A 112811-nucleotide genomic window follows, 5' to 3' on the forward strand; every position below is an offset into this window, starting at 1 on the left:
CGACCGAGGTCCAGGACGATGACGGCCTGGATTTCACGATTGCAGCCGATCAGGTCAATGCTATCAGATGGATGTCGCCGGGGCGGCAGTTGATCCTGGGCACCTCCGGCGGTGAATGGTCGGTCACTTCCGACGGCCCGGTGCTGACCCCCCTCGATCTGGCCGTGCGACGGGAGTCGACCAACGGCAGCGCCAACATCCTGCCTGTGCGAATCAGCTCCATCGTGCTCTTCGTCCAGCGCGCGAAGCGCAAGCTGCGAGAGTTTGTCTTCAGCTTTGAGACCGACGGCTTTCGCACACCGGACCTGACCATCCTGGCGGATCACATTTCGGAAAGCGGTATCCACGAGGTCATCTATCAGCAGGAGCCGGACAGTCAGGTTCATTGTCTGCGTGAGGATGGCGTTCTGGCGACTCTGACCTATCGTCGGGAGCAGGATGTCGTCGGTTGGTCCAGGCACATCCTGGGCGGTGGGTATCAGGGTGGCCGCACAGTGATTGAGAGCATTGCGGCGATTCCCGGAAGCGCGGCAGCGGCAAGTGAAAATCTGGATGAGGCCTGGGTCGTGGTGAAGCGCACCGTCGGCGGAGCCACGCGGCGCTACATCGAGGTCTTTGAGCCGGTGTTCAATGCGCCGAATCGAGAGGAGTTCGATATGGAGGTCGAATTCGATGCTGCGGTTCTGACAGCTCAGCAAGACGCCTTCTATGTCGATAGCGGCTTAGTGCTGGACACCCCGATTAGTATTAACAACGTCGAACTTATTGCCGCCGTTGACAGCTTTGAATCTTGGCCGGACGGTACGAGCAACCCACCAGAAGGGTGGATCAAGACTGGTGGTGCCGGTGGGCTGGGGCAAGCACCCGGCATTGCCGACGGGCTCTACGCGATCTCACTTGGTGGATCGAGCAACACGATCGAAAAGGATTTCGATTTTACAGAAATCCATTCTCTTGTGTTCGACGTGGCCGCGGCCGGTAAGACGCTTGAGATAAGGATTGATGGTGTCGTCGAGTACAGTGAAAGCGAACCGAACGGGCGCTTCTCCATTAATGTGAATGCTTACAGCGGAGTATTGACCGTAGAGGTAGTCCAAGGCTCCCTTTCGTCTGGGAGCCTTGTTCTCGACAACCTAAGGTTCCTTGGTACAAGTGCCAGCGGTAGCACAGTTGTTATCACAGCCCCAGCGCATGGGTTTGCTGATGGGAACACGGTCGATATCGCGGATGTCGTCGGTATGGAAGGCTTGAACGGTCGTCGCTTCACGATCTCGAGCGTGACAAGCGACGCCTTCGAGATACTCGATATCGATACCTCAGGGCTTGCTCCCTATAGCGGTGGTGGAGAGGTGCGCAAGGTCGTGTCTTCCATCTCTGGCCTTGAGCACCTGGAGGGCGAGACGGTAAAGGTTCTCGGCGACGGCGCGATCATGCCAGACCGGATTGTTTCAGGCGGTCAGATATCACTCGACACGCCTGTTTCACGAGCCGTTGTCGGGTTGGGATACCGTCATATCTTCAAGAGTCTGAAGCTTGCCTCGGGCGCTGCGGCGGGAACGGCCGTTGCGAAGGTGAAGCGGGTGCATGGCATCGCCCTGGTCCTGTTGCACAGCCTTGGTATCCGGATCGGTCCATCGATCGACCGGCTGGAGGATGTGCCGCTGCGCGAGGTGAAGGACGCCATGGACAAGGCGGTGCCTTTGTTCACCGGCGAGCGTTACGTGAGTTTTGACGGTGACTATGAGCGTGACGCCCGGATCGTCATCGCGGGTGATGCGCCCTTACCATTTACGCTTCTGGCGGCCGCGCCGGAGCTGAAGACCAACGAGCAGATCTGATGAAGGGACCACAGATCGTTGCCTTCGAGCCGGCGCACCTAATCGATATCGATCCGCCGGTACTGCTGAATGGTCAGATGCAGCGTTTTGCGGCCGCCTATCGACCCGCCGGTCCCGCATTCACCCTTGTTGAAAAGGGACGAGCCCTTGGATGCGGTGGCTTAATTCTGGACGGAAAGCTGGGGCATGCCTGGGCCTTTCTCTCGGATGCCCTGAGACGGAGGCCGCAGCTACTTCACCGCACGGTACGCAGGGCCCTGCCGGCGCTTATTGAACACTACGAATTGGAGGCGGTGACGGCGGAGGCGCACGTGGACTTTGCCGCGGCACAGCTTTGGTTGAAGCGTCTCGGTTTTGAGTTTGAGGAAATAGCCCCCCGCTTTGCAGGAACGACGGAAAACTATGTGAGGTATAAAATATGGCTGGAATAACAGCAGGCGGCATCATGGCAATTACGGCTATTGCCAGTGCTGCAGTTAGTGCCGTCGGTACTATTTCTGCCGGAAAAGCGCAGGCGGATGCCGCCGAATTCAATGCACAGATCGCGCAGCAACAGGCCGAGCGCGAGCGCCAGATCGCAGAACGTGAGGCTGCAGACTTTCGTCGGCGCGAAGGCCGGGTACTGGCTGCATCGCGGGCACGGCGCGCCGGCTCCGGCGTTACATCGCAAGGTTCGCCCTTGTTGGTTGATGAAGTGACAGCTGCGGAGATTGAACTGGGAGCCCAGAACATTCTGGTGGGTGGCGCAACCAGTGCTACGCGTCTTCAGCAACAGGCAGCTCTGGATCGATCAAGGGCTCGCTCGGCGAAAACCGGTGCCTTTCTCGATGCCGGATCGACGTTGTTGACGACCGCTGGCCAAACCAATTTCAACAATTTCTTCGAACCAGAAACGTAGTCAGCAGGATCAAACGCAAATAACCAATCCAGTCCTACACAATGAGGTCGCTCAATGCCCCGTATTCCCTCTGCTTCCGACATACGTTCTGTCTCGGCCGGTGTGACCCGAGATCCAGGTGTTCGCGCGAGCGCCGAGGACTTCGGTCTTGGCGTGGCGCGGGGTATTTCCAGTCTGAGCGAGGGCATTGCCAATGCTGCGCCGCTATTTGTGAAGCTGAAGGAGATGACCGACAAGTCCGACGCGGCGGAAGAAAAGATTCAGACCGAAAAGAACAAGGCCGAAGTGCGTCAAGCCGCGATCCAGATGGTCGATGACCTGGAGTACGACGGCAACGCGCCCCTCGAGGCGGCGGAGCGGTCCGCGCAAGACCTGGAGGCGATGGAGGAAGAGAAGTTGAGGGCTCTGCCGCCGGAGCGACGGGCCGCTGTGCGCGAAGCAAGCGCGCCGATCCGCCTGGGTCATGGACTGCGTGCTGCACAGCGTCTGCAGAACCAGAAGGTCGCCGCGCTGGAGCAGGGGACAGCGGAGACGCTGAAGTTGCTGCAGGCGCAGGCGGCAGCGGATCCGGGTGCGGCTGCGAAGCTGGCCGCGGACGGCCGGGGCCTCCTGACCGAACTGCACGCGGCGGGTGCCCTGAGCGATGCACAATTGGAACAGCGGAGCACAACCTTTCAGCGGGAGCTTTACGCCGGAATGCTGCGCGACCAGCCGGCGGGCGACGTGGTGGCAGATCTGGAGGCGGGGATTTACGACGAGGCGCTGGACGACTCGGATCTGAAGCAGCTGCTGCTGATCGAGAGCCGTTGGCGGATGCAGGGCGAGGAGGCGCAGGGACGGGCCAGTGGCCGGGCTCTGGTGGCGAGTGCCGCACAGGGCGATGCGGCGGAGCCAAAGCTGAGCGATGCCACGGCAAGACTGCTGGCAGCGGGGGACTTCGCGGACTTCGAGCTTGAGGCCGAGAAGGCGCGGCGAGTGCGCAGCGGCGTGGAGAGCCTGCGCTTTGCGCCGGAGGCGGAATTCGAGGGAGAGATCGGAAAGCTCGCCCCGGCGGTGGAGGCCCTGGACAAAGAGGCGCGGCTGGAGATCCAGGAAGCGGTACGCAAGGGCAGCGAACAGTTGCTGGAGGAACGGCGCGCCGATCCGGCGGACTATGCCATGGGCCTGCCGTCGGTTGCCAAGGCCTTTGCGGCGGCGAAGGGAGACCCCTCGTTGCTGCCGGCGGCGGTCAGCGGGCGCCTGGCGGCGCAGGCGGCTATGGGTATCGGCCCCGAGGATCAGCGGGCGCTCAGCAAGGCGGAGGTGGCGGAGATGCTGCAGGGCTATCAGGCGCTGCCGGTGGAAGCACGGGGCGAGGCGGTAAAGGCGTTGCAGGAAGCCTATGGCGACGGAATCGGCCGGGTGGCCGCAGAACTGGAGGAAGCGGGGCTGCCGGCGCAGATGGTTCAGGCTCTCGATCCGAACAGCAAGGGCGCCTCGGCAGGGCCGTCGATCGATGAGGCACAGCCTGCGGCCTCGGGACCGGGAGGGGATATCATTGCAGAAACCGCGGAGCGGCTGCTCACCGAAGGGGAGGAGGCACGGTGCGCTAGAGAAGAAGCTGATCCGCCCGAGGACATGAGCCTCGATCGGTTGCCAAGACCGCCATTTCGGAATCCGAGGCGCGATCCAGAAAACTTGAACCTCTTGGCAAACGATGATCCGGGCGGAGTGGTGGGTGATGAAGGGCCATCGCAGTTGAGCGAGAGCTCCACGGGTGATCGTGGTAGTGCGGATCAAGTTGTCGCGGGTAGACCGGATGAGGGACCGGGAGTTGATGGGCTTTCGTTGACCGGCGGACCGGACGAAGCCGCAGAAACAGGGATGGAAGAAGAAAGTGAGGAGTCCTTCATCGACTCGTTCAGCCTTCGTGCCGCGGTTCGCAATGCGCCGCTCGACCCCACCTTCGACTCTTTCAGAAACCTGCCGCGATTGTCTGAAAGTCCGAAAGAACAGGCAGAGGCAATCTTCGATACAATGGGATTGACCGTCTATGCGCCGGAAGGTGAAGATGCACTGGTTCTCCTCGATATTGCGCGCGACCTCTGGTCCTTGCGCCATCGGTTTGAGACGCAGGGCCCATCCGTTTTGACGCAATTTGAAGAGAAGGTCCGCGACTTTTCCAGAGTCGCCACCGCGAAGCGTTATCACGAGCGGAATCCGAATGCAAAGTATGGAAGCCTTGGAGTTTTCGCCAAGGCAGTATTGAACAAGCCGGAACGCTATCTCTGGTCACTCAGCGACAATCAATTGGACCACTTGCATGCGAGGGCACTTGATCTCTCCGATTTCACAGAAGGCGGCGAAATGGCGACCAGTGCGCTGTCGACTGTCGCCCCTGCTGCAGGCAAGAAATTTGGCAAGCTTGTTGGCGTCGCTGAAGCCGCGAATTTGGCCGTAAGCCTGGTGTCAGGCAACTATGCCGAGCAACTCAGCCTCACTAAGACTGAGCAGTTCCGGCGCGGGATATTGAAGTACCCGCCTGGGTCCGCATCAGAAAAGATGATGATCGAGCTTACGGGTGTCACACCAATCCGATAGCTGTTGGTCAGTGAAGCCATTTTACTCTGGTTCCTGCACCGAAGTATCGGCGAGCGCTTCGGCCTTCCATTGTTTCCATTCCGCATAGTGGTCTTTCAGGGGAGGCAGATTGAATTGCCGCTTCAAAATATCGACCTGAGCCGCGAGTTGTCCGCGACGGAAATCATCGGGGTCCTTCGGGCCGCAGGCACCTTTCTGCCAGACTGGATCGTCAAACTTGAAGCCGTCAAGCGCAATGATTCGCCAAGCATCGGCAATCAGCGCGTCCTGCGGAACGACTCCTACAGGCGTGCAATAGTACTGTGATACAAGAACGAGGCCATTGCTCATTCCTAGCTTTGCAGCTTTCAGTGCCCAAAGATATCCATGATCATGGAGTCCGAGTATAGAGAACTGATATGCTGTTTTGTACATCGCAAGGGGGGAGCCATAGCGAGCTGCTTCTTCATACCAAGTGTAAACATGCTTTATGTCATATTCTAAATTCCTTTCATGGATGTATGCCTTTAGATAAAGGGCCTCGCCATTTCTGTCTTCGACTAGCGGTTCCAGAGTCTTCAGTGCGGATTCAAGATCTTTGCGTACCATTGCGATGTAAGCGGCTTTGATCTGAGCTTTCGCCTCGTCGTTCTCCGATTCAGCCGCTTGGCTGCTGACCGGCAGGGCAAGCAGCGAAAGCATGGTCGCCAAGAGCACGCCGACGAAGCGAGCCCTCATGATGAAGCGGCACCTGTACATCATGGATGAAATCCCTTCCTATGCTTGTTTGACCGGTCGATCGGTGGAGGTTGAGGCCTCTTGCCATATGTTCTCTTGCGACACGATCCTTTAGCTCTGATCGGCTTCTGCCCTGGCCGGACGCTTGCCAATACTGCTACGTTGCGCCGACTGTCATTGTAAAGAGGTCCATTATTGAATTGAACATGGCTTCTTACGCTCGCAGAACCGGTCTTACTCGGCAGGTGTATCTACCTCTCTCTCCAGTGCTTCCAAAGTCCAAGAGTACCAGTCGGCAAGAGGGTCACTGACAGGGGGCAGCCGGAAACGGCTGGTCAGAAACTTGACCTGTGTTTCGAGTTGCCCTCGCCGAAAGTCGTCTGGTTCCGAAGGGCCGCAAGATCGCGAGACCCATTGTTGATCGTCAGCGTCAAAACTGCCGCCCATGCCAATGATCAACCAGGCGTCAGCAACCAGTGAATCCGGTAGGATAACGTCCCACGAGTCGCAGTAGAATGCAGAGATGAAGAAGTGGCTCCCGGTTACACCCTCTTTCGCGGCCTTAAGTGCCCAGGCGAATGCAAGCTCATGATTGCCAAGATTCATGTACCCTCCCGCGGCGGGTAAATAGGCAGCCACAAAACCAAGCCTTGCTGCTTCCGTTTGCAAGGCAAGCACCTTCTTGCCGTCGGGGCGCTCCATCATGTTAAGGACACCTGCCTTCAGGAAGATGGCCTCACGGTTCTTGGCTTGGACAAGCGGCTCCAGGATCTGGAGTGCCTCTTTGAGTTCTCCGCGGTGCCAACCTATGTAAGCGGCTTTGATTTGCTCGCGCACCGCATCGGTCTGTGCCTCGGATGCGTGGATATCGTGGAGTGGTGTCAACAAGAGCGCAGCACCAAGAACTACTTGGCAAACTGGCAATACGAGCCGAGACGGAAATCGAATATTCATTTAGCAATCCTCTGAGCCCTGCGGCAGGTAGAGCAGCATGGATTTGATGATAGTCAGTATCTCACTCTACCGCTGATTGCTTTCATGTTCAATCTTTGTTCTTTCTTCCGATTCCGTGACCTGAAACTGCGCGAAGGCCCGCTCGGCTGACCCGAAACCGAGGCTTTTGACCTGTTACCTTGGAAAACGGGGCCGACAGCCTGTCACCAACAGGCAACCGATGGACAGAGGCGCACGCCCAAGCCGAGCCCGTTTCTCCTTTCCCAACGAACACTCCGCAAAGTGACCGCGCCCCGGCGCACGTCATCAATTCAACCTCATCCCCTAGACCAGGAGGCTTGCCAGGAGCACCCATGACCATTGCAACCACGACAGCCAAGAGCCGCTATGCCGGTGACGGCACCACCACGAGCTTTCCCACCGGCTTTAAGTTTCTCGACAACGATCATTTGCGCGTGATCCTGCTGCAGAGTGACGGCGGCGAGAGCCTCTGGACCGAAGGCAGCGAATACAGCCTGAGCGGCGCCGGTGCGCCCGGCGGCGGCACCGTCACCGTGGCGACCAGCCCGAGCGACTACACGCCCCAGGTCGGCGAGACGCTGGTCATCAAGCTGGGCATCCGCGCCGAACAACAGACCGCCCTGCCGCTGGGCGGCGCCTTTCCCTCCACCGCCGTCGAAGGCATGGCCGACCTGGCCGCCCTGCGCGACCAGCAGATCGAAGAAGCGCTGAGTCGTGCCGTCAAGTTCAAGGAGACGACAGCGCTGGCGGACGTGGAATTCCCGGAGCCGGAAGCGGGGAAGCCGATTGCTTGGAACAGTACCGGCGATGGCCTGGAGAACCGGGCGCGGATCGGCAAATGGCAAGGGGATTGGGTGACCGCGACCGACTATGAAGCCCTGGATATCGTGAGGGTGACGCCCGGCAACGACATCTATGTTTGCGAGGTAGCGCATACCTCAGGCGTCTTTGCGACCGATCTGGCGGCAAATCGTTGGTTCCTGGCAATCAATGTCCAGGATGTGGAAACGGCCGCGACCAATGCCTCGGCGTCCGCGAGTGCCGCCGACGCCGCGGCATCCAACGGTGCGAGCAGCGCCGCAGCGGCGGCAGCTTCCGAAACGGCAGCGGCTACGTCAGAAACCAACGCTGCGAGCAGCGCATCTGCTGCCGGCACCTCTGCCACCAACGCTGTAACTTCTGCAACAAGCGCCAGTGCTTCGCAGACGGCGGCCAGCACATCTGCCACCTCAGCCACTTCTTCCGCGTCTGCTGCATCAGGTAGCGCAGCTGCTTCAGAAACGGCTAGGGCCGCGGCAGTTGTTGCTAGGACCGGCGCGGAAACCGCTGAAACTGGCGCTGTAACGGCCAGGAATGCAGCAGAAGCTCTATATGGAAACTTGGCGGCAGTAGACGCCGCGCGGGTTGCAGCAGAAGCGGCTCAAACAGCAGCGGCTACGTCAGAGACTAACGCGGCCAGTTCTGAAACTGCTGCCGCAGGGTCGGCAAGCTCGGCAGGTACATCGTCCACGTCTGCATCTGGTAGTGCCACGGCAGCTAGTAACTCCGCCGCAGCAGCATCCACTTCACAAACCGCAGCTTCGGCAAGCGCCACCTCTGCAGGCACCTCGGCAACCAATGCCGCCTCCTCCGCGTCTTCGGCTGGTATCTCCGAGACGAATGCAGCAAATAGTGCCACAGCGGCGGACCTCTTCGCTATCCTGAACACCACAAGCGCCACGCCTAACGCGGTCGGCCTGGGTTCTAAGGTGTTCACGACGGCCGATGTGCGGTCCTTCGCGGTCGGCGGCTGGATCATAGTGGCTCAGGCAACGAATGCCGACAATTACATGATCGGTCAGGTGACCGCCTGGAATTCCGGCACGCAGCAGTTGACGGTCAACGTCACAAACATTGGTGGCACCGGAACCATTTCGAACTGGAATATTCAGGGTACCGGAATTCCAGGTATCCAGGGTGCTGCCGGCGACCAAGCCGTCATGTTTGCCGTAGGCGACGAAGTCACAGCGATCACAGCGGGAACGGGCAAGATCAGTTTTCGAATGCCGTTCGCCTACACTGTATCCGCGGTGCGGGCCAGCCTAAAAACCGCCTCGTCATCCGGCGTGGTGACAGTCGATATCAACGAGGCTGGCGTTTCAATTTTTGGTGCGCAAAAGCTCCAGATCGATCAGGACGAAACCACGAGCGTAACGGCGGCGCTATCTCCGACAATCAATGATGCGACCCTAGCCGACGATGCCGAGATCACGGTTGATATCGATGCTGCCGGAACGGGCGCGGTCGGGCTGAAGGTGTCTCTGGTGGGGAGTCCGACCTGATGCCGACATTGTTGAACCCGTCGCGGCTCCTTCCGCCAGCGCCTTTTCCCATCGTTGAGTCTGTGACGCCCACCCAGTTTTCCAGCAACGCAAACAGTTTCAATGTCAATCTGCCGGAGATAGTCAACGCCGGAAACCTGTTGTGGCTTCACTTGACGGTTCTGAACACCGGGACGATTAGCGGACCGCTTGGTTGGAGCAACCTTCGAACGCCGTCGTCGATTAACATCTTCTCCGGTAAGGTTGCTGATGGGACCGAAGGCGGAACATCGGTAACTGTCAATAAAACTGGCACGGCGGACACCGCTGTTGCACAAGTTATTCAGGTTTCCAACTGGTCTGGAAACCTCTCGGACGTAGAGAGTGTTGCTGGCTCCACCTTGTTTAACACATCGTCATTCAATCCACCTAACTTAGTGCCAACATGGGGCGCGGCCAACACGCTTTGGATAGCGGCCTATTGGGCACAATTTCAGGTGACATCCATCACTTCCTACCCGTCCGACACGATCAATCAAAACTACCAGAATGACGGAAGCGGAGGCGGTAGATGTGAGATTGCCAGCGCCACAAGGGCGCTGAATGCGTCATCCTGGGACCCAGGGGCTTTCGTAGTATCAGGCCTCCAGAATTTCGCGGCAGCCTACACCTTTGCAATCAGGCCATTTATTTAGTGGTCTTTCGTTGACCCACCACAAAAATCATGCGGTTGCATAACCGAAGGCGCGCCTAATATCTGTACAAATCTGATCGATCTTCTCAGCCTCGTCGCCGGTCAACACTTGGCGGTAGCGTCCAATGCTGGACGCCGAGATCGGACCGCCGCTTAAGTCGGTTAGATAAGCGTTCCAACGTGTATGCTGAAAGATGCCATCATTTTCAGGATCGATGCGGCTCCGCCATCCCTCTTTGTCTCCTGGCTTCCCTGGCGGAAATGACAGATCACAGAACGCCGAAAGCTGATTGAGGACGTTCTCGGTATCGCCGATCAACGCCTCATAGGATACAAAGAAAACACGATTTCTTAGATCGTGGCGATCTTCCTTTAAAGACCGCAGTACCGGCAGGTAAAACTGACGATAAGACGCACAAAGCCTCTCGATATCCCGGCCAACATCGGCCAAGAAACTGCGTTCGCCAGCTTGCCGATGCTTCTCACCCACTCTGATCATTGACGCAATGGTGTCTTTCGGATCGCGGACAGAGATAACGAAGCGCGCGTTTGGCAAAAGGGTGGCGGCGTGTTGAAAATAGCTCGATAGTTCGGGGTTTTTCAAAACGAGGCAGGCAGGTCGGTCCAATCTGCGATGGGTTTCCGCGAGCAGGCGATCGATTATGTCTCTGGTAAAGGCAAGAAGCTCCTGCTGGCCACCAAGGTAGTCATTGATGAATAGTTGGTCGCTTCCGGCGTACTGCGCATAGACGCCGATATGGCTGGTCAGATAGCGGCAGCCATGTACGAACGGGTTGGCTTGAGGGGAACTGCAAAGGATGTGCTGCAGCAGCGAAGTGCCGCTGCGCATAGCTCCTGCGACGAAGACGAGTTTGAAAGGCCCTGTGCTCACGCAGAGATACTGCCGCCCGCTTATGGTTACCCGCAACCGGAAAAAGAACCAAATCTTTCCGAACTCCAGCATATAGCGAACCGGCGCCACAGAAGCGGCGGGTATCCGGGCTTTTCGGCCTGATCCCTGAACCAAGGATTTCACTATGTCAACCTTCACCAAGGCGGCGCTGCTGGCGCTTGCCTGCTTCGTCGTGTCCGGGGCCTGGATGCCGGACCCGGCTCTCGCCCAGGGGTCTCACTGCGGCCCTCGGGACGCACTGGTCGATGCCCTGAGTGAGGGCTACCAGGAAAGTCCGGTCAGCCGGGGCGTGACCTCCACCGGGGCGCTGCTGGAGATCTTCGCCGGGCCATCCGGATCCTGGTCGATCCTGGTGACGGTGCCGGGTGGTCCGACCTGTCTGGTTTCTTCGGGGGAGGGGTGGCGCCGCCTGCCGTTGGCCGGCGAAGACCATGATCCGGCAGTGTGATGGCCTGGATGGATCGTATGGCCGAAGACCGCATCGCCCGCGAGCAGGCCAGCGCGGCGAACCACAAGATCGATGCGCATGAGGATCGTTGCAGCGAGCGCTGGCGCGAGGCGCGCGACGAGATGAAGGATCTGCGCCAGCGCATCTTCGACACCCGTGTCTCCATGGAGCAGGGGCATCGCCGCCTGACCGGCTGGATCATTGGCGGGCAGGGCAGCGTGATTCTGCTGCTCGGCGGCTTTCTGATCTCCAAACTGATTTAGCAGACTCCTTCCTCCATCCCCTTTCAAAATACTTCAGGAGACAAGCATGTTCACTGCCTATGACAAGGCGGCGGCGGCGGCTATTGGTGCGGCCGTTACCTCTGTTATCGCTGCCGTTACGACACTCGACCCCGATGTGGTCGGTGCCGCCGGTACCCTGGTCACCGCCGGGCTGGTCTGGCTCGTCCCCAACAAGACTGCGGAGTAGCGCTCATGCGATCTGTTCTCCCCATGGCCGGCCTGCTAGCGGTACTTCTGCTTTCTGCCTGCTCGACCTTCGGCCCGACCGGCCAGCAATCGCTTGAACCGGAAGCGCGGCCGTCAGGGACCGAGGCTTCCTATTCGCCTTTCAACTGGTCGCCGCCGAATTATGCCGGCATGACGGCCGGACGCATTATCTATCCGGGCCGGGACGGCGGGGCACCAGTGGTGGCGGAGTGGATTTCCGGTAAGGAAGCGGAAGGCGCTAGCATCACCTTCACCACGCCGAATGGAAATGTTATCAGCTACAGTGCTCAGGGTCTGAGAGGTTTCGAGGGGCAGCTGGCGCGAGCCCAGGTGGAGAGCGACCTAGCGGCACAGCTTTCGGATCTCTGGGCGAATGTGACACCGGAAATCAAGTCCGGCCTGGTGGATGCCGTCTGCCTTTATGTGACCAAAGCGCCCTGCGGCGGTTAGCGCTGGGGCTGTCAGTCCTGACCTTGGAGAACTGCGATGGTTTGGCTGTCGGGGGTGTGGTCGAACAGATGCACTATATGGTTTGTTTCTCGTCTGGTTCACCATGGGTTAGGATGCCACCCAATTTAAAACTCGCAATGCGTTTTGCTTAGCGGGCGACAAGGTACATTCCAACTGCAAAAGACCGGTTCATAGGCGTGATCATTTCACACAGTCACCGCTTCATTTTTCTCAAGACACGAAAGACTGCAGGCACAAGCGTCGAGCTATCTCTCAGCCGCTATTGCGATGGTCTGGACATTATCACGCCAGTGACGGCAGAGGATGAAGCCAGCCGTTTAGCCGCTGGGTGAGGGGTGGCGCGCAACTTTGCTCTGGCGCAAGAGTGATGGCCGAAGGAGCGGAAACTTCGAAGCGTTCCTTGACAGCGGTATTCCTCAGGCCGATCGGAACGCTAATGTGTACATGGACGGCCAGGAGCTTGCGGTGGATGTTGTCATCGACCATGCGCGACTGGCGACCAATCTTGCTGAGGTCTGCAAGACGCTCTCGATACCCTTCGATGGCTGGTTGCCAAGAGCGAAAGGGGGAGTTCCACGCGACGAAGAGATCAACATGACAGACGCGCTGCGGAATCGGATTGAGACTACCTTCGATCTGGAACTGCGGACCTATAACCGTGCCGCCTCGGGAGAGTTCCTGAAGCTGCTCCAAGAGCCCAGATGAAGATTTCGGACACACACAAAACGTGAATATACAGCGTGGGGTTTGTGCCGTTCTCGCGGTGCTTCTCCAGGTTTTCTTCCTGAGACCCCACTTTGCGCTTGCGCTGGTCCACTGTAAGACGTTAGGAAATCAGCCGCTTTCCCGGTACGGACAGGTGGCCGAGTGGCTGAAGGCGCTCCCCTGCTAAGGGAGTATGTGGTGATGAGCTGCATCGAGGGTTCGAATCCCTCCCTGTCCGCCAATTCTCCTTAACGGGGAACCCGATGATGGACACCCGGCGTGTTTTGAACCCTGGGCTCCGGGGAGCCGCCGGTTTTCTCCGATAAAGTGCAAGTGACAGTCATCCAATGATATCGCCGGTTTGGTGAAATCTTCATGCCCTTAACCGTTGATTAACCTTGATCCGGCTTGATTGGCGGAGGTTTCGGGCCGTTTCACGATGTCTTAGGACTCGGCGTTCATACTTGTCGAAACCTTGCGGTGCGGATAGCTTACCTTTGCTGTTTCAGATGCACAGTTCTGCGCCTTCCCGGCGCGAATTGGGGGAACTCGGTAAGTAATCAAGAGAGTTTGTTCGCAACCGCTTTTAGCAGATGCGGCGACGGCATTGATGATGCTGGGATTTCCGCCTGTGGTGGCTGAGCATGAGCTTTGCCAGAATGGGTGCCCTGTAGCCGATGTCACCGTCAATCGCCCGGATTATGCGGGCAGAATGATAGGGGAGGACGGTCCACAGTATGTGGAAGGACTTGAAAGGCCGGATCACCAACCGACTGGATCAAGTATTCGTCGCCCGCGAGCTGATTCTCCGGGCGAACGACCGTGTGACCGTTCTGCGATTGCCAGTTCGGGCTCAGAAATTATGCCTTCTCGGTGCTTCCTTTTTATTCGGCTGGACGGTTCTCGCAAGTGGCGGGGTCGTTGTTCAAGAGTGGATTATTTCTGGCAAGGATCGCGAGATTGAGCAGCACAAGCTTGATTACTTTGATCTATTGAGCGAAGTCACCGAGTACCATGAGCAGTTTGCTCAGATCACACGCAATCTGGAAGACAACCAGGCCTTCTTGTTATCGGTGTTGAAAGACGGGGCAGAGGCCGACGTCGAGATTTCCGCTATCGAAGATCAGTTGAAAGGTAGCGAAACTGAGCAGGAAAGGGTCGTGGTTGCGAGCGACGGCCTGAGGACCAAGTTGAAGCGCTTTGAGAGCGATCTCCAGGAGATCGTGGGCCGCAACATGGAACTCCGCGATCAGGTCCAGAGCATGCGGACGGTCCTTTCAGACGCCCAGGCAGAAAAGGTGAGGGTTGCAGAGGCCCGCATAAAACTCGGCCAGAAACTTCAGCAGATTGAGACAGAACTCGCCGCGATGGCTGCTGCGAAGCGGCAATTGGAGATCACAGTCACTGATCTGCAGACCGATATTGCCACCGCGCGCGAAAGATGGGCTGCTTCGGAGACCGTCGGTCAGGATCTGCGCCAGGAAGTTCTCGTCCTCGAGTCCCAGTTGGAGCAGACCGCCGGCCGGCGAAACGATCTGCAAAGGCAGATTGCTGCTCTTGAAGAATCATTGGGCAACGCGATGCATCGCGGGGACGGATTGCAGACCGACAAGCAGGGGCTGCAGGCTGAGGTCACCGGAATGCGTCAACGCATGACCGACATGAGAATGGCCCAGCGTAACATCGTGCAGAGACTGCGCGAGCGCACAGAGTTGAGCGTCGACAGCATTGAGCGGACCGTCGCAATGACCGGACTCAAGCTGGACGATTTGCTGGCGGGTATTGAAGAAAGCGGCGTCGCTCAGGGCGGTCCCTTTGTCGCCGGCGACTATACCGGCGATTTCAACGGTGATTCGGAGCTGGAGATCGCACTGTCATTGCTGGATCTCAGGCTAAGCCGCTGGAACGCTTTGCAGAAAGTCATGCGCACGCTGCCGTTGACGGTTCCTTTGGAGCAGTACTCGCTCAGCAGCAAGTACGGAAAGCGCAAGGATCCGCTTAACGGCCGTATTGCCAACCATCGTGGGCTCGACTTTCGTGCGCCCATGAAGACGCCGGTTTTTGCGACCGCACCCGGAACTGTGACCTATGCCGGTTGGAGCGGACCCTTTGGCCGGATGGTCGAAATCGACCATGGCCACGGCATCCGCACCCGCTATGCGCACCTTAAAAAGATCCTTGTCAAATCCGGACAGTCGGTAGCTAATCGCGAGAAGATTGGGCAGGTAGGTTCTTCCGGACGCAGTACCGGCCCTCATTTGCACTACGAAGTGCGTTATAACGGTGTTCCACTCAATCCCATGAAGTTCTTGACGGCAGGCAAGCATGTTTTCAAAGACTAAAGAGACCAATGGCAGCCCCGAAGCGGTGACTTCGACCAGCACAGAACCCAAACGAAACACTGGGAGCACCAGTGTTCCGTCGATCATCAGCGCGGATCTAAAAATTACCGGCAATCTGAAAAGTGACGGTGATATTCAGGTTGATGGTTATGTCGAGGGCGATATCGACAGTGCGACACTGACGGTGGGTGAAGGCGCCCAGGTCAAAGGGCACATCAGCTGTGATGCTGTGCGCATTTGCGGCACCATCGATGGGGCCGTAAAGGCCAAGTCTGTGGTTATGGCGAAATCCGCCCGAGTGATCGGCGATATCATCCATGACAGTCTGGCTATAGAAGCCGGCGCTTTCATCGAGGGCAACATCAAGCGCCTCGAAGGGGCCAGCCGTCCTTCTTCCGGCTCAAGCACGAGCAACGTTTCGCCGGTTTCGACCGCTTCAACGGGCTCAACGGCACCGGCTGGTAAACCGTTAGCCAGCTAGCTTTGTAGTCAATCGTGCTCGGCTAGGACGGTGCGATAGAGTTCAGCGTCGACATTGCCGCCGGACAGGGTCAGTGCCACTGTCCGGCCGGCACAGTCGAATTTGCCGGATAGCACCGCCGCCAAGCAGACTGCGCCGCCTGGTTCGACGACAAGCTTTAGGTTGCGGAATGCAAAGGCCATCGCGGCTTTTACTTCGGTATCAGTGACTGAGAGCCCCCGGCTGATCCGTTTCCGGTTGATGGAAAACGTAAGCATGCCAGGCTGTGGGGCCAGCAAGGCATCGCAGATCGATGCCTCGTGTCCGCTATTCGCGACGATCTCACCGGCTGTTATGGATCGCTTGGTATCGTCGAACGCAGAGGGCTCGACCGTCAAGACTTCGGTCTCAGGCGATAACTCCTCCAAAGCTATGGCGCAACCAGCCGTCAAACCACCGCCGCCACAGCAAACCAGCAAGCTATCAAGCTTTGCATCTATTGCCCTTGCCTGACTAACGATCTCCATGCCGCATGTGCCTTGCCCGGCGATGATGCCGGGATCGTCGTAAGGTCGCACCAAGGTCGCGCGCCGCTGCTCCGTAAGTTCTCGACCAATTTCCTCCCGCGAGTCATGCCGTCGGTCATAAAGAACCACCTCTGCACCGAAAGAACGCGTGTTTTCAACCTTAATCGCCGGCGCGTCTGCCGGCATCACAATCACCGCGGGAATGCCAGTGATTGCGGCGGCTGCGGCAACCCCTTGCGCATGGTTGCCAGAAGAATAGGCGACGACACCGTTTTCTCTTTTCGCTTCTGGAATTTGACTAATGCGGTTGAAAGCACCGCGGAACTTGAAGGATCCAGTTCTCTGAAAGGTCTCCGCCTTTAAGAGAACCCGGCCCTTCACGACCTCGTTTATCATTGATGATTCGAGAAGCGGTGTTTCGACGGCCCAGCCACGCAGGCGCTGCGCGGCCAAGTTTATGTCGTCAAATGTCGGTGCTTTATCAAAGTTCTCGGTATTCAAAGCTTCCACTCTGGTCATCTGCTGTTTTTTGTTTCGTGTGCTTAATACCAGCGTCACCGGCCAATTTATTTCAGGCCGAGCAATGGCGGGAGTTCATCAAGCCTTCGAATGGTGGCCTTTATATCACCGGGGATGCGGTCTGGTTCTCGATTGAACCTGTTGATCCAGGCCACCGTGAAGCCAAAGTGGGCGGCGCCGCGCGCGTCCCACCCATTGCTTGATAGGAAGCAAATCATCGCCTTTGGTATAGCCAATCTGTCGACAGCAAGCTGGTAGACTCTGGCGTCGGGCTTATAGATACCGACGTCTTCGACCGACAGAACCTGATCAAGCACAGCGTCAAGACCGGCAGATGTGACGGCGGCTTCCAGCATGCCCGGGTTGCCATTTGAGAGGATCGCCGTTGTCAGGCCGGCCATTTTCAGTTTTTTCAGGGTCTCTTTGACTTCAGGATAGGCATCCAAGGTCAGATAGAGCTCCATAAGCTTACGATGAAGGGCAGCGTTGTTTGTGCCGGAGGCCGACAGGGCGAAATCAAGACTATCGGATGTGACTTGCCAGAAGTCCACATGCGCGCTCATCAGGCTGCGCAACCAGGTGTACTCAAGCTGCTTTTGACGCCAAAGCTCGGACACGATCTCGGCCTTCTCGCCAAGTTCTTCACCGCCGCGCCGTATTGCCGAGTGAACGTCGAAAAGCGTGCCGTAAGCGTCGAAAACACAGGCTTTGGCAGATGTGAAAGGAGAGGGGGCGTCGGTGGCCAAGTTTACGATCCTCCGGCTTGTTGCTGCACGATCTTGGGAACTGAATGATGCGGAACCTGCGTCATCTCGAACTCAGTGGCGATACAGAGAGCGACCAGGAGGGGCGGGCGAGATTCGGGTTCATTTGACGGTACACCATCAGCGACTCAAGAATGCGCTGTACGTAGTTGCGCGTTTCATCAAAAGGAATCTTCTCGATCCATATGATCGGGTCGACGGAGGGTGTGCGCGGATCGCCGAACTCCTTCACCCAGCGATTTGCGCGGGTTGGTCCAGCATTATATGCGGCAAGCGCCAGTATGTAGGAGCCGTCGAACTGCGCCAGCAACTCCATGAGGTAGGCCTGTCCGAGGCGAAGATTGTAGTCCGGATCGCTCGTGAGGCGACCCCGATCATAAGATAGTCCGGTGCCGCGCGCCGTTTGTCGGGCGGTTGCGGGCATCAATTGCATAAGTCCAAGGGCGCCTACCGGACTTCTCGCCCCTGGGTAAAACTCACTTTCCTGCCGCATGAGCGCAAGGACCAACGCCGGCTCCGGCCCGCTCGCTTTAGGGAGCGGGCGCTGCGGATAAAGCAAGGGGCCTAAATCGATATCCAATCGACGGGCGGCCTTTGCGGCACGCAAAGCCAAGTCCTGGCGATCCATGGCATTGGCCAGCTCGATAACCAACTGAAAATCAGTCTTGGTTTTGGCATCTTGGCGCAGTCGTGCAAAAAAGGTTTGCTGCAGCCTGGGCTGATTGACTTGGCCGAGAATCTTGGAAGCGCCGACGACCTCTTCGCCCAGGAACGCTGTTACAGCGGCTTTCGGCGTTTCTGCCAGGCCCTCCAGATTCAGAAGGGGTTTTGCACCAATTCTCTGTGCCGCAAGTTGCCCATAAAACGTGGCGGGAAAAACTGCGGCCAGCGCGTACCATCGCCGAGCATCGGTAGCGTTCCCTAGCTTGGCGTGGGCTTCACCGGCCCAGAAGGCACCTCTTGATTTGCTGATTGGTGAGGTGACACCATCGTAAAGCGTGGTGAAGTGTTTCAAAGCCTCTTCAGGGCGCTTTAGGAAGATTAGCGAAATCCACCCAGCCAACCATTCCCCTTCTGCAAAACCCAACCCTTGGGTCAACCCATGGCGCCGGCTGACTTGGTACGCCAGGATCTCTTCAGAGCGGTTAAGCGCCCGCCGAGCGGCCCACTTTCGCAATCGCCACCAACTATCCAGATGCTCACCTTTTGTGGGTGCGTTGTTGAGGATCTCTATCACACCCTCAAATCGGTTTCGACGTTGGCGCCAGGCGGTGCGCTCGTAAAGTAAGCCCTCATCAGCTTGCAAGCTTTTAGGCACCTTACGGATGGCGACATCGACCCCGGGTTTATCTCCATAGAGGGCGAGCCGTGCGCGTGCGATGGCAGCAAGGTCGGGGCCAACCCGTCGTAGTTGGCGCCGCGCCGCGGATGTCCGCCGGTCCCAAAGCAAGCGGGTGAGGCGCTTTTGCTCGTGTTCGGCAGACAAGTGGCGACCAAATTGGCGACGAAACTGCGCTTCGTCTTTGCTGTCGAAGTCGAGCGAAACCCAAAGGAGCGGGACCCACTTCTGAAGCCCGTCTGTATCGCCCTGCTGATTCAGTGCATTGCAAAACACGAGAGCACCGACCCCTGTGATGGGAGGGCGGTTGCCGAACCAACGGATCACTCTTTCAGGGCTCCAGCTTGCCGGCAGCAACAGCTCTGCGTTTCGGTAGAGCTGATAGCGCCTCGGCCACTGTGGATTGGATCGTAGAAATGCGTCAATCTCGGCGAACTCCCGCCCAGAGTTGCGATCGCTGAGGTCGACCCAGTCTGCGATTTTCGTAGCCAGTGCATCACCGCCCTGCCGGGCTAGTTCAAGGCCACGCTTCCGCTCGCCATTTTCCATTAATTCAAAGGCTGAAGCATAGAGCCGCTGATCTTTATCGCTGAGCACCATTTCGGGCGCGGTGGCTATGGCCTTCGTTGTCAGAAGAAGAGGCCACAACACGACCAGCCCGAGGGTGTAGGCAGGCAATCTGACCAACTGGTACGGCTTCATGGTGGACCCCAACAACTCCCTGATGATGTTAGAAACTAAAGGTCTGGGAAAGCAGACTGCAAGCTCCGACTGCTCCTTCCTCAGCTTGCTCCTGACCCGGGCAGCCGCTATGTTCCCGCTTTAGAGTGGACGCGGCGGCTTGTCGGCGTCGGAAATCGAGGAATGCCAACATGTCGGGCCCAATGTTTTCTGGATCCATTACTGCTCTGATCACGCCCTTCAGCGACGGGCGGCTGGATGAGGCTGCTTTCCAGAAATTCGTTGAATGGCAGATTGGCGAAGGTACAGACGCGCTGGTGCCCTGTGGGACGACCGGGGAATCGCCGACCTTGACCCATGAGGAAGATATGCGAGTAACGGCCCTCTGCGTCGAGGTTGCCAAAGGCAGAGTGCCAGTCATCGCAGGAACAGGATCCAACTCCACGGATGAAGCGATCCAATTGACCCAGCATGCCAAGGATGCCGGTGCAGATGCAGCGTTGGTCGTTACGCCTTATTACAATAAGCCGACACAAGAAGGCCTTTATCAGCACTTTCGCGCTATTCACGATTCAGTAGAATTGCCGATTGTAATATACAACATACCCGGGCGCTGTATTGTCGATATGTCGGTGGGTACTATGGCGCGCTTGGCAGAACTTCCAAACATTATTGGCGTGAAGGACGCAACGGCCGATCTGGTGCGCCCGGCCTTGACGAGAATGGCGATCGGTAGCGGCTTCGCACAACTCTCCGGGGAAGATGCGACGATCGTGCCGTTCCTCGCCCAAGGTGGACATGGTTGTATCTCGGTGACATCCAACATAGCACCGCGTCTTTGTGCCGATCTGCATGCAGCATGGAAGCGCCGTGATCTTGATCGTGTCGCTGAAGTTAATAGTCGCCTCATGCCACTTCATCAGGCGCTTTTCGTTGAATCCAACCCCGCGCCGGTGAAGTTTGCAGCCAGTTTGCTGGGGCACTGCAAAAACGAAGTCCGATTGCCAATGATCACAATACAGCGGGAGACCGAAGCCAAGGTGCAGGATGCCATGGTTTATGCGGGCCTGTTGAACTAGGTCAAAGTGGCCAATGTGTTATGAAAACGGGGGCGAAGAAAGTCGCAGCCCAGAACCGGAGGGCACGGCACGACTTCCTGATAGAGGAAAGCTTCGAGGCGGGGCTGGTTCTGACGGGAAGTGAGGTAAAATCGTTGCGGGCTGGCCGAGCCTCGATTGCCGAAGCCTATGTTGGCGAGCGATCCGGAGAGTTATTCCTCCAAGGCGCGCACATACCAGAGTATGCCGCTGCCACGCGTAACAATCATCCGCCTAGGCGGCTTCGCAAGCTTTTGGTTCATCGCCGCGAGCTTGGAAAGCTTGTGGGCCAGATTCGGCGACAGGGTTACACCCTTGTGCCTCTCTCTATCTATTTCAATGAGCGAGGACGCGCAAAGCTTGAGGTCGGTCTCGCAAAGGGGCGGCGAAAAGCGGATAAAAGAGAAAACATAAAGGCGCGCGATTGGGACCGCCGAAAATCAAGACTGCTTCGGGACCGTGATTAAGAGCTGGCGAATGGCGCCGAAAACCTCTTCGAACATCCCTACGGTCAGGCGACCGGTATTCGTATTGTAGCGGGAGCAATGATAGCTGTCGGCGATCGTGACCCTGTCAAATCGATGCAGTCGTCCATGGCCAAAGGGATAGAGCACTTTGCGTGCTGACAGGGTCGTCAGCACAGCAGCATGTGACAACCCGCCCAGGCACAAAATGACCTGAAGGCGGTCCATTTGCTCAATCTCAGTTGCCAAGAACGGTCGACAGTTTTGGCCCTCCGATCCAATTGGCTTGTTCTCCGGCGGGACACAGCGAACAGCATTGGTTATCCGGCAGTCTTTCAGAACAAGCCCGTCATCAGCTGTGCGTCCATAAGTACCTTCGGCGAAGCCGAACTTGCCAAGCGTCTGATAGAGAAGGTCGCCGGCGTAGTCTCCGGTAAACGGCCTTCCGGTCTGGTTTGCACCCTTCAGGCCAGGCGCAAGTCCGACGATCAGAAGCCGTGAGTCAAGCGGGCCAAACGCTCTAACAGGTCCGTTGTGGAAAGCCGGAAAAGCTTGCCGATTGGCCGATCTAAACTCAACCAGTCTAGGGCAGAGAGCACAGTCTGATGGTGGTTCTATCGAACTCATAACATGAACCAATCCAGGCTTTAGACTGCTTCATCCTCGTAATAGTCATCGTCCTCGTTATTGGGGTAGTGATCGTCCTCATAGCCGTCTTGGCGAAGGCGCTCGCCGGCCCTGGATCGATCGGCGGGCAGTTGCCGGGCAATCTTAGATTGCATCTCAAAGAGATCCACAAAAGTGTCAGCCTGCCGTCGCAATTCATCGGCAATCATGGGCGGTTGAGATCTGAGGGTTGATACAACTGTGACCCTGCAGCCCCGTCTCTGCACCGCCTCAACAAGACGCCGAAAGTCACCATCGCCTGAGAAAAGAACGATATGGTCAAGGCGATCGACCATCTCGATCACATCAACCGCCAGCTCAATGTCCATATTGCCTTTGACTTTTCGCCGACCGGTGGCGTCGGTGAATTCCTTCGTTGGCTTGGTGACCATGGTGTAGCCATTGTAATCAAGCCAATCGACGAGAGGACGAATGGGTGAGTATTCCTGGTCTTCGATCAGTGCAGTATAGTAAAGGGCGCGCACAAGATTACATTTGCTGCTAAAAACATCCAGCAACCTTTTGTAATCTATGTCAAACCCTAGTGACCTAGCTGTCGCATAAAGGTTTGCGCCGTCAATGAATAGAGCGACCCGTTCCTGGTCGTAGAAGTTCATAGGTATCCTTCCGAACGAATAGTAAACCGCCAGATCTGCACGGCTCTGTTTACAACTTCGCGAATTCAATAACAATCTACACACGCAAAAAGGCGAACTGAAGAAATCTATCGCCATTTCGTTGATATAGATTTATGCCGTCTTTTTGATCTCGCAAGATAGGCTACGAAAGGGTCACGACACGGTGATTCTCGTTGCATTGGGTTCGAACCTAGAAAGCGCAGGATTTGGCGGACCTCGGCAAACGCTGGAAGCTGCTCTTGACGTCATGCCCAGCTATGGCATTGCGGTCATTCGAAAAAGTTCTTGGTACAGCAGCGCTCCGGTTCCTACGTCAAGCCAACCCTGGTTTGTAAACGGTGTTATTTGCGTTGAGACCTCGGTTGGCCCATCGGATTTACTGGCCAAACTGCATGCCATTGAGGAGCGGTTTGGCCGAAAGAGGATTCGTAAGAACGAATGCAGAACGTTGGACCTCGATCTTTTGGCGTTCGGCGAGAGCCGGCTTGCGGTTCAACAGGGGTTGATGTTGCCACATCCCAGGATTGCTGAGCGTGCCTTTGTATTGCAGCCAATAGATGAAATTGCGCCTGCCTGGCGACATCCGGTGACCGGCGAAACGGCGGCTGACATGCTTTCTCGCCTGCCAGGACAGCAGCGGATCAGGCGCCTGGGCACAACGTCATAGTCCGCTAGGCCTTGCAATTTTTCCGGTGTTTGACGCTTGCCAATCAGTTGCTCGGCCCATATATTCCGCGGCTCTGGGCTTAGCAGGTCCAGCGCTCACACATGTTTGGAAGGCTGCCATAATGGCTCGGGTAACTGTCGAAGACTGTGTCCTGCAGGTGCCAAATCGTTTTGATTTGGTTATGAGAGCTGCGCAGCGTGCGCGCGACATATCTGCGGGCGCTCCGCTCACGCTCGAACGAGATGACGACAAGAATCCGGTTGTCGCGTTGAGGGAGATCGCCGATCAGACGGTCGATCTGGAAGCACTTGGTGATGCGATCGTTACAGGCCTCCAAAAGCAAAGCGAGCAGGATGAGCCCGAGGATGATGTCGTCGAGTACGATGCGCCTATGATGCCGACGGCTACGGAAGAAGGCATAGGGCCCGACTCTCTTTTGGGAACCCAAGAGCAGGTGCCCCCCGTTATTGCTGACAAGCAGGAATAGGGGCGGCCGGCACGGATATCTGTCTTGCGCCACCACCGGCGTGGTTGTGTAAAGAAGAACTTGGCTACCAGTGGGCTAGCGCATATGCTAGAATCGTTTTAATTCGTTGATAGCAAAGGCGCGGTCGGACAACACATGATCCGGCAGTTTGAACTGGTCGAACGGGTCAAATCATACGATCCGGGCGCGGATGAGGATGCCCTCAACCGCGCCTATGTTTATGCGATGAAGGCACACGGGGCTCAGACCCGGGCTTCCGGTGACCCGTATTTCTCTCATCCCATTGAAGTTGCAGGCATACTCACCGAGCTAAAGCTCGATGACTCCTCGATTATTACTGCTCTGCTTCACGACGTCGTTGAAGATACGGATGCCTCCCTCGAGGATCTGGAAGCGAAGTTTGGGGCTGAGATCGCCAGACTTGTCGACGGTGTCACCAAGCTTGGGCGGCTTGAACTACAATCCGAAGAAACAAAGCACGCTGAGAACTTCCGCAAGCTGCTTGTTGCGATGTCTGAAGACATTCGTGTTCTGCTCGTTAAGCTCGCCGACAGGCTGCACAACATGCGCACGCTGCATTTTATCGGCTCCGAGGAGAAACGTCGCCGGATAGCGCGTGAGACTATGGACATTTATGCACCGCTGGCCGAGCGCATCGGGATGCACGGATTTAAAGATCAGCTCGAAGATCTGGCCTTTGCCGAGCTCAACAGAGACGGTCGGGAGTCTGTGCTTGCGCGCCTGGATTTCCTACGTGGGCAAGGACAGGATCTGTCAGACCGCATCATCGGTGAGCTGTGCGAGACTCTGAGTGCCGAGGGAATAGAGGTTTCCGTTTCGGGCCGAATGAAGTCGCCCTATTCGGTCTGGCGAAAAATGCAACGCAAGAACATTACCTTCGAGCAGCTTTCCGATATTATGGCGTTTCGCATTGTCGTCGATAACACGGGTGACTGCTACCACGCCCTTGGTTTACTTCACAGCCATTACCCTGTCGTACCGGGACGCTTCAAGGACTACATATCGACGCCGAAACCTAATGGCTACAGCTCCCTCCACACGACGATCATCGGACCCGAGCGGCATAGAATTGAAGTGCAAATCCGGACGCACCAGATGCACGAGATTGCCGAGTATGGTGTGGCAGCACATTGGCAATACAAGCAAGACAGCCCGCAAGTGGAAGGGCGGCAGTACCGCTGGATGCGCGAGCTATTGGATATTTTGGAGCATGCGGACAACCCCGAGGAGTTTCTTGAGCATACGAAGCTTGAGATGTTTCAAGATCAGGTCTTCTGCTTCACACCAAAGGGAGCGGTCATAGCGCTGCCCAGTGGTGCCACACCAGTAGACTTTGCCTATGCTGTTCATTCGGAAGTCGGCGATACTTGTGTCGGCTCGAAGGTGAACGGAAGGATGGTTCAGCTCAGAGCACCACTGCAGAACGGTGACCAGGTCGAGATCATCACATCAAGGGCTCAGACTCCCTCACCGGACTGGGAGCAGTTCGTTGTAAGCGGCAAGGCCAAGGCCCGGGTGCGCCGGTTCGTACGTCTCAAGCAGCTTGAACAGTATACCGAACTGGGTCGGCAGATTCTGCAGAAGTCGTTTCGCCAGGAAGGGTATGACTTCTCTGAGAAGGGGCTTGCGTCAGTTCTTAAGCGCTTCAAGAGCGAATCCCTCGGCGAGCTTTTTGCCGCTGTGGGGCAAGGTCACCTTACGGGCCGGGAAGTCGTTATGGCCGTGTTCCCGGGGGCGCGAGACGATGCTGCTGCCCCGAAAGTGGTGCCCTTGGCGCGGGCGCGCGCACGGCATGGAAAGGGCCGCGAAACATCCGTCCCGATTAAGGGGTTGATTCCCGGCATGGCCGTTCACTATGCGCACTGTTGTCATCCGCTTCCCGGCGATCGAATTGTCGGTATTGTGACCACCGGCAAAGGTGTCACAGTGCATACGATCGACTGCGATACGCTGGAGAGCTTTCATGCCACGCCTGAGCGGTGGGTTGATCTCTCGTGGGATGTTGATGACGGTGTCGAGCAGAGAATAGGGCGACTGCATGTGATCGTGGCAAACGAGCCTGGGAGTCTGGGCGGTTTGTCTACGATTATTGGTAAGAGTGGTGGAAATATAAATAATCTGAAGATCACCAACAGATCGGTAGATTTCTTTGAGATTCTTATAGATGTTGAAGTTGGTAACGTTAAGCATTTGACAAACATAATTGCAGCACTCAGGGCGATGCCGGTGATCACATCGGTTGAGCGCGCGCGCGGTTAAGGCCACGGCTATTTTTTTGGCTTAGGATTGAGGAATGTTCAAACGCCGTCAGCCTCTACCGATCCTAAAGCGCGCCTTTGAGATCCTCTGGCCGAAAGGGGGGTGGCGGCGCTCGGGCGCCTATGTTGCGCATCGTCTGAGGCGTTTGCCCGGAACGCCTTATCGGATTGCCGCGGGCTTCGCCTCTGGTGCAGCGATCTCGTTCACCCCATTTATTGGGCTCCACTTCATCCTGGCGGCGGTTATAGCAATTGCGCTTCGCGGGAATTTGCTGGCCGCCGCTATCGGCACGGTTGTTGGCAATCCCTGGACATTTCCCTTCATTTGGTTATGGATTTACAGCCTGGGAACGTGGCTTATTGGTAGCGATGACTTGACGGCGCTCCCGCAAAGTCTTTCATTTGAGTACATATTTGAGAATCCGCTGAAGGTCTTGCTGCCGATGACGGTGGGCGGCGTGCCTACAGCGATTTTCGCCTGGTTCGTGTTTTTCTGGCCTATTCAGCGGACGGTGGACCAGTACCAGAAGGCAAGACGACGACGCACGCGGCGGAAGCTTAGACGGTTGAAGAATGCGGATCTGGGCCGCGAACGGCCCGGGCATCGGGGAGCTTTGACGGGGGCGACAAACTACAAGAGGCAGCGATGAAGCGGCACCTACGACTTGGCGTCAATATTGATCATGTTGCGACGATTAGAAACGCTCGTGGCGGCATGCACCCCGATCCTGTTCGCGCAGCGCGGATGGCAGCGGCAGCAGGCGCCGATGGGATTACCGCCCATCTGCGCGAAGATCGACGACATATCTCGGACAAGGATATAGAGCGCCTGACAGAGGAGCTTGAAATTCCTCTTAATCTGGAGATGGCCGCAACCGAGGAAATGCTTGATATCGCTCTGCGCCATCGACCGCATGCTGCCTGCCTTGTGCCCGAGCGGCGGCAAGAAAGAACGACAGAAGGCGGGTTAGATGCCGCAGGGGGGCAAAATCATCTGAAGCGCTACGTCACAAGCCTACGTGAAGCAGGGTCCCGTGTTTCTCTGTTTATTGAAGCTGATGCCGTGCAGCTTGAGGCGGCTGTGTCGTTGGGTGCTCCGGTAGTTGAGTTGCATACCGGCGCTTACTGTGATGCCTTCCTTGAGGACCCAATTGGAGAACGGACGAAAGACTGTCTCAAAAGGCTTAAGGATGCTGCCTCGCGGGCCGAAGAACTGGGCTTGGAGTGTCATGCCGGACATGGTTTGACCTTCGATACAGTCGTTGCTGTGTCGGCAATTCCCGCGATTGCGGAGTTGAATATCGGACACTTTCTTGTGGGGGAAGCGATATTCGGCGGGTTTGATAGCTCGATCCGTCGCATGCGCGCCCTGATGGATAAGGCGCGAGCGGAGGCCGGGGGTGCGCGTTCGGCATAGGCTGCAGGCAGGAAGTGTGTCGAAATGATACTGGGGCTGGGAAGCGACCTGATCGACATAAGGCGGGTCGAAAAGACGCTGGAACGCTTTGGAGAGCGGTTTATTCAGCGTTGTTTTACCGATACTGAGCGCCGCAAGTCCGATCGGCGTGCGCAGCGGGCGGCCAGCTACGCAAAGAGATTTGCAGCGAAGGAAGCCTGCGCAAAAGCACTGGGCACGGGTGTTCCCAGAAGAGGTGTTCACTGGAAAGACTTGGGTGTCGTCAATCTGCCCAGCGGAAAGCCGACGATGGCGCTGACGAGAGGGGCGGCGCTACGTCTTGAAGAACTGACGCCAACTGGGATGAAAGCACAGATTGACATTACCATCACAGATGACTATCCGCTGGCCCAGGTAGTTGTAATCATTTCTGCTCTTCCGGACGATACCTGAATGATCAGGACGCCGGGCATGGCGGAATCTTGTAAGTAGAGAGGCAATGGATAAGTTCATGCGCAATAGAGGCTCGGATACCGAACCGGACAAGAGTATCGAGGAGGGGCCGACTTCGGTCGGCGCCTTTCTTGAGACCCTTCGCACCGTCGTAATTGCGGTTCTGATCGCCTTGGGCGTTCGTACCTTTGCCTACGAGCCGTTCAATATTCCCTCCGGCTCCATGGAGCCGACATTGTTGATCGGGGATTACCTGTTCGTTTCAAAACTGTCTTACGGATATAGCCGCTATTCGATCCCTTTCAGTCCCAATTTGTTTGATGGAAGGGTTTTCTTCACGGAGCCGGAGGTTGGTGACGTTGCCGTTTTCCGCACACCGCTGGATGTCAAAACAGATTACATAAAGCGTATTGTCGGACTTCCTGGAGATCGGATCGAGGTTCGGGAGGGAGTGCTTCATATCAATGGAGAGCCTGTAAAACGCGAGCGGTTGCTGCCGTCGGAATTGAATGAAATCGATTATCCCTCGGCCTCCGGTGCTGTCTACATTGAGACGCTCCCAAATGGACGAACGCATCTCATCCACGAGCAGCTCCTCGACCGGGGTCCTCTTGATGATTGGGGTCCGAAGACTGTCTTGCCGGGTCATTTGTTTGCGATGGGTGACAACCGCGATAACAGCCAGGACAGCCGTTCCAACGTGGGACAGATACCTTTCGAAAACCTCGTCGGCCGCGCTGACGTTCTGTTCTTCTCTCATGATGGCGGCTCGGCCTGGTGGGAGTTCTGGCGTTGGCCCGGCGCCATACGCTTTGGCCGGATCGGCGATGTCATCGAATGATCAAGATGAATCCGGCGGTAGGGCTGGAACTGAAGGGTATTTCCTGAAAGTTCTGGAAAACCGACTTGAACACCAGTTTCAGAAGCCCGGGCTTCTGGCCCTTGCCCTGACACATCCGAGTGTTTCCGCTGATCCTTCGCACATGGGCGGCGACTATGAGCGTTTGGAATTTCTCGGCGATCGTGTCCTGGGTTTGGTTGTTGCTGAGATGCTTTTTGCAAGATTTCCGAAGGAAGCTGAGGGAAAACTGGCGCGTCGTCACGCCCAGCTTGTCCGGAAGGAGACGTTGGCCTCTGTGGCCAGAGACCTGGACCTTGGATGCTTCATGCGACTGGAAATGGGTGAGGGCGAATCAAGCGGCCGCAACAACCCGAGCCTCCTCTCAGATACCTGCGAAGCGGTCATTGCCGCGCTTTATCTGGACGGAGGTCTCGACGTCGCCCAGCGGTTCATCGCTACCAACTGGTTTGAGCGGATAGAGGCCGATATTGCGCCCCCCTCGGACTCAAAAACCAGGCTGCAAGAATGGGCGCAAGGCCGTGGTTTGCCGCTGCCAAACTATGCTGAAGTAGCCCGCAGCGGGCCGGCGCATGCGCCTATGTTCACAATTAGTGTCGAGGTTCAGGGCTATACACCGCTCGAAGGAGAGGGGCCGTCGAAAAGGATCGCCGAGCAAGATGCAGCGACGAAACTGCTTTCCTTGTTGGAGGGGGCGCAGCTATGAGCGAGGTGCCAGCAGGTAAGCAGAGATGCGGCTTCGTCGCTGTAGTGGGTGCGCCCAATGCCGGCAAGTCGACCTTGGTGAACCGTTTGGTCGGCGCCAAGGTCTCGATTGTCACCCACAAAGTGCAGACCACGAGAACAAGGGTTCGCGGCATCGCGATTTCCGGCGATAGCCAGATTATCTTTGTCGATACGCCGGGCATCTTTGGTGCGAAGCGCCGATTTGAACGCGCAATGGTGCAGGCGGCCTGGGCGGGGGTTGAGGATGCTGATGCCGTGCTCGTGGTGCATGACGCCGGTCGGAAAAACATTTCAGACGAAGCGCGCATGGTGATTGATGGGCTTGCTGGGAAACCTTGTGAACTTATTCTGGTGCTCAACAAAATCGACCTCGTAAAGAGAGAACGCTTGCTCGAGCTCACGGCGCAACTCTCTCAAGCAGGCAATTTTGCGAAGGTATTCATGATTTCCGCGCTCAACGGTGACGGCGTCGCGGATCTCATCGACTTTCTGGCTTTGCGCATGCCGCTGGGGCCCTGGCATTTCCCGGAAGATCAGCTTTCCGATATTACGCTGCGGCTGATGGCCTCTGAACTTACCCGAGAGAAGCTGTTTTTGAATCTGCATCAGGAACTGCCTTACGCCCTGACTGTTGAATCCGAAAGTTGGGAAGAGTTCAAGGATGGGTCAGTGCGCATTGAACAGACGGTTTATGTGACGCGCGACCAACACAAGGCCATGTGTCTGGGGAAAGGCGGTCGGACAATTCGCGCAGTTCGAGAGGCAGCTCAGGCCGAATTGAAAGAGGCGTTGGGTCAACCTGTCCATCTGTTTATCTTTGTCAAGGTCAGAGAGAACTGGGCCAACGATCCGGAGCGCTATCGAATGTTAGGGCTTGAGTTCGATGCCTAGCTCTATGCGCTCTGACCGGTCGCCGAAACGAGCTACTCCACGATGAAGTGGGAAGACGAAGCTGTTGTGCTGGCGGCTCGCCCCCATGGAGAAACATCGACTGTCGTACAGCTTTTAACGCGCTTTCATGGCCGGCATGCGGGGCTGGTTCGAGGTGGCCAAGGCGCACGTCTGAGGGGGCTCTACCAGGCCGGCAACCTGGTGACAGCGGTCTGGAGCGGCCGTCTAGCAGAGCATCTCGGAAACTTCGAGTGCGAGTTGGCCCGTTCTTATGCCGCTGAAGTGATGGATGACCCGGATAGGCTGGCGGCGTTGGTCGCGGCGGCGGCAGTTTGTGAGGGCGCGATGCCGGAGCGTGAGCCGCACCCAGCTTGTTATGTAGGGCTATTGGCGCTGCTCGACGCCCTTGAGGGCGACCACTGGGCTGAAGTCTATGTGCGTTGGGAGACCGGACTACTGGCCGAGCTCGGCTTCGGACTTGATCTTAGCCGATGTGCCGGCGGTGGCGATAACGACCAGCTAAGTTATGTCAGTCCGAAATCAGGACGCGCCGTATCCCTGTCTGCCGGGGCGCCATTCAAAGAGAGACTGTTGTCTTTGCCCGGGTTCCTGCTTGGTCGCGGTGAGGGGGGCGCGCGGGAGGTTGCTGAAGGCCTTGAACTGACCGGTTTTTTTCTTGAACGCCACCTGTTCCACTCACACGATAAGCCATTGCCTAAGGCAAGACAGCGCCTCGCTCAGCGGTTCGCCAAGGATGAGCTTGTATCCGTGCACGATCGCCGAGCAATTTCCTCAGAGCAAGACCCATGAGCGACGACCTCAACGAAACGGGCCCGATAGTTGTCGTGGGGGCGGGTATTGTCGGTGTTTGCTGCGCGCTCTATCTCTTGCGTGATGGCCATCAGGTGACGCTGTTGGATCGTGGCGCGCCTGGCGAGGGTACATCGTTCGGAAACGGGTCGATCATTACCGAGGAAGCGGTTGTACCAGTACAAACGCCGGGCATCGCCAGGAAGGTGCCCGGCATGTTGATGGACCCTTTAGGCCCACTTGCGATCCGCTGGCGATACCTCCCAAAACTTGCGCCTTGGTTGCTCCAGTTTGTTCGGGCAAGCAGTCCGGATCGTGTGGAAGAGGTATCCATAGCGCTGCAAGCGCTGTTGAGTGGGGCCCGGACAGCCTATGACCCGCTTGTTGGTATGGGCGGGCTGCAGGATATGATCCAACGCTCCGGCTGGCTTTCGGTATACGAGACGGAGGCTGGATTCCAGTCCTATGAACCCCTGCTGGAACTACAGCGGCGGCGCGGCGTCGAATTCGATGTTCTGCCGGCGGAAGAGCTTCGGCAACTGGAGCCAAGCCTGGCGCCGATATTTGAGCGCGGCGTGTTCTATCCGAATGTGTCGCACACAGTGGACAATTTTCGTTTTGTACAAGAGTTGGCGACAACCTTTGCCAGATCGGGTGGGCAAATTCGAAGAGAGCGGGTGGTGGGTTTTGACCAGGTTGAAGGCTCGGTCACGGCAGTCCTCACCGAGGCGGGGCGGGTCGACTGTCGCGCGGTTGTAATCGCCGCCGGTGCTTGGTCCAAGAACTTGACGGCTATGCTCGGCAGCCGCCCGCCCCTGGACACAGAGCGCGGGTACCACCTTACGCTGCCGCATCCAGGTGTCAGTCCGCGCCTGCCGATTTACTCAACAGAGCGCGGATTCGTCTGCACGCCACTGGAACAGGGGCTTCGCATCGCCGGCACCGTTGAACTGGGAGGCCTGAACGCCGCGCCGAATTGGCGGCGGGCGGAGGTGTTGTATGAAAACGCGAACCGCTGGTTTCCCGGCCTTGATCGCCGGGAGGAAACCCGCTGGATGGGTTTCAGGCCCTCGATGCCGGATTCCTTGCCTGTAATCGGCCCCGCGCCGCACCACAAAAATGCCCTGTTTGCCTTTGGTCATGGGCATTGCGGGCTTAGTCTTGCCGCCCGTACCGGCGCGCTGATCGCCGCTCTTGTTGAGGGCCGGGATCCGGGCGTAGACATGGCACCCTACAGAGCCGATCGCTTCTGACCCCGGCTCCAGGCTCAGGATGTATTGATATCGGGGCCATGTTGGCTACTGTAACGGGTAGTTCAACTGTCGATTCGCAATGAGTGCTATGGCTTCCTCTGCTGCCGGTGAGATTCGCGACGTCAAGCTTTCCGATGCCCTGTCGGAGCGCTATCTGTCATATGCCCTGTCTACTATTATGGCACGTTCGCTGCCTGATGTGCGAGACGGCCTGAAGCCGGTTCACCGGCGTCTGCTCTATGCCATGCGCCAGTTGAAGCTTGACCCAAGCTCTGGTTTCAAGAAGTCCGCTCGCGTGGTCGGTGACGTAATCGGCAAATTTCACCCGCATGGCGACCAGGCGATCTATGACGCCTTGGTTCGGCTGGCCCAGGACTTCTCGCTACGGTTTCCTCTGATCGACGGCCAGGGCAACTTTGGCAATGTCGACGGCGACAACGCCGCAGCGATGCGGTACACGGAGGCGCGGCTGACTGAGGTTGCCGCGGCCCTTCTGAACGGGATCGATGAGGACGCGGTCGACTTCCGTCCGACGTATGATGGGGAAGCAGAGGAGCCGGCGGTCTTGCCGGCTGCCTTCCCCAACTTGCTGGCAAATGGAGCCCAGGGCATCGCCGTGGGGATGGCGACTTCAATTCCACCTCACAATGTTGGCGAGATCTGTGACGCTCTTCTTCATGTCATAAAGACACCCAACGCGACCGTTGAGAAGCTCGTCGATTTGATGCCGGGCCCCGACTTTCCGACCGGGGGGATCTTGGTTGAGGCGCGGGAGAACATTCTCGAGGCCTACAAAACCGGTAAGGGAAGTTTCCGCCTGAGAGCGCGTTGGGAGAGCGAAAAGATAAAAGGCGGTGGCTATCAGATCGTGGTGACCGAGATACCTTTCCAGGTTCAGAAGTCACGGCTGATTGAGAAGATCGCGGAACTTCTCATTGCCAAGAAGCTGGCGATGTTGGCTGACATACGCGACGAGTCCACCGATGAGATTCGTCTTGTCTTGGAGCCCAAGAGCCGGAATGTCGACCCCGATGTCCTGATGGAATCGCTCTTTCGGCAGACTGATTTGGAGACTCGCGCCAGCCTCAACATGAATGTGCTGAACGCTGACAACACACCGAAAGTCATGAATCTTCGTGAGGTTCTGCGCGCTTTCTTGGATCATCGTCACGATGTCTTGAAGCGGCAAACGCTGTTTCGCCTCGGCAAGATCGAACATCGCCTTGAGGTGCTTGAAGGCTATCTGATCGCGTATCTCAACATTGATGAGGTCATCCGTATCATTCGTGAGGAAGACGATCCCAAGGCACGGATGATAAAGCGCTGGAAGCTTAGCGACATACAGGCAGAAGCAATTCTTAATATGCGGCTGCGTGCTTTGCGCAAACTCGAAGAGATCTCGATCCGCGAGGAACACACCGCGCTGACCAAGGAGCAGAAGGACCTCAAGGGCTTGATGAAAAATGAAGGCCGCCGATGGTCTATCATTGGTGATCAGGTTAAGGAGATCAGATCGCAGTTCGGGTCGAAGACCGATCTTGGGGCGCGGCGTACGGAGATTGGCGCACCTCCGTCCGGGGTCATTGTTCCCCTCGAAGCTGTTGTTGAGCGTGAACCCGTAACGGTGCTTTGCTCCGGTATGGGGTGGGTCAGGTCTTTGAAGGGACATCAGGAAGACGTCACAGACGCCAAATACAAAGAGGGTGATCGAGAGCGCTTTGTGGTCCATGCGCAGACGACGGATAAGCTTCTCGTATTTGCCACCAATGGCCGTTTTTACACACTGGGCGTTGATAAGCTTCCTGGCGGACGCGGCTTCGGTGAACCACTGCGTCTGATGACGGGCCTACCCAATGATCAGGACATTGTCGGTCTGCTTGTGCATGAGCCGGGCCGCAGGCTCATGGTCGCCTCATCGGATGGCCGGGGGTTCATCGTCCCGGAGGACGAGGTCATTGCCCAGACCAAGAATGGGAAGCAGATCTTGAACCTGGCGCAGGGCGCCGAAGCGGCTGTTTGCTCTGCAGTTGACGGAGACCACGTCGCTGTAATTGGCGAAAATCGTAAGCTGATCATTTTCCCGTTGGAAGAACTGCCGGAGATGACGAGAGGAAGAGGGGTCATCCTGCAGAAATACAAAGACGGCGGCTTGTCCGATGCGAAGACGTTCTACTTGGCTGATGGCTTGTCCTGGGCAGCGGGGGCTGGGCGTACACGAACAGAGACGGACCTGTCGGCTTGGGTGGGCAAGCGATCTCAGGCCGGTCGCTTGCCACCGAACGGTTTTGCCCGGTCGAACAAATTCAGCTGAGTACTATGATTTTCCGTTGTTATCCGGGCTTTTGCGGCCTATAAGCCGGGGTAATTAAAGAAATAAAGAGTACTGAACAGGGGTTGATGTTGCCCGTTATCCTATCGGGCCATTCCAGGGGGGCTCAGCGGTTCTCGTGAAGGCGCTGGCAGTTTTTGTCAATCTCGTTGATTCCATCAATGAGTATGTCGGTCGGGGCGTCGCCTGGATGACGCTGCTGATGGTCCTTATTACCTTTGCCGTTGTGATTCTGCGCTACGTCTATGCCGTTGGCTGGGTGTGGCTGCAGGAGTCCTATGTGTGGCTTCATGGCATGGTTTTCATGTTCGGTGCGGGCTACACATTGCTTCACAACGGCCATGTGCGCGTCGATATATTCTATCGTCCCAACGATACCCGCTATAAGGCCTGGGTCGATCTGGTCGGATCGCTTCTGCTCATCATGCCTTTGATTGTGATCGTTTTTCTTGTGAGCTTCGACTACGTCGCTGCATCTTGGATGCGGTTGGAGGAGTCGAGAGAGGCCGGAGGTCTTCCCGGCCTTTTTCTGCTGAAAAGTGTGATTCTGGCCTTCTGCGTTTTGACAGGTCTGCAGGGCCTCTCTCTAGCAGGCCGAAGTATCTTGGTTCTGGCAGGTCATCCAGAGTTCAAGCCCGACGATCAGGAAACGGAGCCTATCTAGTCTCATGGATCCTGTACTCCTCGGGGAGATTCTCTCACTTGTTATGTTTGCGACGGCCTGTGCAGTTCTGCTGCTTGGGTTCCCGGTCGCTTTTACGCTTGCCGGTGTTGCCCTTGCCTTTGCCTTTCTCGGCTTTGGCTTTGGCATTTTCGACATGCGTCTTCTGGGCGGTCTGGCGTCGCGCTACTTCGGCGTGATGGTGAACGAGCTGCTGGTGGCCGTCCCGCTCTTTGTCTTTATGGGCGTGATGCTGGAGAGATCGAAGATCGCCGAGCAACTGCTGGAAACAATGGGACTGATGTTCGGGCGCCTGCGTGGCGGCCTGGGCCTCTCGGTTATTTTTGTGGGCATGCTGCTTGCGGCTTCGACCGGAATCGTCGGTGCGACCGTTGTCACCATGGGCCTGCTTTCGCTGCCCTCGATGCTGAAGGCCGGTTACGATCCGCGGATCGCGTGTGGCACTATCTGCGCCTCAGGCACCTTGGGGCAGATTATTCCGCCTTCCATCGTATTGGTGCTTCTTGGCGATATTCTTCAAGGGGCCAATACGGAGGCGCAGTTGGCGCTGGGCAACTTTGCGCCGGATCCGGTCTCTGTGGTTGATCTCTTTGCCGGCGCCTTTCTTCCGGGAATGATGCTGGTCGGGCTCTATATGCTTTGGATCCTCTTTTCCGCCTGGAGGCGCCCAGAGGCCTGCCCGCCGCTAACCCGCGCTGAGGGGGACGACGAGGATATCGGTCCCAGAATTCTGCGCGTACTCATCCCGCCGGCGTCACTCATCGTTCTGGTACTTGGATCGATACTGCTGGGTGTAGCCACGCCGACAGAGGCGGCGGCTATGGGCTGCGTCGGTTCACTTCTTCTCGGGGGCAGGGCGGTCGTCCGGGAAAAGCCCTGGCCGGTCTATATAGCGGCATTTTGTCTGATAGCACTGGTTCCCCTGGTTACGTCATTTGATCTGCGAATGCAGCGTGATGTAGTGCCAACTGGCGATCTTGTGGCGGCGATTGCCGCCGGCGCCTGCATCTTTGCACTCTCGTTCGGGTTGGTGATCTCTATCGGCCGCGTTCATCGCAGCGGAATCCTGATCGATGTCATGCGGACGACCGTCAAGATCTCCGCGATGGTTTTCGTCATCCTTTTGGGAGCATCCGTATTCAGTTTGGTTTTCCGTGGACTAGGTGGTGAAGAGATCGTCTCTGACGTCCTGAATGCCATGCCCGGTGGAGCTTTTGGTGCCATGCTGGTCGTGATGGCGCTCATGTTTGTCATGGGCTTCTTTCTGGATTTCATTGAGATCGTCTTTGTGGTGGTCCCGATCGTCGGGCCTATCCTGCTTACTATGGGCCTCAACCCGGTCTGGCTGGGTGTTATGATCGCGGTCAATCTGCAGACATCTTTCCTGACACCCCCCTTTGGGTTTGCGCTTTTCTATCTGCGCGGGGTGGCGCCGCCGAGTATCACGACAATGGACATCTACCGCGGCGTTCTGCCTTTTGTGGTGATACAGATCTTCGGTCTCGCCCTGATCGCGGCCTTTCCGGCGATGGCGACATGGCTGCCATCAGTGCTGTTTAGATAAAAAGCAGGGTTATCATGGCTCGTTACGAATACATAAAGAAGAGGCCGGCGGGTTAACCGCCGGCCTCTTTTTTTGTGTCCGGATTTCAGGGCCAACTGTTGGCCCGATCAGAAACCGTCAATCAGCCCATTTGAAGGGCAGGCCACGTGCGTTGTAAAAGGCCTGCTCAGAGACCTTGGCATAGGCGATGGCCTGCTTGCGGAAGGTGACGATTGAATCCATGACTTCCCGGCTCAGGGAATCTGCCGAAGCGAGGTCGCCGATGACCGTGCCGGCGAGTGTTCCAAGCGCGTTCAGCACGTCGTCAGGGAACTTCTTCAGGATAACCCCGTGTTCACTGACCAGCGTATTGAGCGCCCCGTTGTTCTTGGCGACAAACTCATTCAGCACGTAGCTGTTGGCGTAGGCATTCGCTGCGGTAACGACGGCTTTCAGGTCGTCGGACAACGCCTCCCAGGTCTCCAGATTGACGAAGTTGTCCAGTAGGGTCGCGGGCTCATGCCAGCCGGGATAGTAGTAGAATTTAGCACTCTTATAGAGGCCGAATGCCAGATCGTTGTAAGGTCCGACCCATTCGGTGGCGTCGATCGCGCCGGATTGCAGTGCGGGCGGGATTTCACCACCAGGCAGGTTCACCACATTGCCGCCTGCAGCCTTCACGACTTCGCCGCCGAGGCCGGGAATGCGCATTTTGAGGCCCTTATAGTCCTCAAGGGAGTTGATCTCCTTATTGAACCAGCCACCAGCCTGTACGCCGGTGTTGCCTGAAGCGAAGAACTTGCAGCCCAGTTCCTTGTAAACCTTGTCGGCGAGTTCCTGACCTCCGCCGAACTGGATCCAGGCATTCTGCTCCTGGGCATTCAGCCCGAAGGGAATGGAAGCGATAAACTGGGTGGCCGGGATCTTGCCCTTCCAATAATAGGGTGCCCCATGGCCCATCTCGATGGTCCCGCTGGCAACCGCGTCCATGGTCTCAAAGGGGGGAACGATCTCACCACCGCCGAATACCTCGACTGTCAGCTTGCCACCTGAAGCGCGGCTGATGAATTCGGCCAGCTTGTTGGCGCCAGTGCCAAGTCCGGGAAAATTCTTCGGCCACGTCGTTTGCATACGCCACTTCATCAGGCCTTGCGAAATCGCCGGTGCTGGAAGGCTTGAAGCGGTTACCGCACCCGTGGCGGCAGCAACGGTCGCGGCCCTTTTTATGAATTGACGACGTTTCATTTCCTTACTCCCCCAAGTAGAAGACATGGTCCGTAGCGTAGCTTTGATATCACGCTTCCAGGACCCAAAAGCGACACCCTGCCCCTAACCCAGAAAGAGGGACAAGGCAACAAACTGTAAAGCCCTGCGACAATAAGTGCCTGTGCAGGCCTGCGCAACCAGGGCGTCCATTCCCGCACCGGAATATGTGTTGCCCGTTGTCGGCACAATGGAAAACGAACTCATTCGACGATCAATTCCCAGCCGTGAGTACCAAGGCCCTCAAGCGGACGAAACCGGGTCTTGTAGGCCATTTTGCGGCTTTGGTTGATCCAGTATCCCAGATAAACATGCGGTTTCGAGCGCCTGCCGGCTTCGTCGATAAGCCAGAGAACGACATAGGTCCCTAAAGAACGGCCAGACTCCCCTGGCTCGAAGAAGCTGTACACGGCAGAAGGACCGTCACGTAACCAGTCCAGCAGGCAGACCGCTATCAAACGTCCTGATGCGTCACGGAATTCAGCCAGTAGCGTGTCTACGTCGCTCGACTCGACCATAGATTGATATTCCTGCAGGCTCATCCCCGCCATCTCACCATCGCCGTGTCGTGATGCGATGTAGCGGCGGAATAAGTCGAACTGCTCCTGGTTTGCCTTGGCGGCAACCAATTCGACGGAAAGGTCCGCATTTGCCCGCGCAATGCGTCGCAGTGATTTTCCTGGTTTAAATTCGGAAACCACCACGCGCACCGGTACACAAGCGTTACAGTCCGCGCATGCCGGCCGGTAGGCAAAACGGTGGCTACGCCTGAAACCCGCAGGGGCAAGGTGATCGTAACCCGACCGGGCTTGTGGGCCGTGTATCTCCGTCAGCAGCTTGCGCTCCAAGCGATTTGGCAGGTAGGGGCAGGGGGTCGGCTCCAGGACATAGAAGTGCTGGAGAGGACCAAAGCTTTCTTGCTCTCTCGAGAACGAAGCGCGTGTTGAACGGTCTTGCTCCATATCTTCAATCAATCGGCTCTTGGCTCGGCAGCTTCACAATGCCGGGTCCGCTATAGTATTTCAGTCTGGCGCAGATATCTGCCGCTTTTGGCCACTCTTCGTCAGTCCTCATGCTACTGCGCCGCGTCGCTCTCCAGGAATGGTGGATCCCCGAAATAAGCGGTTCCAAGCTCGGAGTGGATGTTGATCAACTTTATCTGAATCCAATCGATGAACTCGTGGAGGCCTTTATTGACGACTTCCTGTACCGTCATATCATCCAACACAGCACAGAGCTCGTCCAGTTCCTCCAGCGCGCGGCCACCCCCTCTCAGCCGGTATGTGGAGCGTAACTCTGTAAGGCGATCATCGATTTCGCGAATGCAGGCCTTAACAGAGCGCGGAAACTGCGAATGAAACAGCAGAAAGCCGGCCACCTCGGTCTGACTGAGGCCACTTGGATAGACCCGACGGAAGGCGTGATAGCCTGCTGCAGAGCGCAACACGGCGTTCCACTGACTGACGTCAAAGGGCGATCCGACGGTTTCGTCGTTTGGCAGGAGCAGGTGATATTTAACATCCAGCAATCGGGTCGTCTGGTCGGCGCGTTCTATGCATCGCCCGATCTGATAAAAGAACCAACCTTCATCTCGGTAGAAAGTACCCTCCGTGATCCCTGTGTGGGTTTGGCAGGTTTCCTTGACGGTGTTACAGAATCGAGCCAGACGGGGCTCAGTCAATTCCTCGCGTTTGAGACTCTTCAAAGTATTTGAGAAGATGTTGAGTTGAATCCACATCTCCGTGGAGATGAGCGGCCGCAAGGTCCGCGCGTTGGCGCGTGCTGCATTGACTACGGAGATGATCGAAGTCGGGTTGGTTTGATCGAGTGTGTAAAAGTACAACACACTATCCGCGTCGGCTCTCTCGTTGTTCTTGAAGAACCGCTCTTCGTCTCTGTAGAGCTGAAGAATCGATTGCCAGTTCTGCCAGCCTCTGGAATCTCGGCTGAACGTCTCATTGACGTCCAAGACGCGCGCCAGGTTCTCGGCTCTTTCTATGTAGCGTGCCATCCAATAGATGGCCTCGGCGTAGCGGGAGAGCAGTCTACTCAAGGACCCAGGTATCCTTAGAGCCCCCGCCTTGGGAGGAATTGACGATGATCGAACCCTTTGTCAGGGCCACGCGCGATAGACCACCGGGAAGAACCCAGGTGGACCTCCCGGTGACGGCGAAAGGCCGAAGGTCGACATGCCGTGCCCCTACACCGTCGTCGGTCAAGGTCGGGCAGACTGAAAGATTGACCATCGGCTGGGCAATGTAGTTACCCGGGTCGGCCAGAATTTCGGCCCTGCACTTTTCCAGTTCTTCCCGGCTGGCCCGCGGACCGATGGTGATCCCGTAGCCGCCGGCTTCGCCGACGGGCTTTACCACGAGGCTTGCCAGGTTATCGAGCGTGTAGGCAAGGCCTTCGGCTTCTCGACAAATGTGTGTTTCAACGTTGGAGAGGATTGCTTCTTCATCAAGGTAGTAGCGGATGAGCCGCGGCATATAGGCGTAGACGGCTTTATCGTCGGCCACGCCGGTACCGACTGCATTTGCCAGCGCAACATTTCCCTTTCGATAGGCCGCCATCAACCCCTTCGCACCAAGTACGCTCTCCGGATTGAAGACGTCCGGATCAAGAAAGTCGTCGCCGATCCGGCGATAGATGACATGCACCGGGTGCAGACCGTCGATACTTTTCATGAAGACACGATCGTTCTCGACGACCAGGTCGCTGCCCTCGACGAGTGGAACCCCCATCTCACGCGCCAGAAAGATATGCTCGAAGTACGCGGAGTTGTAGGTGCCAGGTGAAAGTAGGACGACCTGGGGCGACGGGATGCCTTGTGGGGCAACGTCGACCAATGCTTCATGCAGTTTCTGGCCATAATTTGAGACCGGGCGAATACCGATGTTGGCCATCAGGTCGGGAAAGCTGCGCTGCATAAGGTGGCGGTTCTCGACGACGTAGGATACTCCTGACGGGCATCGTGCGTTGTCCTCCAGGACAACGAAGTGGCCATCGTCACCTCTGACCAGATCGGTGCCGTTGATGTGCACATAAGTACCGTTGGGAACATCTACTCCGCACATCTCCGAACAGTAGTTCGCATTGCCTTCGACAAGGTCGCGCGGAATGACACCGTCCTTCAGGACCTTTTGGTCATGATAGATGTCCCAGAGGAAGAGGTTCAGGGCACGAACCCTCTGGGTAACGCCAGCTTCTATGGTATTCCAGTCCTCTGAGGAGATGACCCTTGGGATTACATCAAAAGGAAGAATTCGGTCGATGGCGTCCTTTTGCGTATAGACGGTAAAGGTGATCCCGAAACTGTAGAGTTCCAGCTCTGCGTCGCGGGCCCGACCGCGCAGGTCACCCAAATCGAGAGCACTCAAACGATCCTGTATGCGCAGAGTGTGCTCCGCCGGCGCATGCTGGCCTCCCAGCATCTCGCAGAAGAAGCCCTCAGAATGATAGGCGGACAAAGGGCCAGAGGCCGCCGCGCCTGTGGTTTCCAAACTACTGCTCCCTGCTGTTCTCCAGGCCCGTCCCCAAAACGCGCCCTGCCGGAATACACCGGATCGTTGTGTTGATGGAATTATTGCAGGGATTGCCTAGGCGAAGCCAGCATTCTGTGCCGATATCTGGCTTGGGTGTTCGAATTCGAATGTGCAGGGCCGAGCAATCACCCGGGTGAACGGACAACCAGCGTGTTCGCCAGAATGTCGTGCAGGGTCCGGCCCCGCTCGTTGAAAAGGGCCATCAGCAAGACCAGCCAGGCGGTCAGGCTGACCGAGACATAGAACAGGATCGTGACGATGACGGCCTGAAGAAGGCTGAGACGCTGACCATCCCAGCTTCGCGCTTCCACGCCGAACAGGCGCATTCCGGGGGTCGCCCCGCGACCGGCCAGGAAAAGGCTGTGATAGGTGAGGGGCCAGAGGGCCAGGATGAGCGCAGCAACGGGGCTGAGCAAGCCCAGTGTCAGGAGGCCCATGATCGCCAGGACAACGCCAAGGCAGAGGCCGATTATGGCAATGATTGTGACGTCAACCAGATAGGCAAGACAGCGTCGGGGTAGCAGACCGGTATAGAGTCCCGGAATGGTCGAAAAGGGCGGTGGTGTCCCGACCCAAGGCGGCTCTGGCAGACTGCGCATGGGGTGAATCTAGGGATGCCGACAGGACGCCGCAAGTCCGCAGCCGTTCTTGGTCCGATCGTTCGGTCAGCCGTCCGACTCGTAGACCGGCTCGTTGCCAACGGGTGCCTGACGCAGAAGAACGATGGAGATCCGTCGGTTGCGCGGCGAGAACGGATCTTCCTTTATGAAATGCTCCTGATCGGCGCGCCCTACGACCGACGCAATTCGACTTGCGGGCAGGCCGGCGGCGATCAACGCGCGCCGGCTTGAGTTTGCGCGGTCAGTTGACAGTTCCCAGTTCGAATAGCCGTTGTCTGATGAATAGGGGGTGGCGTCGGTGTGGCCCTTGATGGCAACCGGGTTGTCCAGCTGATCGATGGCATTGGTGACCAATGCCAGGAGGCGTTGCGTGTGCGGATACATCGATGCCGAGCCGGAAGCGAACATCGATTTGCCTTCCTGATCGATGATCTGAATTCGCAGCCCTTCGGGGGTCTGATCGACGACGAGATTTTTGGCAAAGTCAGCGAGGTCAGGGACCGCGGCGATTGCCTGCTGCAGCTCGGCCTCGGCCGCATCAAAGCGCTCCTGCTCCAGTTCCTGGGCAAGGCGATCGACCTCAGTCGGATCTACCGACTGAGGGCTGCCGCCCGGATTCTCCGCCATGTTCTGGCGCTGACCCGGCTTGCTTCCTTCGGTCGGGTCTTCGACCGGATCTTTGCTGTCGTCATCCTTTTCCTGGCTTGCGCCCGGAAGCGACACCGTGACCCCGACCGGCGAGGTATCGTTGGACAGCGAACCTTCCGAGGTCATCGTCTGGCCACCCAAGACACCGTTGGAGCCGCTTGTGCTTTGGGAAACGCTCTCAGGAGCGAAGGCCGTCACCGGTGTGAAGTATTCGGCGATACCGCGTTTCTGTTCCTCTGTCGTGGCGTTCAGCAGCCAAAGCAGCAGGAAGAAGGCCATCATGGCCGTAACGAAGTCAGCGTAGGCAACCTTCCAGGCGCCGCCGTGGTGACCACCGCCGCCCTTCTTGACCTTCTTGATAATGATAATCGGGCGTTCGGCGTCGTTCGCTCCCGCTGCCATATCGGACTACCCCGCGCCCCTAGCTGACCGGGGGAAGGGCGCCGACAGCCTCTTCAACCTCATAGAACGTCGGGCGCTCATGGCCGACCAGGGCCTTGCGGGCAAACTCCACGGAAACGGCGGGTGCAGACCCATGCATATGGGCCAAAAGCGCAGCCTTGATGACGTGAAGGAACTTGATCTCCGCGTTATAGACGGACTGTGCCTTCGAGGCGATGGGGCCGAGAAAGCCGTAGGAAACCCAAACGCCAAGGAAGGTTCCGACCAGGGCGCCGCCAATCAGCTTACCAAGGATCTCCGGCGGTTCGCTGATCGAGCCCATGGTCTTGATGACGCCCAGCACGGCAGCCACGATCCCCAGAGCCGGCATGCCGTCGGACATCTGGGTCAGGGCATGGGCCACTTCGGAATGCTCGTGATGGACCAGCTCAAGCTCTTCATCCATCAGCGCTTCCATCTCGTGCGGATCCTCTGACCCGAGCGTCAGCATCCGCAGATAGTCGCAGATAAAGGTCGTCGCAGTGTCGTTTGCCAGGACACCGGGGAATTGTTGAAAAAGGGCCGACTCTTGTGGTTTTTCGATGTGTTGCTCCAACCCCAGGTTGCCTTTGGTCTTGGCGACCTTAAGGATCTGGTAGAGCAGCTGAAGCAGCTCAAGATAGTGCTCCTTCTTGAACTGGGAGCCTTTCATGGACTTGCCGAGGGCGCCGCCGGTCGCTTTGATAACGTTTGCGGGATTACCGATGACATAGGCGCCGATGGCCGAGCCAACGATGATCACCACCTCGAAAGGCTGCCACAACACGCCAAGCTTTCCGCCCATGGCCATGTAGCCGCCGAGCGTACAGCCGATGACGATCAAAATGCCGACAATGAGCCCCATGAAGCCCCAATCCGTGATCTATGGCTATCCAGTAAAGAAGCTCAGAAGGTCGCGGATTTGGGTTAAGAAGTGGTTTAGTTCACCATTCAAACCGCTGCTAAGGGCCGGATTGCAGTGGCTTTTGTGCAGGAGATCGCATTAAGATCCGCCGCGCCAGCCAGTTGTGTTATTTACCGGATGCTGAAATGAGCTTTGATTCCCTCGCCTTTCGCCAGGTACTGGGCCGATTCGCCACGGGTGTGACCGTTGTAACCACGCGCGATTCCGTGGGGGCGAACTGCGGTGTGACCGTCAATTCGTTCGCCTCCGTGTCGCTGGATCCGCCCCTCGTGCTGTTCTGCCTGGATAAGGCGGCGATGAGCTTTGAGGCCTTCAGCCGGACGGGGCAGTTCGCCGTTAACTTCCTCTCGGCCGATCAGCATGACTTGTCGATCCGTTTTGCGACGGCTGCGACGGACAAGTGGGATGGCATTGCTTACGACCTCTGGCCGTCAGAGATCCCGGTCCTGAAGGATTGTCTGGCGAACCTCGGCTGCCGTAAGGAAGCGGTGCACGAGGGGGGGGATCACGTCATCATCGTTGGCCGCGTGGAAATCCTAAGCCTGGATGACGACAAGGGACCGCTTGTCTACTACCAGAGCGGCTACCGGGAGCTCGGCCGCTCTATCTAAGCTGCGTTGTTGCGTTAAGCCCGCAGTCAAGCCAAAGCGTTTTGTATGTCGGCAACCAGGTCGTCTTCGCTCTCGATGCCAACGGAGAGGCGGACCAGTCCATCGCTGATTCCCAGATCCGCACGGATCGATTCGGGAATCGAAGCATGGGTCATGATCGCCGGATGCTCAATCAGGCTTTCGACGCCGCCAAGGCTTTCTGCCAGGGCGAACACCTGTACACGCTCGAGAAACCGGCGTGCGGTATCCAGCCCACCTTTCAGCACGGCGGTAACCATGCCGCCCGGTGCATCCATCTGCTGCTGTGCCAGATTGTATTGCGGGTGACTTTCGAGGCCGGGGTAGTACACCTTTTCGACTTTGGGGTGGGCCTCCAGAAAGTCGGCGACGGTCTGTGCGTTGCTGCAATGACGTTCCATGCGCAGCGCCAGTGTCTTAAGGCCCCGTAAGGCCAGGAAGCTGTCGAACGGCCCCTGCACGGCGCCGACCGCATTGTGGAGGAAGGTCAGTTGTTCGGCGAGCTCGGCATTCTCACCAACCACCAGAACGCCGCCGACCATGTCTGAGTGACCGTTCAGGTACTTGGTTGCCGAGTGCATAACCAGGTCAAAGCCCAGTTCAAGAGGGCGCTGTACCCAGGGCGATGCGAAGGTGTTGTCGCAGGCGCAGATGAGGCCATGCTTTTTACCTAAGGCGGCAATGGCTTCGAGATCCACGAGCTTCAGGAGCGGGTTTGTCGGCGTCTCCACCCAGATCAGTTTGGTCTCAGGCCGGATGGCGGCCTCCAAGTCTTCGGTCTTGGAAAGATCGACGAAGGAGAAGGAGAGTCCTGCCGAGCGCTTTCGGACGTTCTCAAACAGGCGATAGCTGCCGCCATAGAGATCATCCATCGCGATAATGTGGCTGCCGCTGTCCAGGCAGTCGAGGGCTGTGGCGATGGCGGAAAGACCGGACGCGAAGGCGAAGCCCTGTTGACCGCTCTCAAGGTCTGCAATGCAGCGTTCATAGGCCATGCGTGTTGGGTTTTGTGAACGGCTGTATTCATAGCCCTTGTGAACGCCCGGACTTTCCTGAACGTAGGTCGAGGTGGCGTAGATCGGCGGCATGATGGCCCCTGTCGAGGGGTCGGGGGATTGGCCGGCGTGGATCACACGAGTCGCAAAAGCGGGGCGGTTCCGGCTTCTTGTGGAATCTGGCATAGCGGCTATTTCATCCGTCTGCGGAGGTGGTTTAGCAGGTCGATCCTTGTGATCAAACCGAGGAAATCGCGCCCGTCGAACACGATCGCCACCCTGCCTTGCTCAAAGATCGGCAGCAATGTGTCGATCGACTGATCTGCGCCGATAGTCTCGAGCTTCGATGTCATGGCGCTGGAGACCGGGTCTTTGAACCGCTCATCGTCCCCGAAAACCCTCAGTAGAATATCGCTCTCGTCGATGATGCCGGCGATCTGACCGTCCTCGCTCAGGACAGGAAGCTGAGAGATCTCATAGAGCTTCATGCGGCCATAGGCGACCAGCAGGTCATCGCTTGGGGCAACGGTGACAGTACCATGCTCATCATGGCGACGGCTGATCAGATCGCGAAGATCGCCTTTCTGCGGCCTTTCAATGAAGCCTTGGTCGATCATCCAGTAGTCGTTGAACATCTTTGAGAGATACTTGTTGCCGCTGTCGCAGACGAAAGTCACAACCCGTTTCGGTTCGTTCTGCTCGCGGCAGTAGCGCAGCGCGGCGGCGATCAGCGTACCGGAAGACGAACCCGCCAGAATGCCCTCGATGCTCAAAAGATCTCGGGCTGTCGTCAGCGACTCGCTGTCGGGGATCACATAGGCCTTTTTGACGTTGGACAGGTCGCAGTTGTCGGGCAGGAAATCCTCGCCAATACCTTCGACGATCCAGCTGCCGACTTCATCTTTCAAAACGCCGGTCTTCACATAGTCGGCCAGGATCGAGCCTTCCGGGTCGGCAAGGACCATTTCGGTCTTGTCGGACACTGAAGCGAAGAACCGAGAGAGGCCGGTGATGGTTCCACCCGAACCGACACCGCAGACCATGGCATCCAGGTCGTGATCCATCTGCTCCCATATTTCCGGGCCCGTCGAGGTAAAGTGAGCCTGCGGGTTCGACGGGTTGGAAAACTGATCCACGAAGAAGGCACCGGTCTCGCCGGCGATGCGGGCGGCGATATCCTGATAGTATTCCGGATGGCCTTTTCCGACATCGGATCGGGTCAAGATAACTTCGACCCCCAAGGCACGCAGGTGGAAGATCTTTTCCTGGGCCATTTTGTCCGGAACGACAAGGGTCAGGTGATATCCTTTTTGGGCGGCGACCAGGGCTAGCCCAAGGCCGGTGTTGCCGGCGGTGGCTTCGATCAGTTTCCCGCCTGGCTTCAGGGTGCCGTCCTGTTCTGCCGCTTCGATCATGGACTTGCCGATACGGTCCTTGATCGAGCCGCCCGGGTTCTCGCTTTCGAGCTTGAGAAAGAGGCGACAGGGGCCGGTGTCGGTTTTCGTCACCTCCATCATCGGCGTATTTCCGATGCGGTCCATGACACTGTGAAAGACGGCGCCTTTTTGGGCCATTGTCGGTTCCTCCCAGGCTGAGCAGCGACGACTCTTGGGCATGTTGGACCTATCCCCTACGGGATTAGGCGCCGGCCCGCAAGGTCCGGTATCCAGGTGTCGCTGTCAAAGAACGGTCAGAGGGTCCCCTGGGCCGAATGATCGGAGAGAATCCGGGCCGGAAAGCCATCGGCCTGGAGGCTGGCCACCACTTCTTTGACGTGTTCGGAGTTCCGCGTCTCCAGGACGACATCGACGTCCGCCTGTTTTGCCGGCACATCATAAAACAGCCTTTGATGATATACCTCGATGATATTGCCGCCGGTCTTGCCTATCAGGCTGGCAATACGGGCAAGAACGCCGGGCTGATCGATAATACCGATACGAAGGCGCACCATACGCCCGTCGCGGATGAGGCCGCGGGTCAGGATGCCGGAAAGCAGTTTCAGGTCGATGTTGCCGCCACAGATGACGACCGCGACTTTACGGCCCGCAAAGCGCTCCGGATTGGCCAGAATGGCGGCTATGCCCGCCGCGCCGGCGCCCTCGGCGACGAGCTTTTGCTCTTCCGCGAGCCGTTGGATGGCGTTCTCGATGTCGCTTTCTGCAACGACAACGATATCGTCGACAAGTTTCTCGATGATTGGCCGTGTTAACTTACCGGGAACCTTGACGGCGATTCCGTCGGCCAGGCTATGGCCGCCCTTCATCGTGTTTCTGCCCTTGATGGAATCGGACATGGAGGGAAAGAGTTCGCTCTCCACGCCGATCAGCTGTATTGCGGGATTGGCGTCTTTGGCCACGGTTGCAATAGCCGACATCAAGCCGCCCCCGCCGATGGGCACGACAATCGCTTCTATGTCCGGGCTGTCCTCCAGGATTTCCAGGCCCACGGTTCCCTGTCCCGCGATCACATCGGAATCATCGAAGGGATGTACGAAGGTCAGGTTCTCATCCTCGGCGATCTGATAAGCCGCCTGTGCCGAGGCGTCCAGGGTATCGCCGGTTAGCACGATGCGGGCGCCAAAAGCACGCGTCCGCTCAACCTTGGAAAAGGGCGCAAATTCCGGCATCACGATGGTTGCGGGGATGCCGAGACGTTGGGCGTGGTAAGCGACCCCCTGGGCATGGTTGCCGGCGGACATCGCGATCACGCCGCGTTGGGCCTCGTCTTTAGAAAGGTTGCTCAGCCGAATGTATGAACCGCGGTCCTTGAAGGAGCCGGTGTGCTGCAGATTCTCCAGCTTCAGAAAGAGTTCACAGCCCAGGCGCTCGGAGAGCCTGCCGGCGCGAACCAATGGTGTCCGAATGACCTGTCCGCGCAGCCGCTCGGCCGCGTCGCGAATGTGTTCCAGGGTCGTTGTCATTCCTGCCTTCCCATTATCGGCTGGCCGTCTTGGTTATATGTCGGGCAGCGGGGCCTTCGCCGGTCCGATCTGCAATCCTCATTCTCGCTTTGGCAGGAGCTTAAGCTGTTCTGCGACCGCCCAGGTTTCGGGGGCCAGCGACACATTAAGGCCATCGCGCCAGCGATAGGAAAGGCTTCCATAAAGGCTGGAGAGTGGATTGCCGGATTGACCGGTCGCGATCATGAAGCGCGAGAGGTCGAGATCTGCCAGGTCGTAGACCGCCCGGAATCCGGCCCCATGGACGTTTTCAAAGAGGCTGTCTTCCGGGCCGCCAAGCCGGGCCGAGGCGCGGTTTACCGTATCGTCACCGCCGTCGCTCTCTACGTTTTGCGCAAACAGCCGGTTGATCACTGGGATGCGGCTTAAGACCGGATGGGAGAATTTCGTTGCATGGGCTTCGCCCCAACGCCAGTGGTTCATGTCATCGCCAAAGCGGTCGGACAGAAGGTCCAGGGCGATGTCGAGTGAAGCGGCGATCTGAGCATCGCAGGTCTCTACGGGCTCCGTATCTGTGTTGTCGCACCATGAACTCTCTTCGTCGATCAACCGCTCGACGGTGTAAAGCCCGCCGTTCAGAAAGTCGCGGTAGTTGCCACCCAGTTCGTCAGCCAGTATTTCCCGTCCCAGTGCCCAAACCCAGGCTTGGATGATCAGCGGTTCCGGCGCGTTGCGGTGCATGCGCAGATCCCAGGAACGCAGCATGGAAATTGCCATAACGCCACGCGCAGAGTTGGGCGGGACCGACAGCAGACGTGGCAGGATTTTTTTTGCACCGCTGGCGACAATGTCCTGCTGCAGTATGACGGACGCGGTTACATCGTGGTGTGGACCTCTTCCGGCCAGGGCAGCGGCGATCCGCTCCGCGCGATAGGGCGGTGGCCAGTCGACGGCAATGAGGTGAGGGTAGCTGTCGGGCACCATTTTGTTGTTCGCGTTGATCACTAGATCGCTCCTCGGATTGATCACCGAGGGTAGCTCGTCAAAAGGGACAAAGCCGATCCAGTCGAATTCGCCGTTCCATCCCGGTACCGGATGTTGCCCGTTGCCCGCACGGCGGATGGGTACGCGCGCCGGTGCAACAAAACCGATGTTTCCATCGACATCGGCATAGAGGATGTTCTGTTGTGGAGAGTGGAACTGACGCAGGGCTGCGCGGAACTCCCCCCAGTTGCGCGCGTGGTTGATGCCATAGAGGGCATCTGCCGTACGGTCATCTTCGCGCAGGGCCGGCCAGGAAAGGGCGAGTACGGCACCGGTTTCGGCGGAGCTTGCCGGGATTACATCGCTCATTACCGGTCCGTGACGGGTACTGCGGACGATCAGGCGGACTGCGTCTCCGTCGCGGACCCGGATCACTTCGTCACGGCTTCCAAAGGCCAGGGGGCCTTCCGGTGACTCATAGCGGTCTGGATCGTCAGCCATAAGCCTTTCGATGAAGAAATCCTGGGTGTCGCTTTGGGTGGTCGTGAAACCCCAGGCCAGGCGCTCGTTGTGGCCGAGAACGAGAAAAGGAACGCCTGGTGCGGTGGCTCCGGCCAGCGTGATGCCCGGGGCTTCAAGCCGGGCCAACATCCAGACGCCCGGCGATTCGAGCGAAAGATGAGGGTCGTTCGCCAGAATTGGCTTGCCGCTGGTGGTCCGTGATCCACCCAGCGTCCAGGCATTGGACGCGCCGGTTGGCTCAAGCCAGGGCGGCAGCAAGGTCGACAGGCGTTCCGCAACGCCCTTGTCGACGAGGCTGGCACGGCCTCTCAGGGTAACGGGGCCGTCGTCGGGATAGCTGGGCCAGAGGGCGGAGATCTTTTCCGGGCTGAAACGGCCGGCCAAACGTGCCCGGCTAAGCTCCGAGCGCCAGTTGTCCGAGAGGCGCAGTGCCATGAGGCGGCCCCAGAGAAGGGAGTCTGCGGCGGTCCAGGGTTCGGGGCTGTAGCGCAGGATCTGGAATTCCAGGGGCAGGGGGCCGGTGCGGTTCTCCAGGAAAGCGTTCACTCCCTGCGCATAGGCTTCCAGCGTGGCGCGGGTTGCTGCCGACAGATGATCAAGATTTGCTTCCGCAAGCTGGCGGAAGCCCAGAGTGCGAAAGAAGCGGTCGAGGTCCAGGGTCGTCTCCCCGATCACCTCGGACAGGCGACCGCTGGCGGTGCGGCGCATGAAATCCATTTGCCAGAGGCGCTCCTGGGCGTGGACGAAACCAAGTCCGCGATAGAGATCCAACTCGTTCTCCGCCCGGATGTTGACCAGGCCATCGCGATCCCTGAGGATCTTGACTTCGCCTTGAAGGCCGGCAAGCGTGAGTTCGCCCTTGGTTGTCGGCAGCGATCCGAGAAGCCAGAGATAAACGCCGAGTCCGGCTATCAGAGTGAGGCCGGCGACACCGCCTAAAGCCCATGGTAAGATCCTTAAGAGTTTCCGCATCTTGCTCCGATCGGCTGTGAGTGACCAAAAGTCACGAAAGCTCGTTTCTCAAGGTTTTTACGCGCCACCATGGTCTCGTGGATTCCATTGATTGCCATGGGATGACTCTGCGGGGCAAACGGTTAAGGTATTCATGCAAAAGGGGCAAGGCTATCGGCAGTCAGGCCCGGCGGCTGCAAGGATCACGGTGGGCGATTCTGCCCGGTGGACGACCGTAATCCTGTCGTTTACCTCCGCCTGCGTCAGGTTGAAGCATATTTGAGCTGAATCATTCCTCTTGTCGTGACCGGCTGGTAAGCATGAAATAATCAGGATTTAATCAGGTTGAACAAAATGCTGAAGGGACTAGCAAAATGGTTGCCGGCACTCCTGGTTGGCTTGATTTTGCTTGGATTCTTCGCAAACCTTCAACAGCCCGTTCCGCTTCAGGAGCGCGCGACTGAGATCGCTTACAGCGAGTTCAAGAAGCTGTTGAAAGAGCGGCGTGTTGCCGAAGTGGTGATGCAGGGCCAGAAAGTCACTGCGACCCTTCGCGCGGCTGCGGGCGTGGAAGCGGGGTCTTCCGTTGTCGCCAACCTTCCGGAGATTCAGGATCCGAACCTGTTTTCCCTGATCGATGACAGCCAGGCGATATTGGTTATCCAACCCAGCGAAGAGGAGAACAGCAACTGGGTTTTCAGCCTGCTTCCCTGGCTGGTGTTCCTGGGGCTTTATTTCTGGTTCTGGCAGAAGATGCAGAGCAACCTTGTCGGCCGTTTTGGGGGGCGGGATCCTTCGGACTTTCTCACCGGCTCCAGCAAAAAGGAAACCAAGGCCGTTCGGCGGATTACTTTTGACGATGTCGCCGGCCAGGAGGCTGCGAAACGCGAGGTTGGCGAACTTGTGGACTTTCTCAAAGACCCGGAAAGATACAGCCGCCTGGGGGCGGAGGCGCCGCGCGGTGTTCTGCTCATGGGGCCGCCGGGCACCGGCAAGACTCTGCTGGCCCGGGCTTTGGCTGGGGAAGCCGGCGTCGCCTTCTACCATACCTCCGCTTCTGAGTTCATCGAGATGTTTGTCGGCGTCGGTGCCTCGCGGGTCCGCAAGATGTTCGATGAAGCCAAGGAGCGGGCGCCCAGTATTATCTTCATTGATGAGCTCGATGCTGTCGGCCGTGTTCGCGGCACCGGTCTGGGGGGTGGCAACGATGAACGTGAGCAGACACTGAACCAGATTCTCTCGGAGATGGATGGATTTTCCGGACACGAGGCAGTCATCGTACTGGCGGCGACCAACCGGCCCGATGTTCTCGACCCGGCTTTACTCAGGCCGGGCCGCTTTGATCGTCATGTCACCCTGGAGCTTCCCGATCGCAAGGCGCGTGAGGCGATCCTGAAGGTCCATACGCGCAAGATACCGCTTGCCGAGGACGTCGACTTGTCGTTGCTTGCTGCTTCGACGCCGGGGTTTTCGGGGGCAGATCTCAAGAACCTGGTGAACGAAGCCGCGATGGCGGCAGCCCGGGCGGATGAGAACGCCATCCGGATGGGGCATTTTGATGAGATGCGGGACAAGGTGATGATGGGGTCGGTTCGCAGCCTTGCGATACGGCCGGATGAGCGTCACCGCCTGGCGGTGCATGAAGCCGGGCACACGGTCACCGCGCACTTCCTGCCGCTGGCCGATCCGATCTACAAAGTGACGATCATCCCGCGCGGCCGGGCCCTGGGGGGCACCCATATGCTGCCGGAAGAGGAGCGCCATACCCTCCCCGTCGACTACCTGAAGGACCGGCTGACCGTTCTTCTGGGCGGACGCACAGCCGAGCAGGAACTGCTCGGCGAAGTCAGCTCCGGCGCAGATGATGACATCCAGAAGGCTACCCAGCTGGCGCGGGCCATGGTGTCACGCTGGGGCATGTCGGAGGAGGTCGGGCCCGTCGATCTGCGCCAGAGTGACGAGCACCCGTTCCTGGGACGGGAGATAGCCCAACCGCGTCGTTTCAGCGAGACGACGGCGCATGAGGTGGATCGAGCGGTTGCCGTGCTTCTGCAGGAGGCCACTGCGCGGGCAACCGCGATCATTGGCGCCAATCGTCAGGCCATGGAGCATCTGGTGCGCCGTCTGGAGGAACGCGAGAGCCTGTCCGCCGACGAAATCGATGCCTGTTTGGGGGGGCCTGCGCAGAATCGCGGCTCCGCCGCCTAAAACCCCGTCATTGCCATGATAAGGCCGCTCTCTCGGCCTGTTCAGATATGCCAACACGGGATTGTTTCTTGCGGCCGCTGAGACAGCTTCCTATAGATGGTGGGTTGGCTCTCCTTGCGAGAGCGCGTGGTCTCGATAGGTTGTGGAGCTTGAGGATGGCAGGTGATGTAGGTCGGTTCCCTGATGTGTTTTCCATGGCTCCGGCGGTTGCCTGACCGACATGACAGAGGCACACGAGGACCATCTGCTTTGCCTGTCAAAGACAGGCTTTCACAAGCTGTCATACCGCGTCTACGGACTGGATCATCCGCGCCCGATTGTCTGTGTCCACGGTCTGGGCCGAAACGCCAGGGACTTTGACACCCTGGCCGGGATTCTCGCGGCTGGCGGGCGCCGGGTCATTTGCGCCGACGTCGTCGGTCGCGGCGCGAGTGGCTGGCTGAATGACCCCATGGATTATGGCTACCCGCAATACCTGGCGGATATGAGCAGCCTCATCGCAAGGCTCGACTGCCAGGCAGTGGATTGGGTCGGAACCTCCATGGGCGGCTTGATCGGCATGATGTTGGCCGCGATGCCAGGAAACCCGATCCGGCGTCTGGTCGTTAATGATGTCGGCGCGTTCATTCCCAAGAACGCCTTGCTGCGCATCTTCGAGTACTTCGGCAAGGATCCTTACTTTCCCGATCTTGCGGCTGCCGAGGTCTATCTCCGAGAGATTTATCGAAGCTTTGGCGATCTGATGGATGAGCAGTGGTGCCATCTGACCGAAACGTCGCTGCGCCGGGACGGGGCAGGGTGGCGTCTTCACTATGATCCGCAGATTGCTGCCCCATTGGAGGCGCTGGAGGTTGATGACCTTGATCTCTGGTCCTTCTGGGATGCGATTACCTGTCCGGTATTGTTGCTGCGTGGCGCTGAGTCTGACCTTCTGTTGAGAGAGACTGCCGAGGAGATGACCAGGCGCGGCCCTAAGGCGACGCTGCGGGAGTTTCCCGGCTGCGGGCATGCGCCGGCTCTCCTCGATCGGCAACAGACGGAACCGGTCGTCACTTGGCTCGCTTCGGAATCCTGAGCCGGGCTTCGATGTCGAAGAAGGTAGACGAGGCCCCCAACCAGTCCGCGGCCGCGACGGTCTTCGCTCCATCCCGGTTCCGGGTGCGGGCACCCTGGTACGGCGGTGACCTCCAGACATTGTACAATTTTCTGCGCCGGCCCGCGATTGACCTGGGCCGCTGGCCGGAACGCCGCCTGGAACTGGCGATGCGGGACGGCAGCGGCGATCGCCTTGTCGCCAAATTGCATGAGCCTGCTGAGCCGCGGCGTGGCTTGGTTGTTTTGGTGCATGGCCTGACGGGCTGTGAAGACAGCTTCTACATCAGGGTATCGACGCAGTACTGGTTGTCTTCCGGTTACGCAGTATTGCGGCTGAATCTGCGCGGTGCCGGACCTTCGCGACCTCTTTGTCGTCTGCACTATCATGCCGGGCGCAGCGCCGACCTGCGCGATGCTTTGGAGTCTCTCCGCGCCCTGGCCCCGCAACTTTTAAATCGGGGGATTTTTCTGGTCGGCTACTCCCTGGGCGCCAATCTGCTGATACGTTTTCTGGCCGAAGAAGCGTCCGCATTTCCGGTGGTCGCAGGTGCGTGTGTTTCCGCGCCGATCGATCTCAAGGCGGCGCAGCGACGGATCATGGACAGCCGTAACTGGATCTATCATCGCTACCTTCTGGCCAGAATGCGCGAGGAGGCCTTGGCTGCTCCTGTTCCCCTCAGCGAGGACGAAAGAAACGCGATTTACAGCGCTGCTTCAGTCTATGATTTCGATGATCAGGTGGTGGCACCGGCCAACGGTTTTACGGGCGCGGATGACTACTATGCCAGATGCTCCGGTCTGCGCTTTCTTTCCAAGATCGTCTGCCCGACGCTTGCCGTTCATGCTGAAAACGACCCTTGGATCCCCGCTGAATCCTACCGGCATTTTGACTGGACGGCGAACCCGGCGCTTTCATTGGCAATGCCACGCGCGGGCGGCCACGTCGGTTTTCACGCCCAAGGCAGCGACTTTACCTGGCATGACCAGGAGATCGGCCGTTTCTTCGCCCTGGCTGCGGCACAGTAAGGCGTGACAAAGCGGCCGGCGAGCTTCTGTCGCCGGCCAGCCGTCTCAATTCTCTCGGTTTCTATGAGGCCTTGGGCTGCTTGACGACCCGCAGGTAGGGTTTCACTTCCTTCCAGCCATCCGGGAACAGTTCCTTTGCCGCATCGTCCTTCACTGCCGGGACAATGATAACGTCTTCGCCCTGCTGCCAGTTCACCGGGGTGGCGACTTTATGCTCTGCCGTCAGTTGCAGCGAGTCGATAACCCGAAGCACCTCGTCGAAGTTACGCCCCGTGCTCATCGGATAGGTAATCATCAGTTTGACGGTCTTGTCCGGGCCGATCACGTAGACATTGCGAACCGTCGCATTGTCCACCGCGGTTCGCCCGCTTGCGCTGTCGCCGGCGCTTGCCGGCAGCATGCCATAGAGCTTGGCGACCGCCAGATCCGAGTCACCGATCATCGGATAGTTCGGGGCGGTGCCCTGCGTCTCCTCGATATCCTTGGCCCAACGCTTGTGGTCATCGACGGAGTCCACGCTCAGGCCGATGATCTTCACATTGCGTTTGTCGAATTCCGGTTTCATCTTTGCGACATAGCCGAGCTCCGTCGTGCAGACCGGTGTAAAGTCTTTCGGATGGGAGAAAAAGACAGCCCAGCTGTCGCCAATCCAGTCGTGAAAACTGATCGTTCCTTCGGTCGTGTCGGCCGTAAAGTCGGGTGCGGTATTGCCCAGTTGCAACGCCATGATTCGTTCCTCCATCTGAGAGATTGCTTTATCAGCGATTGTTGTAGCGCGAAGACAACACAAGCGCTCACAAGTTAACCACTACGAATTCTGGTTACTTTGCTGACTGTTTCGTGATCTTCAACGCTGTTTAAGCAGCGTCGCGATCTCCGGGGCGGCATAGGTCAGAACCGCATCGGCCCCGGCACGCTTGAAGGACAAGAGGCTTTCCATGATCGCCTTGTCATTATCCAACCAACCGTTCTGTGCGGCGGCTTTGATCATTGCGTACTCGCCGCTGACCTGATAGGCCGCCGTGGGTACGCCGAAGCGGTCCTTTATCCGGCGTATGATATCAAGGTAAGGCATGCCCGGCTTGATCATGACCATATCGGCGCCCTCCTGAAGGTCCAGGGCAACTTCCCGCAGGGCTTCGTCACTGTTCGCAGGGTCCAACTGGTAGGTTTTCTTGTCACCGGTGAGGTTCGAACCTGACCCGACGGCATCGCGGAAGGGGCCGTAGAAACAGCTGGCGTACTTGGCGGCGTAGGCAATGATATTCACGTTAGCGAAGCCCTTGACGTCCAATGCCTCGCGCAGGGCGCCGATACGCCCATCCATCATGTCGGACGGCGCGACGACGTCGCAGCCGGCCTGCGCCTGGGCCAGGGCTTGCTGACAGAGTAGTTCGATGGTCTCGTCATTGAGAATTTCGCCGTCGCGGACCAGGCCGTCGTGTCCGTCGGCGTTGTAGGGGTCCAGGGCGACATCGCAGATCAGGCCAATGTCGGGAAAGGCCTGTTTGATGCGGCGGACGGCACGGCAGACCAGGTTGTCGGGATTGATCGCTTCCCGGCAGTCCGATGTCTTCAGTGCATCGTCGGTGTAGGGAAAGATGGCGACAGCCGAGAGGCCGAGGTCGCTGCCACTACCCACGGCATCCACCAGGCAGTCCAATCCCAAGCGGTCGATTCCCGGCATTGACGCGACCGGCAGGCGGCCGTCACCGTCATGAACGAAGATCGGCCAAATCAGATCGTCGGTCTCGACCCTGTTTTCGGCGACCATACGCCGGACCCAGTTCGCCCGGCGATTTCGCCGCATACGCAGCTGGGGGAAGGCGCCCAGGCTTTCAGGTTGGCGCTGTGGGGCCGCCTGTTCCGGCTCCGGCACGGCCCGAAGGGCTGGTGTCTCGTTCTTTGGCAAGTCGCTCATAACTTCTCCCGGATGCTCCCTTTGGCTGGGTTCGATCCCGGCTGGGGTGCATTCATTACAGTCTAAGCGCCCGGCTGAGCGGCAACAAGCGTCTGTAGCGAGGCGATGAGGGGGCTTGTCCGCACCACCGTGGCGTATTCACCATTCAACTGGGCCAGGCTGACCGCGTGCACGTCATCCGGGGACCAAAGGCGGCCCGTCATGTCGCGCAGTTCGCTGCTCGACGTCGCATCTTCGGCAATCCATGTGCGAAACCCTAGGTTTGCAGCCATACGCACGGTCGCATCGACCGAGTTGTGCAGCAGAACCCCGACAATGATGAGTTCTGTGATGCCGCGGTCGTGAAGCGATGCCTGCAACCCGGTTTCAATAAATGCGTTGTTGGTCTTCTTCTGGATAACGATTTCACCGGGCCCGGGCGCAAGGCTGTCTTTGAAATCACAACCCGGCTGACCCGGTCGGTAAGGGGAGCCTGGCTCGGTCGAAAGATGCTGCACGTGAACGACCGGACGCCCCAGATGGCGCCACAATGCCAATAGGTCGCCCACGCGCTGTTCGGCATCCGGGTTGTTGCGGCGTCCCCACTTCGGGTCGTCTATGGCCTTCTGGAAGTCGACGATTACCAGAGCCGCGTTATCTGCAATCTGGTCGGGCATATTCAGTACTCGATTGGTGGTCAGGCAAACGGCTTTCGTGTTGCCGAAGGTCGGCCGGCTCGTTGGGCGCGGCCGACCTTCGGCTTGAACACTTTACTCTGCCGCTGCCGCAGTTCCCCTGGATGCCGCCAGCGCCTGGTCGAGATCGGCCAGTATGTCGTCGATATGCTCGATCCCGATTGAGAGGCGGACATAGCCTGCCGTAACGCCCGTTGCGGCCTGCTCCTCCGCCCCTAACTGCGAGTGGGTGGTCGATGCCGGGTGAATGGCAAGGCTGCGCGCATCGCCGATGTTTGCCACGTGATAAAACAGCTTCAGCGAATCAATAAAGCGTCGACCGGCTTCGCTGCCTCCGGCCAGCTCGAAACCGACCAGCCCGCCAAAGCCGCCGGTTAAATAGGCATCCGCCCTGCGCCGGGTTTCGCCTTCCTGCAGCGAGGGATGGATGACCTTTGTCACATCAGGCTGGTTGAGCAGGAACTCGGCCACCGCAGTTGCATTACGGCTATGCTCGCGAATGCGCAGCGGCAGTGTTTCCAGGCCCTGAATGAACTGAAAGGCATTGAACGGGCTCATGGCATAACCAAGATCCCTCTGCAGCGTAACCCTTGCTTTCAGGATATAGGCGATAGGCCCCAATGGCTTGGCGGCTTCTGTCCAAACCGCACCATGGTAACTCGGGTCCGGCTGATTCAGCAGGGGGAAGCGGTCCGCGTGTTTGGCCCAGTCGAAGGTTCCGCCGTCTACCAGGATGCCGCCGATCGAGGTGCCATGGCCGCCAATGTATTTGGTCGTCGAGTAGATGACGATATGGGCACCATGCTTCAGCGGCTGACAGATGATTGGCGCTGCGGTGTTATCGACGATCAGCGGAACGCCGATGTCGTTGCCGATGGCGGCAACCTCGCCGATGGGGAAGACGGCAAGCTTGGGATTGGGCAGGGTCTCGGCATAGTAGGCCCGGGTCCGCTCGTCGGTTGCGCGGCGGAAGTTTTCCGGGTCGCTCGGGTCGACGAAGCGGACCTCGATACCGAAGTTGTTCAGGGTGTTCGCGAACAGGTTCCAGGTGCCGCCATAGAGGTCGGTCGAGCTGACGATATTGTCCCCGGAGCGGGCGATATTCTGAATGGCGATGGCGGAGGCCGCCTGACCGGAGGAGACGGCGAGGGCGGCTGCGCCCCCTTCAATTGCCGTTATGCGCTGCTCCAGGACGTCGCAGGTCGGATTCATGATCCGCGTATAGATGTTACCAAGCTCTTTTAAGGCAAAGAGGTTCGCTGCGTGGCCGGTGTCCTGAAACTCGTAGGATGTCGTCTGATAGATCGGAACGGCAACGGCACCGGTGTGCGGATCGCTGCGATACCCGGCATGCAGTGCCAGGGTTTCCGGGTTTGTGCTGGTCTTCGCGGACTCTGTCATCTCTGGGCCCTTTCAATTCAAGTTCATTGCGTTGTCATCTCCCCGAGGGGCCCACCTAGATGTGGACTTTTAGCTTTTGGTCACGCGGAGCAAGCTACCCCTCAAATCACCGCGAACCCCTTGGGGGGTCAGGCCGAATGCCGTCGGAAAAAACGGCAAACAAAAAAACCGCCACGGCTATTCCGGGCGGTTGTGACCACTCGTTTAGCCGCATTTTTTAAGCGCCCGCAAGCTGAGATCAAATCGGCGCTCTATGTATGAAAAAAAACGCCTAGCCAGCCGTTTTGTCAAGGATATTATCCGGCGTGTTGCCCGCCCTGTATTTCAATCTAAAGGTGGATTGTCCGGTTGACCACTAAACGAAAATAGTCGACAACTATCACGATTTCCGAGCAATTGATTTGTCAACTAATAAGAGAAAATCGCCTCAGGTAGGGGTACTACCGATAGGAATATAATGCCTGAAGATAGCAAAGAGGCGAAGCTAACTGTCTTTCGGTTGCATGAGGATGGTTATGCGGATGCGGAGGGAGAGCCGCTTGCTGATTGCCCAGAGGTTCTTCTGAAGTTGCACGATTACTGGCAGTCGCGCCGCGGCGAGCATGCATTTCCTGCCCGCGCGGATATCGATCCGGTCGATATTCCGGCGCTATTGGAACACCTCCTCCTGGTTGATGTGCTTGAGGACCCGTTGGACTTTCGCTACCGCCTCGTTGGCGGCCACATCGTCCACCATGCCGGGCATAACATTCAGGGGAAAACGGTGCGGGGGTTGCTGACAGACGGCAATTCGCCGGAACAGGTGCTGCAGGCCAAGGCGATGGACCTGGGTAAGATGGTTTCGGATTTGAAAGAACCGATCTTTGCCCAGCTTCGCTATCACTCGGTCTCATCGGATGCTGAGAAGTTTCTTCAGATGGTGCTGTTGCCGTTGGGAGACCGAGGCCGCAACATCAACATGCTTCTTGCCGGGCTCAATTACTCCTACTAGCACCCGGTGGCCTGATCCGTCCCGCAGGATCATCCCCGGCGCTTCTTTGCGGCGGATGATCCTGCGGGACCACGCCAGGTTTGCCGCGGTGGGGCTGCAGGGTAGGGCTGGGCCGTTCGCGCAGATTGACAGGCCGAAGACCGGCTCTATCATCGCCGCTGGACCCGCCCACTTCTTGAAACCGGTTTACCAATCCGCCTATGTCATTTGAACTGAACGACGAACAGCGCGCGTTTCAGGATATGGCGCGCCAATTCGCCACCCAGGAGATGGCGCCTCTGGCTGCCTCATGGGACGAGAACTGCGAGTTCCCGGTCGATACGCTGCGCCAGGCCGCGGCCTTGGGACTGGCGGGAATTTATGTCCGCGATCAATCCGGCGGATCCGGGCTGACGCGGCTTGATGCGGCGGTCATCTTCGAAGAACTGGCGGCGGCCTGTGTTTCCACGGCGGCTTACATTTCGATCCACAATATGGTCGCCTGGATGATCGACAGCTTTGCAGAAGATGCGCTGCGTGAGCGATATCTGCCGAAGTTGCTGACAATGGAACACTTCGGCAGCTATTGCCTGACCGAACCGGGCTCAGGCTCCGATGCGGCTTCCTTAAAAACAACGGCCGTCAGAGATGGCGACGATTACGTCCTGAATGGGTCGAAGGCCTTCATCTCCGGCGGCGGAACAAGTGACGTGTACCTGGTGATGTGCCGCACCGGCGGGGCTGGTGCGGAAGGGATCTCGGCTCTGGTGATGCCCAAGGGGATCGAGGGTCTCTCTTTTGGGAAAAGAGAAAAGAAGCTGGGTTGGAACAGCCAACCAACCGCTGCGGTGATTTTCGAGAATGCGAGGGTGCCGGCGACCAATCTGCTCGGGCGCGAAGGCGAGGGCTTCAAGTTTGCCATGATGGGCCTTGATGGCGGGCGCGTGAACATTGCCGCCTGTTCTCTGGGCGGCGCCCGGGCTTGCCTTGAGGCGGCGCACGAGCACATGGGGGTTCGCCAACAGTTTGGTAAGAACCTCGGAAAATTTCAGGCACTTCAGTTCAAGTACGCGGACATGGCCACGGAGCTTGAGGCCGCACGCCTCATGGTCTGGCGTAGCGCAACCATGCTGGACGACAAAGCGCCGGACAGAACTCTTTACTGTGCGATGGCCAAGCGCTTTGCGACGGATGCAGCCTTTCACATCTGCAATGAGGCCCTGCAGCTGCACGGCGGCTACGGCTACATCCGCGAGTACCCGGTCGAGCGTTTTCTGCGCGATGTGAGGGTGCATCAGATACTCGAAGGTACAAACGAAATCATGCGGGTCATTATCGCTCGCAAGCTACTTGGTGAATGACAGCCCTGCGGGAGACGGCAAGCTGAATGTCTGATACGGATGAGATAGAATTTGAGGAACGGGGCGGTGTCGGTTTCATCACCTTGAACCGGCCCAAGGCGCTCAATGCGCTGACACTTGATATGATACAGGCAATGATGCCCAAGCTGCAGGATTGGCGGGAAGACCCGGTCATCAAGGCTGTCGTCATTGCCGGTGCCGGCGACCGCGCGTTCTGCGCCGGCGGCGATGTCCGTGCCGTCTATGAGGCGGGCCGGAACGGAGGTTCTCTGACCAAAGAGTTTTTCCGCGACGAGTACCGGCTGAATCGGATGATCCACGTTTTCCCCAAGCCCTATGTTGCTTTGATTGACGGAATCACTATGGGCGGCGGGGTTGGTCTTTCCGTGCATGGAAGCCATCGGGTTGCAACCGAGAAGACAATGCTGGCGATGCCGGAAACGGGGATCGGTTTGTTTCCGGATGTCGGCGGCTCGTTCTTTCTGCCCCGCTTGCCGGGTAAACTTGGCTTGTTCCTCGCATTGACCGGCTGGCGCCTGGGCGCCGCAGACGCAGTGTACTCTGGGTTGGCGACGGACTTTGTGCCCAGCGACAAGATCCCTCAGCTTGTCGATGCCTTTGCTGGCGCGGACTGGAACACCGCCGCTGCGGACGCCGTCGTCGATCAGATCATCGATGCCGCCACGGAGCCGCCGGAACCATCGGCGCTGGCGCAGCAGCGGGACGCTATAGACCGCTGTTTTTCGGCGCCCTCAGTGGAAGCAATCCTGGAGGCCCTGGACGCCGAGCCGGGCGACTGGGCGGCAAAGATCGCCAAGATAATCCGCAAGCAATCGCCGACCAGCCTGAAAGTGACTTTTGAGCAGGTGCACCGGGGCGCAACAATGGACTTCGACAGCGCCATGGTAGAAGAATTCCGCCTGAGCCAGGCCTTCATGGCCGGCAAGGATTTCTATGAAGGCATCAGGGCCGTTCTTGTCGACAAGGACCAAAAGCCAAATTGGCAGCCAGGCGACTTGCAGTCGGTGACGCCGGGAATCGTCGAGGCCCATTTCCGTCCCTTGGGCGACGGTGACCTGACCTTTTCCTGACGGTTCTCAGGCGCTGTGGCGGCGCGTGTTGGCGGAACCGGACGATATGAATCAAAGATAATCGAGTGGGAGGAAAATATGGCGCGCATTGGATTTCTTGGGCTTGGCAACATGGGGTTGCCCATGGCCAGGAACCTTTTGAATGTCGGCCACAGCCTGGCCGGCTTCGATCTCGTCCCTGCCGCTCAAGAAGCCGCCGCCGCCGCAGGCGTGTCGGTTGTCGCGGCGCCGGCCGATGTACTTTCCGATGCTGAAGCCGTGGTCACCATGCTGCCGGCCGGTGAGCACGTGAGATCGGTCTATGCGGGTGACGGTGGGCTTCTGGCCCAGGCGGCACCGGGGACGCTGTTTCTCGACTGCTCGACCATCGATGTCGCGACTTCGCGCGACGTTCATGGCGAAGCCGCGGCCCGCGGCCATGACATGATCGATGCGCCGGTGTCGGGGGGCGTTGCCGGGGCCGAAGCGGGAACGCTGACCTTCATGGTGGGGGGCGAGGGTAAGGCGTTCGAACGGGCCAAGCCGCTCCTGGAGATCATGGGCCGTAACATCGTGCACGCTGGCGGCGCCGGCAACGGCCAGGCGGCGAAGATCTGCAACAACATGATCCTCGGCATCTCGATGATCGCAGTCTCCGAGGCTTTCGCGCTTGGCCAGAAGCTTGGGCTCGACCCCAAGGCCTTTTTCGATATCAGCTCGGCCGCATCCGGGTCCTGCTGGGCCATGCTGAACCACAACCCCGTGCCGGGTATCGTCGAGACCTCGGCAGCCAACCGGGACTATCAGCCAGGCTTTGCCGCGGCGATGATGCATAAGGACCTCAAGCTTTCACAAGCCGCGGCCAGCCATGCGGGGGCCGCCACGCCGCTGGGTGCGGAGGCTGCCGCGCTCTACACCATCTTCGTCAATGCCGGAAACGGCGGCCTCGACTATTCCGCTATCATCAAGATGATCCAGGGCAACGCCGACAAATAGTCTTTGCCCGCCGTTAACGGAGTCTCGCCGAAATTGGGCCTTTGAGTGTGTAGGACAGGAATGGTAGTGCCCTTTTGACGTCCGGAGACTGTGGCAAATGGCGGATAATCAAATAAATATGATTAGAATCAATAAGATAAATCCCACATCCGTTAAGTAAAGTTTAATAGGCTTCCCGCTAACCTTTTACGATTGCTGCTTGGATTCTGTTGAAAGAGTCATGTGAGGGTATCGTGAAGTCCAAATATCTTGATCTGATTGGCCTGGTTGAACGGCTGCACCGTCAGTGCCTCGAGGTCATCAAAGCCGACCTGGATCGCCAGGGCATCCGGGACCTGAACAACGTTCAGGCCCTGATCCTGTTCAATGTCGGCGAAGAAGAGCTTTCGATCGGTGAACTGACCCAGCGCGGGTATTACCTGGGCTCGAACGTCTCTTACAACGTGAAGAAGATGGTTGAGAACGGCTATCTGATTCAGGAGCGTTCGCCTCATGACCGGCGCTCTTTCCACGTGCGCCCATCAGAGAAGGGTGTCGCTGTTTATCGCGGTCTCTCGGCGTTGTTCGATCAGCATGCAACGCATCTGTCGGACAGCCAGCTCTCTGAGGATGGACTGGAGGCGGCCAATCATGCCTTGCGCCGTATCCAGCAGTTCTGGTCGACGCCCGCCAGTCTCGCGCGCGATCTCAGCGCAGCATAACGCCAAGTACCTTCGGTCACAGGGCCGAAGGTACGGGGGCATCGCAGTGCGAGCCCAGATCCCGGCCAAACACGGCCGGGGGTCTTTCCTAACTGAAACCTTGTAAGCGCTAAAAGAAGGCTTGAATGCCTGTCTGCGCCCGCCCCAGGATCAGGGCGTGGACATCGTGCGTCCCTTCGTAGGTGTTGACTGCTTCCAGGTTCATTGCGTGACGGATCACGTGATACTCGTCGGACACGCCGTTTCCGCCATGCATGTCCCGCGCCTGCCGGGCGATGTCCAGCGCCTTGCCGCAGGAGTTACGCTTGCAAAGGGATATTGCCTCGGGCGCTCCCTTGCCGCTGTCGAGCAGGCGGCCAAGCTGAAGGCTGGCTTGCAGCCCGATGGCGATTTCGGTCTGCATATCTGCCAGTTTCTTTTGGATGAGTTGGGTTGCGGCAAGCGGGCGACCGAACTGTTGGCGTTCCAGCGTATAGGACCTTGCGGCGTGCCAGCAAAATTCGGCAGCGCCCAAAGCGCCCCAGGCGATCCCGAAGCGCGCTTTATTGAGACAGCCGAAGGGGCCTTTCAAGCCGGTCACGTTGGGTAGCAGATTCTCCTCGGGTACGAAGACGTCATCCATGACGATCTCGCCGGTGACGGAGGCGCGGAGCGAGAACTTGCCTTCGATTTTTGGGGCGCTCAGTCCTGCCATTCCCTTTTCCAGGATGAAGCCGCGAATGGTATCGCTGTCGTCTTTCGCCCAGACGACGAAGACGTCGGCGATCGGCGCGTTGGTGATCCACATCTTCGCGCCCTTCAACTGATAGCCACCGTCAACCTTTGCCGTGCGCGTCTTCATGCCGCCGGGATCGGATCCGTGGTCCGGCTCGGTCAAGCCGAAACAGCCCACCAAAGCGCCGCTCGCAAGGCCGGGGAGGAAGCGCTGCCGCTGCTCTTCCGTGCCATAAGCGTAGATAGGATGCATGACCAGGCTGGATTGAACCGACATGGCCGAGCGGTAGCCGGAATCGACCCGCTCTACCTCACGCGCCACCAGGCCGTAGCTGACGTGGTTGGCGCCGGCGCAGCCATAGTCTTCGGGTAGGGTCAGGCCCAGGAAGCCCAGAGCGCCCATCTCGGTCATGATTTCGCGATCGAAGACTTCGTTCCTGTTTGCCTCCAGGATCCGGGGCATAAGTTTTTCCTGGCAGTAGGCGCGCGCGGCATCCCGCACCATCCGCTCGTCTTCGCTGAGCTGTTCTTCGAGCAGCAACGGGTCCTCCCAGACAAACCTAGCTTTGTCTGCGGAAGGTTTGAGGGTTTGCGCATTGGTTGCCGTTGCCTGAGACATTCCACGGATCCTTCGATGTTGGACGCTTTCCTGCAGACCTCAGATATAGCGCAATTGTCTGTGCGTCAAAAGCGGTGCCTTGGCTTCACCTCTGATCGGCGGACGGCCGGGTACATAATCCGAATGCTCTCGCTAGAGAATTCGACAGCTGTAATATAGTATAAAATAGAAACAATCTGTTTCTTTTAATTTATAATTCTCGTTATTATTTGATCAAGTGTGATTTCTGTAAATCACAAAATCCCCGATACTTATCTTCTTCTTCGCTTCGCAGTTTGCGTGGGTGTGGGCGAGGCGCGATAGGATTGGGGAGGAAGCCTCTTATGTCGATGGTTGGGAAGCATGGCTACCTTTACGGGACGGCCATGATTGTTGCGTTGGCTGCTGCTGTTCCGGCTGCCGCGCAGACTAACGAAGAGCTGAAGAGTGAGATTCAGTTCCTGAAGGAACGCCTTCAAAAGCTCGAGGAGAAGCAGAACAAGCTGGAGCAGAAGTCTGCTGCCCAGGATCAGCAGGTTATCGAGTCCGGCAACGACAAGGTGAAGCTGTCGATTTCGGGACAGGTGAACCGTGGCGTTCTCTTTGCCGACAACGGCGACGATTCCGAGGTCTTTCATGTCGACAACGACAACTCGTCGACCCGTCTGCGCTTCATCGGTGAAGGTGAACTCGATTCCGACATCACTGTCGGCACGCAGATAGAGGTTCAGTTTGAGTCCAACTCCACGGCTGCCATCAGCTTCGATCAGGATTCTCCCGCAGGCCCCAACAACTTTACGGAACGCAAGCTGGAGATCTTTGCCGACAGCAAGACATTGGGGCGCCTCTGGATTGGGCAGGGCGACACGGCCTCCAACGGGACTTCGGAAATCGATCTCTCAGGGACCGCGGTGGTTGCCTATTCAGGAATCGGTGATCTGGCCGGCGGTCTTGAGTTCAGCGACGGCAGCGGGGCGCTGGGCCCCAGCATCAGCGACGTCTTCAGCAATTTCGACGGACTAAGCCGCGACGACCGGGCCCGCTATGACACGCCCGGTCTATACGGCTTCAAGGGATCGGTCTCTGCAATAGACGGCGGCGCCTGGGATGCGGGGATTACTTACGGCGGCGATTTCAATGGTGTGAAGGTCGCCGCCGCTGCGGCTTATGCCAACGCAAGTTCCCGGGCCGGGTTCGATCAATACAATGGTTCGGTTTCGGTGCTGACCCCGATCGGTATCAGCGTTACCGCAGCGGCGGGCATGCGCGAAGACGACGGTTCCGGCGATGACCCGGTCTTCTATTATGGCAAGTTGGCATACACCTTCAGCGCCATTGATTTTGGCGACACGACTTTCGGTATCGATTTCGCCCAGACCGATGATCTCGATGTTGCGGGAGACGAGTTCCGCTCCTACGCCATCTTCGCGGTGCAGAACATCGACGATATCGGAACCGAGCTCTATATCGGCGCGCGCAATCACGAGCTCGATCGGGAAGGGGCGAGCTTCGACGACCTTTTCGCCGTCCTGGCCGGTGCGCGGGTGAAGTTCTGAGAAGGATAGTGATGTGATGATGACCGGATCAAACCAGCGCCTGCTTCAACCAAGATCGAACAGGGCGCTTTCGGCCATGGCGATGGTCGGGCTTCTGGCCCTTGCCGTGGTTCTTGCGGGCTGCGCGGATGTGAAGCCTCTGGAGTACCGCGCGGTCGATCAGATCAAGCCAGGTCCAGGCTTGCTCACCGGAGAGGACGGCGAATTCGTCCTCTACGGATCCTCTCGCAAATCGGTGTTGGACTGAACGCCAAGCCACGAACTCAGGGGGAGCTTTGCTCCCCCTATTTTTGTGCCGGATCGTTCGGCAGGCGTCCTGACGGACATTCCCGCTATCCCCTCGTGTCATCGTAGGAATGTGATCTCTCCTGTGTGCCCGTACAACTTCTCGTGAGTGGATGTGAATAGGGTGTAACGATTCGCCGGTACTAGACTCTCCCTGCTGAGGTTGAACTGAATCGCTTGGTTCATTCAGGCATCGGCCGGGTAAGCACTCGGTCCTGCTGCCTACAGTGGGGAGACGGAATGACAGACTCCCATGAGTTGACTCACATTGTGGTCTTCTCTTGCGTGGCCGATCTCCGCAGCTTCACCGCTGCAGCGGCACGGCTTGGTTTGTCGAAGCCGACGGTGAGCAAGCATGTAAGCGCGCTGGAGGCGCACCTTGGCGCCAGGCTGCTGAACCGGACGACGCGCTCCATCGGATTGACGGAAATCGGCAAGAGGTTCCATGCGCGCTGCCATCGGATCCTTGCTGATCTCGACGAGGCAGAGTCCGAGGTCATGCACTACCAGGCCTTACCGCAAGGCAAGCTGAGGGTCACGGCGCCGCCTTCGCTGGGATCGCGTCACATCGCACCCTTCCTGGGCGACTTTTTCGATCGCTATCCAAAGCTGGAAATCGACATGGTTCTCGATGACCGCAAGATCGATCTTGCCCGATCGGAGATCGATCTGGCGATCCGGGTCGACACCGGCCCGCCCCAAGGGGGCTGGGCAGAGGATCTGGCGCCCTGCAGGCAGGTGGTCTGCGGTGCGCCGGCCTATGTTGCCCGTTTCGGCATTCCCGCAACGCCGGCGGCTTTGAGCACGCACAACTGTCTTTCCTGTTCGCATTTGGCCACGCGCGAATTCTGGCAGCTTGTCGACGCCGATGGCCGCGAGCAGCGCATCAAGGTGCACGGCCGGCTGCGCTGCGACAATGCAGAGGCGATGCGCCGCGCGGCTGTGGCAGGCGTGGGGCTCGCCCTGATGCCGACGTTCCTTGTCTCAGAGGATCTCGCCGATGGTACCCTGGTGGATGTCCTGCCGGGGTTCCGGACGGAGGTTCACCGCATTTTCGCTGTCTCGCCACACACTGGCTATCTGGCGCCCAAGGTGCGGGCCTTTGTCAGCTATCTGTCCGAGGTTTTTGGATCGCCGCCACACTGGGACCGCGCGCCGTCAGCAGAATCTGCACAGCTTCCCCGCGTCATCAATACGACATGAAGTGCTGTTAAGGGTTTGTTTGCCATAGTTGACCGAAAATGGGCCCATGCAGCAAGCACGCGAAATCATCTTCGAATTTCAAAGAGTAGGCGGCTACGTCAAGGTTTCTGCCGTCGATACGCTTACCTCGGCGGAAGTATCGATCGTCGGCCCGCCCTCGGCAGGCCAGGTCCAGCTGGAACGTCTGGCCGCTCAGAAGCTGGAGTACGTTCTGCGAAAGCGTGCCGCCGGGCAGCGCGGCGGGCTGGTCATTTAGGGCTCTGCTTCTGTTCCGTGCGAAGTAGCCTCCAGGCGACGCGAAATCTCTGAAATCCGGCGCCCCGACACCTTGTGGCGTCTTTTCATCAGACTGCGACATATGGTAGGGTCCGCCGGTTTTCCGGAGCAGTTGGGCGTTACAAACCATGGTGTCGAAGTCGATCGCAGTTGCGGCCGATCATGCAGGCTTTGATCTCAAGTCGAAGCTTGTGGAGGAGCTGCGTCTCGCAGGATACGAGGTGCTCGATCTGGGCACCCAGGATGCCACGACATCGGTGGACTACCCTGACTTTGGCCGGGCCGTTGCCGAGGCCGTGACCACGGGCAAGGCCGCGCGCGGCGTGGTGGTCTGCGGCACCGGTATCGGGATATCGATTGCCGCCAATCGGCACGCCGGCGTAAGGGCGGCGCTCTGCCACGACGAAACCTCCGCCCGGCTGTGTCGTGAACATAATGATGCCAATGTCTTAGCATTGGGGGCTCGGCTTATAGGTGAGGTCGTGGCCAAAGACTGCCTTCATACTTTTCTGAATACGGAGTACGCCGGCGACCGTCATGCCCGGCGTGTGGCCAAACTGGGGTGATGACCCCTTGCCCGAGGAGTTGCATGCGACGATGACCGCTGCCAATGCCGCCGAGACCCTGCCTCAGCAGGACACCTTTTTCTCCGCCCGCCTGAGCGAGACGGACCCCGAGCTTGCCGATGCGATCCGGGGCGAACTCCGGCGCCAACAAGACCAGATCGAGCTGATTGCGTCAGAGAACATTGTGTCTCTGGCCGTGTTGGAGGCGCAGGGCTCGGTACTGACGAACAAGTACGCGGAGGGTTATCCGGGCCGCCGCTACTACGGCGGCTGCGAGTACGTCGATGTCGCCGAGGAACTGGCGGTCAAGCGTGCCAAGCAGCTGTTCGGTTGCGAGTTTGCCAACGTCCAGCCCCATTCCGGCGCCCAGGCCAACCAGTGTGTCGCCCTGGCTCTGCTGAAGCCGGGTGATACGATCATGGGGATGGCCTTATCGGCCGGCGGGCACCTGACCCATGGGGCGAAGCCGAATCTGTCGGGTAAGTGGTTCAACGCCGTACAGTACGGTGTGCGCAAGGAAGACGGCCTGATCGACTTCGACGAGGTCGAGCGCCTGGCCCTGGAGAACCAGCCGAAACTCATCATCGCCGGTGGATCGGCCTATCCCCGGTTCATCGACTTTGCCCGCTTCCGTGAAATTGCCGACAAGGTCGGGGCTTACTTCATGGTCGATATGGCCCATTTTGCGGGGCTCGTGGCCGGCGGTGTTCACCCCAGTCCGCTGCCGCACGCACACATCGTGACGACGACGACCCATAAGACCCTTCGGGCGGGACGTGGCGGCATGATCCTGTCGAACGACCTGGATCTGGGTAAGAAGATCAACTCAGCGGCTTTTCCGGGCCTACAGGGTGGGCCCCTGATGCATGCGATCGCATCGAAAGCGGCTGCTTTCGGCGAAGCTCTGCGGCCGGAATTCAAAGACTACGCAAAGCAGGTTGCCGACAACGCCAAGGTGCTGGCCGAAGCGATGATCGCCGAGGGCTTTGATATCGTCACCGGCGGCACCGATACCCACCTGATGCTCGTCGATCTGCGTCCCAAAGGCCTGACCGGGGTGATCGCTGAAGAAAGCCTCGATCGTGCGGGGATCACCTGCAACAAGAACGGCATTCCCTTCGATCCGGAAAAACCGACGGTGACGTCCGGCATTCGCCTGGGCACGCCCGCTGCCACGACCCGCGGGTTTGGGAGCGAAGAATTCCGTATGGTCGGCGCCTTCATCGGCCGTGTGCTCGATGGCTTGGCTGCGAACCCGGACAACAATGCCGAAACGGAGCAGACGGTTAAGGAGGAGGTGCGGACTCTCTGCGCCCGTTTTCCGATCTATCCCGATATGGTGATCTGAGTGCCGCGGCTGAGGCTTAAATCGTTGCAGGGCTGGTAAGCCGGCGGCTCCGAGCGGCCGGGTGAGTGAAATCAAGGAGAGGGGGAGGTATGCGCTGTCCGTTTTGTGGTAACGAGGACACGCAGGTTAAGGATTCGAGGCCGACCGAGGACAACTCGGCCATCAGGCGCCGGCGACAGTGCCCGAATTGTGGTGCGCGCTTTACGACTTTTGAGCGGGTGCAGCTGCGTGAACTGACCGTTGTCAAATCGAATGGCAAGAGAGAACCCTTTGACCGCGACAAACTGATGCGCTCCATGTCGTTGGCCCTCCAGAAGCGGCCGGTGGATCCGGAACGGCTTGAGCGGGTGGTGAACGGCATGGTTCGCCGGCTGGAATCTTCCGGGGAATCCGACATTCCGACCAAGCTGATCGGCGAACTGGTAATGGATGCCCTCGCCAACCTCGATCAGGTGGCTTACGTCCGCTTTGCCTCGGTTTACAGGAATTTCCGCGAAGCCCGAGACTTCGAGGAGTTCATTGGCAAGCTCGGTGACGGAGACGACTGACCCTCAAGACCGGGATTTTATGCTGGCTGCTCTGGCCCTGGCGGGCCGCGGCTTGGGCCGTGTGGCACCGAATCCCGCCGTCGGTTGCATTTTGGTCAAAGACGGCCGGGTGGTGGGACGCGGCTGGACCCAGCCGGGCGGCCGTCCCCATGCCGAAACCGAAGCGCTGCGCCGGTCCCGGGGTCAGGCTGCTGGCAGTACCGCCTACGTAACGCTGGAGCCCTGTTCCCACCACGGGCAAACCGCCCCCTGTGCGGAAGCCCTGGCCGAAGCCGGGGTGAGCCGCGTGGTCGTGGCGGTGGAGGATCCCGATCCCCGGGTCAGCGGGCGCGGTATTGCCCATTTGCGGGATCGCGGCGTCCGCGTTGATCTGGGGCTTTGCGCGGAAGAGGCGAGGCTTCTCAACGCCGGGTTCTTTTCGCGGATCGGCGACAGCCGGCCGGAGGTGACGGTGAAGCTTGCGACCTCCCAGGATGGGCGCATTGCCACCCACACCGGCCACAGCCAGTGGATTACCGGGCCGCTTTCGCGCCGTCACGCCCATCTGCTGCGCGCTCAGGCCGATGCCGTCCTGGTTGGCAGCCAGACAGCGGTCCTGGACAATCCGCGCCTGGATGTGCGCCTGCCGGGCCTGGAGCCTGCCGCGCCGCTGCGCGTTGTGGTCGATGGCCGCCTGCGCCTGCCGCTGACCCATGATCTGGTCGCGCGCGCCGTGCAGGTGCCGACGCTTTTGGTGACCCACGATGGCAATCCTTCGGAGCGGCTGACAGCCTACGCGGAGGCGGGGGTGGAGGTGTTGATGGTCGGCAAGGACGAGTTCGGCCACTGCTCGCTGCCTGAGGCTCTGGCCGGTCTGGCGGGCAGGGGCGTAAACCGCCTGCTGGTGGAAGGGGGCGGTCATCTTGCCGCGGCCCTTCTGCGCTCGGGCCTTGTGGACCGCCTTGTCTGGTACCGGGCCCCCCTGATAATCGGGGGTGACGGGGTGCCGGCGCTTGCCAGTTTCGGCGTCGACAGGCTTGACGAGGCGCCCCGGTTCCGACAGTCATCACGGCAGCGGCTCGGCCGGGATGTTTTGGATCTCTTTCGCTTCGGCGCTTAGGCCCGTCTCGGCCTTGCCTGGGCCTGTCAGAAACTCGAACCAAGACCGAAACCATGTTTACCGGAATAGTTACCGACCTTGGGTCTTTGCGCGCCATTGAGCAGCAGGCGGATGCCCGCTTTCTCTTTGATACCGGCTATGAGACCGGGGAGATCGCGATTGGCGCCTCGATTGCCTGTTCCGGCGCCTGCCTGACCGTCGTCGACAAGGGGGATGGCTGGTTTGCGGCCGATGTCTCCGGTGAGACCCTCTCCAAGACCACCCTGGGGGGCTGGCAGGCCGGCACCCCGGTCAACTTCGAGCGGGCGCTGCGCCTGGGCGACGAACTGGGCGGGCATCTGGTCTCCGGTCATGTGGACGGGGTTGCCGCGGTGGTGGCCCGTCAAGCGGAGCAGGGGTCGCTTCGTTTCACCTTTGAGGCGCCGGCGGAACTGGCAAAGTTCATCGCGCCCAAGGGGTCGGTGGCGCTGGACGGCGTATCTCTGACGGTCAACGAGGTCGACGGCCGGCGCTTCGGCATCAACCTCATCCCCCATACCGCAGAGGCGACCACGCTTGGCGGCAAGCAGCCCGGCGACCGGGTTAACCTGGAAATCGACCAGCTCGCGCGTTACGTTCAGCGCCTGCTGGACGGAAGGCATTAGATGGCACAGACGGACGAGCCCTGGCGGCTGACTTTCGGCGAGATGATCTCGCCGATCGAGGAGATTATCGAAGAGGCGCGCAACGGCCGGATGTTTGTCCTGGTCGACGATGAAGACCGTGAGAATGAAGGCGATCTGGTTATTCCGGCCCAGATGGCGACGCCCGATGCGATCAATTTCATGGCCCGCTACGGCAGGGGGTTGATCTGTCTGGCGCTGACGCCTCAGCGCATCGAAGAGCTTGGCCTGCCGCTCATGGCCAGAAAAAACGAGTCCCGCAACCAGACCGCCTTCACCACCTCGATCGAGGCCCGTGAGGGGATTACGACGGGCATCTCGGCACCGGACCGCGCCCACACCGTGGCGACTGCGATCGACCCCAGCAAGATGGCCGATGATGTCGCCACGCCTGGCCATATCTTTCCGTTGATGGCCCGCGACGGCGGTGTCCTGGTTCGTGCCGGCCATACGGAAGCCGCTGTCGACCTGGCACGCCTGGCCGGCCTCAATCCGTCCGGCGTTATCTGCGAGATCATGAATGACGACGGCACGATGGCGCGCCGTGACGACCTGATCGCCTTTGCCCAGCGCCACGGCCTGAAGGTTGCCACCATCGCCGACTTGATCTCCTACCGCAGGCGTCACGATTCATTTGTGGAGCGGCGCCTGGAGAGTGAATTCGAGAGCCGCTTTGGCGGGAAATTCAATCTTGCGGTCTACGTCAACACCATCAACTACGCCGAGCACGTGGCAATCTGGAAGGGCGACCTTTCCGGGGCAGACGCCGTTCCTGTGCGGATGCACGCCATCAACGTGCTGGATGACATTCTTGGCGACAAGGCAAGCGGCAAGGCCGGCGATCTGCAGCAGGCCATGCGCATGATCGGCGAAGAGGGCCGGGGCGTCGTGGTCCTGATCCGCGAACCCTCGGCCGATGCCCTGTCGACCTCGTTGAAGTCAAGGCTTGAAGGCAAGGCGCGGGCCGGAGGCGAGCTTCGGGACTATGGTGTCGGCGCGCAAATTCTGTTGGACTTGGGGGTGCGCGACATGATCCTGCTTTCCAATACCAAGCGTACCATCGTGGGTTTGGAGGGTTACGGCTTGAGGGTTGTGGCGCAACGCGCCCTCGGGGATGCCGGTGAGGGGGACGAATGAGCGATTCGATGGATGATGGGCCGCATATCCTGGTGGTCGAAGGCCGCTTCTACGAGGGCATAGCCGATGCGCTCTATGCCGGCACGAAGGCGACGCTGGATGCAGCAGGCGCCACGCACGAGCGCGTTGAGGTGCCCGGCGCCTTTGAGATTCCTGCGGCTATCCAGATGGCGGTTAAGTCCATGGACTTCTTTGCCGGCCGCCGCCGTTTCGATGGTTATGTGGCCCTCGGCTGCGTGATTCGCGGTGAGACTTCGCACTACGACTATGTCTGCGGTGAGAGCGCGAGAATGCTGCAGGACCTTGCCTGCCGCCATACCCTCGCGCTTGGGTACGGCATTCTGACGTGCGAAAACATGGAGCAGGCAAAAGTACGTGCCGCGGTGGACCAGAAGAACAAGGGCGCCGATGCTGCTGCCGCCTGTCTCGCGATGCTCGGCGTGAAACGACATTTTCATCTTTTCCCCCGCTGATCGAAGCTCTGCCTGCAGGATCGGAATCAAGTGACCAGTAGCCCAAATAACTCTGATGGCGCCAAGGGCGTCCGACGCCGCCCCTCAGGCCTGAGTGCTGCCCGCCTGTTGGCGGTTCAGGCGCTCTATCAAATGAGCTTGAACAAGGAGCCGGCGGATCAGGTGATCGCCGAATTCCTGGAGCATAGGGTGAAGGAGGACGTGGAGGGCCTGAAGCACGGCGCGGTCAATCGCAATCTTCTGACCGAGCTGGTTCAGGGGGTCTCGGCTGAGGCCGATATGTTGGACGATATGTTGGCGGCTGTACTCGACGAGGAATGGACCGTTGAGCGGCTGGAGATACTGCTTCTTGTCCTGCTGCGCGCGGCTATCTTTGAATTGTCCGAACGGCTCGACGTGCCTGCGCGGGTGGTGATCTCGGAATATGTGGATCTGGCAAATGCCTTTTTCGATGGGCGCGAAACGTCGTTTGTGAATGGCCTGCTGGATCGTATCGCCCATGTTCTGCGAACCGATGAGTTCGGTGAAGCCGGTGCTCTGCCGGATATCTCCTAGCCCGGACCGGTAGGTCGCTGTGCCGCGCATCGCTGGGGAATTCGCGCTGATCGAGCGGTATCTGGCGCCACTGTCGGTGCCCTCCGAGGGTGCCTTCGGGTTAAAGAACGATGCAGCGGTCCTGGATATTGCAGCCGGCGACCGCCTGGTTGCGACCGTGGACAGTCTGGTCGCAGGGCGGCACTTTCTGCCGGACGATCCCCCCGACAGCGTTGCGCGGAAACTGCTGCGGGTCAGCCTTTCGGATCTGGCTGCGATGGGGGCGGAGCCTGTGAGCTATCTGCTCGCCGCATCATGGCCGCTGGATATAGAAGAGGAATGGATTGCCGTTTTCTGCCAGGGGCTGGCTGCTGACCAGGCGACCTTCGGTGTCACCCTCGTCGGCGGTGATACGACGGCGACGCCGGGTCCCATGACCCTGACCGTTACGGCCTTTGGCCGGGTAAGGGGAACCAGGGTGCTCGACCGCGCGTCGCTTCACCCGGGCGATGATCTCTATGTGTCCGGTACCGTCGGAGATGCCTTTCTTGGCCTGCGCTACCTGCAGGGCGGGATCGACGGCCTGACGAAGACGGCGAGGGAGCGACTTGCCGAGCGTTATCGCTGCCCGGAGCCTCGCGTTGCTTTGGGGCAGGCGCTTTTGGAGCGGGGCCTGGCGACCGCGGCCCTGGATGTTTCGGATGGCCTGGCTGCCGACCTCGGGCACCTGTTGACGGCCTCGGGCGTCGGGGCGGTACTGCGGTTGCAGGATATCCCCCTATCCGGTCCTGCCGAGGAAGGCTTGGCGCTGCTGGGCGAGCCGCCGGAGGTGGTACTTTCCGGGGGCGATGATTATGAACTGCTCTTTGCGGCAGCCCCGGAACGGCTGGCGGAGATCGCGGATCTCTCTCGGGAGCTGTCCCTGCCGATCACGCGGATCGGCGAGGTCTGCGTGGAGGCCGGGCTCTCGTTACTGGATGCCGAGCAGAATCCGGTCGCTCTGAAGTCTACTGGCTGGACCCATTTTTAGGCTTCTTTTCAATCGGTTAATGCTTAACGCCATCTTTACTCGAAACCCTTAACACTGGCTCTCGAACTTCGGACTTTCTGGCAGGATCGAGCGCTTTGCGCATAGTCATTCTTATTGTGGTCGCAGTGATCCTCTTGGTTGGCGCCGGTGGCGGCGCCTGGTGGTTCCTGATGGGGCCTGGGGCTGAGAAGACCGAGGAGTTGATCTCTGAGATCAACAAACCGGAGCCCGTCTTCGTTCCGCTCCATCCCGTTGTCATTTCCCTGATCCAGGAAGGGGAGGTCACCCATCACGTGACCATGCAGTTGACCCTGCAGCTCCATGATACCTGGGACAAGGACCTCACAGACCGCAACATGGCCCGCCTTCGCGATGCGTTCCTTCACGAGATGCACGGTCTTTACGCCATGCGGATGGTGCGCGAAGCCGGTTTCGAATCGCCGTTGGTCAAGAAGCGCCTGATAGAGATATGCGATCGCTTGCTTGGCGAAGGCGTGGTCGCCGAAATCCTGCTTCGCGAACTGGAAAGGCGCCAGCCGAACAAGGCCTGAGGGCCTGGAGGAACGGTTTAGCCGCCGTGCTGCGGCGTTTACGCGCAGCACCTATGATCAATCAGTGCTGTCCAGTTCGATCCTCATCACTAAACTGGCTCCATGGAAGAAGTAGCGCAGTTTCAGCGCCGGTTCGTGATGCGCAATGTTGCCGTTCTGGCGGTTTGCCAGGCTCTGGGTATGAGCTGCCTGGCTTTGTCCATCACCATCACCGCGCTGGTGGGCAATAGCCTGGCGCCTGACCCGTCGCTGGCAACCTTTCCGCTTGCCCTTCAGTTCGTGGCGACGGCTGCTTCCACAATTCCCGCCTCGCTTTTCATGGGGCGCTTCGGCCGGCGGGCCGGCTTTACGGTCGGCGGCATCCTTGGGGTGGCCGGCGGTGTTATTGCCTGCCAGGCGGTGATCGCAGCCAGCTTCGCGATGTTCTGCGTGGGGGCCGCCTTTTTGGGTGCCTTCGCAGCCCATGTCGCCCTCTACCGGTTTGCCGCAGCCGATGTCGCCGGGCCCGAGTATCGCAGCCGGGCCATCTCGCTGGTGATGGTCGGCGGTGTTGCCTCGGCTGTTCTGGGGCCGGAGCTGGCGAAGTGGACTCGGGAGCTCTTCTCCCCAATCCTGTTTGCCGGCGGCTATGCGGCCATTGCCGCGCTGGCTTTCATCGGGGTTGTCCTGGTTCAGGCGGTCAACTTTCCAGCGGTGGTACCCCGCAGCCAACGCGCCAAGGGGCGGCCGCTGGGCGAGATCCTGCGTCAGCCGACCCTTGTGGTCGCTGTTCTCTGCGCCATGGTCGCCTACGGTTCCATGAACCTTGTCATGGTTTCCACGCCGCTGGCGATGGTTGCCTGCGCCCACCCCTTCGAGACGGCGGCCTTCGTCATCCAATGGCATGTCGTGGGCATGTATGCGCCGTCCTTTGTGACCGGCCACCTCATAGAACGAATCGGGGCGCTCAAGGTCATATCCATTGGCTCGCTCTTGGTTCTCGGCTGCATTCTGGTCAATTTGACGGGGATCGAGGTGATACAGTTCTGGGCCGCGCTGCTGCTGCTTGGAGTTGGCTGGAACTTCATGTACGTCGGGGCCACTGCCTTGTTGACCGAAACCTATCGGCCGGAGGAGCAGGCCAGGGTGCAGGCCTTCAACGAGTTCATGGTGTTCGGCACCACGGCCGTGACAGCCCTGGCATCCGGGGCGATTTTCAATGCTTTTGGCTGGCAGGCCGTCAATCTGGGGGTCGTTGTGCCCGTCATTCTGGCGGCCGCCACGGTGATCTGGCTCAGCCGCCGGCGGGCCTGAGTGGCCGATTGGCTGTCTTCGACGGCCATCCCGCGGGGCTCCGCCGAAGTTTTGCCCCAGGGTGGCTGAGCAGTAGCGGTTGCCATTCCCTTACGATTCTGGCATTTTCCGCGCGTTTTTGGGGTGCTGCAGTTGTGCAGCGAAGTCTTCGCGCCGAGTCGCTATCGCCTGACCGGCCTATCTATCTTGAGGGAAACCTATATGTCGATCGAGTTGTACGTGGTGCTCGGCTGCGGGCTGTTGGCCCTGGTCTATGGCGCCTGGGCCACCATGTCGGTGCTCTCGGCCTCCGCCGGGAACGCACGGATGCAGGAAATCGCCGCTGCGATTCAGGAGGGCGCCAATGCCTATCTGAACCGGCAGTACCGCACGATCGCCATCGTTGGCGTCGTGATCTTCGTCCTCCTTTCAGTCGTTCTGGGCCTATGGGATGGCATCGGCTTCCTGATCGGTGCCGTCCTTTCCGGACTGGCCGGCTACATCGGCATGCACGTTTCAGTCAGGGCCAATGTCCGTACGGCAGAAGCTTCCCGCAAGGGGCTGGCCGAGGGGCTTTCGGTGGCCTTCCGCTCCGGCGCCATCACCGGCATGCTGGTGGCGGGCCTGGCGCTCCTGGCTGTCGCCGGCTACTACGCTGTCCTCTTGGAGATTGGCAAGGGTGAGCGCGAAATCTCGGTCGCCCTGGTCGCCCTTGGTTTTGGCGCTTCGCTGATCTCGATCTTCGCGCGCCTCGGTGGCGGTATCTTCACCAAGGGCGCCGACGTCGGTGCCGATCTGGTGGGTAAGGTTGAAGCCGGTATCCCGGAAGACGATCCCCGCAACCCGGCGGTGATCGCCGATAACGTTGGCGACAACGTCGGCGACTGTGCCGGTATGGCGGCCGATCTCTTTGAAACCTATGTGGTGACCGTGGTCGCGACGATGGTTCTGGCCACGATCTTTGCCGTCAACGATCCCAACATCTCTTCCCTGGTGATGTATCCCCTGACGGTTGGGGCGGCCTGCATTATCACCTCGATCATCGGCACCTTCTTTGTGAAGCTCGGGGCTTCGCAGAGCATTATGGGCGCACTCTACAAGGGCTTCATTGCTTCTGCCGTGCTGTCCGCGGCGGTGCTCTGGCCGGTGACCGACCATATCGTCGGCATGGACACCGTTATGACGGCCGCCGGGGTGACTTTTGACGGCCTCGATCTCTACTTCTGCGGCATCGTCGGCCTGGTGGTGACCGGCGCCATCATCTGGATTACCGAGTACTACACCGGCACCGAATATCGGCCGGTTCGCTCGGTCGCTGCCTCCTCGGAGACGGGGCACGGCACGAACGTGATCCAGGGTCTCGCCATTTCCATGGAGGCGACGGCGGTGCCGGCGCTGATTATCTGTGCCGGCATCATCAGCACCTACCTGCTGGCCGGCCTCCTGGGCATCGCCATCGCCGTGACAACCATGTTGGCACTGGCGGGCATGGTCGTGGCGCTGGACGCTTATGGCCCGGTTACGGACAACGCCGGCGGTATTGCCGAGATGGCTGAGCTGGACGATGAAGTCCGCAAGACCACCGATGCCTTGGACGCCGTCGGTAACACCACCAAGGCCGTGACCAAGGGCTATGCCATTGCCTCGGCAGGCCTTGGCGCCCTGGTCCTCTTTGCGGCCTACACCTCCGACCTGGCGCTCTTCGTGTCGGAAGGCTCCATTCAGCCGGGTGGTCCGGTGGACTTCTCGCTGTCCAACCCCTACGTGGTGGTCGGTCTGATCATCGGTGGTCTCCTGCCCTATCTCTTCGGGGCCATGGGCATGACGGCGGTCGGCCGGGCGGCCGGTGCGGTGGTCGTCGAGGTGCGCCGCCAGTTCAAGGAGATCCCCGGGATCATGGAAGGCACCGGCAAGCCCGAGTACGGGACCTGCGTGGATCTTCTGACCAAGGCGGCGATCAAGGAAATGATCATTCCTTCGATGCTGCCGGTGCTGTCGCCGATCGTTCTCTACTTTGTCATCCTGGTGATCGGCGGTCAGGCGGCGGCGCTCAGTGCCGTGGGTGCCATGCTGCTGGGCGTCATCGTGACCGGCATCTTCGTTGCCATCTCGATGACCGCTGGTGGCGGCGCTTGGGACAACGCCAAGAAGTACATCGAAGACGGCAACCACGGTGGTAAGGGCTCGGAAGCCCATAAAGCCGCGGTGACCGGTGATACGGTTGGGGATCCCTACAAGGATACCGCCGGACCGGCCGTCAACCCGATGATCAAGATCACCAATATCGTCGCCTTGCTGCTGTTGGCAGTCCTGGCGCAGTAGTTGGTCTGATATAAAGCAAAGGGCCCCGGAAGCGATGCTTCCGGGGCCCTTTTTTTGTGTCTGCTTTTTGGCTGCGCGCCGCTTTGATGCTCGCGAGAGGCGCCAGAGCAGATCATGGTCGGATGGAATCGCCGGAGGCGATCCATCGACCGGGTGAATCTGCTCTAACTGTTTGATGGCGATCGGATTCACATGTTTTGGCGCAACCACGAAGTGGTTCCGTCAAAACATGATCCGATCTAGTTGCCGGTGCCGCCAAAGCGACCGAGGTTGCCGAACAGCTGCTGCAGCAGCGTCAGGTCGCGCCCTTCCGTCGGGGTCACGCGGTCGATCGGTTCGATCTCCTGTGAGTCCTCCAGGTTGTAGCTTGCCGTCTGATCGACATAGCCGGCCTCGCTGAAGGTGATCACAAGCACCTTGCGGTCCACCACCTCAGGCTTGAGGAAGGCAAACTCCTGGGTCTTCTGCCCGATATAGTACCATTTGCGGTCTTGGAAGGTCGAAACGGTGGAGGGGGAGCCGAGTAGCTCTACAACGTCCTGACGGCTATGGACCCCGGGCTCGATCTCGGCAACGTCTTCCGCATCCGGTATATTGCCGCGAACCTGTACGGGGCTCCCGCAGGCGGCCAGGCCAACGCAGGCCATGGAAAGCGCAATCGCCGGCATAACAAAAAATCGACGGCGCAAGGAATGCTCCTTCGTTGCGATCACGATAATCCCCTCATTTGACCCCGAACAACTTGATTAAACCGCCAAGCGGTGCCATTTCAAGCCCTTAAATCGGGCAGGCATAGCGCTTGTCTGCTGACGCGGCTCATCTTCTCCTCGGGAAGCCAATGATTTTCAAGCGATTTCTGAAAGCCAAGCCCGAGGAAGACCTCGCCTGGACCCTTTACAAAGGGATCGTCGAACAGGCGCGCCAGCCCGCACTCTTTAGCAACCTGGGGATTCCGGACGACGTCGATGGCCGGTTTGAATCGATCGTCCTTCATCTAGTTCTGGTACTGCGGCGCCTGAAGAAGGATTTTCCCGAGGGCGAAGCGCTGGCCGCGTCGCTGCAGGAGGTCTTCTACACCGATATGGACCGGTCGCTGAGGGAAATGGGTGCCGGGGACCTAGGGGTCGGGAAGCGGGTGCAGCGCATGGCGGAAGGCTTCATGGGGCGCCTGAACGCCTACGGGGATGCCCTCGACAGCCTGGCCCAAGGCGGTGAGGTGGACCTGAAAGCGGCATTGCAGCGCAACGTCTATGGCACGCTGCCGGCTGATTCCGTCGATCCGGAAGGGTTGTTGCGATATGCGATTTCCCTGGCTGATGCACTGGATCGCCAGGACGGTGTGGAGTTGCGCCGCGGTATGCTGGAATTTCTTTCTCCCTAGGGCCTGAGAGCCCCGGAAATCAGGGCTTTTAAAGGGATTGACCCAAGGCAGCCAAAACCCTAAGGTGCGCCGCTTTTTGACGCTGGAGACGGAGGGCTGCCATGGGCGGATCAACTGCGAAGGCGGCGAGCGAGTTCTCAAGGATTGTAACCTTAGACCGCCTGGGTGACCGAAAGGTCATCGAGCGGATTGAGGCAACGGTTGCCGAAAGGGCCCTGGTTATGGGGCGCCTCGGGCTCCTGAGTCTTGACGGGCTGACGGCGGATTGCCGAATAGGCCACGGTTTGAGTGGACTTGTGACGGTTGAATGCGAGTGGGTAGCGGACCTGTCGCAAGCCTGCGTGGTGACTTTGGCCCCGATTTGCCAGTCCCTGTCAGGCGAATTTCAAGTGTCCTATCAGGCACTTGAGGGCGAAGGGGTTGTCGAGAACGAGGTTTTGGTGGATCCCGAGGCGGATGACCCGCCGGAGCCGCTGCCGCGTGAGGGCATCGATCTGGGTGAGTTGGTGGTTCAGGAACTGGCGGTTTCCTTGGATCCTTACCCGCGATCCGAGGGCGCGGAACTTCCCGGTCGCTACCGACAATCGGAAGGTGAGGGGGAAACCAACCCCTTCGCGGCGCTAAAGGTGCTGAAGAGTAAACAATAAGTTAGGTTTCATTTGCGGCAGCATCCCGGCTTTGCTTGATGAAGGGGCCGAGATTGGCTAAGTAGTCGCTTGTGAAGGCGGATGTCGCCCGACGAAGAAAGACGAGAATTATGGCTGTTCCTAAGAGTAAAATCTCCAAATCCAGGCGCAATCAGCGCCGTGCCCACGATTCGCTGGCCGCGGGGAGCTATCATGAATGCTCCAACTGCGGTGAGCTGAAGCGGCCTCATCATGTTTGTGCCGCCTGCGGCCATTATGACGGTCGTGAAGTAGCGGATGCGGAGAGCATCTGAGACCCCGCCTGTGCAACTGCTGCTGGCGGTTCGCGATGAGCGGAGCTGATTGACCTTATGGGCAAGGCGCTTACGATCGCATTGGATGCCATGGGCGGCGACGCGGCACCGGAGATGGTGGTTCGCGGCGCCAACATTGCGCGTGAACGCTTTCCCGAGGTGCGGTTCTTGATGTTTGGCCGCAAGGCCGATGTTTCGCAATTCCTGGATCGCAAGAAACGCCTGAAAGAGGTGACGACCCTCGTGCACACCGATGATGTGGTGAGCAGTAAGGAAAAACCGTCGATAGCCTTGAGATCGGGTCGCAACTCAAGCATGCGCCTGGCAATCAACGCGGTTCACGCCGGTGAAGCCGATTGCGTCGTTTCGGCCGGCAATACCGGGGCTCTTATGGGCATGGCCAAGTTTGTCCTGAAGACGCTGCCCGGCATCAACAGGCCCGCCATCGCCTCGTTCTTCCCGACCATGCACGGTGAATCCGTGATGCTCGACCTTGGTGCAAACGTGAGCTGCGATGCCGAGAATCTTGTGGATTTTGCGGTCATGGGCAATGCCTTCGCCCGTTCGGTCCTTGGCCTCCTGCAGCCCAGCTACGGTCTGCTGAACGTCGGTTCGGAAGACACCAAGGGTCATGAGTCGCTCCAGGAGGCCAGCAATATCCTGCGCGGCAGCGCCCTGCCGGGCGAGTTCCTGGGTTTTGTCGAGGGCGACGATATCGCAAAGGGCACGGCCGACGTCATCGTGACCGATGGGTTCACCGGCAACGTCGCCCTGAAGACGGCGGAAGGGACGGCCAAGCTGATAAACGAGTATATGCGCCACACCTTCCGCTCTTCGATCCTGGCGAGCCTCGGTTACCTGCTGGCGCGCCCGGCGATGCGCAAGCTGCGCCAGAGAGTGGACCCCCGGGGTTACAATGGGGCGATGTTCCTTGGTTTGAACGGTATTGCGGTGAAGAGCCATGGCGGCACCGATGCCCTGGGCTTTGCCAATGCGATAGGCGTCGCCGTCGATATGCACCGCCACGGTATCACCGAGAAGATCCGATCGGATCTGGCATTGCTGGATCGCGGTCCCGGCAAAGCGCAAGTGGCCGCTGTCTAGTGCTGTACCGGTCCATTGTTACCGGCTGTGGGGCTTATCTGCCCGCACAAGTCGTCACCAACGCCGAGCTCGCAGAACGCATTCAAACCAGCGATGAATGGATCCGCCAGCGGACCGGCATCCGTCAGCGCCACATCGCTGCAGAGGGGGAGATGACCTCTGATCTTGGGCTTGCGGCTGCCAAGCACGCCCTGGCGCAGTCCGGTGTGGCCCCTGAAAGCATCGATTTGATCATCTGCGCGACCTCGACCCCGGATGAGACGTTTCCCGCGACCGCGACCCGGATCCAACACCGTCTGGGTGTCACCGGCGGCGCAGCCTTTGATATTCAGGCTGTCTGCAGCGGCTTCGTGTATGGCCTTTCCGTGGCGGACAATTTCCTGCGGGTTGGACAGGCGTCGAAAGCCCTGGTCATCGGGGCGGAAACCTTCTCGCGCATTCTCGATTGGGAAGATCGTTCCACCTGCGTGCTGTTTGGAGACGGTGCTGGCGCCGTGGTACTGGAGGCCGAGAAGCAGGACGGCGCAGCCGACGGCAAGGCACGCGGCGTTCTATCCACACATCTCTATTCCGACGGCAGCCATCACGACGCTCTCTATGTGGATGGCGGCCCCTCGTCGACCCAGTCGGTGGGCCACCTGCGGATGGAGGGGCGCGAGGTGTTCCGGCATGCTGTGGTTCGTATGGCCGAAGCTGTCGATGCCGCACTGGATGCAAACGGACTGACGCCGGGGGATGTGGATTGGCTGGTGCCGCACCAGGCGAATGTCCGGATCATCGAATCCATGGGAAAACGCCTGAACCTGCCGAGCGACCGGGTTGTCGTGACGGTAGACCGCCATGCCAATACCTCCGCTGCCTCGATTCCCCTCGCCCTGAATGAAGCGGTTGGCGACGGCCGCATAAAGTCAGGCGATCTGCTGATGATGGAGGCCATGGGTGGCGGCTTTACCTGGGGTTCCGCCCTGGTCCGTTGGTGAGGCGCGCTGGTGATCTGACCGCCCGGGCTGCCAGCTTATCCGATGGCTTGTCAGGCTGCGTCAAAAATTAGTCGCATCCTACGGTATTCCCTGCATAATTGACCCTATAAGACCGTTGGGCTAAGGTCGTGGATATTAGAAAATCATAGGAGGGGGGAATGGCTGGCGGAACTATTACAAGGGCGGATTTGAGCGAAGCTGTCTATCAGGAAGTAGGGCTTTCGCGGAACGAGTCGGCTGATCTTGTCGAATCCGTATTGAATGAGATTTCCGATGCCCTGGTGCGCGGCGAGATGGTCAAGCTCTCGTCTTTCGGCAGTTTTTCGGTCCGTGAGAAGGGTGAGCGTATTGGGCGCAATCCCAAGACGGGCGAAGAGGTACCTATTCTGCCGCGCCGCGTTCTTGTATTTCGTGCTTCCCATGTTCTTAAGAATCGGATCAATGATTCGCTGAGCAGCGCCGTCAGCGAGCCATCTCACTAAAGTCTTCAATCAGCTGGACAGTATAGGGTCAGCATGCAAGCCAGTCGTTCTGCCGGTAAATCAGCGTCAGCTTTTCGGACCATCAGTGAGGTCAGCGAAGAGCTCGACGTGCCGCAGCATGTCTTGCGGTTCTGGGAAGGTAAGTTCAGTCAGGTCCGGCCTCTGAAACGAGGTGGGGGGCGCCGCTACTACAGGCCCGAAGATATCGCTTTGTTGCGGCGGATCCGGGATCTGCTTTACAGCGAAGGCTACACCATCAAAGGCGTCCAGAAGCTGCTGCGCGAAGGCCGCGCCAAGGACGATGCCCAGGCTGCGGATGCCGCTGCGCCGGCCAGCGAAGCGGCATCTGTCGGAGCTGACAAATCCCAAGAGCTGAACGAGATTATCGCCGAGCTCACCGCGCTGAGGGACCTGCTGAATAACGCGAAATAGAAGGCTGGGGCAGCCGGGAAGGCAGGCATTGCTATCCCCAGGATCCCCAGCTATACAAAGGCCGCGCGGTCGATCGCGCAGAGTGAATTGGCGGAGCGTAGCGCAGCCTGGTAGCGCACCACACTGGGGGTGTGGGGGTCGTAGGTTCAAATCCTGCCGCTCCGACCATTTCATTGAAAAGCCGCTGAGGATTAGCGGCTTTTTTGTTGCCTGCCGGCCTTTGCCTCTCACTGCACCGCACGGTCGGGGGATTGAGGTTCGTTCCGCAGATCATTCAAAAATTAGTGCTTAAAATCAGATGGATATAAGTTTTTTCTTAGTTTCCAAGATAGCTTGGTTTCTTCTGAAACCACTCCACTTTCTGATTTTTCTGCTGGTGGCCTGGATATTCTTCCGGGCGCTGCAGTGGCGCGTCCTGGGGCGGCTTTGCGGCCTTCTTTTACTGCTCTATGGCGGCGCGATCATGCTGACCCCGCTTCCGGAGCTGGCTGTACGGGCCTTGGAAAACCGCTTCGCGACCCCGGTCGAGGGGCCGCAGGTTGCAGGCATCATCGTTCTTGGCGGCGCGACGGACAGCGGGCAGGTCGCTGCGGCACGCGGCCAGCCGATGCTGAACGGCGCTGCAGAGCGTCTGACAACGGCAATCGCCCTGCATCGTGCAATGCCTGAAAGGCCGCTGATTGTGACCGGCTATAGCGGACGTCTGATTCCCAGCGGCCTCAATGAGGCAGAGATCACGCGGCTGCTTTTCCAGCAACAGGGCCTGTCCTTAAGCCAGGTACGCTTTGAGGCAAGGTCTCGAAACACGGCCGAGAACGCGCGTCTGTCTGCGGAACTTGCCGGGGATGAAGAGCGACCTTGGCTGTTGATTACGTCCGCCTGGCATATGCCGAGGGCCGTGGCCAGTTTCAGGGCCGCCGGCCTTTCCGTCGTGCCGCACCCGGTGGACTTCCGGACCGAGCCCGACACCCTGATGTGGCCGCGCGAGCCCGATAGTTCGCTGGGTCTCGCCTACATAGCCCTGCACGAGTGGTTGGGATTGCTGGCCTACTATGTAACCGGCCGAACGACTGAATTCCTGCCGGCGCCTCAACCGCTTTAGGCCTTCATTGCTTTGGAATCTGAACCGGCCTTCAGGCGGAGGGGGGCTCGCTCATTACCTGACAGTACTGTTTCTTTGCCTTCAAGGCTTTGCAAACCTGGCGGGCGGCTTTCTTCGACGGCAAGGGACCGGCGAGGATCCGGTAAAAGGTTCCGCGCTCGGCTATTTCGGTAGGGGTGAAACGGGGAAGCATTTCAGAAAGCTGCTCGGGGAAGGCCCGCTTCAGCGCCTCCCACTCCTTCTTGGCCGCCCGCTCGCTCCGCAGGGAGGAGAGGTGGATCACCATCCGCTTCGCTTCCGCCGCTTTTGCTTTGCTGTCTTTTTCGGTTGCTTTCGGCTTCTCCGCCACGGTCAGGGTCGGTTTCATTCTTGGGAGGGGGACGCTGTTGGCCGCTTTCGTCTTGCCCGGCCCGGTCGGATCGATCGGCCCTGCTGTCTGCGGCTGAGCCGGTGTTTGATCGCTGGCCGGTTGCTGCGTTTCCGGCTGCTCTGTTTGGCTCATGTCGGGTTGGGCGGTTTCCACGGGGGCAGGTCCGGGGGTGCCGCTGGACATGACCATCGTCGTGGCAGCCTCCTGGACGGTGCCTGGGCCGGAAGCAGTGGTATCGAATTCTCCTCTGTTTTCCTCTGCCCACGCCAGTCCACTTTGACCGCCATGCTGTTGGTCGGTGCCCTTGGCGAGATCTTCAGCCGCCTTCATTACCGAGGCTTCCAGGCGATTCGCCCAGCCCTTGGTATCGTCGTACATGGCCTGGCAGCCTGAAAGGCCCAGGGTGGCTGCGACCAACAGAAGCGGGCCGACGGCGCGATGGAAACGGGTCAACATGAGGGCAAACTCCATTGCCTGGACGTAAGCGTCGCGGCCAGGGCGGTCACGCAACCGCCCTGTCTTTTCCATGCTAGGCATCCTATGGTTTAAAATCCTTGAATGCCGGTAGTTTAGGGCGTTTCCCTAAAGTTTTATCCTTCGCCTTTACTTAACGTCTCGCTGCAATGATTACCCCCAATCCGCCCTCTTTGAGGGCTGCGAACGAGGGTTTGATAGATGCAGACGGTGAAGAATCTCCAGGCTGCTCCAGCAGATCCGGCAGCTGTGCCGTCGGCGGCTATGACGGTCGGGCACATCGTGTCCGTCAGTGGCGCCAAAATCACTGGCAGCCTGGTTTCTGTCGGGCCGGATGCCGAGACGGCGGCGCGTTTGAACACAGCGGTACAGATCGGCGCCTTGGTGAAGATGCCGACACCCCGGTCGGTCGCCTTTGGCATCGTGTCCGCTCTCTCGACCGGCAATCCGTCACCGTCGCCGTCTCTTGGCGAACAGTGGGTCGTGGAGATCGACCTCTTCGGCGAATACATTCTGGAAGCTGATGCCGACGGCGGCGCGGACAGCGGTTTCGATCTGTTGCGCGGCGTGTCGGTCTACCCGGGACTTGGCGAGCCGATTGTTGCCGCCACGCTGCAGGAACTGCAGCAGATCTATAAGCGCCCGAAGGCGTCCAACGTCCGCATCGGTACCCTTCACCAGGATGACCAGCTGCCCGCCTATTTGGTGACCGACGATCTGCTTGGAAAGCACTTCGCGATTCTCGGCACGACCGGTTCAGGCAAGTCCTGCGCCCTGGCAACCGTTCTCCATGCCATCTTGTCCGAACATCCCTTCGGGCACGTTGTCCTCCTGGATCCGCACAACGAGTATGCCCATGCTTTCCGGGGCTTGGCGGAAGTGGTGACGCCGGAGACCCTGCAGTTGCCCTATTGGTTGCTGAACTTTGAGGAACTGGTGGAGGTCATGTGCAGCCGTGACGAGATCAGCCGCTCGTCAGAGGCCTTCATCCTGAACGACGCCGTGCTCTCCGCCAAACGTGCAACTGCGGAGAGTGATGAAGCCCGGCGCCATGTAACCGTCGACACGCCGGTGCCTTATCCATTGAGCGCCCTTTTGCACAATATCGAAGCGGCGATGGGGCAGCTGCAGAAGGCCGAGCAAGCCAAGCCATACCTTCGGCTCAGGGCGCGGATCGAAAGTCTGCGGGCGGATCGCCGCTATGCGTTCATGTTCTCCGGGCTCTCGGTGCGCGATACCCTGCCTGATGTTCTGGCGCGGATCATCCGGGTTCCGGTAGAAGGCAAGCCGCTGACGACCTTCGATCTTTCCGGAATTCCCTCGGAGATCGTCGATGTTGTCGTCTCATTGCTGTGCCGCACGCTCTTTGACTTTGCGGTCTGGAGCGAGCGCGACGCGGCGGTACCGGTCCTGCTGGTCTGCGAGGAGGCGCATCGCTACATCCCGGACGACACGCATTCGGGATTTGAGCCGACCCGCCGGATCATCTCCCGCATCGCCAAGGAAGGACGCAAGTACGGCCTTTCCCTTGGTCTGGTTTCCCAGCGTCCTTCGGAGCTGTCGGAGACCATCATTTCCCAGTGCAGTACGCTCTTTGCCCTGCGCATGGGCAATCAGAAGGACCAGGATTTCATCCGGCGTGCCTTGCCCGAGAGCGCCGAGGGAATGCTTTCCAGTCTGCCGGCCTTGCGCAATCAGCAAGCTGTGGTGGTGGGTGAGGGCGCGGTGCTGCCAATGCGTATCCGCTTTGCCGATCTACCCGAGGACAAACGCCCGCAAAGCGACACGGCTTCGTTCTCAGATCATTGGCAGACGGAGCGCGGTCTGGATGGGTTCATCCCGCGCACGATTGAGCGCTGGCGCAAGCAGATCCGATAACCTGCCGACTCTCAGGTGAAGAGGTCTTCGACCAACTCCCGTGCTTCTGCTCTGCTGCATCCTGCATCGGCCGAGGCCATCTTGCGGCCTGCTTCGGTCAGCCTGCAGACCATCCATTCGGGTTTGGTTGGATTGTCGAACCAGGGTTCGGCCCAGCCCTGATCGATCGCGCAGCGGATCGTCCGGCTGTCATACTTCTGACCGAAATGGTCGAACAAGGGTAACTTGCCGCCGGCCTGATCCAGGCCGCGCCGCAACCAAGCGAGCTGCGTTACAGTGGGGCGGTTGCGTCGCCGCCCGTGTTCGAGCGCTTGGACCGTGGGGGACATCTCGGCCATGCTCTCTCTCCGTGTTGTCCCCTATGCTACGATAGCTTTACTGAGAAAGCGAATCGGGAGCGCGGCGCCGTGCCGGCCAGTCTGGTCTATGTCACCACTTCGGATGCCGGGGAGGCGCGGACCATAGGGCGTGCGATGGTTAAGGCGCGCCTTGCGGCCTGTGCCAATATCGTCCCCGCGATGCAGCCGATTTTCTGGTGGGATGGTGAGGTTCAGGAAGGCGAGGAGAGCCTGCTTCTTCTCAAGACGCGCCAAGATCTGGTAGAGCCGCTGACGACCGCGATCAAGAAGCTGCACAGCTACGACTGTCCCTGCGTGGTCGCCATCCCGATATCGGGCGGCAACCGTGACTTTCTGGTCTGGATCGAGGCGGAAACGACGCCCCGTTAGCAGATAAGTGGACCCTTGGCGGGCACTGCCCTTTACTCTTCTCGATCAAGCAGATGTCGCACCGCTTTTCTGTACTCCGGATCCCAGACCAGTCTTTCCAGATCGATCCTCGCTTCCGGTTTCGCATCTCCGTGTTGAGTAGCGACCAGGGGTGTGCTTTCACTGCGCGATTCCTGTCCCGCGATCATGTCGTCCTTTCTGCCGCTTTTCAGCGGTGCCTTTGTCTTTCGCATCGCCATGAACCCTGATGGCGCAGCGTGGCAAGGAAAGGGCGGGATCGTGGCTCTGCCGTGATCGAATAGGGCGCAATGATGGCATCGGCCTAAGCGCAATGATGAGTTATCGTCTGCATAGCAGCTTTGCAGCTTGCCCGGCTTGTCGAGTAGTCGCTTAACATATACACCGAACCTAAGGAGTCTATGGAGGGGGCCATGAAGGCTGGATCAGCGCGGTTGGCGCTGCTGTTTTCGTGCTTAGGCCATGCCTATATGCACCTCTTCACAGCGTTCTACTTCGTCATCGCCCTGTCGCTTGAGGCGGAGTGGGGCATCCCCAATCATGAACTGCTGAAGCTCTGGGCGCTGGGTTCCCTTTTGGTTGGGCTTGCGGCCCTGCCGGCCGGCTGGCTGGGAGACCGCTGGTCGGCGCCCGGTATGATGACGGTCTACTTCATTGGCCTGGGGCTTTCCGGCATTGTCTGCGGCCTGATGGACTCGACGGCCGCTCTGATGCTCGGTCTTACAGCCATCGGGCTGTTCAGTGCCATCTATCACCCGGTTGGAATTGCATGGCTTGTGCGCAGTGCCAAAAAACGCGGCATGGCGCTGGCGGTCAACGGTATCTTCGGTTCGCTCGGTGTTGCTTCGGCGGGCCTGATCGCCGGGTTGCTCATTGATCTGTTCAGCTGGCGGGCAGCCTTCATCGTGCCCGGCGTTATCTGCCTTGGGACCGGCATTGCACTCTTCCTGGCGCTTCGATTGGGATGGGTCTCGGAAGGGGGGCCGGAAGAGGCGACGGATCCGCCGGCCGCGCGTAACGACATGATCCGGGTTTTCCTTATCCTGTTGCTGACCATGTCGGTCATGGGTCTGATGTTCCACGCGACCCAGGCCTCTCTGCCCAAGGTGTTTGATCTGCGCATGCGTGACCTCACCGGAGAGGGTGCCTTTGGCATCGGGGTGCTTGTTGCGCTGGTCTATACGGCAGGCGGGATCATGCAGTTGGCGGGCGGCTGGATGGCCGACCGTTTTCCCTTGAAGCTGATTTACGTTGGCGCCTTTGCGCTGCAGATACCGGTTATGGCGCTGATCGCGACAGCCGGATCGATGCCCCTGATTGCCCTTGCGGTCCTGACGGTTTTGTTGAGCGCGGTTGCGCTGCCGGCGGAGAACATGCTGCTGGCGCGCTATACGCCGCAAAAGCATCGGGGCCTTGCTTACGGGGTCAAGTTCGTTCTCGCTTTTGCGGTCGCCAACCCGGCGATCCTCCTGGCTTCCTGGGTCGAGGGGAGCAGTGGTGACTACGTCTGGCTCTATTTGATCCTGTCGATCGCTGCCGCGGGCGCAGCCTTTGCTACCCTTTTTCTTCCAAACAAACGGCCACAGGCGACTGTTGCTGTTCCTGCCGAATAGTAGTCCTTACCCCTGAGTAGTCCTTACCCGATGAGAGTTTGTATCCTTCCATGACTTCCACGCCCTTGGAGCTTGACCGCCTCGATCACTTTGTTCTGACAGTCCGCGACATCGATGAAACCTGCGCCTTCTACGAGACGGTTTTCGGGATGCGTCGTGTCGAGTTTGGTGAAGGGAGGGTGGCGCTGCACTTTGGCGACCATAAGATAAACCTTCACCCCAATCCCTCGCCGGTCGAACCCAAGGCGGCCGTGCCAATTCCCGGTTCGGCGGATTTTTGTGTGATTGCCTCGGTCGATCCGGAAGAGGTCGCAAGGCGGCTGCGGGGCTGGGGTATCGGTATCGAGCGCGGGCCGGTCGCGACGGTGGGTGCGCTGGGTGATATGCGCTCCGTCTACTTCCGCGACCCCGACGGGAACCTTGTTGAGGTTGCCTGCTATCCCGACGATTGACGGCCATCTCCGTTGTCCTTGGTTCACGCTCTTTTGACTCAAAGGTAACCGCGCCGCGGCTGTCATCTCCTGTAGTCTGCCTGCTTCTCGAACGGCGGGGGTTTTTCGGCCATGTTTCGCAAAGTGCAGATTGCGGTTCTGGCAGTTCTGTTGGTGGTTCCACTACGGTTTGCAACGGCGCAGGCCCCGACTGTTCGTCCGCTTGCCGAGATCGGCCCCTGGCCGGTGGTGTCGCAGTTGATCGAATTCCAGGGACGGGTCTGGTTTGCCAACTCGGTAAAGGGCGTGAATCACAACTCGGCGGATCTCTACAGCCTCTCCCTGGCTGATCGAGATGTCCGGTTTGAGCGGCCGCTGTTCAGTCAGGATGCCGGTGATGCGGTTGTTCTGGAGGGCAGGCTCTACTGGCCGCTTGAAGACTCCCGAAACTCGGTCGGCTGGGCCGAGGTCACCCTGACAGACGGAAAGGCCTGGCGCCGCCGGGCGATCCCGGGCGCACGGGCTTTCCACAATCATGCCATGGTCGCTTGGCGGGGCGGGCTGGTTGCTGCGACGTCGGCTTGGCGCGCGGGCCTTCAAGGATCCTCAGACGGCGGCATGTCCTGGCGCCGGCTATACGATCACCCGACGCCGGAGCGACGGGTCAGCCGGGTGGTGCGTCTGGCCGCGGCAGAGACCTTCTTTCTCGGCCATCTGATCGATGTTGGCCAGCACCGCCTCCTGCGTTCCAATGGCGAAGAGACGGCCCTGCTGAATGATTGGCCTGAAGATCTGCCTGTCACCGCGCTCGCCGGTAAAGCGAACGCGGTGTACATAGCGGCCAACGCGGCGGACGGTATCGTCCTGTGGCGAAGCGACGGTTCGACCTTGCGGCAACTTGAAGTCTCTCTTCCGGACGGACGGGTTCAGGATCTCCAGGCCGCCGCCGGGCGCCTCTGGATGCTGACGACGGCAGCGGGCGGTGGCGGATCGGTCTGGTCGAGCGCCGATGGTCTTGGCTGGCGCGAAGATCTGCGCCTGGATGGCGGTACCCCTTGGGATCTCCACGTCGGCACGGCGGGCCTGTACGTTGGCGGCACCGCCGAGAGCGGCCTGGGCGCCCTCTGGGTGCAGGGCGAGAGCCTTGCCGATGACCCGGGCGACGATCTGTCCGCTTTGTCCATTGCATCGGCGCCGGCGGGCGACCTCGACTGGGCTGCGGAGGCGACCAGCCTGGATAACCTCCTGGCGGCCCCTGCAAGCTATGCGGCCCGTTCCACCCTGCGGGACGAGATCTATCGTCTGGCGATGGCCGGGCCGCCCGAAGGGTTCTTTGCCGCCCGCCTTGCGGTTGGTGAGGGGCCGGCGGGTGATATACCGCTGATCGGCGGGCAGGTCAGGGTCAGGAACCGGGGCTTTGCCGATTGGCTGCTGCTCTGGGGCATGGGGTTGAACGGCCAATCGGGGGTTCCCGCCGGTCTTTTGCTTAAGCCATGGGCGTCCGCGGCAAATCCGGCCGAGAAGTATTTTGAGCCTGCGCCGTCAGCACTTTGGGCCGTCGTAATGGCCGGACAGGCGGATCGCGCGACCATCGCAACCTTGATCGAACGCCTCGGCTTTGCGGACGATCCTGATTGGCTGCGCAATCAGGTGGCAGGAACCCTTGCCACCCTTACCGGGCAGCCAAAGCACCCGAACCAGGACCGCTGGCTGGATTGGTGGGCGCTGGCGGAACCGGGCTGGCCGGACTAAGCGGCTGCGGCCAGCGCCTGTTCCAGGTCGGCGATCAGATCGTCGACGGTTTCGAGACCGACCGACAGGCGAACGACAGCCGGGCCAGCGCCGGCTGCTTCACGTTGCTCTTCGGTGAGTTGCCGGTGAGTGGTCGAGGCCGGATGGAGGATCAGGGAACGGCTGTCGCCGATGTTCGCCAGGTGGGAGAAAAGCTCGCAGCTCTCGACCACCTTCACACCGGCTTGATAGCCGCCCTTCACCCCGAAGGTGAAGACAGAACCGGCTCCGGCGGGCAGATACTTCTGCGCCAGTCCGTGATAGGGGCTGGAGGGCAGTGCTGCACAGGAAACCCAGTCCACGGCGGCATGTCCTTCCAGGAACTCGGCGATACGGCGGCCGTTCTCGCAGTGGCGCTCCATACGCAGGCTGAGGGTCTCGCAACCCAGCAGCGTCTGGAAGGCATTCATCGGCGCCATCGTCGCGCCGAGATCGCGCAATCCCACCGCATGGGCCTGCATGGTGAAGGCCATGTCGCCGAAGGTCTCGTAGAAACTCAAGCCGTGATAGGCGGGCTCCGGTTCGGCCAGGCCGGGAAACTTACCGCTCTTGGCCCAGTCGAAGCGTCCGGAATCGACGACGACGCCCCCGAGCGAGGTGCCGTTGCCGGAGAGGAACTTGGTGGTCGAATGCACGATCAGATCCGCGCCCCATTCGAAGGGCCGGCAGAGGTAGGGTGTCGCCATGGTGTTGTCGACGATCAGCGGGATCTCCGCTTCCCGGGCGATGGCCGACAAGGCTTCCAGGTCGCTGACGACACCACCGGGGTTGGCCAGGCTCTCGACGAAGATCGCCTTGGTCCTGGGGGTCAGGGCGCGACGGACGTTTTCCGGATCGTCGACGTCGACGAAGTCGGCCTGCCAGTCGAACTTCTTGAAGGTCTTGCCGAACTGGGTGATGGAGCCGCCGTAGAGCCGGTTGGAGGCGATGAAGCGATCGCCCGGCGCCATGATCGCGAAGAAGGCCAGGATCTGGGCCGCATGGCCCGAGGCGCAGCAGGTCGCGCCGCGGCCGCCTTCCAGGCTCGCCAGGCGCTCTTCCAGGGCGGCGACCGTCGGGTTGGTCAGGCGCGAATAGATGAAGCCGAAGGTCTGCAGATTGAACAGCGAGGCCGCATGGTCGGCGTCATGGAAAACATAGGAGGTGTTTTGGAAGATCGGTGTCTGCCGTGCGCCGGTGACGGGTTCCGGCTGGGTGCCGGCGTGGATCATCCGGGTTTCGAAGCCGGGTGTTTTGTTGTTCTTCATGTCAGGCGGACCCTGCGTCGCTTGGCGGTGATGATGCCGGAATTGAAGCCACCCCAGGACAGTTCGGCATTGAGCCGCCCGAACTCGATCTTGGGGCAGCGGTTCATGACGACGGTCAGTCCCGCTGCCTCGGCCTTACACGCTGCCTCGTGGTTGATAACGTCGAGCTGCATCCAGATCACCTTGATACCTTTTTTCTTGGCAACGGCGATCGCCTCCTCGGTGATCGGTCCGGCCGCGGCGGAATTGCGGAAGATGTCGACCATCTCAAACTTGCCGGGGATCTCGGCGAGGGAGGCATAGACCGTTTCGCCGAGGATTTCCTTGCCGGCGACCCCCGGATTGACGGGGATTACGCGATAACCCTTTTCCTGAAGGTACTTCATGGCGAAAAAGCTTGGCCGGTTCCATTTCGGCGAGGCGCCGACCATGGCGATGGTCTTGGTGTCCTGCAGGATCGCCAGCAGGTCTTTGTTGGTGTAGGCGAGGCTGTGGCTCATGGATCAGTCCGCTACGCTACTTGCGCTTGTTTCGTGCCCGCTCGGGCTGTCCTTCGGTGGCACGAAAGGCTCGGGGCGGTCATCGGGCAGGCTTTCGACATAGAGCGATTGGCTGGGGAAGGCGAAGCCGCTGCCGGCCTCTTCGACCACCTTCATGATGTGATAGGCCAGTTGCTCTTTGATCTCCAGCCATTCGCCCCAGTTGGTCGTCTTGGTGAAGCAGTAGAGCATGATGTCGATGGAGGAGTCGTTGAAACTGTCGATGCGCACGAAGGTCGAAGCCTCGCTGGGTGGGGCAAAGTCTTCGTTGCCGACAACATAGTTTTCAATGCCGTTGCGGATCTCGCGAAGCTGGTCGACCGTGGTGCGGTACTCGACGCCGATCTTCCAGTAAATGCGCCGGTGGGTCATGGCGCTGAAGTTGGTGACCGCGTTGTCCGACAGCTTGGCGTTGGGAACGAAAACCGGTGCCTTGTCGAAGCGCCGCACACGCGTTGAGCGAAAGCCGATGGTCTCGACCGTACCTTCGACAACACCGTCGACCCGGATCCAGTCGCCGGGGTGGAAGCGTTTTTCCGCCAGCACCAGAATGCCGGCGATCAGGTTCTTGAAGAGGTCCTGGGCACCCAGTGCCACCGCGACGCCGAAAAGGCCGAGACCGGCGATGATCGGTCCGACCTCGATGCCCCAGATTTCCAGAACCGTGGCCGCGCCGATGAAGACGATGCCGATCTTGATGGCTTTGACCAGCCAATCGATCATCGGCCGGGTGAAGACGCGCTCCAGCCGGCTGAACAGGAAGGAGAGGGGGCCGATCGCATTGAAGAAGCCCCAGAAAATCGTCAGCACGACGAGTGAGCGCAGGACGTTGTCCGTGATGAGCTGGAATGTGCCCTCAGGACCCAGGTATTCGGAGGCAAAGAAGGCGCCCATCACCACCGGGATAAAGCGCACCGGCTGTTCCAGGGCGCCGATCAATTCGTCGTCGAACTGTCCGTCCGTCCGCTTGGCAAGGCGCTTGAGGCGGGCCAGAACGATGGTTGTGAAGAGGCGGCGGAAGATCAGGAAAAGCAGGAAGATACCGAGTGCGCCCAGCAGGCGGCTGATCTCGATTCCAAGGAACCCTTGGTTCCAGACGTCCAGGACCAGGGCCCAGAACTCTTGCAACTGTTGCATAGGGGGAAAGGCTTTCTGTCGGCAGCTTCTGGGCGGGCCTTAGCGGCCCTGCCACTCGGGTTTGCGCTTTTCGATAAAGGCGTCGATGCCTTCCTCGGCATCGCGCGCCAGCATGTTCGTCGTCATGACCTCGCTGGCATAGGCATAGGCTTCGACCAGGCCATATTCGACCTGCCGGTAAAAGGCTTCCTTGCCGATCTTCAAAGTGAGCGGGGATTTTGCAACGACCTTTTCGGCAAGGGCCAGGGTTTCATTCTCCAATGCCTCTTCAGCAACAGCCCGGTTGATCAGCCCAAGGCCGACCGCCGCCTCGGCGTCGATCATGTCGCCGGTCAGCAGCATCTCCATCGCCTGTTTGCGCGGCACGGCGCGCGAGAGGGCGACCATCGGTGTCGAACAGAACAGCCCGATGTTCACGCCGGGGGTGCCGAAGCGGGCGCTCTCTGCAGCGACGGCCAGGTCGCAGGTCGCGACCAGTTGGCAGCCGGCTGCCGTCGCGATGCCGTGCACCTTGGCGATGACCGGTTGCGGCAGTGTTGTCAGGCTCACCATCAGCTTGCTGCACTGCTTGAAGACCGATTGATAGAAGGACCGGTCGCCGCTGCGCCCGCGCAGTTCCTTCAGGTCGTGGCCGGCGCAAAAGCCCTTGCCGGCGCCTTCTATGACGACGGCCCGTACCGCCCGGTCCTCGGCAATCTCATCCAGACAATCCTGCAGCTCCGCCATCAAGTCGCTGGAGAGTGCATTGTATTGCCGTGGACGATTCAGGGTCAGGCGGGCGATGCCACCGTTGTCGGAGCGAAGAAGAAGAGGGGGCTCGCTTAGGCTGGCGGCTTCGGCTGACATGGTTTCCTCTGGGTTTTGTGTATTCGCGTGACTTTGGCGCTTCCGCTGGTGTGATATCAAGCGGTAATAAGGCTCTCCCCGGGTGGGTTATCCCGGATAGGATATCCAAGAAGGAAGACGCGATCCAGATGGACCAAGATAGCCAGACCCCCCGCATTACGCTTGAAGAATTCAACAGGCTTCTGGAAGAAAGTGCCCCCTTTCAGAAAATCTATGGGTTTGTGACCGAGGAAATTGGTTTCGGCCGGTCCAGGGCGCGTATGCCGGCCAGCAAAGACCATGTACGGCCCGGTGGTACCGTGTCGGGGCCATCGCAGATGGCGCTGGCTGATTTCGCTGTCTATGCGGCTGTCCTGGGTGCGATCGGCAATGTGCCGCTGGCGGTGACGACCAGCCTTTCGATCAACTTTCTGAACAAGCCGCTGCCCGGCGACATCTGGGCCGACTGCCGCCTCATCAAGCTGGGCAAGCGCTTGGCGGTGGGGGAAGTGTTTTTGACCTCGGGCGGTCAGGAAGCCCCGATTTCCCACGTTACGGCGACCTACTCGATCCCGCCGAGGGACTGAGGATAGAGGCTTTTGGCCCAGGTTTTCGGCGGCTTTTCCCTGCCGGTCGGTCAGCTTCAGGATCGCGTTGGGGCCGGGTCGCGAAGTTTCCTTTACAAATAGCGCTTTACCTGTGTGGTATTATAATACCCCTATACTAAGTTATTAGCTAATGGGCGCTTTTTGCGATTGACAGACCACCTCTGTCCCCATAGAAAACGCCTCTTCGAAGAGCGGCCCCTGGCCGCTGCTCCGTCCCTATTCATTCAGACAGTGGTTGGCACGATGAAAACCTTTTCCGCCACACCGTCGGACATTGAGAAGAAGTGGATTCTGATCGATGCCGATGGGATCGTCCTCGGCCGCTTGGCCTCGCAGGTTGCCAAGATCCTGCGCGGCAAGCACAAGCCGAGCTTTACGCCGCATATGGATTGCGGCGACAACGTCATCGTTATCAATGCCGAGAAGGTCAAACTGACCGGCAAGAAGACGACCGACAAAGTCTATTACTGGCACACCGGTCATCCGGGCGGCATCAAGGAGCGGACTGCCGGTCAGATTCTGGACGGCAAGCATCCTGAGCGCGTCGTGATCAAGGCGATTGAGCGCATGATTACGCGCAACAGCCTTGGGCGCCAGCAGATGACGAACCTGCGGGTTTACGCCGGTGCTGCGCATCCCCATGAGGCTCAGCAGCCCGAGACCCTCGATCTCGCGGCGATGAATGCGAAGAACAAGAGGAGCCAGTAAGCATGGCTGACGAGACCCAAACCCTGAGCGATCTGAGCGACCTTGGCGAAGCTGCCGGCGTCGTGGCCGAGGCGGTAACCGAGGTGGCTGAGCCCAAGCGCGATGCCCAGGGCCGTTCCTATGCGACCGGCAAGCGCAAGGACGCCGTGGCCCGCGTCTGGATCAAGCCGGGCAGCGGCAAGGTGACGGTGAACGGCCGGGACCAGACCGTATACTTCGCGCGGCCTGTGCTGCGCATGATCCTCGACCAGCCTTTCGTGGTCGTGGAGCGCACCGGTCAGTTCGATGTCGTCTGCACGGTCAAGGGCGGTGGCCTTTCCGGTCAGGCCGGTGCCGTCCGTCATGGTATTTCCAAGGCTCTGCTGGCTTATGAGCCGGGTCTTCGCCCGGTCTTGAAGCGCGGCGGATTCCTGACCCGTGACTCACGCGTCGTCGAGCGCAAGAAGTACGGCCGCGCCAAGGCCCGCCGGAGCTTCCAGTTCTCCAAGCGTTAAACGCGCGAAGACAGTATCGACCAACGGAAAACGGGCTGCAGCATGTGCAGCCCGTTTTTTTGTTTCCGCTTCATCCGGTTGCGGGTCGGCTCGGCGATGGCCTGCCAGCGGTCGGTCTTGGCGTCAGAGGGATTTCTTCTGAGACGCTTGCCGGTGTACCCTGTGCGACGTCTACGCCGCTAACAAAGCTTTCGGTTCTGCCATCCCATTTGTTTCAGGAAAAAGATCGATGCCGGGTCATATTCTGCCGTATCGTGGTGTTACGCCGCGTATTCACCCCGATGCCTTCATTGCCGAGACGGCGACGATCATCGGTGATGTCGAGATCGGGCCGAACGCTTCGGTTTGGTACGGCTGCGTATTGCGCGGCGACGCGAACAAAATCCGGGTCGGTGCAGGCACCAACCTGCAGGACGGCACTATCGTTCATGTGAACCACGACCGCTCCGGCGATTACCGGGAAACCGGCGGTGGCATGCCGACCCTGATCGGCGACAACGTAACCGTTGGTCATCAAGTGCTGATCCACGCCTGTACCATCGAGAGCAATGCTTTTGTCGGCATGGCCGCGGTGGTGATGGACGGCGCGGTCGTTGAAGGACAAGCGATGGTCGCTGCCGGTGCTTTGGTGACGCCGGGCAAGCGGGTCGCAAAGGGTGAACTCTGGGCCGGCCGGCCGGCCAAGCTCATGCGGACATTGACGGCAGAGGAACTGGCAGAGCTTCCCTATCTCGCCGAGCATTACCAGGAGACAGCCGCGAGCTATATGGCAGAGCGAACTGGCTGATTGCACTGGGGGGCGGGTACTGCTTCCAGCAAACGGAATTCCAGGGCCTCAGTCCTGAGCCTTCACCTTGGCGTAGCTGCCCGGCGCATCCTCCAGCACTTTCAGCTTGCCGTCGCCGGGCTTGCGGGCGGCGACCTTTCCGTCGCTATATCCGCCCACCCACTTGCCCCACTCGGGCCACCAGGAACCGCCATGCTCGCTCGCGGCGTTGATCCAGTCGTCCGGCGTCGTCGGGTTCTTGGCGTTGGTCCAGTAACCGTACTTTTTGGCCTCCGGCGGATTGACAACGCCGGCGATGTGGCCGGAGCCGGCGAGGATGAACTTGACCGGGCCGCCCAGCATCTGTGTTGCGGCATAGGTTGCCTTCCAGGGGGCGATGTGGTCTTCCCGCGTCGATATCAGGCTGGCGGGCACCTTGATTTTGGAGAGATGGATGTCGACACCTTTTAGGCGGATGCCGCCCGGCTCAGGCAATCGGTTTTCCTGGTACATGTTGCGCAGATAGAAGCTGTGCATGGCCGCCGGCATGCGGGTGGAATCGGAATTCCAGTAGAGCAGGTCGAAAGGGAAGGGGTCTTTGCCCATCAGGTAGTTGTTGACCACGAAGGACCAGATCAGGTCGTTGGCCCGCAGCATGTTGAAGGTGGTCGCCATTTCGGCGCCTTCCAGATAGCCTTTCTGGTTCATTTTCTCTTCAAGCGCGGCGAGCTGCACCTCATCAATGAAGACGCCCAGTTCACCTGAATCCGAAAAGTCCATCATGGTCGTGAAGAACGTCGCGGACTTGACGCGGTTGTCCTTCTTGGCGGCCATGTAGGAGAGAGTACAGGCCAGCAGGGTGCCGCCCAGGCAGTAGCCGATCACGTTGGCGTCTTTCTCGCCGGTGGCCTTTTCGATGGCGTTCAGGGCGTCCAGCGGCCCTTCCATCATGTAGTCTTCAAAGGTTTTTGCCGCGAGCTTTTCGTCCGGGTTCACCCAGGAGATGACGAAGACCGTGTGGCCCTGCTCGACCGCCCAGCGGATGAACGAGTTCTTCGGCCGCAGATCGAGGATGTAGAACTTGTTGATCCAGGGCGGGATGATCAGCAGCGGGCGCTTGTTGACCTGCTTCGTCGTGGGCTCGTACTGCAGCAACTGCATCAGGTCGTTCTGGTAGACGACCTTACCCGGCGTGACGGCGATGTTCGCGCCGAGCTCAAAGGCCTCGGTATCGGTCATCTTGATTTTCAGCCGACCCTTGCCGCGCTCCAGGTCGTCCAGCAGGTTCTCCAGGCCTTTCACCAGGTTTTCACCGCCGGATTCCAAAGTCTCCTTGAGAACCTCCGGATTGGTCATCAAAAAGTTGGAGGGTGCCATCGCATCGACGAACTGGCGGGTATAGAAATCCACTTTCTGCGCCGTCTTGTCGTCCAGGCCCTCGACGTCCTTGACCGTCGACTGCATCCAGCGGGCCGTCAGCAGGTAGGACTGTTTCACATAGTCGAAGAGCTCGTTTTCATCCCACTCCGAATGCTTGAAACGGCGGTCGCCGCGTTCCGGCGCGGCCACCGGGTCGGCTTCCTGACCCATCATCCGCTGCGCTGTGGACTGCCAGAGCCGCATGTAGTCCTGCCACAGCGTCATTTGGGCCTGCATCATCTTGGCCGGATCGGCCATCATTTTGCTGGTCATTTCCATGAAGGCGGCGCCGATGTTCATCGGATCCAGGGCCGAGGCCCCCCCGTTGCCTTCCTGCTGCTGGCGCTCCAGGAACTCGCTCACCAGTTTTTGGCTGCGTTCTGCGATTCCCGCCATCGACTTGGAGAATTCGACGGGATCGGGCAGTTTGATGTCGGGGGGCTGTTGCTCCGCCATGGCGGCTTCCTTATCCTGCCTTGAAAAGTGCGCGCCACCCCTGGGCAGGAATTTGGGGCCGGGGCGCGGGACTGCTGGAATGCTCCGCAAAGTAATAGGGGGGTACGGTCTATTCAATAGCAGAGAAATGTCAGCCGATTATGCTGTGAGTCGGCGGTTTTCTGGGAATGACCGGGCTTTGCGGCCTTGCAAGGAAGAAACGAGATGACGGAGTTTCAGGACGCGATGGGTCAGGCTTCAACGACTGCAGGGCGGACTCGGCGGTATGGGCCGGTCCGGATGGCGTGTTTTTCAGTTGGCTTTGCGGCCTTTTTTTCGCTCGCCGGCTGTACTGCGGTGGATGATCTGACCACATCGCCCGAAGAGCGCGCGGCGCAGCAGCCGCAGAAGGTCACGACGGAAGGGGTGAAGGACGAATTTCCTAACCTGGCGGAAGTGCCGAGCGAGCCGAAGCCTCACACCCCGCCGGAGACGAGGGAAGAGATCGTGAGTGAGCTCACCGATGACCGCAGCAAGGCGAGCTTCACCGATCCGACCCCGCTCATCACCGCGGCACCGAAAAAGCTCGATCCCTTTGCCAGCGCCACCATAATCTCGGCGGATTCGGTAACCACCAGTACGCAGTTCGCCGGCCTTTCGTCCCCAACCGAGACGGGCCCCGGCCAGCTTGCTGCCATCATCTTCTTCAACCACGGTTCGGTCGTTCTGGACGAGAACGACCTTGGTGTCCTGCGTGACCTTGTGACCCTGCACGAGCAACGCGGCGGGCGCCTGCGCGTGATCGGTCACGCCAGCAGCCGTACGCAGAACGCGACGCCGGACGAGCACCAGGTGGCCAATTTTGAGATGTCCCTGGAACGGGCCAATGTGGTTTCTGCTGAATTGCTGAGCCTGGGCGTTTCCCCGGACGCTCTGGCGACGGAGGCCAAGGCCGATGCAGAGCCTGTTTATCATGAGTTCATGCCGTCGGGAGAGGCGGGCAACCGCAGAGTGGAGATCTTCCTGGAAAAGTAGGCCTCTCCTCGCTACAAGAAGCGCCGGGCGAGGTCCTGACGCAGGGCCTATGGTCCGGACGTGAGGATTGTCTGGCAGCACGGGGCTGGACCAGCGATCCGCCGATGATAGAGCTTTCCTCCAGATTGTTTCTTTAAGAGGCCATGTCTCAGGAATTCCATCGCATAAAGCGCCTGCCGCCCTATGTTTTCGCGGAGGTGAATGCCCTGAAGTCGACGGCGCGCGCCGCCGGCCAGGACATCATCGACTTCGGGATGGGCAACCCCGATCAGCCGCCGCCCAAACATGTCATCGATAAGTTGGTGGAAACTCTGGGCGACCCAAGGGTTCATCGGTATTCGACGTCGCGCGGTATTCCCGGGTTGCGCCGGGCACTCTGCCGTTACTATGGGGAGCGTTTCGACGTCGACCTGGATCCGGAGCGTGAGGTCATCGTGACCCTGGGTTCCAAGGAAGGCCTGGCGAACCTCGCCCAGGCCATTACCAGCCCCGGCGACATCATTCTGGCGCCTAACCCCAGCTATCCGATTCATGCCTTCGGCTTCATCATCGCCGGGGCTGCCATTCGCAGCATCCCCATGGGGCCGGAGTTCGATTTCCTGGAGCAGCTTGAGCGGGCGGTGCGCCACTCGGTGCCCAGGCCTTCGGCGCTGGTGCTGAACTATCCGTCGAACCCGACCGCCGAGGTCGTCGACCTGGATTTCTATGGCGCGGTGGTGGATTTCTGCCGCGACCACGGCATCTATGTCATCTCCGATCTCGCTTATGCCGAGGTCTATTTCGACGAGCAGCCGCCGCCCTCCATCCTCCAGGTGCCGGGCGCCCGCGATATTGCCGTTGAGTTCACCTCGCTCAGCAAGACCTACTCCATGCCCGGATGGCGGATCGGATTCTGTGTCGGCAATCCGGATCTGGTGGCCGCGCTTGGCCGGGTGAAGTCCTATCTTGATTATGGCGCCTTCACACCGATCCAGGTGGCAGCAACCGCAGCCTTGAATGGACCGCAGGATTGTGTCGAGGAGATGCGCCAGCGCTATCGCTCCCGGCGCGATGTCTTAGTGTCCGGCCTTGCGGCTGCCGGCTGGCCGATCCCCAGCCCGCCGGCGACCATGTTCTGCTGGGCGCCGCTGCCGGAAGCGCTGCGCGAGATGGGATCGCTTGAATTCTCCAAGCTGCTGCTGCAGGAAGCCCAGGTCGCTGTGGCGCCCGGCATTGGTTTTGGCGAATACGGCGAGGGGTTTGTCCGCCTGGGTCTGGTCGAGAATGAGCAGCGCACGCGCCAGGCCGTGCGCAACATCAAATCGTTTCTGCGCTCTTCAGGCATCGGTCCTGAAGACGCCAAGGTTCGGAATATCGCTTCTTGAGCACACCTCTTCGCATAGCCGTCGCCGGCCTGGGCACCGTCGGTGCGGGAACCCTGCGCCTTTTGAGTGAGAACGCCGAGGCTATCGCCGCGCGCGCCGGGCGGGCAGTCCAGGTAACCGCTGTCAGCGCCCGTGACCGGACACGCGACCGCGGGATCGATCTTTCGGGCTACCAGTGGTTCGACGATCCGGTCGAGATGGCGGCCCGCGCCGATGCCGACGTAATGGTCGAACTGATTGGCGGATCGGAAGGGCCGGCGAAGGAAGCCGTCGAGGCGGCGCTGTCTGCGGGAAGATCGGTGGTCACCGCCAACAAGGCGCTGCTGGCCCATCACGGTACCGCCCTGGCCCGGCAGGCGGAGGGGGCGGGCTGCACGATCGGCTACGAAGCGGCTGTTGCCGGCGGTATCCCCATCATCAAGGGGCTGCGCGAAGGCCTGGCCGGGAACCGGATCAGCCGCGTCTACGGCATCCTGAACGGCACCTGTAACTACATCCTGACCCAGATGTCCGATGGCGGCGGGCCCGGCGCGAACCCGATTGAGCGCCAGGACTTCGACGCGGTGTTGGCCGAGGCTCAGCGCCTGGGATATGCAGAGGCCGATCCCGGCTTTGACATCGATGGCGTCGACACGGCGCACAAGCTGGCTATCCTGACGGCGCTGGCTTTCGGTTGCGAGGTCGACTTCGATGCCGTCTATGTCGAGGGTATCCGCAACGTCTCCGCGCTTGATGTGGCCTACGCCGAGGAACTGGGCTACTGCATCAAACTCCTTGGCGTCGCACAGCAGGTGAACGGGGCGGTCGAGCAGCGGGTGCATCCCTGCATGGTGCGGAAAGGACAGCCCATCGCTTCCGTCGACGGGGTCTTCAACGCGGTTGTGGCCGATGGCGACTTTGTCGATACCACGATGTACGAGGGGCGGGGTGCCGGTGCCGGGCCGACCGCTTCTGCCGTCGTGGCGGATCTTATAGACATTGCCCGGGGCGCGACCTTGCCGGTTTTCGGCATCGCGGCGAGCGGCTTGCGCCGCCTGCCCACCCTGCCCATGGAAAGACACAGCTGCGCCTATTATCTGCGCTTGCTGGTTCTCGATAAGCCGGGCGTAATCGCCGACGTCTCAGCGGTTCTCCGTGATGCGGAAATCTCGATGGAATCCATGCTCCAGCGCGGACGCGCCCAGGGCGAAGGAGAGGCCGTGCCGGTCATCATCATGACCCATGAGACAACTGAGGCGGCGATGCAGGGCGCCCTGGCCCGCTTTGCCGATCTGGAGGCGACCCTGGAGCCGCCGCAACTGATTCGCATCGTGGATTTTTGACACGATCAGAAAGATGAGGAACCTATGTCTGCAAGCACTGCCCCCGCCGGAACCGCCCCAAGCAGCAGCGCCATGGATCGAAACCTTGCCCTTGAGACGGTCCGCGTAACCGAGGCGGCGGCCCTGGCGGCATCGCGCCTGATGGGGCGCGGAGACGAGAAAGCCGCGGACCAGGCGGCGGTCAACGCCATGCGTCAGTCGCTCAACGGCCTGGGCATCGATGGCACCGTGGTGATCGGCGAGGGCGAGCGCGACGAGGCGCCGATGCTCTATATCGGCGAGAAGGTCGGCGGCGGCGGGCCCGCCATCGACATCGCCCTCGATCCGCTTGAGGGCACGACCATTACCGCCAAGGGTGGGCAGAATGCGCTGGCCGTCATCGCGATGGCCGAGTCGGGCAATTTTCTCAATGCCCCCGATACCTACATGAGCAAGATTGCGATTGGTGGCGGCCTTCCGGAAGACCTGGTCGATCTGGACGAGGACCCCGCCACCAACCTGGCTAACCTCGCCAAGGCCAAAAAAGTAGAGGTCTCGGACCTGGTCGCCTGCATTCTCGACCGGCCGCGCCACAGCGAACTCATCGCCAAGGTTCGGGAAGCCGGCGCCAGGATTGTGATGATCGGCGACGGCGATGTCTCCGGCGCCATGGCGACCAGCAGCCCGGATAGCGGGGTCGATATCTACATGGGTGTCGGCGGCGCGCCGGAAGGTGTTCTGGCCGCTGCGGCCCTGCGCTGCATCGGCGGTCAATTCCAGGGGCGTCTGGTGTTTCGCAACGATGACGAACGCCGCCGCGCCGACCGCTGGGGCATCACCGACTATGACCGGAAGTACAAGCTGGAAGAACTGGCCAGCGGCGATGTGATGTTTGCGGCCACCGGTGTTACCGACGGATCGATGCTCAAGGGGGTGCGCCGGTTCCACGGCGGTGCCACGACCCACTCGGTCGTCATGCGCTCCAAGTCCGGGACCGTGCGCCATGTTGAGGCGCTTCACAACTTCCAGCGCAAGACCTGGTACGACGAGTTGGGCGTCTAGCGGCAATGGCCGCGACGCCCCCCGCAGTGCAGGACCGGGCATCGCGAGAGGCTGAGCGTGGCTGTTTTCTGGGCGTCGAACGCTCGCTGACCGGCAAGCGCTGGGAAGAGCGTCTGGGCGAGGCCCGCCATGGTCTCGCCCTGGCCCAGCAGCTCGGTTTGCCGGAGATTGTCGGGCGTGTGTTGGCCGCCCGCGGGGTCGCGCCTGAAGAGGCGGAACGCTTCCTGAGCCCGACACTGCGCGACTATCTGCCGGACCCTTCGGGTTTTGCGGATATGGAGCGGGCGGCGGCACGACTGGCAAAGGCGATCGGTGACGGCGAGAAGGTCGCCGTTTTCGGTGACTACGATGTCGACGGTGCGACTTCGTCGGCCTTGCTCTGGCGCTTCTTCGCGGCCCTGGGCATCGATCTTGAAATCTACATTCCGGACCGGCTGGCCGAAGGCTACGGCCCCAATGCCCCAGCGCTGAAACGCCTGCGCGCCGGTGGTGTCAGCCTTGCTATTACGGTCGACTGCGGCATCACTGCTTTTGATGCTTTGGCGGAGGCCGCGGCGGCCGGGCTGGAGGTCGTCGTTGTCGACCATCATGCCGCGGAGCCGCGTCTGCCGACGGCGGCGGCCGTGGTCAATCCCAACCGCCTGGACGACAGCAGCGGGCAGGGGCAGATGGCGGCGGTGGGGGTCACCTTCATGCTGATCGTGGCGCTGAACCGCGCTTTACGGGACAGCGGCTGGTATCGCTCGTCGGGGCAGAGTGAGCCCGACCTGCGGCAGTGGCTCGATCTGGTGGCGCTGGGTACGGTCTGCGATGTCGTCCCCCTGACCGGCGTCAACCGTGCCTTGGTGGCCCAGGGCCTGAAGGTCATGTCCCGGCGCGGCAATGCAGGCCTTGCGGCCCTCAGCGATGTGGCGCGCATTGATGAGCGCCCGGGCACCTATCATGCGGGCTTTCTATTGGGGCCCCGTGTCAATGCCGGTGGACGGGTGGGGGAGGCGCCCCTGGGCGCGCGCCTGCTGTGCAGTGACGATCCCGGCGAAGCGGCTGAGATCGCCGCCCGGCTGGATGCCTACAACGCCGAACGGCGGGAGATCGAGGCCCAGGTTCTCGACCAGGCGATCCGGCAGGTGGAGGACCACGGGCCCGGCCAGGGTCTTGTGGTCGCGGCTTCCGAGGGCTGGCACGCCGGCGTCATCGGCATCGTCGCCAGCCGCCTGAAGGAACGCTACAACCGCCCGGCCCTGGTGATCGCCCTGGATGGACCGCTTGGAAAGGGCTCCGGCCGTTCGGTGCCGGGCGTCGATCTGGGGGCGGCCGTGATCGCGGCGCGTCAGGACGGGCTGCTGGTGAACGGCGGCGGTCACCCCATGGCCGCGGGGCTCACCCTGGAAAGCGGCCGCCTGGCCGACCTCACCGGCTTTCTGGACGACCGCCTGGGCCGGCGCCTTGCCGAGATCGCCTACCGTCCGTCTCTGGGGATTGACGGTGCCTTGCAGCCCAAGAGCGCCAACCTGGAGCTTCTGGCGCAGTTGGAACGCTGTGCGCCCTTCGGTGTCGGCAATGTTCAGCCGCGCTTCGTCCTGCCGGCGGTGAAGGTGGCGCAGGCCTCGGTCGTCGGTGAAAACCACGTGCGTTGTTTCCTTTCCGGGGCTGCTGGCGGGCGCCTGAAGGCCATCGCTTTTCGCGCGCTGGACAGCGATCTGGGCCCGGCGCTGTTGCAAACCGCCGGTCTGCCGCTCCATGTCGCAGGGCGGCTTCAGATCGACCGTTGGGGCGGGGTCGAGACGGTGCAGTTCATCGTCGAGGATGCGGCGCCGCTCGCGGCCTGACATCGGGCCTTTTCGCCGCTCCCTTCAATTTCCGGTCAGCAGGCCTATTCTCCGCGACAGAGGGCCGCCGGGGTGGGTAGACTTCCTGTCATGACCTTGTTCCCAATCAGGGCCGTGGCGGCCATCCTGGCGAAAACGGCGGTTATCCTAGGGTTTTTGACCATTCCTGCCGGTCTGGCCCGGGCGGATGATGATGTTTCGGACCTGCGGCGGAGCCTTGCCCAGAGCGCCGGCCCGGCACAGGTCGTCGATCTTGAGCTGGTCCTGGCGGTCGATGCCTCCTCCTCGGTCTCCGCCGAGGAATTCGACCTGCAGATGCGCGGCTTTGCCGATGCCTTCCGCGACCCGGCGGTGGCGGCGGCGATTCGCGCGACCGGGGAGCTGGGTGTCGCCATCGCCATGATCCAGTGGTCCGACAACCGCCGCCAGCACGTGGCCATCGACTGGCAGCATCTCACGACGCCGCAATCGACAGAGGCCTACGCGGAAGTTATTGATTCGACACCACGTTTTCTGGATGGCGGCGGAACAGCCATCGGCGGTGCCATAGAATTCGGCGTGCGGGCGATTGAGCGCAATGGCTTTGAAGGCGTGCGCAAGGTGATTGATATCTCAGGCGACGGCCGGGCCAATCAGGGGGCCCAGCCGGCGAAACTGCGCGACCTTGCGGTTTTGCAGGGGGTGACCATCAATGGCCTCGCCATCCTCAACGAGGATTCCTCGGTGGATTCCTACTATCGCACATCGGTCATCGGCGGCACCGGGGCCTTCGTGATGACGGCCAACAACTACGAGGATTTCGCCGCGGCCATGCTGGAAAAGCTGATCAAGGAGATCGGCGCGGTCCCTATTGCCGAGGGCCCGATCGAGGTGCCGGAGGCGCCCGGCGGCACCCAGCTCACGGAGCGGCCGGTCCCGGCGGAACGGGGCTTCCTGCCCGGTTATTAGCGTTTTCTGTCGAACAGCCCGGAATTCTGCCGCTGTGGACGTCGGAGAGGGTTGCATTCCAAGGGCGAAGCGGCTACATCCTTTCCGCTCTTTGACCCCATCGTCTAGTGGTTAGGACACCGGCCTTTCACGCCGGCAACACGGGTTCGAATCCCGTTGGGGTCGCCATTTCCTCTCTTTTCATGACGGACGCCTGAGCGCTAACCCCACCGGGGTAGTGGACACTCTTCTTTTGCGTCTCGGCTTCTGCCTTCTGTGCCGCTTGGCTCAGTCCAGCTTGTGCTAGCCTGACAGACTCCAAAGATACGCGCCAAGTCCGCGAAAAAGGGGAAGGCAAAGCCATGGCCCGGAAAAAGTCGTCAGCGAAAAAACCGTCCGCAAAGAAATCGTCTGCGAGGAAGTCCAAGGTCGTCGCCAAAGATGCCGCGAACGCCGACGTCAAGATCTGTGCTCTGCCGCCGGCGCCGGAGCGCGACCTGGCGCCGACCATGGACCCCTTCCGCGCGTCGCTTATCCGCTTCATGGACAAGAAGTGGGTGAACGGCACGGCGCTCAATTACTATTTCTTTCGCAAGCCTGCGGCCTGGCGCGGCGCCGCCAATCAGGAACAGGCGGTGCGCGACGCCTTTCAGGAATGGAAGGACCTGGGCCTGGGCCTGGTCTTCAACGAGGTCGAAGCGCCCGAGGACGCCGAAGTCCGTATCGGTTTCGATCAGCGCGACGGCTCCTGGTCCTATGTCGGGCGCGACGCCATCGATCATGCCAGCGATCCGCGTAAGCGGACCATGAACTTCGGCTGGGACCTGACCACGCCCTACGGCCGCGACACGGCGCTGCATGAAATCGGTCACGCCCTGGGCTTTCCCCACGAGCACCAGAATCCCAATGCCGGGATCGTCTGGGACGAGGCCGCGGTGATTGCCAATTTCTCCGGCCCGCCGAACAACTGGCCGGAGGATCAGATCCGCCACAACATCCTGCGCAAGATCGATCCTTCACTGGTCGAGGGGTCCGAGTGGGATCCGGACTCGATCATGCACTATCGCTTCGGCGCCGGCTTGATCCAGCAGCCCGCCCGTTATCAGACCCACTCGCTTATCCCCGCGCCGGGCCTGTCGCCTGTTGATATCGACCGGGCGGCGGCGTTCTATCCCATGATCAAGCGGGAGCCCAAGCTGCGCTCCTATGAATCGCAGCGCATCACCATTCTGCCCGGCGAGCAGCTGAACTTCGTCATCGAGCCGGAGCGCAGCCGTCTTTACAGCATGCAGACCTTCGGCGGGATGGACACGGTGATGGTGCTGTTCGAGGAGATCGACGGACAGCCGTTTTACATGGACGGCGACGACGACAGCGGCAGCGACTTCAATGCGAAGATCACCGTTCGTCTACGTCGGGGCCGGCGCTACATCCTGCGCCTGCGCCTCTACTACGCTATGCAGCAGGGCGAAGGCGTGGTGATGCTTTGGTAGGTTCGGCGCGATGTTGTGCCGGCCTGTCGTTGGCGACCTCAGGCTCCTGGCTCCACAGCCCCTGAAGCAATGAACAGCCGTCGCCGAAAGCCTCCGCCATGACGGAGAGGGGGGTCGCCCGCATCGGGTGGATGCGGGCTTCTATATCCCCTTCGACGGCGGTGATCTCGCCGGCGAACTTGCGCACGATCCTCTGGATCGGGCGGTTCTCCGGCAGGCACAACAGATAGACTGTTCTGAACCCGCGGTTCCTGGCGACCAGTAGCGCCTGCGCCACCAGGCGGGTGCCCAGCCCCTGATTCTGATAGCGGCCCTCGACGGAGACCGAGAGCTCCGCCGTCATGGCCCACCAGGGGCCGCAGCGATGCAGTTCGACCACACCGCGCAGATGCGGGCCGTCGAAAGCGCCGACGGTCCAGGTCCTGGCCCAGTCCCTTGCGTCGACATAGCGCTCGACGCCGGCCGCTTTGACGCCGTGTCCGAACCGCAGGCGACGATCGGCCGCAGAGAGGCGCCGTAGATGATCTCTCAGATCACCCGCTTCGCAGGCGGAAAGCTTGCGAATAACAAGCATGATTACTCCATTCCCGATCCATGTCCCTCGCGGCTGCGGAAGACAGGTAGGGCCCTTGATGGGCGTTACTGGTCGGTTTGGTCAGACCTGCAGTGCCTGGTTGCCGGTTGCCTGGGGCGCTGCCTTGGCTCGGCCGGCTTTATTCCGGGCGCCAAAGAACAGGCCGAAGAGTGCCTTGAAAAAGGCGGCAGTTGCCTCGGCGCGCAGGCGCCGGCCCTCAATGACGTGCTGCTCGATCCGCATGTGGTCGAGCGTGAACTCGATTCCCTCGGGACCCTTGTTGGTTGTGGCGTTCGATCCGGCCGGCGTTCTTTCGATACGATCCTGGCTTTGGTGCGTCATGTCGAAACTTCCTTCCTGCGGGTTTCTCTTGAGCACCTCCCTAAACTGCACTTCTTATCGCAGTGCACAGTTAAAAATGTAT

The 112811-nt window shown here is 59.6% G+C and carries 113 protein-coding genes and 3 tRNA genes; 81 read left to right on the forward strand and 35 right to left on the reverse strand.

Annotated elements, in window-relative coordinates; all coding sequences use genetic code 11:
* From HBA54_RS00005 to HBA54_RS00020, 4 genes are all read left to right on the forward strand, one after another.
* Window positions 1-1838, forward strand: a 1838-nt coding sequence (locus HBA54_RS00005) for a ubiquitin-activating E1 FCCH domain-containing protein (RefSeq protein ID WP_240932418.1), incomplete at its 5' end; no start/stop codon positions are given.
* Window positions 1838-2269: a hypothetical protein gene (locus HBA54_RS00010; protein ID WP_167220275.1), complete on the forward strand. Its 432-nt coding sequence runs from the start codon at window positions 1838-1840 to the stop codon at window positions 2267-2269. The genes HBA54_RS00005 and HBA54_RS00010, both read left to right, overlap by 1 nt.
* Before the next feature lie 14 nt (window positions 2270-2283).
* The gene (locus tag HBA54_RS00015; protein WP_167220276.1) at window positions 2284-2736 is read left to right on the forward strand and encodes a hypothetical protein; all 453 of its coding nucleotides are present in this window, start codon (window positions 2284-2286) and stop codon (window positions 2734-2736) included.
* Between the two features lie 54 nt (window positions 2737-2790).
* Window positions 2791-5316, forward strand: a complete 2526-nt coding sequence (locus HBA54_RS00020) for a hypothetical protein (RefSeq protein ID WP_167220277.1) — start codon at window positions 2791-2793, stop codon at window positions 5314-5316.
* A 21-nt stretch (window positions 5317-5337) separates the two neighbouring features.
* Here HBA54_RS00020 and HBA54_RS00025 read toward each other — a convergent pair whose 3' ends face one another.
* Together HBA54_RS00025 and HBA54_RS00030 are read right to left on the reverse strand one after the other, a co-directional pair.
* Complete coding sequence (locus HBA54_RS00025; protein WP_167220278.1) at window positions 5338-6033, reverse strand: SEL1-like repeat protein; 696 nt, start codon at window positions 6031-6033, stop codon at window positions 5338-5340.
* A gap of 234 nt (window positions 6034-6267) precedes the next feature.
* Window positions 6268-6987, reverse strand: a complete 720-nt coding sequence (locus HBA54_RS00030; protein WP_167220279.1) for a hypothetical protein — start codon at window positions 6985-6987, stop codon at window positions 6268-6270.
* 353 nt (window positions 6988-7340) lie between these two features.
* Between HBA54_RS00030 and HBA54_RS00035 the strand changes: the two genes are divergently transcribed.
* Window positions 7341-9329, forward strand: coding sequence for a hypothetical protein (locus tag HBA54_RS00035; RefSeq protein ID WP_167220280.1), 1989 nt, complete (start codon window positions 7341-7343; stop codon window positions 9327-9329).
* On the forward strand, window positions 9329-10003 hold the full coding sequence (locus HBA54_RS00040) for a hypothetical protein (RefSeq protein WP_167220281.1): 675 nt from the start codon (window positions 9329-9331) through the stop codon (window positions 10001-10003). Before HBA54_RS00035 ends, HBA54_RS00040 begins: the two co-directional genes overlap by 1 nt.
* Before the next feature lie 27 nt (window positions 10004-10030).
* Here the strand turns inward: HBA54_RS00040 and HBA54_RS00045 are convergent, their stop codons facing one another.
* Window positions 10031-11038, reverse strand: coding sequence for a sulfotransferase family protein (locus HBA54_RS00045; protein WP_167220282.1), 1008 nt, complete (start codon window positions 11036-11038; stop codon window positions 10031-10033).
* 1 nt (window position 11039) lies between these two features.
* Between HBA54_RS00045 and HBA54_RS00050 the strand changes: the two genes are divergently transcribed.
* The 8 genes from HBA54_RS00050 (at window position 11040) to HBA54_RS00085 (ending at window position 15853) form a co-directional block, all read left to right on the forward strand.
* A complete protein-coding gene (locus tag HBA54_RS00050) occupies window positions 11040-11363 on the forward strand; it encodes a hypothetical protein (protein WP_167220283.1) in 324 nt (107 codons plus the stop codon).
* Window positions 11364-11380: 17 nt separating this feature from the next.
* The gene (locus tag HBA54_RS00055; RefSeq protein WP_167220284.1) at window positions 11381-11626 is read left to right on the forward strand and encodes a hypothetical protein; all 246 of its coding nucleotides are present in this window, start codon (window positions 11381-11383) and stop codon (window positions 11624-11626) included.
* Window positions 11627-11672: 46 nt separating this feature from the next.
* Window positions 11673-11834, forward strand: coding sequence for a hypothetical protein (locus HBA54_RS00060; protein WP_167220285.1), 162 nt, complete (start codon window positions 11673-11675; stop codon window positions 11832-11834).
* A gap of 5 nt (window positions 11835-11839) precedes the next feature.
* Entirely contained in the window at window positions 11840-12304 is a 465-nt protein-coding gene (locus tag HBA54_RS00065) for a hypothetical protein (RefSeq protein ID WP_167220286.1), read from the forward strand.
* A gap of 369 nt (window positions 12305-12673) precedes the next feature.
* Window positions 12674-13030: a hypothetical protein gene (locus HBA54_RS00070; protein ID WP_167220287.1), complete on the forward strand. Its 357-nt coding sequence runs from the start codon at window positions 12674-12676 to the stop codon at window positions 13028-13030.
* Window positions 13031-13178: 148 nt separating this feature from the next.
* A tRNA-Ser gene (locus HBA54_RS00075) sits at window positions 13179-13271 on the forward strand.
* A 496-nt stretch (window positions 13272-13767) separates the two neighbouring features.
* Window positions 13768-15372, forward strand: coding sequence for a M23 family metallopeptidase (locus HBA54_RS28895; RefSeq protein WP_240932419.1), 1605 nt, complete (start codon window positions 13768-13770; stop codon window positions 15370-15372).
* Complete coding sequence (locus tag HBA54_RS00085; protein ID WP_167220288.1) at window positions 15356-15853, forward strand: bactofilin family protein; 498 nt, start codon at window positions 15356-15358, stop codon at window positions 15851-15853. The genes HBA54_RS28895 and HBA54_RS00085 overlap by 17 nt, the downstream gene beginning before the upstream one ends.
* Window positions 15854-15861: 8 nt before the next feature.
* On the opposite strand, the gene HBA54_RS00090 is transcribed toward HBA54_RS00085, so the two are convergent.
* The 3 genes from HBA54_RS00090 to HBA54_RS00100 form a co-directional block, all read right to left on the reverse strand.
* The gene (locus tag HBA54_RS00090) at window positions 15862-16917 is read right to left on the reverse strand and encodes a threonine ammonia-lyase (RefSeq protein WP_322095949.1); all 1056 of its coding nucleotides are present in this window, start codon (window positions 16915-16917) and stop codon (window positions 15862-15864) included.
* Between the two features lie 8 nt (window positions 16918-16925).
* Window positions 16926-17624: a haloacid dehalogenase type II gene (locus tag HBA54_RS00095; RefSeq protein WP_167220289.1), complete on the reverse strand. Its 699-nt coding sequence runs from the start codon at window positions 17622-17624 to the stop codon at window positions 16926-16928.
* A gap of 61 nt (window positions 17625-17685) precedes the next feature.
* A complete protein-coding gene (locus HBA54_RS00100) occupies window positions 17686-19683 on the reverse strand; it encodes a lytic transglycosylase domain-containing protein (protein WP_167220290.1) in 1998 nt (665 codons plus the stop codon).
* 182 nt (window positions 19684-19865) lie between these two features.
* On the opposite strand from HBA54_RS00100, the gene dapA reads away from it, so the two are divergent.
* Together dapA and smpB are read left to right on the forward strand one after the other, a co-directional pair.
* Window positions 19866-20741: a 4-hydroxy-tetrahydrodipicolinate synthase gene (gene dapA, locus HBA54_RS00105; RefSeq protein ID WP_167220839.1), complete on the forward strand. Its 876-nt coding sequence runs from the start codon at window positions 19866-19868 to the stop codon at window positions 20739-20741.
* Between the two features lie 20 nt (window positions 20742-20761).
* A complete protein-coding gene (gene smpB, locus HBA54_RS00110) occupies window positions 20762-21226 on the forward strand; it encodes an SsrA-binding protein SmpB (protein WP_167220291.1) in 465 nt (154 codons plus the stop codon).
* Here smpB and HBA54_RS00115 read toward each other — a convergent pair.
* Together HBA54_RS00115 and HBA54_RS00120 are read right to left on the reverse strand one after the other, a co-directional pair.
* The gene (locus HBA54_RS00115; protein WP_167220292.1) at window positions 21200-21850 is read right to left on the reverse strand and encodes a uracil-DNA glycosylase; all 651 of its coding nucleotides are present in this window, start codon (window positions 21848-21850) and stop codon (window positions 21200-21202) included. The genes smpB and HBA54_RS00115 overlap by 27 nt on opposite strands.
* 20 nt (window positions 21851-21870) lie before the next feature.
* On the reverse strand, window positions 21871-22506 hold the full coding sequence (locus tag HBA54_RS00120; RefSeq protein ID WP_167220293.1) for a LabA-like NYN domain-containing protein: 636 nt from the start codon (window positions 22504-22506) through the stop codon (window positions 21871-21873).
* A gap of 184 nt (window positions 22507-22690) precedes the next feature.
* Here HBA54_RS00120 and folK point away from each other — a divergent pair, with 184 nt between their 5' ends.
* The 14 genes from folK to HBA54_RS00190 all read left to right on the forward strand — a co-directional run bounded on the left by folK (window position 22691) and on the right by HBA54_RS00190 (window position 36923).
* Window positions 22691-23194 (forward strand): 2-amino-4-hydroxy-6-hydroxymethyldihydropteridine diphosphokinase, encoded by a 504-nt coding sequence (gene folK, locus HBA54_RS00125; protein WP_322095950.1) that lies wholly within the window; start codon window positions 22691-22693, stop codon window positions 23192-23194.
* A gap of 121 nt (window positions 23195-23315) precedes the next feature.
* Complete coding sequence (gene rpoZ, locus HBA54_RS00130) at window positions 23316-23681, forward strand: DNA-directed RNA polymerase subunit omega (protein ID WP_167220294.1); 366 nt, start codon at window positions 23316-23318, stop codon at window positions 23679-23681.
* Between the two features lie 135 nt (window positions 23682-23816).
* On the forward strand, window positions 23817-25961 hold the full coding sequence (locus HBA54_RS00135) for a RelA/SpoT family protein (RefSeq protein WP_167220295.1): 2145 nt from the start codon (window positions 23817-23819) through the stop codon (window positions 25959-25961).
* Window positions 25962-25995: 34 nt separating this feature from the next.
* Entirely contained in the window at window positions 25996-26610 is a 615-nt protein-coding gene (locus HBA54_RS00140) for a DUF2062 domain-containing protein (protein ID WP_167220296.1), read from the forward strand.
* Window positions 26607-27377, forward strand: a complete 771-nt coding sequence (locus HBA54_RS00145) for a pyridoxine 5'-phosphate synthase (RefSeq protein ID WP_167220297.1) — start codon at window positions 26607-26609, stop codon at window positions 27375-27377. The genes HBA54_RS00140 and HBA54_RS00145 overlap by 4 nt, the downstream gene beginning before the upstream one ends.
* Window positions 27378-27401: 24 nt before the next feature.
* A complete protein-coding gene (gene acpS, locus HBA54_RS00150) occupies window positions 27402-27809 on the forward strand; it encodes a holo-ACP synthase (RefSeq protein ID WP_167220298.1) in 408 nt (135 codons plus the stop codon).
* A gap of 46 nt (window positions 27810-27855) precedes the next feature.
* Window positions 27856-28650, forward strand: a complete 795-nt coding sequence (gene lepB, locus HBA54_RS00155; protein ID WP_240932420.1) for a signal peptidase I — start codon at window positions 27856-27858, stop codon at window positions 28648-28650.
* Window positions 28637-29374 (forward strand): ribonuclease III, encoded by a 738-nt coding sequence (gene rnc / locus HBA54_RS00160; protein ID WP_167220299.1) that lies wholly within the window; start codon window positions 28637-28639, stop codon window positions 29372-29374. The genes lepB and rnc overlap by 14 nt, the downstream gene beginning before the upstream one ends.
* On the forward strand, window positions 29371-30285 hold the full coding sequence (gene era, locus HBA54_RS00165) for a GTPase Era (RefSeq protein ID WP_167220300.1): 915 nt from the start codon (window positions 29371-29373) through the stop codon (window positions 30283-30285). The genes rnc and era overlap by 4 nt, the downstream gene beginning before the upstream one ends.
* Before the next feature lie 42 nt (window positions 30286-30327).
* Complete coding sequence (gene recO / locus HBA54_RS00170; RefSeq protein ID WP_167220301.1) at window positions 30328-31095, forward strand: DNA repair protein RecO; 768 nt, start codon at window positions 30328-30330, stop codon at window positions 31093-31095.
* Window positions 31092-32348, forward strand: coding sequence for an NAD(P)/FAD-dependent oxidoreductase (locus HBA54_RS00175; RefSeq protein ID WP_167220302.1), 1257 nt, complete (start codon window positions 31092-31094; stop codon window positions 32346-32348). The genes recO and HBA54_RS00175 overlap by 4 nt, the downstream gene beginning before the upstream one ends.
* 79 nt (window positions 32349-32427) lie before the next feature.
* Window positions 32428-34659, forward strand: coding sequence for a DNA topoisomerase IV subunit A (parC, locus tag HBA54_RS00180; protein WP_167220303.1), 2232 nt, complete (start codon window positions 32428-32430; stop codon window positions 34657-34659).
* A 136-nt stretch (window positions 34660-34795) separates the two neighbouring features.
* A complete protein-coding gene (locus HBA54_RS00185; protein WP_322095951.1) occupies window positions 34796-35341 on the forward strand; it encodes a TRAP transporter small permease subunit in 546 nt (181 codons plus the stop codon).
* Window positions 35342-35345: 4 nt separating this feature from the next.
* Window positions 35346-36923 (forward strand): TRAP transporter large permease, encoded by a 1578-nt coding sequence (locus tag HBA54_RS00190; RefSeq protein WP_167220304.1) that lies wholly within the window; start codon window positions 35346-35348, stop codon window positions 36921-36923.
* Between the two features lie 117 nt (window positions 36924-37040).
* On the opposite strand, the gene HBA54_RS00195 is transcribed toward HBA54_RS00190, so the two are convergent.
* The 7 genes from HBA54_RS00195 to motA form a co-directional block, all read right to left on the reverse strand.
* Entirely contained in the window at window positions 37041-38174 is a 1134-nt protein-coding gene (locus HBA54_RS00195) for a TRAP transporter substrate-binding protein (RefSeq protein ID WP_240932421.1), read from the reverse strand.
* A gap of 194 nt (window positions 38175-38368) precedes the next feature.
* On the reverse strand, window positions 38369-39139 hold the full coding sequence (locus tag HBA54_RS00200) for an arginyltransferase (protein ID WP_240932422.1): 771 nt from the start codon (window positions 39137-39139) through the stop codon (window positions 38369-38371).
* Window positions 39140-39240: 101 nt separating this feature from the next.
* Complete coding sequence (locus HBA54_RS00205; RefSeq protein ID WP_167220305.1) at window positions 39241-40218, reverse strand: alpha-E domain-containing protein; 978 nt, start codon at window positions 40216-40218, stop codon at window positions 39241-39243.
* Window positions 40211-41599 (reverse strand): circularly permuted type 2 ATP-grasp protein, encoded by a 1389-nt coding sequence (locus tag HBA54_RS00210; RefSeq protein ID WP_167220851.1) that lies wholly within the window; start codon window positions 41597-41599, stop codon window positions 40211-40213. Before HBA54_RS00210 ends, HBA54_RS00205 begins: the two co-directional genes overlap by 8 nt.
* Before the next feature lie 236 nt (window positions 41600-41835).
* The gene (locus tag HBA54_RS00215) at window positions 41836-42309 is read right to left on the reverse strand and encodes an RDD family protein (protein WP_167220306.1); all 474 of its coding nucleotides are present in this window, start codon (window positions 42307-42309) and stop codon (window positions 41836-41838) included.
* Window positions 42310-42375: 66 nt separating this feature from the next.
* Window positions 42376-43380 (reverse strand): flagellar motor protein MotB, encoded by a 1005-nt coding sequence (locus tag HBA54_RS00220; protein ID WP_167220307.1) that lies wholly within the window; start codon window positions 43378-43380, stop codon window positions 42376-42378.
* A 19-nt stretch (window positions 43381-43399) separates the two neighbouring features.
* Window positions 43400-44263, reverse strand: coding sequence for a flagellar motor stator protein MotA (gene motA / locus HBA54_RS00225; protein ID WP_167220308.1), 864 nt, complete (start codon window positions 44261-44263; stop codon window positions 43400-43402).
* Between the two features lie 185 nt (window positions 44264-44448).
* Between motA and HBA54_RS00230 the strand changes: the two genes are divergently transcribed.
* The gene (locus HBA54_RS00230; RefSeq protein ID WP_167220309.1) at window positions 44449-44934 is read left to right on the forward strand and encodes a flavin reductase family protein; all 486 of its coding nucleotides are present in this window, start codon (window positions 44449-44451) and stop codon (window positions 44932-44934) included.
* A gap of 26 nt (window positions 44935-44960) precedes the next feature.
* Here HBA54_RS00230 and HBA54_RS00235 read toward each other — a convergent pair whose 3' ends face one another.
* The 4 genes from HBA54_RS00235 to HBA54_RS00250 all read right to left on the reverse strand — a co-directional run bounded on the left by HBA54_RS00235 (window position 44961) and on the right by HBA54_RS00250 (window position 51324).
* Window positions 44961-46133 carry a trans-sulfuration enzyme family protein gene (locus HBA54_RS00235; protein ID WP_167220310.1) on the reverse strand — a complete coding sequence of 391 codons (1173 nt, stop codon included), beginning with the start codon at window positions 46131-46133 and terminating at the stop codon, window positions 44961-44963.
* Between the two features lie 5 nt (window positions 46134-46138).
* Window positions 46139-47521, reverse strand: coding sequence for a pyridoxal-phosphate dependent enzyme (locus HBA54_RS00240; protein ID WP_167220311.1), 1383 nt, complete (start codon window positions 47519-47521; stop codon window positions 46139-46141).
* Between the two features lie 116 nt (window positions 47522-47637).
* Complete coding sequence (locus tag HBA54_RS00245; RefSeq protein ID WP_167220312.1) at window positions 47638-48867, reverse strand: threonine ammonia-lyase; 1230 nt, start codon at window positions 48865-48867, stop codon at window positions 47638-47640.
* Between the two features lie 78 nt (window positions 48868-48945).
* Window positions 48946-51324 carry a penicillin acylase family protein gene (locus HBA54_RS00250; protein WP_167220313.1) on the reverse strand — a complete coding sequence of 793 codons (2379 nt, stop codon included), beginning with the start codon at window positions 51322-51324 and terminating at the stop codon, window positions 48946-48948.
* Window positions 51325-51657: 333 nt separating this feature from the next.
* Here HBA54_RS00250 and ftsH point away from each other — a divergent pair, with 333 nt between their 5' ends.
* The 3 genes from ftsH to HBA54_RS00265 all read left to right on the forward strand — a co-directional run bounded on the left by ftsH (window position 51658) and on the right by HBA54_RS00265 (window position 55632).
* Complete coding sequence (ftsH, locus tag HBA54_RS00255) at window positions 51658-53511, forward strand: ATP-dependent zinc metalloprotease FtsH (RefSeq protein ID WP_167220314.1); 1854 nt, start codon at window positions 51658-51660, stop codon at window positions 53509-53511.
* 220 nt (window positions 53512-53731) lie between these two features.
* Window positions 53732-54586, forward strand: a complete 855-nt coding sequence (locus HBA54_RS00260; protein WP_167220315.1) for an alpha/beta fold hydrolase — start codon at window positions 53732-53734, stop codon at window positions 54584-54586.
* A gap of 119 nt (window positions 54587-54705) precedes the next feature.
* Entirely contained in the window at window positions 54706-55632 is a 927-nt protein-coding gene (locus tag HBA54_RS00265) for a YheT family hydrolase (RefSeq protein WP_240932424.1), read from the forward strand.
* A 61-nt stretch (window positions 55633-55693) separates the two neighbouring features.
* On the opposite strand, the gene HBA54_RS00270 is transcribed toward HBA54_RS00265, so the two are convergent.
* The 4 genes from HBA54_RS00270 to HBA54_RS00285 form a co-directional block, all read right to left on the reverse strand.
* Window positions 55694-56359 carry a peroxiredoxin gene (locus HBA54_RS00270; RefSeq protein WP_167220316.1) on the reverse strand — a complete coding sequence of 222 codons (666 nt, stop codon included), beginning with the start codon at window positions 56357-56359 and terminating at the stop codon, window positions 55694-55696.
* 120 nt (window positions 56360-56479) lie between these two features.
* Entirely contained in the window at window positions 56480-57442 is a 963-nt protein-coding gene (gene hemB, locus HBA54_RS00275) for a porphobilinogen synthase (RefSeq protein ID WP_205944351.1), read from the reverse strand.
* A gap of 173 nt (window positions 57443-57615) precedes the next feature.
* Entirely contained in the window at window positions 57616-58209 is a 594-nt protein-coding gene (locus HBA54_RS00280) for a cysteine hydrolase family protein (protein ID WP_167220318.1), read from the reverse strand.
* Window positions 58210-58302: 93 nt separating this feature from the next.
* Complete coding sequence (locus HBA54_RS00285; RefSeq protein WP_167220319.1) at window positions 58303-59628, reverse strand: O-acetylhomoserine aminocarboxypropyltransferase/cysteine synthase family protein; 1326 nt, start codon at window positions 59626-59628, stop codon at window positions 58303-58305.
* A 457-nt stretch (window positions 59629-60085) separates the two neighbouring features.
* Here HBA54_RS00285 and HBA54_RS00290 point away from each other — a divergent pair, with 457 nt between their 5' ends.
* The 5 genes from HBA54_RS00290 to HBA54_RS00310 all read left to right on the forward strand — a co-directional run bounded on the left by HBA54_RS00290 (window position 60086) and on the right by HBA54_RS00310 (window position 64726).
* The gene (locus HBA54_RS00290; protein WP_167220320.1) at window positions 60086-60619 is read left to right on the forward strand and encodes a PAS domain-containing protein; all 534 of its coding nucleotides are present in this window, start codon (window positions 60086-60088) and stop codon (window positions 60617-60619) included.
* Between the two features lie 200 nt (window positions 60620-60819).
* The gene (locus tag HBA54_RS00295) at window positions 60820-61959 is read left to right on the forward strand and encodes an acyl-CoA dehydrogenase family protein (protein WP_167220321.1); all 1140 of its coding nucleotides are present in this window, start codon (window positions 60820-60822) and stop codon (window positions 61957-61959) included.
* 26 nt (window positions 61960-61985) lie between these two features.
* A complete protein-coding gene (locus tag HBA54_RS00300) occupies window positions 61986-63050 on the forward strand; it encodes an enoyl-CoA hydratase/isomerase family protein (RefSeq protein WP_167220322.1) in 1065 nt (354 codons plus the stop codon).
* A 78-nt stretch (window positions 63051-63128) separates the two neighbouring features.
* A complete protein-coding gene (mmsB, locus tag HBA54_RS00305) occupies window positions 63129-64025 on the forward strand; it encodes a 3-hydroxyisobutyrate dehydrogenase (protein WP_167220323.1) in 897 nt (298 codons plus the stop codon).
* 233 nt (window positions 64026-64258) lie between these two features.
* A complete protein-coding gene (locus tag HBA54_RS00310) occupies window positions 64259-64726 on the forward strand; it encodes a MarR family winged helix-turn-helix transcriptional regulator (protein WP_167220324.1) in 468 nt (155 codons plus the stop codon).
* A 109-nt stretch (window positions 64727-64835) separates the two neighbouring features.
* Here the strand turns inward: HBA54_RS00310 and HBA54_RS00315 are convergent, their stop codons facing one another.
* Window positions 64836-66059, reverse strand: coding sequence for an acyl-CoA dehydrogenase (locus HBA54_RS00315; protein WP_167220325.1), 1224 nt, complete (start codon window positions 66057-66059; stop codon window positions 64836-64838).
* 323 nt (window positions 66060-66382) lie between these two features.
* Between HBA54_RS00315 and HBA54_RS00320 the strand changes: the two genes are divergently transcribed.
* From HBA54_RS00320 to HBA54_RS00395, 16 genes are all read left to right on the forward strand, one after another.
* Window positions 66383-67594 (forward strand): porin, encoded by a 1212-nt coding sequence (locus HBA54_RS00320; RefSeq protein ID WP_167220326.1) that lies wholly within the window; start codon window positions 66383-66385, stop codon window positions 67592-67594.
* 16 nt (window positions 67595-67610) lie between these two features.
* On the forward strand, window positions 67611-67841 hold the full coding sequence (locus HBA54_RS00325) for a hypothetical protein (RefSeq protein WP_167220327.1): 231 nt from the start codon (window positions 67611-67613) through the stop codon (window positions 67839-67841).
* A gap of 278 nt (window positions 67842-68119) precedes the next feature.
* A complete protein-coding gene (locus tag HBA54_RS00330) occupies window positions 68120-69082 on the forward strand; it encodes a LysR family transcriptional regulator (RefSeq protein WP_167220328.1) in 963 nt (320 codons plus the stop codon).
* A 46-nt stretch (window positions 69083-69128) separates the two neighbouring features.
* On the forward strand, window positions 69129-69338 hold the full coding sequence (locus tag HBA54_RS00335; protein ID WP_167220329.1) for a DUF6898 family protein: 210 nt from the start codon (window positions 69129-69131) through the stop codon (window positions 69336-69338).
* Window positions 69339-69486: 148 nt separating this feature from the next.
* On the forward strand, window positions 69487-69924 hold the full coding sequence (gene rpiB, locus HBA54_RS00340; RefSeq protein WP_167220330.1) for a ribose 5-phosphate isomerase B: 438 nt from the start codon (window positions 69487-69489) through the stop codon (window positions 69922-69924).
* A gap of 31 nt (window positions 69925-69955) precedes the next feature.
* A complete protein-coding gene (gene glyA / locus HBA54_RS00345; RefSeq protein ID WP_167220331.1) occupies window positions 69956-71272 on the forward strand; it encodes a serine hydroxymethyltransferase in 1317 nt (438 codons plus the stop codon).
* 89 nt (window positions 71273-71361) lie between these two features.
* Window positions 71362-71820, forward strand: coding sequence for a transcriptional regulator NrdR (gene nrdR / locus HBA54_RS00350; protein ID WP_167220332.1), 459 nt, complete (start codon window positions 71362-71364; stop codon window positions 71818-71820).
* Entirely contained in the window at window positions 71804-72919 is a 1116-nt protein-coding gene (ribD, locus tag HBA54_RS00355) for a bifunctional diaminohydroxyphosphoribosylaminopyrimidine deaminase/5-amino-6-(5-phosphoribosylamino)uracil reductase RibD (RefSeq protein ID WP_322095952.1), read from the forward strand. The genes nrdR and ribD overlap by 17 nt, the downstream gene beginning before the upstream one ends.
* Before the next feature lie 53 nt (window positions 72920-72972).
* Entirely contained in the window at window positions 72973-73563 is a 591-nt protein-coding gene (locus HBA54_RS00360) for a riboflavin synthase (RefSeq protein ID WP_167220333.1), read from the forward strand.
* Window positions 73564-74718 carry a 3,4-dihydroxy-2-butanone-4-phosphate synthase gene (gene ribB, locus HBA54_RS00365; protein WP_205944340.1) on the forward strand — a complete coding sequence of 385 codons (1155 nt, stop codon included), beginning with the start codon at window positions 73564-73566 and terminating at the stop codon, window positions 74716-74718.
* A gap of 8 nt (window positions 74719-74726) precedes the next feature.
* A complete protein-coding gene (gene ribH / locus HBA54_RS00370) occupies window positions 74727-75191 on the forward strand; it encodes a 6,7-dimethyl-8-ribityllumazine synthase (RefSeq protein WP_167220859.1) in 465 nt (154 codons plus the stop codon).
* A 30-nt stretch (window positions 75192-75221) separates the two neighbouring features.
* Complete coding sequence (gene nusB / locus HBA54_RS00375) at window positions 75222-75746, forward strand: transcription antitermination factor NusB (RefSeq protein ID WP_167220334.1); 525 nt, start codon at window positions 75222-75224, stop codon at window positions 75744-75746.
* A gap of 19 nt (window positions 75747-75765) precedes the next feature.
* Window positions 75766-76755, forward strand: coding sequence for a thiamine-phosphate kinase (gene thiL / locus HBA54_RS00380; protein WP_167220335.1), 990 nt, complete (start codon window positions 75766-75768; stop codon window positions 76753-76755).
* A gap of 95 nt (window positions 76756-76850) precedes the next feature.
* Entirely contained in the window at window positions 76851-77306 is a 456-nt protein-coding gene (locus HBA54_RS00385; RefSeq protein WP_167220336.1) for a flagellar basal body-associated FliL family protein, read from the forward strand.
* A 102-nt stretch (window positions 77307-77408) separates the two neighbouring features.
* Window positions 77409-78599, forward strand: coding sequence for an MFS transporter (locus HBA54_RS00390; protein WP_240932426.1), 1191 nt, complete (start codon window positions 77409-77411; stop codon window positions 78597-78599).
* Between the two features lie 201 nt (window positions 78600-78800).
* The gene (locus HBA54_RS00395; RefSeq protein ID WP_167220337.1) at window positions 78801-80900 is read left to right on the forward strand and encodes a sodium-translocating pyrophosphatase; all 2100 of its coding nucleotides are present in this window, start codon (window positions 78801-78803) and stop codon (window positions 80898-80900) included.
* Between the two features lie 239 nt (window positions 80901-81139).
* Here HBA54_RS00395 and HBA54_RS00400 read toward each other — a convergent pair whose 3' ends face one another.
* Entirely contained in the window at window positions 81140-81613 is a 474-nt protein-coding gene (locus tag HBA54_RS00400) for an outer membrane protein assembly factor BamE (RefSeq protein ID WP_167220338.1), read from the reverse strand.
* A 125-nt stretch (window positions 81614-81738) separates the two neighbouring features.
* On the opposite strand from HBA54_RS00400, the gene HBA54_RS00405 reads away from it, so the two are divergent.
* From HBA54_RS00405 to HBA54_RS00445, 9 genes are all read left to right on the forward strand, one after another.
* Entirely contained in the window at window positions 81739-82281 is a 543-nt protein-coding gene (locus HBA54_RS00405; protein ID WP_167220339.1) for a ubiquinol-cytochrome C chaperone family protein, read from the forward strand.
* Window positions 82282-82502: 221 nt separating this feature from the next.
* A complete protein-coding gene (locus HBA54_RS00410; RefSeq protein ID WP_240932450.1) occupies window positions 82503-82928 on the forward strand; it encodes a DUF177 domain-containing protein in 426 nt (141 codons plus the stop codon).
* 110 nt (window positions 82929-83038) lie between these two features.
* Window positions 83039-83221, forward strand: coding sequence for a 50S ribosomal protein L32 (gene rpmF, locus HBA54_RS00415; RefSeq protein WP_167220341.1), 183 nt, complete (start codon window positions 83039-83041; stop codon window positions 83219-83221).
* 57 nt (window positions 83222-83278) lie between these two features.
* Window positions 83279-84325 (forward strand): phosphate acyltransferase PlsX, encoded by a 1047-nt coding sequence (plsX, locus tag HBA54_RS00420; protein ID WP_167220342.1) that lies wholly within the window; start codon window positions 83279-83281, stop codon window positions 84323-84325.
* Window positions 84325-85305 carry a beta-ketoacyl-ACP synthase III gene (locus HBA54_RS00425; protein WP_167220343.1) on the forward strand — a complete coding sequence of 327 codons (981 nt, stop codon included), beginning with the start codon at window positions 84325-84327 and terminating at the stop codon, window positions 85303-85305. The genes plsX and HBA54_RS00425 overlap by 1 nt, the downstream gene beginning before the upstream one ends.
* 158 nt (window positions 85306-85463) lie before the next feature.
* Window positions 85464-85787, forward strand: a complete 324-nt coding sequence (locus HBA54_RS00430) for an integration host factor subunit alpha (protein WP_167220344.1) — start codon at window positions 85464-85466, stop codon at window positions 85785-85787.
* 33 nt (window positions 85788-85820) lie between these two features.
* Window positions 85821-86219, forward strand: a complete 399-nt coding sequence (locus tag HBA54_RS29565; RefSeq protein ID WP_167220345.1) for a MerR family transcriptional regulator — start codon at window positions 85821-85823, stop codon at window positions 86217-86219.
* A gap of 91 nt (window positions 86220-86310) precedes the next feature.
* Window positions 86311-86387 (forward strand) — tRNA-Pro (locus HBA54_RS00440).
* A gap of 208 nt (window positions 86388-86595) precedes the next feature.
* Window positions 86596-87321, forward strand: a complete 726-nt coding sequence (locus HBA54_RS00445) for a YdcF family protein (RefSeq protein ID WP_167220346.1) — start codon at window positions 86596-86598, stop codon at window positions 87319-87321.
* A gap of 31 nt (window positions 87322-87352) precedes the next feature.
* Here HBA54_RS00445 and HBA54_RS00450 read toward each other — a convergent pair whose 3' ends face one another.
* Entirely contained in the window at window positions 87353-88219 is an 867-nt protein-coding gene (locus HBA54_RS00450; protein ID WP_167220347.1) for an SPOR domain-containing protein, read from the reverse strand.
* Between the two features lie 147 nt (window positions 88220-88366).
* On the opposite strand from HBA54_RS00450, the gene HBA54_RS00455 reads away from it, so the two are divergent.
* Window positions 88367-90043, forward strand: coding sequence for an ATP-binding protein (locus HBA54_RS00455; RefSeq protein ID WP_205944341.1), 1677 nt, complete (start codon window positions 88367-88369; stop codon window positions 90041-90043).
* Window positions 90044-90054: 11 nt separating this feature from the next.
* Here HBA54_RS00455 and HBA54_RS00460 read toward each other — a convergent pair whose 3' ends face one another.
* The gene (locus HBA54_RS00460) at window positions 90055-90381 is read right to left on the reverse strand and encodes a hypothetical protein (protein ID WP_240932427.1); all 327 of its coding nucleotides are present in this window, start codon (window positions 90379-90381) and stop codon (window positions 90055-90057) included.
* A 69-nt stretch (window positions 90382-90450) separates the two neighbouring features.
* On the opposite strand from HBA54_RS00460, the gene cutA reads away from it, so the two are divergent.
* Window positions 90451-90771: a divalent-cation tolerance protein CutA gene (cutA, locus tag HBA54_RS29400; protein ID WP_167220348.1), complete on the forward strand. Its 321-nt coding sequence runs from the start codon at window positions 90451-90453 to the stop codon at window positions 90769-90771.
* A 32-nt stretch (window positions 90772-90803) separates the two neighbouring features.
* Here the strand turns inward: cutA and HBA54_RS00470 are convergent, their stop codons facing one another.
* Window positions 90804-91004, reverse strand: a complete 201-nt coding sequence (locus HBA54_RS00470) for a hypothetical protein (protein WP_167220349.1) — start codon at window positions 91002-91004, stop codon at window positions 90804-90806.
* Window positions 91005-91202: 198 nt separating this feature from the next.
* On the opposite strand from HBA54_RS00470, the gene HBA54_RS00475 reads away from it, so the two are divergent.
* The 3 genes from HBA54_RS00475 to HBA54_RS00485 all read left to right on the forward strand — a co-directional run bounded on the left by HBA54_RS00475 (window position 91203) and on the right by HBA54_RS00485 (window position 94585).
* Window positions 91203-92402: an MFS transporter gene (locus HBA54_RS00475; protein WP_167220350.1), complete on the forward strand. Its 1200-nt coding sequence runs from the start codon at window positions 91203-91205 to the stop codon at window positions 92400-92402.
* Window positions 92403-92452: 50 nt separating this feature from the next.
* The gene (locus tag HBA54_RS00480; RefSeq protein ID WP_167220351.1) at window positions 92453-92854 is read left to right on the forward strand and encodes a VOC family protein; all 402 of its coding nucleotides are present in this window, start codon (window positions 92453-92455) and stop codon (window positions 92852-92854) included.
* Window positions 92855-92965: 111 nt separating this feature from the next.
* Complete coding sequence (locus HBA54_RS00485) at window positions 92966-94585, forward strand: hypothetical protein (protein ID WP_167220352.1); 1620 nt, start codon at window positions 92966-92968, stop codon at window positions 94583-94585.
* Here HBA54_RS00485 and HBA54_RS00490 read toward each other — a convergent pair.
* From HBA54_RS00490 to HBA54_RS00505, 4 genes are read right to left on the reverse strand one after another with little or no spacing between them, the layout of a single operon-like run.
* Window positions 94582-95871, reverse strand: a complete 1290-nt coding sequence (locus HBA54_RS00490; protein ID WP_167220353.1) for an O-acetylhomoserine aminocarboxypropyltransferase — start codon at window positions 95869-95871, stop codon at window positions 94582-94584. The two genes, HBA54_RS00485 and HBA54_RS00490, sit on opposite strands and share 4 nt — an antisense overlap.
* A complete protein-coding gene (locus tag HBA54_RS00495) occupies window positions 95868-96371 on the reverse strand; it encodes a CoA-binding protein (protein WP_167220354.1) in 504 nt (167 codons plus the stop codon). Before HBA54_RS00495 ends, HBA54_RS00490 begins: the two co-directional genes overlap by 4 nt.
* 3 nt (window positions 96372-96374) lie before the next feature.
* Window positions 96375-97547, reverse strand: a complete 1173-nt coding sequence (locus HBA54_RS00500) for a mechanosensitive ion channel family protein (RefSeq protein WP_167220355.1) — start codon at window positions 97545-97547, stop codon at window positions 96375-96377.
* Window positions 97548-97586: 39 nt separating this feature from the next.
* Entirely contained in the window at window positions 97587-98393 is an 807-nt protein-coding gene (locus HBA54_RS00505; RefSeq protein WP_167220356.1) for an enoyl-CoA hydratase, read from the reverse strand.
* A 128-nt stretch (window positions 98394-98521) separates the two neighbouring features.
* Here HBA54_RS00505 and HBA54_RS00510 point away from each other — a divergent pair, with 128 nt between their 5' ends.
* The 4 genes from HBA54_RS00510 (at window position 98522) to HBA54_RS00525 (ending at window position 100969) form a co-directional block, all read left to right on the forward strand.
* Entirely contained in the window at window positions 98522-98959 is a 438-nt protein-coding gene (locus HBA54_RS00510; protein ID WP_167220357.1) for a PaaI family thioesterase, read from the forward strand.
* 264 nt (window positions 98960-99223) lie between these two features.
* Complete coding sequence (gene rplM, locus HBA54_RS00515) at window positions 99224-99688, forward strand: 50S ribosomal protein L13 (protein ID WP_167220358.1); 465 nt, start codon at window positions 99224-99226, stop codon at window positions 99686-99688.
* Between the two features lie 2 nt (window positions 99689-99690).
* Window positions 99691-100182, forward strand: a complete 492-nt coding sequence (gene rpsI / locus HBA54_RS00520) for a 30S ribosomal protein S9 (RefSeq protein ID WP_167220359.1) — start codon at window positions 99691-99693, stop codon at window positions 100180-100182.
* Window positions 100183-100411: 229 nt separating this feature from the next.
* Window positions 100412-100969 carry a gamma carbonic anhydrase family protein gene (locus HBA54_RS00525; RefSeq protein ID WP_167220360.1) on the forward strand — a complete coding sequence of 186 codons (558 nt, stop codon included), beginning with the start codon at window positions 100412-100414 and terminating at the stop codon, window positions 100967-100969.
* A 48-nt stretch (window positions 100970-101017) separates the two neighbouring features.
* Here the strand turns inward: HBA54_RS00525 and HBA54_RS00530 are convergent, their stop codons facing one another.
* On the reverse strand, window positions 101018-102823 hold the full coding sequence (locus tag HBA54_RS00530; protein WP_167220361.1) for a PHA/PHB synthase family protein: 1806 nt from the start codon (window positions 102821-102823) through the stop codon (window positions 101018-101020).
* A gap of 204 nt (window positions 102824-103027) precedes the next feature.
* Here HBA54_RS00530 and HBA54_RS00535 point away from each other — a divergent pair, with 204 nt between their 5' ends.
* The 8 genes from HBA54_RS00535 to HBA54_RS00570 all read left to right on the forward strand — a co-directional run bounded on the left by HBA54_RS00535 (window position 103028) and on the right by HBA54_RS00570 (window position 111813).
* Window positions 103028-103837: an OmpA family protein gene (locus HBA54_RS00535; protein WP_205944342.1), complete on the forward strand. Its 810-nt coding sequence runs from the start codon at window positions 103028-103030 to the stop codon at window positions 103835-103837.
* Window positions 103838-103980: 143 nt separating this feature from the next.
* The gene (locus tag HBA54_RS00540; RefSeq protein ID WP_167220363.1) at window positions 103981-105201 is read left to right on the forward strand and encodes an LL-diaminopimelate aminotransferase; all 1221 of its coding nucleotides are present in this window, start codon (window positions 103981-103983) and stop codon (window positions 105199-105201) included.
* Window positions 105198-106523 (forward strand): homoserine dehydrogenase, encoded by a 1326-nt coding sequence (locus HBA54_RS00545; RefSeq protein ID WP_167220364.1) that lies wholly within the window; start codon window positions 105198-105200, stop codon window positions 106521-106523. Before HBA54_RS00540 ends, HBA54_RS00545 begins: the two co-directional genes overlap by 4 nt.
* A gap of 72 nt (window positions 106524-106595) precedes the next feature.
* A complete protein-coding gene (gene glpX / locus HBA54_RS00550; RefSeq protein WP_167220867.1) occupies window positions 106596-107564 on the forward strand; it encodes a class II fructose-bisphosphatase in 969 nt (322 codons plus the stop codon).
* A 5-nt stretch (window positions 107565-107569) separates the two neighbouring features.
* Window positions 107570-109393, forward strand: a complete 1824-nt coding sequence (gene recJ / locus HBA54_RS00555) for a single-stranded-DNA-specific exonuclease RecJ (protein WP_167220365.1) — start codon at window positions 107570-107572, stop codon at window positions 109391-109393.
* A 90-nt stretch (window positions 109394-109483) separates the two neighbouring features.
* A complete protein-coding gene (locus tag HBA54_RS00560) occupies window positions 109484-110341 on the forward strand; it encodes a DUF1194 domain-containing protein (protein ID WP_167220366.1) in 858 nt (285 codons plus the stop codon).
* 93 nt (window positions 110342-110434) lie between these two features.
* Window positions 110435-110509, forward strand: a tRNA-Glu gene (locus tag HBA54_RS00565).
* Window positions 110510-110682: 173 nt separating this feature from the next.
* Window positions 110683-111813 (forward strand): M12 family metallopeptidase, encoded by a 1131-nt coding sequence (locus tag HBA54_RS00570; RefSeq protein WP_167220367.1) that lies wholly within the window; start codon window positions 110683-110685, stop codon window positions 111811-111813.
* Here the strand turns inward: HBA54_RS00570 and HBA54_RS00575 are convergent.
* Window positions 111776-112387, reverse strand: coding sequence for a GNAT family N-acetyltransferase (locus HBA54_RS00575; protein WP_167220368.1), 612 nt, complete (start codon window positions 112385-112387; stop codon window positions 111776-111778). The two genes, HBA54_RS00570 and HBA54_RS00575, sit on opposite strands and share 38 nt — an antisense overlap.
* Before the next feature lie 81 nt (window positions 112388-112468).
* Window positions 112469-112729: a hypothetical protein gene (locus HBA54_RS00580; RefSeq protein WP_167220369.1), complete on the reverse strand. Its 261-nt coding sequence runs from the start codon at window positions 112727-112729 to the stop codon at window positions 112469-112471.
* Between the last annotated feature and the right edge of the window lie 82 nt (window positions 112730-112811).

The sequence above is a fragment of the Pelagibius litoralis genome (genome assembly GCF_011683915.1).
In the GTDB taxonomy this organism is placed as follows: domain Bacteria; phylum Pseudomonadota; class Alphaproteobacteria; order Kiloniellales; family Kiloniellaceae; genus Pelagibius; species Pelagibius litoralis.

Bases quoted from the DNA above. Each gene is read 5' to 3' on its own strand.
- recO (WP_167220301.1), top strand. From the start codon at position 30,328: ATGAAGTGGGAAGACGAAGCTGTTGTGCTGGCGGCTCGCCCCCATGGA.
- HBA54_RS00560 (WP_167220366.1), top strand. From the start codon at position 109,484: ATGACCTTGTTCCCAATCAGGGCCGTGGCGGCCATCCTGGCGAAAACG.
- HBA54_RS00025 (WP_167220278.1), bottom strand. From the start codon at position 6,033: ATGAGGGCTCGCTTCGTCGGCGTGCTCTTGGCGACCATGCTTTCGCTG.
- HBA54_RS00300 (WP_167220322.1), top strand. From the start codon at position 61,986: ATGTCTGATACGGATGAGATAGAATTTGAGGAACGGGGCGGTGTCGGT.
- HBA54_RS00190 (WP_167220304.1), top strand. From the start codon at position 35,346: ATGGATCCTGTACTCCTCGGGGAGATTCTCTCACTTGTTATGTTTGCG.
- HBA54_RS00085 (WP_167220288.1), top strand. From the start codon at position 15,356: ATGTTTTCAAAGACTAAAGAGACCAATGGCAGCCCCGAAGCGGTGACT.
- smpB (WP_167220291.1), top strand. From the start codon at position 20,762: ATGAAAACGGGGGCGAAGAAAGTCGCAGCCCAGAACCGGAGGGCACGG.
- HBA54_RS00195 (WP_240932421.1), bottom strand. From the start codon at position 38,174: ATGTCTTCTACTTGGGGGAGTAAGGAAATGAAACGTCGTCAATTCATA.
- glyA (WP_167220331.1), top strand. From the start codon at position 69,956: ATGACCGCTGCCAATGCCGCCGAGACCCTGCCTCAGCAGGACACCTTT.
- HBA54_RS29565 (WP_167220345.1), top strand. From the start codon at position 85,821: ATGCAAGCCAGTCGTTCTGCCGGTAAATCAGCGTCAGCTTTTCGGACC.
- nrdR (WP_167220332.1), top strand. From the start codon at position 71,362: ATGCGCTGTCCGTTTTGTGGTAACGAGGACACGCAGGTTAAGGATTCG.
- HBA54_RS00490 (WP_167220353.1), bottom strand. From the start codon at position 95,871: ATGAAGAACAACAAAACACCCGGCTTCGAAACCCGGATGATCCACGCC.
- HBA54_RS00570 (WP_167220367.1), top strand. From the start codon at position 110,683: ATGGCCCGGAAAAAGTCGTCAGCGAAAAAACCGTCCGCAAAGAAATCG.
- HBA54_RS00290 (WP_167220320.1), top strand. From the start codon at position 60,086: ATGCCTGAAGATAGCAAAGAGGCGAAGCTAACTGTCTTTCGGTTGCAT.
- dapA (WP_167220839.1), top strand. From the start codon at position 19,866: ATGTTTTCTGGATCCATTACTGCTCTGATCACGCCCTTCAGCGACGGG.
- HBA54_RS00525 (WP_167220360.1), top strand. From the start codon at position 100,412: ATGCCGGGTCATATTCTGCCGTATCGTGGTGTTACGCCGCGTATTCAC.
- HBA54_RS00295 (WP_167220321.1), top strand. From the start codon at position 60,820: ATGTCATTTGAACTGAACGACGAACAGCGCGCGTTTCAGGATATGGCG.
- recJ (WP_167220365.1), top strand. From the start codon at position 107,570: ATGGCCGCGACGCCCCCCGCAGTGCAGGACCGGGCATCGCGAGAGGCT.
- HBA54_RS00470 (WP_167220349.1), bottom strand. From the start codon at position 91,004: ATGCGAAAGACAAAGGCACCGCTGAAAAGCGGCAGAAAGGACGACATG.
- HBA54_RS00040 (WP_167220281.1), top strand. From the start codon at position 9,329: ATGCCGACATTGTTGAACCCGTCGCGGCTCCTTCCGCCAGCGCCTTTT.
- HBA54_RS00575 (WP_167220368.1), bottom strand. From the start codon at position 112,387: ATGCTTGTTATTCGCAAGCTTTCCGCCTGCGAAGCGGGTGATCTGAGA.
- acpS (WP_167220298.1), top strand. From the start codon at position 27,402: ATGATACTGGGGCTGGGAAGCGACCTGATCGACATAAGGCGGGTCGAA.
- HBA54_RS00320 (WP_167220326.1), top strand. From the start codon at position 66,383: ATGTCGATGGTTGGGAAGCATGGCTACCTTTACGGGACGGCCATGATT.
- glpX (WP_167220867.1), top strand. From the start codon at position 106,596: ATGGATCGAAACCTTGCCCTTGAGACGGTCCGCGTAACCGAGGCGGCG.
- rnc (WP_167220299.1), top strand. From the start codon at position 28,637: ATGTCATCGAATGATCAAGATGAATCCGGCGGTAGGGCTGGAACTGAA.
- ftsH (WP_167220314.1), top strand. From the start codon at position 51,658: ATGCTGAAGGGACTAGCAAAATGGTTGCCGGCACTCCTGGTTGGCTTG.
- HBA54_RS00405 (WP_167220339.1), top strand. From the start codon at position 81,739: ATGATTTTCAAGCGATTTCTGAAAGCCAAGCCCGAGGAAGACCTCGCC.
- HBA54_RS28895 (WP_240932419.1), top strand. From the start codon at position 13,768: ATGTGGAAGGACTTGAAAGGCCGGATCACCAACCGACTGGATCAAGTA.
- HBA54_RS00235 (WP_167220310.1), bottom strand. From the start codon at position 46,133: ATGCCAGATTCCACAAGAAGCCGGAACCGCCCCGCTTTTGCGACTCGT.
- HBA54_RS00285 (WP_167220319.1), bottom strand. From the start codon at position 59,628: ATGACAGAGTCCGCGAAGACCAGCACAAACCCGGAAACCCTGGCACTG.
- HBA54_RS00175 (WP_167220302.1), top strand. From the start codon at position 31,092: ATGAGCGACGACCTCAACGAAACGGGCCCGATAGTTGTCGTGGGGGCG.
- hemB (WP_205944351.1), bottom strand. From the start codon at position 57,442: ATGCGGCGAAATCGCCGGGCGAACTGGGTCCGGCGTATGGTCGCCGAA.
- HBA54_RS00450 (WP_167220347.1), bottom strand. From the start codon at position 88,219: ATGGAAAAGACAGGGCGGTTGCGTGACCGCCCTGGCCGCGACGCTTAC.
- HBA54_RS00220 (WP_167220307.1), bottom strand. From the start codon at position 43,380: ATGGCAGCGGGAGCGAACGACGCCGAACGCCCGATTATCATTATCAAG.
- HBA54_RS00530 (WP_167220361.1), bottom strand. From the start codon at position 102,823: ATGGCGGAGCAACAGCCCCCCGACATCAAACTGCCCGATCCCGTCGAA.
- HBA54_RS00535 (WP_205944342.1), top strand. From the start codon at position 103,028: ATGACGGAGTTTCAGGACGCGATGGGTCAGGCTTCAACGACTGCAGGG.
- ribH (WP_167220859.1), top strand. From the start codon at position 74,727: ATGGATGATGGGCCGCATATCCTGGTGGTCGAAGGCCGCTTCTACGAG.
- HBA54_RS00580 (WP_167220369.1), bottom strand. From the start codon at position 112,729: ATGACGCACCAAAGCCAGGATCGTATCGAAAGAACGCCGGCCGGATCG.
- HBA54_RS00245 (WP_167220312.1), bottom strand. From the start codon at position 48,867: ATGACAACGACCCTGGAACACATTCGCGACGCGGCCGAGCGGCTGCGC.
- rpoZ (WP_167220294.1), top strand. From the start codon at position 23,316: ATGGCTCGGGTAACTGTCGAAGACTGTGTCCTGCAGGTGCCAAATCGT.
- HBA54_RS00210 (WP_167220851.1), bottom strand. From the start codon at position 41,599: ATGCTGGGAGGCCAGCATGCGCCGGCGGAGCACACTCTGCGCATACAG.
- HBA54_RS00390 (WP_240932426.1), top strand. From the start codon at position 77,409: ATGGAAGAAGTAGCGCAGTTTCAGCGCCGGTTCGTGATGCGCAATGTT.
- HBA54_RS00395 (WP_167220337.1), top strand. From the start codon at position 78,801: ATGTCGATCGAGTTGTACGTGGTGCTCGGCTGCGGGCTGTTGGCCCTG.
- HBA54_RS00215 (WP_167220306.1), bottom strand. From the start codon at position 42,309: ATGCGCAGTCTGCCAGAGCCGCCTTGGGTCGGGACACCACCGCCCTTT.
- ribB (WP_205944340.1), top strand. From the start codon at position 73,564: ATGGCACAGACGGACGAGCCCTGGCGGCTGACTTTCGGCGAGATGATC.
- HBA54_RS00500 (WP_167220355.1), bottom strand. From the start codon at position 97,547: ATGCAACAGTTGCAAGAGTTCTGGGCCCTGGTCCTGGACGTCTGGAAC.
- HBA54_RS00015 (WP_167220276.1), top strand. From the start codon at position 2,284: ATGGCAATTACGGCTATTGCCAGTGCTGCAGTTAGTGCCGTCGGTACT.
- plsX (WP_167220342.1), top strand. From the start codon at position 83,279: ATGGGCAAGGCGCTTACGATCGCATTGGATGCCATGGGCGGCGACGCG.
- HBA54_RS00240 (WP_167220311.1), bottom strand. From the start codon at position 47,521: ATGGCCCAAAAAGGCGCCGTCTTTCACAGTGTCATGGACCGCATCGGA.
- rpsI (WP_167220359.1), top strand. From the start codon at position 99,691: ATGGCTGACGAGACCCAAACCCTGAGCGATCTGAGCGACCTTGGCGAA.
- HBA54_RS00540 (WP_167220363.1), top strand. From the start codon at position 103,981: ATGTCTCAGGAATTCCATCGCATAAAGCGCCTGCCGCCCTATGTTTTC.
- HBA54_RS00430 (WP_167220344.1), top strand. From the start codon at position 85,464: ATGGCTGGCGGAACTATTACAAGGGCGGATTTGAGCGAAGCTGTCTAT.
- HBA54_RS00330 (WP_167220328.1), top strand. From the start codon at position 68,120: ATGACAGACTCCCATGAGTTGACTCACATTGTGGTCTTCTCTTGCGTG.
- HBA54_RS00115 (WP_167220292.1), bottom strand. From the start codon at position 21,850: ATGAGTTCGATAGAACCACCATCAGACTGTGCTCTCTGCCCTAGACTG.
- HBA54_RS00020 (WP_167220277.1), top strand. From the start codon at position 2,791: ATGCCCCGTATTCCCTCTGCTTCCGACATACGTTCTGTCTCGGCCGGT.
- HBA54_RS00260 (WP_167220315.1), top strand. From the start codon at position 53,732: ATGACAGAGGCACACGAGGACCATCTGCTTTGCCTGTCAAAGACAGGC.
- HBA54_RS00485 (WP_167220352.1), top strand. From the start codon at position 92,966: ATGTTTCGCAAAGTGCAGATTGCGGTTCTGGCAGTTCTGTTGGTGGTT.
- HBA54_RS00010 (WP_167220275.1), top strand. From the start codon at position 1,838: ATGAAGGGACCACAGATCGTTGCCTTCGAGCCGGCGCACCTAATCGAT.
- HBA54_RS00325 (WP_167220327.1), top strand. From the start codon at position 67,611: ATGATGACCGGATCAAACCAGCGCCTGCTTCAACCAAGATCGAACAGG.
- mmsB (WP_167220323.1), top strand. From the start codon at position 63,129: ATGGCGCGCATTGGATTTCTTGGGCTTGGCAACATGGGGTTGCCCATG.
- rpmF (WP_167220341.1), top strand. From the start codon at position 83,039: ATGGCTGTTCCTAAGAGTAAAATCTCCAAATCCAGGCGCAATCAGCGC.
- HBA54_RS00495 (WP_167220354.1), bottom strand. From the start codon at position 96,371: ATGAGCCACAGCCTCGCCTACACCAACAAAGACCTGCTGGCGATCCTG.
- HBA54_RS00120 (WP_167220293.1), bottom strand. From the start codon at position 22,506: ATGAACTTCTACGACCAGGAACGGGTCGCTCTATTCATTGACGGCGCA.
- HBA54_RS00505 (WP_167220356.1), bottom strand. From the start codon at position 98,393: ATGTCAGCCGAAGCCGCCAGCCTAAGCGAGCCCCCTCTTCTTCTTCGC.
- HBA54_RS00055 (WP_167220284.1), top strand. From the start codon at position 11,381: ATGGCCGAAGACCGCATCGCCCGCGAGCAGGCCAGCGCGGCGAACCAC.
- HBA54_RS00510 (WP_167220357.1), top strand. From the start codon at position 98,522: ATGGACCAAGATAGCCAGACCCCCCGCATTACGCTTGAAGAATTCAAC.
- rpiB (WP_167220330.1), top strand. From the start codon at position 69,487: ATGGTGTCGAAGTCGATCGCAGTTGCGGCCGATCATGCAGGCTTTGAT.
- HBA54_RS00250 (WP_167220313.1), bottom strand. From the start codon at position 51,324: ATGCGGAAACTCTTAAGGATCTTACCATGGGCTTTAGGCGGTGTCGCC.
- HBA54_RS00270 (WP_167220316.1), bottom strand. From the start codon at position 56,359: ATGGCGTTGCAACTGGGCAATACCGCACCCGACTTTACGGCCGACACG.
- HBA54_RS00360 (WP_167220333.1), top strand. From the start codon at position 72,973: ATGTTTACCGGAATAGTTACCGACCTTGGGTCTTTGCGCGCCATTGAG.
- motA (WP_167220308.1), bottom strand. From the start codon at position 44,263: ATGGGGCTCATTGTCGGCATTTTGATCGTCATCGGCTGTACGCTCGGC.
- HBA54_RS00135 (WP_167220295.1), top strand. From the start codon at position 23,817: ATGATCCGGCAGTTTGAACTGGTCGAACGGGTCAAATCATACGATCCG.
- lepB (WP_240932420.1), top strand. From the start codon at position 27,856: ATGGATAAGTTCATGCGCAATAGAGGCTCGGATACCGAACCGGACAAG.
- parC (WP_167220303.1), top strand. From the start codon at position 32,428: ATGAGTGCTATGGCTTCCTCTGCTGCCGGTGAGATTCGCGACGTCAAG.
- HBA54_RS00100 (WP_167220290.1), bottom strand. From the start codon at position 19,683: ATGAAGCCGTACCAGTTGGTCAGATTGCCTGCCTACACCCTCGGGCTG.
- HBA54_RS00335 (WP_167220329.1), top strand. From the start codon at position 69,129: ATGCAGCAAGCACGCGAAATCATCTTCGAATTTCAAAGAGTAGGCGGC.
- HBA54_RS00035 (WP_167220280.1), top strand. From the start codon at position 7,341: ATGACCATTGCAACCACGACAGCCAAGAGCCGCTATGCCGGTGACGGC.
- HBA54_RS00145 (WP_167220297.1), top strand. From the start codon at position 26,607: ATGAAGCGGCACCTACGACTTGGCGTCAATATTGATCATGTTGCGACG.
- HBA54_RS00455 (WP_205944341.1), top strand. From the start codon at position 88,367: ATGCAGACGGTGAAGAATCTCCAGGCTGCTCCAGCAGATCCGGCAGCT.
- HBA54_RS00475 (WP_167220350.1), top strand. From the start codon at position 91,203: ATGAAGGCTGGATCAGCGCGGTTGGCGCTGCTGTTTTCGTGCTTAGGC.
- HBA54_RS00230 (WP_167220309.1), top strand. From the start codon at position 44,449: ATGAGCTTTGATTCCCTCGCCTTTCGCCAGGTACTGGGCCGATTCGCC.
- HBA54_RS00480 (WP_167220351.1), top strand. From the start codon at position 92,453: ATGACTTCCACGCCCTTGGAGCTTGACCGCCTCGATCACTTTGTTCTG.
- HBA54_RS00140 (WP_167220296.1), top strand. From the start codon at position 25,996: ATGTTCAAACGCCGTCAGCCTCTACCGATCCTAAAGCGCGCCTTTGAG.
- HBA54_RS00030 (WP_167220279.1), bottom strand. From the start codon at position 6,987: ATGAATATTCGATTTCCGTCTCGGCTCGTATTGCCAGTTTGCCAAGTA.
- HBA54_RS00410 (WP_240932450.1), top strand. From the start codon at position 82,503: ATGGGGCGCCTCGGGCTCCTGAGTCTTGACGGGCTGACGGCGGATTGC.
- HBA54_RS00065 (WP_167220286.1), top strand. From the start codon at position 11,840: ATGCGATCTGTTCTCCCCATGGCCGGCCTGCTAGCGGTACTTCTGCTT.
- rplM (WP_167220358.1), top strand. From the start codon at position 99,224: ATGAAAACCTTTTCCGCCACACCGTCGGACATTGAGAAGAAGTGGATT.
- HBA54_RS00060 (WP_167220285.1), top strand. From the start codon at position 11,673: ATGTTCACTGCCTATGACAAGGCGGCGGCGGCGGCTATTGGTGCGGCC.
- era (WP_167220300.1), top strand. From the start codon at position 29,371: ATGAGCGAGGTGCCAGCAGGTAAGCAGAGATGCGGCTTCGTCGCTGTA.
- HBA54_RS00460 (WP_240932427.1), bottom strand. From the start codon at position 90,381: ATGGCCGAGATGTCCCCCACGGTCCAAGCGCTCGAACACGGGCGGCGA.
- HBA54_RS00315 (WP_167220325.1), bottom strand. From the start codon at position 66,059: ATGTCTCAGGCAACGGCAACCAATGCGCAAACCCTCAAACCTTCCGCA.
- HBA54_RS00280 (WP_167220318.1), bottom strand. From the start codon at position 58,209: ATGCCCGACCAGATTGCAGATAACGCGGCTCTGGTAATCGTCGACTTC.
- HBA54_RS00050 (WP_167220283.1), top strand. From the start codon at position 11,040: ATGTCAACCTTCACCAAGGCGGCGCTGCTGGCGCTTGCCTGCTTCGTC.